Below are 113184 nucleotides of genomic sequence, written 5' to 3'. Positions count from 1 at the left end.
AGGGACCGGTGCAGTTGATCACCGCGGTGACCTCGCGGTCACCGTCGGCCAGCGAGACGACCGGCTGGCCCGCAGCATCGACCCGGCAGCCGAGCACCCCGCCGCCGAGGATCTCCAGGCGTCCCTCGGCCCGGTAGGCGTCGAGGAGGGCGGCGATGCGTGGAGCCATGCGGTGGCGGCGTACCTCCCACTCGCGGGCGTAGACCTCGCGGAAACGACGGCGCTCCGGCTCGGGCAGGCGGCGCCAGATCGACTGGGTCGGGCCACGGAGGCCGTCGATGACGGCACGCCAGTCGACGCCGAGGCCGGCCGCGTGCTCGATCTGGTCGCGTACGAGATCGGCGATGCCGTCGGCGGTCAGCGGGCCGTCGGGGATCGGGGTCACCCAGGAGGTGAACTGGTCGTCGACGTGGGGGTTGGGGACCAGACCGTGGCGGCTCACCATGATCACCCTGCGCTCCGGGGAGTCATCGAGGAGCGTGACGGTCGTGTCGACGGCGGTCAGGCCGGTGCCGACGACGAGTACGGTCGCATCGACAGGCAGAGCGCTGATCCGGGCCACGTCCCAGGGGTCCGACAGGTTCCACGACGCCTCGGGAAGTCCCGCCAGCGGCTGGGGCGGCGGGTTGCCGTAGGCGAGGACGACGGCGTCGGCGACATGTCCTTCGTCGTCGCCGGTCAGCACCCGGAATCCGGCACCGACCGGCTCGACGTCGATGACCGTCTCGCCGATCGTCTCCAGCGTGCCGGCACCCGCCTCGGCGGCGTGAGCGAGCCGGTCACGCAGGTAGCGCGCGTAGTCGCGCCGGGGCAGGAAGTCGATCGGTCCGAGCTCGATGCCGGCCTCGGCCGCCCAGTCGAGCAGGTCGTCACGGTCGTCGGGGAAGCCCGACATGTTGTTGGCCCGGACGTTGAGGAGATGGCGGCCGTCGGTTGTCGAGTAGGCCACTCCGTAGCCCGCCTCTCCGCGCGACTCGAACAACGTCACCGAAGCACCGCGGCGGAGCAGGTTGATCGCGGTCAACGTGCCGCTGGCTCCTCCTCCGATGATCGCCACCGTCGGGGTGGAGGTCGGGGCGGGCCGCATGGCGTCTGTCGTCACCCCGACACCCTATCTGCGCTATTCGAGGTTTGTTCAGCAGGTTACTTGGATTCTGAAGATTGCAAACACCTATTTGCAAACAAACCTTTGCGGTTTATGGTGGAGGCATGAAAGAGCCGACGATCGTCCCGAGCCTGGACCAGCTGAAGGCACTCACCCATCCCGTCCGAACGCGCATGCTCGGCATCCTGCGCGTCGACGGCCCTGCGACGGCGACGATGTTGGCGGCCCGGCTCGGCCTCAACAGCGGCGCAACCTCCTACCACCTCAGACATCTGGCCCAGCACGGGTTCATCGTCGACGACCAGGAGCGCGGCAACGGCCGTGAGCGCTGGTGGAAGGCGGCCCACCGGATGACCCAGACCGATAGCGACCTGCTCCCCGACAACGAGGAAGCACGCGAGGCGTTCGACGCCTATCTGCAGGTCGTGGTGACCAACTACGCGGAGAAGCTGCAGCGTTCGATCGAAGAGCGTGTCATGTTGCCCGACGAGTGGCGCGAGACGACGACCTACAGCGACTGGATCCCACGTCTCACGCCAGCAAGAGCGATCGAGGTGCGAGATCGCATCATGGACATGCTCAGCGAGCTCGAGGACGATCCGGACGGCGAGCCGTTCACCTTCCAGCTCAACGCCTTCCCTCAGCCGGGCCATCTCGGCAGGGATCCGGAGGCAGACTGAGCGATGCGCCTCCCCCTCTACGGCTGGTTGACCTCCAACGCCATCTCCTTCGTCGGGACCCGCCTCTCGATGCTGGCACTGCCATGGTTCGTACTCGAGACCACCGGCAGCCCCACCAAGACCGGTTTGATCGCCCTCTTCGAGCTGGCACCCCTCGTGACCATGAAGATCTTCGGCGGGCCCTTGATCGACAGGCTCGGAAAGCGCCGCGTGTCGATCACCTGCGACCTGGCCTCCACCTTCGTGGTCGGCCTCATCCCGCTTCTGTACGCCACGGGGCGGCTGCACTTCGCCGCCCTACTTGTTCTCGTGGCCGTCGCCGGTGCGCTGCGTGGTCCGGGCGACGACGCGAAGAGCGCGATGATCCCGGAACTGGTGGCCTCCGCTGGCGTACCCACCGAGCGTGTGACCGGACTGCACTCGGTGGTCGAGCGCACGGCCTCGATGTTCGGAGCGGCCGCCGCCGGTGTGCTCATCGGCGTGGTCGGCGCAGCCAACGCGATCGCTATCGACGCCGTCTCGTTCGCACTGTGCGCGGTGGTGCTGGCCACCACAACGGCACGTCTCCCTCGCCCTGCCGGGCCCGCGAACCCTGCCGAGGTCAAGGACCCGACTCCCTATCTCGGTCAGCTCGCCGAGGGCTGGAAGTACCTTCGCGGTGACCGCGTGCTGCTCGGGATCGCCATCATGGTCGCATTCACGAACCTCATCGACGCTGCCGCCAGCAGTGTCCTGATGCCATCGTGGGCGCAGACCGACGCCAGTGCGCAGACACTCGGCCTGCTGTTCGCCGTCATGGGTGGCTGCTCGGCCATCGGCTCGGCCATCGCAGCCACGATCGGCAACCGGATACGGCGCTACCCGACGTACCTCATCGCCTTTCTCATCACCGGACTGCCGCGGTTCGCTGTCATCGCCATCGGGGCACCGCTGTGGGCGATCTTCACGGTCTTCGCCATTGCAGGTCTGTCCAGCGGGTTCCTCAACCCGATCATCGGTGCGATCAAGTTCGAGCGGATACCGGCTCCGCTCGTCGGACGCGTCACCTCCCTCATCGCCGCAGGCGCCTGGGGCCTGATGCCGCTCGGCGGCCTGCTCGGCGGGACCCTCGTCTCCACGATCGGCCTCACCAGCGCGTTCACCGTTCTCGGGATCGCGTACTTCGTGGTCACGATGTTCCCCGCGATCGACCCGACCTGGAAGCAGATCGAGCGGCGGCCGGATCCGGCGGCTAGCAGGCTTCCCGCAGCCGCGGAATCCTAGGGATGCCGCCGAGCCGCTTGTTGTAGCGAACGCTGTCGGAGTAGCCCTCCAGGAGCGTCCACAGCGCCTTGTGGGCCGGCCACGGGATGGCCTCGCCGGGGAACGCCCAACTGGAGCCGAAGCCGATCCAGACCGGGACCCAGTCCTTGGCGCAGTCCCACTCGCCCCGCTTGGACATCAGCAGCCGGTGGCGGACCTGGAACGCGAGGCGCTGCCCGTCCTTCACGATCGGCGCCGCACACACTCGCCACAGCGGCATGTCGAGGGACATCAGCTGGATCTCGATGTCGCCCAGAACGCGCGGGTCCACCAGGACCGTAGCGACGTTCTCGTGCGGGCGCCTCATGAACATCACGCTAGCGGCGAGCACCGACAAACGTGACTGGATCCGCCAGGAGCGAACAGCGCGACCTGATTCGCGACCCCCTCGGACAAGACGTACGCAGCGGGCCTATCATCCCTCCCAATCTCGATCGGGCAGGGAGGCCCGAGTGGAGGATCGAGGAAGGACCCTACGTTGGCACCCCCGAGGCAGCCCAGAACGGGCGAAGAAGCCGAGAAGTACGCCGCGGAGCATCTGCATACCCTCGGCTGGCCCGACGCTGCCCCGTCAGGCAGCACCGCGGCCGCCGACGTCGACATCATCGGCGGCCGGCCGGACAACGTCGTCGTCGCCCAGGTGGTGCTCACCCGCTCACCGACCGAGGCGCGCAGCGTCTGTGCCGTACGCGGCGCGGGCTACGCCTACGACGCCCGGACGGTCGCGCTGTTCAGCCGCGCGGGCTACACCGTGGACGCGGTCGAGTGGGCCGACAGGGTCCGGGTCGCGCTGTTCGAGTTCGCCGCCGACGGCTCGATCCGGACGCACGGGAAGCACGCGGCCGAGCTGGTCACCACGGCCACAGCCCCCGCGCCGACCTCGACCCTCGGCCGGGCACCCGAGCCGGCCGCCGGCCGACACATCGACTCCACCCGCACCGGCAGCTTCAACTTCACCTCGAAGATCCCCGCGATCAGGCCGCGCCGGAGGGCAGCGGAGAAGTCGGCCGACCAGCTCACCCCGGATGTCGCCGCGGGTGTGGCTCCAGGTGTCGCTCCGGAGGCGACCACGACGACCGTCGAGAAGATCGCCGGCCCGCTGACGGGTCAGGTCCCGGCGTACTCGACCATGAGCATCCCGAAGGCACCGACACCGCCAGCCGGTGAGCGGTGGGTCCCTGACGGCCTCGGCCCGATCCTGGATACGATCGCCCGGGTCTCGCAGCTGCCCGTGGTGCTCGTCCTGGGCTCGGACCGGCGGGTCGAGTGGGTGCGGCAGACCTTCCAGGTCGGCACGATCACGGTCACCGACGAGAGCGTGCTGCCGATGCTGCTCTCGCTGGTGACGGGCCGGGAGTCGCAGTACGAGAGCGGCGAGTCCTATCACAAGGTCGACGGCCTCAAGCCCCAGGGCGAACGGGCGCTGGAGTCCTGGCGGGCGTGGGAAGCGTACGACCGCGCGATGGCCATCTATCGCCGGGCGGTCTGAGTCTCAGGCCCGCTCAGCAGTAGCCGAGCATCTCCTCGAGCGCCCGTCGCTCGCTGTCGTCGGCGGCGAGCGACCAGCGGGTCTTGGTCTCGATCCAGCGGGCTGCGTACGCACACTGGAACCCCTTCCGCGGACGCCAGGCCGCCGGGTCGTCGTCGCTCTTGCTCATGTTGGTCGGGCCGTCGACGGCAAGCAGGTTGTCCAGGTCGTTGGCGAAGGCTCGGCGCCGGTCCGGGGACCAGCCGCTCGCGCCGGAGCGCCAGGCCTCCGAGAGCGGCACGACGTGGTCGATCTGGATCGCCTGAGCCTGCCGGGGCTCCTTCAGGTCGGTGAAGACCAGGCGTCTGCCGGTGTAGGGGTCGACCCACGTCCCGGCGAGCACGTCGTGGTCGCATCGCCCCTGCGGCCGGGTCCTCACCTCGACGGCGTCGCGCATGAGCACGTCGTCGCGCTGGTTGCACCCGTTGCCGTCGCTGTCCGCCCAGCTCCCGCCGAACGACGAGCGAACGTAGGCAACCAGCCCGTCGGGTCGCCTCGCGACCGTCGCCAGATCCGCGAGGTCACCGCGTGCCGCGGGCACGTCGACCGGCCCCGGTGAAGGCTCCGCGGTCGCCGCCGGCGGGGTCCGTCGTGTCGCCGGTGCGTCCTCGGGAAGCCACAACGAGACCGCCCAGCCGGCGATCGCCAGCAGGACGACCAGAACGCCCAGCGACGTACGTCTCCCCACGCCGTCGCATTGTGCCCGCGACCACCGACATCGATCCGCCTTCCGGCAGGTATTACCGAACGATGACGGATGTGCCGAACCCTGTCGCCGAGGGGTCAGCGCTGGCACAGTGAAGGCATGACTGGGCTGGACATGGGACAGGCGCCCCGCGCCGAGGTCGGGGTCATCGGCGGGACCGGGCTCTACGAGTTCTTGACCGATGCCGAGGAGGTGGCGGTCGAGACCCCCTACGGCGATCCGTCCGCGCCGGTCACGCTGGGCACCGTCGCCGGGCGGTCGGTGGCCTTCGTGCCCCGCCACGGCCGCTCGCACGAGTACCCGCCGCACGCCATCCCCTACCGCGCCAACCTCTGGGCGCTGAGGTCGCTGGGCGTGACCCAGGTACTCTCCCCGAGCGCCGTCGGCGGTCTCCGCGCCGATGCCGTCGCGACTGGTGACCTGGTCACGCCCGACCAGCTCGTCGACCGCACCTGGCGCCGGATCCCGAGCTACGTGGAGAGCGGCGCCACGCACGTGCCGCTCGCCGATCCCTACTGCGCGCGGATCGCCAAGGCGTACGCGGCCTCCGATCCGTCCGTGAAGGTCGGCGGAACGCTCATCGTGATCGAGGGTCCGCGGTTCTCGACCCGCGCGGAGTCGATCCACCATGCCGCCCAGGGCTGGACGCTGGTCGGGATGACCGGCGCCCCGGAGGCGGCGCTCGCCCGCGAGCTGCGGATGTGTTACGCGCCGTTGTGCCTGGTCACCGACATGGACGCGGGCGCGGCCGAGGGCGAGGGCGTCGACGAGGACGACGTCTACGCGCTCTTCGCGGCCAACCTGGAGCGGATGCGGACCATCCTCGCCGACACGATCGAGGGCCTGCCCGACCCGGCCGGATGCTCGTGCTCGACCTGGGCCGAGGGCAAGACCCTCGCCTACGAGATCCCATGAGGGTCCTGCTGACGGGGTCCGCCGGCTTCATCGGCACCGCGATCGGCCGGGTGCTCGAGGATGCCGGCCACGAGGTCGTACCCGTCGACGTGCTGTTGCCGATGGCCCACGGTGAGGCGGCCGAGGCGCCGCCCGGGACGAACCTCCTCGACGTACGCGACGCCGGCGGCTGGGGCGACCTGCTGGACGGTATCGACGCGGTGTGCCACCAGGCCGCGGTCGTCGGTGCCGGAGTGACCGTGGCCGATCTTCCGCTGTACGCCGCACACAACGACCTCGGCACCGCCGCGCTCCTGGCCGCGATGAGCGCGCACGGGGTCTCCCGGCTGGTGCTCGCCTCCTCGATGGTCGTCTACGGCGAGGGCCGCTACGTCTGCGAGACCCACGGCGACCGGGTCCCACCGCCGCGCTCGCGGGCCGCGCTCGACTCCGGCGACTTCGAGAACCACTGCGACCTCTGCGGCGGCGCACTGACCTGGGCCGCGGTGGCGGAGTCCGCCCGGCTCGACCCGCGCAGCTCGTACGCAGCGAGCAAGGTCGCCCAGGAGCACTACGCCTCCGCCTGGGCCCGTCAGGCCGACGCGACCGCGATCGCGCTGCGCTACCACAACGTCTACGGGCCGCACATGCCCGCGGACACGCCCTACTCCGGGGTCGCCGCCATCTTCCGGTCCTCACTCGAGCGGGGCGAGGCGCCGCAGGTGTTCGAGGACGGTGGCCAGCAGCGCGACTTCGTCCACGTCGACGACGTTGCCCGCGCCAACCTGGCGGCGCTGGAGGCGACCTCCGAGCGGTCACGTGGGGAGCTGGCGGCCTACAACGTGGCGTCCGGGCACCCGGTCACGATCAGCGAGGTGGCGTCGCTGGTCGCGCGCGGCACTCGGACGGAGGTGGAGCCGGTGGTCACCGGGCGCTACCGGATCGGCGACGTACGCCATGTCGTGGCCTCCCCGGAGCTCGCGGAGAAGGAGCTCGGCTTCCACGCCGAGGTGCTGCCGGCGGTCGGTCTGCCGGCCTTCGCCACCGCGCCGCTGCGGTCCTAGGACCCCGGATCACCAGCTCGTGTAGAGCAGGTGCTGGACGAGCAGCGCGGTGAGGAGCTGCAGGGCCAGGCCGGGCCGTCGCCAGCGCTCGGGCAGGAGCGCGCAGCCGAGGGTGAGCCAGGGTATGAACGGCAGCCAGATCCGCTCCACCTCCGCCCGGCTCATCTGGGAGGCGTCCGCGAGGGCGACCATGATCACCGCGGCCGCGACCAGGACGACGACCACCCGGTCGGCCTGCTCGCGGCGGGCGGCCCAGGTGGCGCCGAGCCCGGCGCCGACCAGCGGCCCGGCGCTGATCGCGAGGGCGGCCAGGTTGCCCCAGGTCCAGTAGGCGCCGGGGCGCTGGCTGGCCAGCCCGTCCCAGTAGCGATCGACCAGCACGGGATACGCCTCCCACCAGGCGAAACCGCCGGCGGCGAAGGCGAGGACCACCGCGAGCGAGGAGGCCGCCGCTACCGGCAGCACCCACCAGCCGCGCCCGAGCCAGAGCACAGCCAGCGCGAGCACGCCGGTGAGCGGGAGGCCGTACGACATCATCACGACGTAGCCGAGGAGCAGGCCGGCGAGGACCGCCCACGGCCAGCCCCGACCGGTTCCAGCCCGGCAGGCCAGTGCCAAGCAGCACATCCCCCAGGCGACCGCGACCGCCATCACCGCATCGGCCGAGACGGCGAGGAACACCGCGCTAGGCGACAGGACCAGGTAGGGCGCCGCTGACCGTGCCGCTTCCTCGGCGCCGAGGACCCGGACCGTCGTCATGACCGCCAGCGGCAAGGTCGCGGCGAGCGCGATGACGACCAGGCCCGCGGCGAGGTCACCACCGAGACCGACCTTCACCAGGAGCACGAAGAAGAGCACCATCCCGGGCGGGTGCCCGGCGATGTGGACCGGCCAGTTCCCCTCCGGGGCGTCGTAGGGGATCCGGGAGACGTACTCCCGCAGCAGCCCCGGCACGTCGTCGACCGACCTGGCCGTCTCGAGGTACTCCGTCGGGTTCCCCAGCACCCGCGAGATGCCCTCGGGGCCGTCCACCAGCGCCAGCGCCAGCAGCCACACCAGGCCCGCGGCGTACGCGACCAGGAGCAGGCGCCGCCAGGGCAGCCGCCTCGCCATCGGGTCCGCCCAGCGCAGCGACGCGAGCGCGAGCAGGACCGCCGGGAGCGTGCCGATACCGACCTTGACCTGCGGATATCCGTGGAGCGGAGGGAACGTGCCGTCGTCGAGGTGCACGCGCGGCCACACCTGCCAGTCGAGCAGGGGCGGCACGACGGCGGCCGTCACGATGAGGACGACCGTGACGACGAGCCCCACCAGGGCGGCGCGGTGAGCTGAGGAGTTCACGACTGCGAGCGTAGGTCCGCGACGGCTCGATGGCTGTCGGCGCACGGGGCCCGTCATCGGACCGTAAGATCTGCGGGCCCCATCGGCGGCGGCTCGTTCCTAGAGTCGATCGCATGGCCGAGACCAGCCCCGAGCCCAGTCCAGACACAGACCCAGATATCGACCTCGTGCTTCCCTGCCGCGACGAGGCCGCCGCCCTGCGCGAGCTGCTGCCGCGCGTGCCGGCGGCGCTCTCCGTGATCGTCGTCGACAACGGTTCGACCGACGGCACCGCCGACGTCGCCCGCGCGCAGGGGGCGCGGGTGGTGTCGGAGTCGCGGCCGGGATACGGGGCGGCGGTGCACGCGGGGCTGCTGGCCGCGACCGCGCCCTACGTCGTGGTGATGGACGGCGACGGTTCCTTCGATCCCGCGGCCGCGCTGCCTCTGGTCGAGACGATCAGGCGTGACGAGGCCGACCTGGCGCTGGGCTGTCGCAGGCCGGTGACCCCGGGCGCCCAGCCGTGGCACGCCCGGGTCGGCAACCGGCTGGTCCTGGCCGCGCTGCGGCGTCGCACCGGTCTGCGGGTACGTGACATCGCCCCGCTGCGCGCGGCGCGCCGCGAGGCCCTGCTCGGTCTCGGCGTGGAGGACCGGCGCTCCGGCTATCCGGTCGAGCTCCTCGATCGCGCGGCAAGAGCCGGCTGGCGGGTCCACGAGATCGACGTCGACTACCACCCGCGGACCGCCGGGCGCTCGAAGGTCTCGGGCTCCGTGCGGGGCAGCCTGCGGGCGGCGTACGACTTCTGGCGGGTGCTCTCATGACGACGCTCCTTCTCGTCGCCAAGGCGCCCGTGCCCGGCCTGGTGAAGACCCGGCTTGCGGCCGACGTCGGGGAGGCGGCCGCCACTGCTGTCGCGGCGGCCGCGCTGCTCGACACGATCGAGGCGTGCACGCGGGCGGTGGGACCGGACCGCTGCCGGCTCGCCCTCTCCGGCGATCTCGCCGATGCGCTCCGAGGCGACGAGATCCGGACCGCCCTCTCCGGGTGGACCATCGCCCCGCAGCACGGGACCGGCCTCGGCGAGCGCCTCGCGAACGCCCACGCCGAGGTCACCGGACCGGTCGTGCAGATCGGCATGGACACCCCGCAGGTGACCCCGGCCGGTCTGCTCGCCGTGGCCGACGGACTCGACGCTGCCGATGCCGTGCTCGCTCCCGCCGAGGACGGCGGCTGGTGGGCCCTGGCGCTCCGCGACCCGTCGGCGGCCACCGCGCTGCGCGACGTACCCATGTCCACCCCCGAGACGTACGCAGCCACCCTCTCCGCCCTCGAAGCGCTCGGCCTCCGGGTCGCCGCCGGTGATCGGCTGCGCGACGTCGACCACCTCGCCGACGTCGCTCCGGTCGCCGCAGCCGCTCCGCACTCCCGCTTCGCGGTGGTCGCGGCCGAGATCGCGCGGGTCGCCCGATGACCGCGGTGGCGGCCGAGTCTGCGTTCGCGCACGCCTTCGCCAGCGAGGAGTGCCGGGTGGTGAGCGTCGATGGCATGGCCTCGCGACTTCCGATCGAGGACTGGACCCGCACCGCCGACGCCGCGGACCTCGCCCTGCTCTCCTACTGCGCCGGACCGACGGTCGATCTCGGCTGCGGCCCCGGGAGGATGACCGCCGCGCTGGCCGCTCGCGGGCTGCCGTCGCTCGGCGTCGACATCGTCCCGGACGCCGTCGCCCAGACCGAGGCCCGCGGTGGCCGCGCGGTCTGTCGCGACCTCTTCGAGCCGTTGCCCGGTGAGGGCTGGTGGACGACTGCTCTTCTCGCCGACGGCAACGTCGGCATCGGCGGGGACCCGATCGCCCTCCTCGCCCGCGTACGCCGGCTGCTCGTGCCCGGCGGCCGGGTGGTCGCCGAGGTGCACCCGCCCGGGACGCCGAGCGGCCCACTGCTCGCGGAGCTCGTCTGCCAGTGCGGTGGCTCCTCGAAGTTCCCCTGGGCGGTCGTCGGCGCCGACGCGATCGGGTCGATCGCCGCCGAGGTCGGTCTCGCGGTGAGGCGGCTCGAGCCGTTGCCGCATCGCCGGACACAGCCCCGCCGGTCAGTCCCGGCCCCGTTCACCCCCGCCGGCGACCGCTGGGCCGCCGTACTCGTCGAGGACGCCGCATGAGAATCCCTTCGGAGGACTCGTTCAGCTCACGCCTGCGGAGCGCGGCCGTCGCCGCGCGCGTCGGGCTCTGGCTCGGGATCTGCTTCCTTGTCGCACTCGTGACCGGCCTGATCAGCCACTACGCCCAGCTCGACCATCAGCCGGTGCCGCTCCCGGCCAGCCCGTCGCGGCTCTACCAGCTCACCCAGGGCCTGCACGTCGTCGCCGGCACCGCCGCGATCCCGCTGCTGCTGATCAAGCTGTGGGTCGTCTTCCCCAAGCTCTTCCAGCCGCTGCCGCATCAGGTCCGCGAGGCATTGCCGACGGCGCTGGAGCGCGGCTCGATCGCGATCCTGGTCAGCACGTCGATCGTCCAGCTCACCACCGGGCTGCTCAACGTCGCGCAGTGGTACCCCTGGGGCTTCAGCTTCCGCAGCACCCACTACGCGCTCGCCTTCGTCGCCGTCGGAGCGCTGCTGGTGCACATCGCGGTGAAGCTGCCGGTCGTACGCGACGCCTTGAAGGGCGACGTCGACGACACCTCCCACGACCGGCCGAACGCGGTCCGGCCCGGGCCGGTCAGCCGGCGCGGCGTGCTCGCCCTCGCCGGCACGTCCGCGGTCGCCGCCGCCGTGCTCTATGCGGCGGGCACTGTCCCCGGCCTCAGTCGGATCGCCGCCCTCTCGCCACGCTCCCGTGAGCACGGCATCCCGATCAACCGGACTGCCCACTCAGCCGGTGTGGTGGCCGAGGCGAGCAGCGCTGCCTACCGGCTCGAGCTCGTCCACGGCGCCACGACGCGATCGCTGACCCGCGACGACCTGGTCGCCATGGAGCAGCGCACCCACACTCTCCCGATCGCTTGCGTCGAAGGCTGGAGCGCCTCAGGCGAGTGGGGCGGCGTACGCCTCCGCGACCTGCTCGACCTGGTCGGCGCCCCGCGCGGGTGCGAAGTGCGGGTCCGGTCCATCCAGTCCTTCAGCGCCTCCGCCGACACCGTGCTCCCGCCGAACTTCGCAGACGACGACCGGACCCTGATGGCCCTCATGCTCGACGGCGAGACGCTCTCGATGGACCACGGCTACCCGGTCCGGCTGATCGCGCCCGACCGTCCCGGGGTCATGCAGACGAAGTGGGTCTCCCGGATCGAGGTGCTCTGATGAGAGGCATGCGCGGAGGGCTGATCCTGCTCGGGGCGGTCGGGATGGCGTACGGCGCCTGGCTGCTGGTGAGCCGGCAGGACCTCGGCCAGATCGTCGAGGTCGTGCTCTGGCTGGCGGCGGCGGTCGTGATCCATGACGGGATCCTGGCACCGGCGGTGCTCGGGCTCGGGTGGCTCGGCGGCCGGCTGCTGCCGCGGGCGGTCGCCCGGGGCGCGGTGGTGGTGCTGGTGCTGCTCGGGCCGACGCTCCTGGTCGCGATCCCGGTCCTCGGCCGGTTCGGCGCGAAGCCGGACAATCCGACGCTGCTCGACCGCGACTACACCCAGGGGCTGCTGGTCTTCGCGGCTCTGTGCGTGTGTGCCGGTGTCGCCGTCGCGCTCGGCGAACTACGCTCACGAAAGCCCGCCCGGGCGAACGTCGAGGAGGAGTAGGCCCATGGCACGTGTGCTCGTGGTCGACGACGACCTCACCGTTCGCGAGGTGCTGGCGTCCTACCTGCGCGCCGGCTCGCACGACGTCGTCGAGGCCGGGGACGGCGAGCAGGCGCTGCGCGCGATCAGCGACCGGCCCGCCGACATCGTCATCCTCGACCTGATGCTGCCCGGCATCGACGGTCTGGAGGTGTGCCGTCGCCTGCGGCAGGCGAGCGAGGTGCCGATCATCATGCTCACCGCGCTCGGCAGCGAGGCAGACCGGATCATGGGGCTCGAGCTCGGTGCCGACGACTACGTCGGCAAGCCGTTCAGCCCGCGGGAGCTGGTGCTACGCGTCGACTCGGTGCTCAAGCGGACCGGCCACAACGGCGAAGGCGGCGTCGTCTCCGACGGCTCCCTGGTGGTCGACGCCGACCGGCGGGTGGCGACCAACGCCGGGGCGGAGCTGTCCTTGACCACCCGGGAGTTCGACCTGCTCCGCTACCTGATCGCCCATCCAGGCAAGGCCTTCACCCGGGAGGACCTGCTCGAGCACGTCTGGGGATGGACGATCGGCGACCGCTCGACGGTCACGGTCCACGTACGCCGGCTGCGGGAGAAGATCGAGTCCGACCCGACCCGGCCGGAGCGGCTGGTGACGGTCTGGGGCGTCGGCTATCGCTGGGAGCCCGCCGAGGTGAGCGCATGAAGACCGCAGATGCCGTCCAGATCGCCCTCGTCGCCGCGGGCGCCGGTATCGCCGTCGGTCTGGCCGGGCTCGTGGTCGCCTGGCTGACGCGCCGCTGGTCGATCCGCTGGCAGCTCACCCTGGTCGCAGCCGTCGCGGTGCTGACGGTCTTCGGTGGCGTACTCGGGATCGCGTGGCTCATGTTCCTCTCCGGCCACGACCTGCAGGTCATCACCGTGGTCACCTCGATCGCCGTGGTGGTGGCGATCCTGGTGGCGTTCGTCATCGGCTCCGCGATGGTCCGCTGGTCGGGCGCGGTCCAGCAGCAGGCCCGGGAGATGGCGCTCGGAGGTCATCAGCAGCCTGCGGAGAGCGGGCCGCGGGAGCTCCGCTCGCTGTCGGCCGAGCTCGCCGAGACACAGCGGCGGCTCGAGGAGGCGCACGCGAGAGAGGCCCGGCTCGAGGAGTCCCGGCGCGAGCTGGTCTCCTGGGTGGCCCACGACCTGCGTACGCCGCTCTCGGGGCTCCGGGCGATGGCCGAGGCACTGGAGGACGGGATCGCCGCCGATCCCCACCGCTACCACCAGCGCATCCGCGTCGAGGTCGAGCGGTTGGCCCGGCTCGTGGACGACCTCTTCGAGCTCTCCCGGATCCAGGCCGGCGCGCTCACCCTGACGCCGGAGCCGGTCCTGCTCGGCGACCTGGTCAGCGAGGCGCTGGCCGGGGCCGATCCGGTCGCCCGGGAGCGACGGGTCCGGCTCGGTGGCCAGGTCGAGGACGGCCTCGAGATCACCGCCGACCCGGCCAGTCTGTCCCGCGTCGTCTCCAACCTGCTGATGAACGCCATCCGGCACACCCCCGCTGACGGCACCGTGGTGGTGCACTGCCAGATGGCCCCCGGAGACGTACGCAGCGTGGACCTCAGCGTCAGCGACGGCTGTGGTGGCCTGGATCCCGGCGACATGGAGCGGGTCTTCGACCTCGGCTGGCAGGGCAGCTCCGCGCGCACCCCGACCGCTCCCGAGGGCGCTGGCGCTCAGGGCGCCGGGTTCGGTCTCGCCATCGTCAAGGGGCTCGTCGACGCGCACCGCGGCAGGGTCTGGGTGGAGAACCTTCCGACCGCGACCGGCTGCCGGTTCCACGTCCGCCTGCCGGCCTGACGCCGACTCAGTCGACGGTCGAGCCCTCCAGCTCGTCGACGAGCACGAGGCCGCGCTCGGCCCAGGCGACCGCGGCACGCGCCTGGTCGATCAGGCCGTCGTAGGCGAAGATCTTGTAGCGCACGATCCGGTCCCACTGGCTCGCGTCGTAGTGCTCGAGCCGTCGGGCCAACGTGGGGTGGCTGCGGTCGACGAGCGTGGCACGGGTGGCCTCGAGCATCGCCAGGTGCTCGGTCCAGTGGTCGCGGAACTGCTCCAGCTCGGCCCGCGCGGCGCCGGGCTCGGCCCACTCGAGGTAGGCCGCCTTGAGGTAGGCGGGCTCCCGCTGCCGGCGGATCTCGATGGGCGAGTCCATCCACTCGCGGAAGGCCTTCACCCCGGCCTCGGTGACGGCGTACTCCTTCTTGGTGCCCTTCTTGCCCCACGGCACGACCGCGGACTCGAGCAGGCCGTCGCGCTCCATGCGGTTCAGCTCCGGGTAGATCTGCGAGTCGGGAGCGTGCCACACGTGGGCGACCGACTGGCTGAACTGCTTGGAGACGTCGTAGCCGGTCATCGGGCGTGAGGTGAGCAGCGCGAGCAGCGCATACCTCAGCGACATCGTGACCCCCTCTTCACGCAGTGATCGTGGCGCGAGCGTACCCGCCTCTTGCCACTAACTATAGAGATAGGTAGTTTGTGACGAGCACAACACCTATCTCCATAGGGAGTTTCGACATGACCATCCTGGAATCGCCGCCGGTCACCGCAGCCAGCAAGATCTTCAACTTCCCCCGCAACGCCTGGTACGTCGCGGCCTGGGACCACGAGGTGACCGCGAAGCAGCCGCTCGCCCGCACCATCGCCGGCCGCCCGCTGGCCCTGTGGCGCAACAGCGACGGTCGCGCCGTCGCCCTGGCCGACGCCTGCTGGCACCGGCTGGCGCCGCTGTCGAAGGGCAAGGTGCTCGGCGACGAGATCCAGTGCCCCTACCACGGGCTGCGCTACAACTCGGCCGGCCGCTGCACGAGCATGCCCGCGCAGGAGACGATCAACCCGAGCGCGATCGTCCCGTCCTACCCGGTCGTCGAGCGCTATCGCTACGTGTGGGTCTGGGTGGGCGACCCCGACCTGGCCGACCCCGACGCCGTGCCCGACATGCACCAGATGGACTCCCCGGAGTGGGCCGGCGACGGCGAGACGATCTACGCGCCCTGCAACTACCAGCTGGTGCTCGACAACCTGATGGACCTCACCCACGAGGAGTTCGTGCACAGCTCGAGCATCGGGCAGGACGAGCTCTCCGAGGCCGAGTTCGAGGTGAGCCACACCGATCGCGGCGTGACCGTGACCCGCTGGATGCGCGACATCGACGCGCCCCCGTTCTGGCTCAAGAACATGCGCGACCGGTTCCCCGGCTTCAGCGGGAAGGTCGACCGCTGGCAGATCATCCACTTCGAGGCCCCCTCGACGATCCGCATCGACGTCGGCGTCGCCAAGGCCGGCACCGGCGCCCCCGAGGGTGACCGCAGCCAGGGCGTCAACGGCTTCGTGATGAACACGATCACCCCCGAGACCGCGCGCACGTCGCACTACTTCTGGGCCTTCATGCGCAACTACCGCCTGGAGAGCCAGACGATCACGACCCAGCTGCGCCAGGGCGTCCACGGCGTCTTCGGCGAGGACGAGGAGATGCTGGCCGCGCAGCAGCGCGCGATCGACGCCAACCCGGAGCACGAGTTCTACAGCCTCAACATCGACGCCGGCGGGATGTGGGTACGCCGGATCCTGGACCGCATGCTGCAGGCGGAGGGTCTCCCCGCCGCTGCGGCTGCGAAGTGAGGCAGCCGCCATGGCAGTGAACACCCAGACCTGGTGGCAGCAGGGCCGTGTGGCCGAGACCGATGAGCTCGCCGAAGGCGTACGCCGCATCGTGCTCTGCCCCGACCACGCCGTCCACGCCGCGCCCGGCACCCACATCGACCTCCGGCTCGATCTCGACGGGCATGTCCGCAAGCGGTCCTACTCGGTCGTACGCTCCGAGGACGGCGGCCGCCGGCTCACTCTCGGGGTGCAGCTGGCCGCGAGCTCACGCGGCGGGTCCCGCCACATGCACGGCCTCCGCGTCGGGGACGTGGTCGAGATGACCGGTCCGGTCCAGAGCTTCCCGCTCGGGGTCGGCGCCGACCGCTACGTGCTGGTCGCCGGCGGCATCGGCATCACCGCGCTGGTGGCGATGGCCGACACCCTGCGCCGCCGCGGCGCCGACTACACGCTCGTCCTGGCCGGCCGGCGGCGCGCGGTAATGGCCCATCTCGACGAGCTCGTCGAGATGCACGGCGATCGGGTGCGGGTGTTCGTCGACGACGAGGACGTACGCCTGGACGTGGAGGCGCTGGTCGGCGAGATCGCCGGCTCTTCGGCAGCGGCGCGGATCGAGATGTACATGTGCGGGCCGATCCGGCTGATGGACGCCATCCGCCGCTCCTGGGTCGCCCATGAGCTGCCCGAGCCCAACCTGCGGTTCGAGACCTTCGGCAGCAGCGGCGCCTGGGCGGCGGAGGACTTCGTCGTACACCTCCCCCAGCTCGACCGGTCGGTCCGCGTCGGCAAGGACAGCTCGATGCTCGACGCGCTCGAGGACGCCGGCGTCGACGTGATGTGGGACTGCCGCAAGGGCGAGTGCGGGATCTGCCAGGTCAAGGTCCTCGACGTCAGCGGCCGCATCGACCACCGAGACGTCTTCCTGAGCCAGCCGCAGAAGGAGACGTGCGCGTCCTTGTGCCTCTGCGTCGCACGCGCCGCCCGCGGCGAACCCGGCGACACCGCCGAACCCGCCGCCGTGACCCTGCATCTTCCGTGAACCCCCACCCCGAAAGAGACCCGAGATGAACCTTCGTGCGCGCATCGACGCCGCCGCGATGACTCCCTACCAGTGGATGGTCGTCGCCCTCTGCGTCCTGCTGAACTGTCTGGACGGATTCGACGTGATGGCGATGGCCTTCACCGCCACGTCGCTGAGCGAGGAGTTCGCGCTGAGCGGCTCGGAGCTCGGCGTGCTGCTGAGCGCCGGGCTCGTCGGCATGGCGGTCGGCTCGCTGGCGCTGGCCCCGGTCGCCGACGTCATCGGACGCCGGCCGCTGATCCTGATCAGCGTCGGCCTGGCGACCCTCGGCATGCTGCTCTCCGCCGCCGCTCCGACCGCCCTCCTGCTCGGCCTCGCCCGCGTCGTCACCGGGCTCGGGGTCGGCGGCATCCTGGCCAGCACCAACGTGATCGCGAGCGAGTACGCCTCCGCGCGCTGGCGCGGTCTGGCGATCGGCCTCTACACGGCGGGCTACGGCATCGGCGCCACCCTGGGCGGTGTGGCCGCGCGCGGCATGCTGGCCGACCTCGGCTGGCGCAGCGTCTTCGTCGCCGGCGGCGTCGCGACCGGGATCGCGCTGGTTCTCCTCGTCGTGCTGCTGCCCGAGTCGGTCGACTTCTTGGTCCAGCGCCGGCCGCGGCAGGCCGTCGAGCGGATCAACCGGATCCTCGGGCGGCTCGGGCAGCCCGCGATCACCTCGGACGCGCTGGAGGCCGCGCCGCGGCCGACGACCCGGCATCGCAGCGGCAACCCCGGCGTACTGCTGAGCGCCGACCTGCGCCGCTCGACCCTGCTCATCTGGGTGGCGTTCCTGGCGACGATGTTCGGCTTCTACTTCGTCAACAGCTGGACCCCGCAGCTGCTGGTGACCTCCGGGATGTCCGAGGCGGACGCGGTCACCGCCGGAATGATGCTGGCGCTGGGCGGCACCGCCGGCTCGGTCCTCTACGGCCTCGTCGCCTCCCGGCTGGACAGCCGCCTGGTCCTGATCGGCTTCACGGTGCTCTCGGCGCTGACGATGGTCGTCTTCATCACCAGCACGGCCCTGCTCACGGTCGCGCTCATCATCGGCGTGGTCGTCGGGGCGCTCATCAACGGCTGCATCGCCGGTCTCTACACGATCACCCCGGCGGTCTACGGCACCGAGATCCGCAGCACCGGCATGGGCTGGGCGATCGGCATCGGCCGCATCGGGGCGATCCTGTCGCCGATGCTCGCCGGGCGCCTGCTCGACGCCTCGTGGACGCCGGTCAACCTGTACGTCGGCGCTGCCGTCGTCGTCGCGATCTCCGCCGTCGCGCTGCTCTTCCTGCGGACCGGGCAGGCTGCTCGGACCGTTCCCGACATGGCCTCGGCCTAACCACGGGGAATCGGCCCGTCCCGGCTGCAACCGGGACGGGCCGTGGACCGTCTAGATCGGCAGGACGCCCGCTCGGGGCGTACGACAGACGAGGAGTCCACCCATGTCTTCATCCCGCATCCAGCTCCGTGCCGCGCTCGCGGCGACCGCCGTTGTCGGTCTGCTCGGCCTCGCCGGGTGCGGGAGCGACCCGGCCCCGGCGGCCGGCTCGCCCTCCGCGGCCCCCTCTTCGGCGCCGTCCACTCCGTCCTCAGCTCCGTCCTCCGAGCCGTCCGCGACACCCACGCCGACACCGGCCCCGTCAGAGGTCCCGGTCACGGCCGAGCCGACGCCGAAGCTCGACTGGGGCGGTCCGCTGGCGCCCGGGGCCTTCGGGCGGATCAAGGCCGAGGGCAACGTACGTTCTCTCGTGCAGCAGGGCTGGATGACCCGCGACACCGCGCGCGAGGAGGCCTGCGAGGGCAAGCACTGGAGGTGGGCCGACCAGGTCGGCGACGGCGTCGACGTCACCTACGACCAGCAGGGCGAGATCGTCTCCTTCGGGATGAGCAAGCCCGTCCTGGAGACCGCTCGAGGCGTCACGATCGGCGACTCCCTGATGGTCCTCAAGGACATCTACGGGACCGGCGCCCAGCAGACCAACGACTACGGCCAGACGACGTGGGTCGTCAAGGACGGCGACCGCTGGATCGGCTTCCTGCTCTCCGGCAACACCCGCGACGCGAAGATCGAGTTCATCGAGGTCTCCGTCGGACGCCAGCCGGGCCTGCTCCGCGACGGCTGCTGAGAAGCGGCTGTGACGGCAGCCATACGGCCCTGTGCGGACTGCACAAATCACTGCAGGCGGCCTCGGGTGCCGCGTTGATAGCCTCCAGCACATGCCCGACCAGCGCTCTGCGGATTCGTCATCGTCAACCCCCGAGTCTTCGGCGATCACCCGTGCCCTTGCGGAGCGTCTGCTGCCGCGCGCGGAGGAACTCGCCACCGTGCTGCGGGACACCTTGCAGGACAAGGACGAGCGCTACGCGACCACCGACCTGATCGCGGCGGATGAGCTGCTGAGGTCCTGTCGCGACAACATGCTGCGCTCCCTCCAGTCGCTGGCCGACCAGGTGCCGCCAGGGGTGAACGTCTTCGACGCTGCTCAGACCACCGCGCGACGCCGGGCGGACGCCGGCTTCCCGCTGGAGTCGCTGTTGCACGCGTACCGCCTCGGCACCGAGGTGCTCTGGGCCGCGCTCCTCGACGAGGCCCGTTCGCGGGCTCCCGAGCTGCTGGACGAGCTCCTGGACAGTGCCGTACAGGTCATGCAGCTCATCGACCTGATGTCGACGGCGGTCGCCGACGAGTACCGGACGCGGGAGCTCGAGGCCGAGCGGCGCGACACCGAACGCAGGCAGGCGATCCTCGACGGCCTGCTGGAGGGGCGCGGCGCGGACCCGGGGTTCGCCGCCGAGGCGATGCGAATCCTGGGTCTGACCTCGGAGACAAGGATCGCGGTCGTGGTGATCCGGCACCGCACCTCGGCGACCGGACCTCCCCCCTCGCCGGGAGCGGCGCTGGCTGCTGCGGGCTTCCGCTCCGAGTGGCGCCTGCGGGCCGACCGCGAGATCGGGCTCGTCGACCTGGGACCGGCGACGATCGCACAGCTCGTGGAACGGCTGTCGTCGATCGTCGACGGCTGGGCGGGCGTCTCCCAGGAGACGGTCGGCCTGGCCGACGTACTCACCGAGTTCCGGATGGCGGAGCTGGTCCTGGCCAGCCTGGGGGCCGACGAGCCCGGCGTCGCCGCTCTCACCGAGCGGCTCCCCGAGGTGCTGGTGGCCGCGAGCCGTCCGATCGCGGACCGGATCCGGACACGCGCCCTGGGCGACCTGCTCACCGTCCCTCTCGACAAGCAGGAGTCGCTCCTCGACACCCTGGACCGCTGGTTCGCCAACAACCGATCCACCTCGGAGACGGCGACCGAGATGCACTGCCACCGCAACACGGTGGTCTACCGCCTCAAGCAGATCGAGGAGCTGACCGGCTGCCGCCTCGACGACGGACGCGACCAGCTGCTGCTCCGACTGGCGCTTCTGGCCTCTTGATTCAGGCGAGCCTAACTGTGCCGCAGCACAGCTGGGCGCCTCCAACTCTGTGCGTGTCGCTGATGCCGCCGGCCCGGAGCCGGTGGCACCGTGAGACGCGCATCGAGCTCGGAGGTATGTGTCATGGGGACACCACAAATCGATCGTCGCTTCTTCCTGACCCGCGTCGGGGTGCTGGGGGCCCTGGCCGCGGCGGGCACCGTGGTGCCCGGAGCCGCAAGGGCCGTAGCCAGCGGATCCCCGGCGGACCCGCTGGTCACGGTGGTCGCCAAGCTGTTGGCCGAGATCGCCCGGGACACGCTCAACGGCCTCGCGGTCTTCGTCGCACCCGGGCCCGACGCCTACTCCAGGACCCAGGGGACCCCGCGCCAGGAGCCGGGCGCGATGGAGGCGAAGACCCCCGACTTCCTGATCGAGTCGCTCGACAACTACGTCCCGCTGTCGGACCAGGTCGCGACGGCGGTCGGCCGGGCGCTCGCGAACGGGCTCGCGGATGTGCCGATCGTGGTTCCCAACGGCCTCCCGCTGGTGACCAACAGCCTGCTCGCCGACCTCGACGACGCCGTCAAGCTGCTGCTCCGCAACGACTCAGCGCTCCCGCTGTCCGCGGTGATCGCACTGCTCCTCAATGCCCAGGCGGTTCGGGTCGATCCCGGATCGGCGGTCGGGCCACACCTCTCACCGTTCTCCCGGCTCTCTTTCGCGAAGAAGGCCGAGGTCTTCGAGCTTCTCGAGCAGGCCGACCCGCAGCTCGTCGGCGCGATCGACGCCGAGCTGCCCGAGCCCCTCAAGGGCACCGTTTCGGGCATCCTGCAGTTCATCGCCGGAGCCCTGCTGGAGTTCTCGGCGTTCGGCACCTACTGCGAGTGGTCCACCTTCGACGCCGCGAACCTGACCGTGAGCAGGCCGCCGGTCGGATGGAAGCTGTCGAAGTACGACCCGGGGAGCATGGACGGCTGGAACGAGTTCAAGGGCTACTACCAGGGACGACAGAAAGTGAGCGCCCGCTGATGCGCGACGTGATCATCATCGGAGCCGGAGGTGGGGGCGCGGTCGCCGCCAAGGAGCTCGCCGCACAGGGGCTCGACGTGCTCGTGATCGAGGGCGGGCCGCGGCACGCGAAGCCTCGCGAGCAGTGGAGCCGGCTGGAGAACGACGCCAACAACCCGCTGACCGGCTACCTCCGGGTCGGCCAGGAGGACCGCTCCAAGCCCGCGGCCTACCGCGAGCTGCCGCAGAACTCCTTCCTGTGGCAGGTCTCCGGGGTCGGCGGGACGACCCAGCATTACTTCGGCAACAGCCCGCGGGCCTATCCCGGCGTCTTCGCCGGGTACGACGGCCCCGACGCCGCTCTCTACGACGTCGACCACCTCTTCCCGTTCTCCTACGCCGACCTGGTGCCGTACTTCGAATGGGTGGAGACGACGCTGCCGGTGCAGACGGCCGCCGTCGGCACCAAGGAGTCGGTCTACCTCCGCGGCTGCGAGACCCTCGGACTTCCGGTCCAGAAGACGAAGACGACGCTCGAGGCGTCCTACCGGCCCCAGGAGAACGCGATCCTCCAGCCGGGCGGCACCGCCGGCCGGACGAACGACGCCAACCTGCTGAAGTTCCCGCAGGCGACCGGCTGCACGTTCTGCGGCCACTGCTTCCAGGGTTGCGCATCGCCGGACAAGGCGCCTCGCAACCTGGTCGCGAAGCGCTCCACGGACAACAGCTACATGCCGATGGCGCTCACCGCAGAGTCCTGGGCCGACGGCGGCAAGGCCGTCGAGCTGGTCACCGACGCGACGGTCACCAAGATCCGTACCGAGGACGTACGCGGCGAGCTGACCGCGACCGGTGTGACCTGGCTGGACAACCCGACGGGCATGGTGCACACCGAGGACGCGAAGGTCGTGGTGATGTCCGGCGGCGCCGTGGAGAACCCCCGGCTGTGGTTCAACAGCGACCTGCCCAATCCCAACGACTGGGTCGGTCGCGGGTTCACCGACCACTACCTGGACTGGACCTTCGGCCTCTTCGACGAGAACGTCGGCAGCTCCAAGGGTCCGGCCTCCGCGGCGCGTACCGACTACCCGGGCTACGGGATGAACATGAACGTCGGCCTGATGCCGGGCATCGAGGCGTTCACGATGACCTTCTCCGACAGCGGGATCCGGGGGCAGTACTCCAACGGGCGCGGGATGACCGGCCCCTGGGACGGCGAGACCGGCCGGCTGATCGGTCCGGAGCTCAAGGACGTACTCGCTCACGGTCTCGACAACATCCTCAACGTGGTGAGCATCGTCGACGACGACGTCTCCGCCCGCAACCGGGTCACCCTGTCCACCCTTCCCGCCGACGAGAACGGCCCGATCCCGAAGGTCCGGTTCGACAACCGCCACCGCACCTCCCGCAGCCAGCGCAACCGCGAGTTCCTCGCCCGCGAGGCCGCCAAGCTGTTGAGGGGCGCCGGGGCGAAGAAGGTCTACCGGATGGACTGGCCCGCGCTTCCGCTGCACGTCCACTCGACGATGCGGATGGGCGAGTCCGAGGACAACTCGGTGGTCGACCACAGCGGGGAGACCCGGGCGGTGAAGAGGCTCTTCGTGGCCGACAACTCCGCGCTGCCCAACTCGGTGGGCGGCCCCAACCCGACGCTGACGATGCAGGCGATGGTCACCCGGATCAGCGAGCACATCGTGACTCGCTACTTCGATGGCGAGGCGTGGGTCGCGAAGGGATCGCCGGTGATCTCGACCGACTCGCGGATCTCGCGCGGCCTCGTGAAGCTGGGGCTCTAGGGAACGTACGGTGGAGGTGACCGGATCCCGTTCTCGTGGAGGTATCCCATGTCCCGTCGTGCAACGGCTGCTGCTCTCGCTGCCGGTGCCCTGCTCACTCTCGCCGCCTGTGGGGAGGGGGCAGATGCTGACCCCGATGATCGCAACGAGGTGAGCGCGAAGCTCGACGATCCCGACGGGAAGAAGGTCGGGACCGTCGAGATCGAGGAGGACGACGGCGCCACCCAGATCAACGTCCGGGTGAGCGGCCTGTCGGCCGGCTACCACGGCTTCCACGTGCACACGACCGGCAAGTGCGAGGCCGACAGCGCTGCCCCGGACGACCCGTCGAAGACCGGCGACTTCCTCTCCGCGGGCGGTCACCTCAACCCGGACGACAGCGCCCACGGCGAGCACCTCGGCGACCTGCCGGCGCTCCTCGTGAACGAGGACGGCACCGCCAGCCTGGAGTTCACCGCCCCCTTCACGCTCGACGACCTCCGCGACGCGGACGGCAGCGCGGTGATGATCCACGCGGACCGGGACAACTACGCCAACGTCCCGGAGCGCTACGCCCCCGAGGGCCCGGACGAGGACACCACCAAGACCGGTGACGCCGGTGACCGGATCGCCTGCGCGGTGATCGAGGCCGGCTGACCGTCGTGAAATGAAGCGACGTACGCCGCCGGGGACAGCAGACTGGAACGGTGACCACCGATCTGACCCAGACTGACATGGCCCACTTGCGACGCTGCCTGGAGCTTGCGGCCGAGGCGCTGGCGGACGGCGACGGCCCGTTCGGGTCCGTCCTGGCCGACAGCGCAGGCAAGGCGCTCCACGAAGGCCGCAACCGGGAGACGTCGACGGGCGACCCGACGGCGCACCCCGAGTTCGCGCTCGCCCGTTGGGCGGCGATGAACCTCGACCCGGAGACGTGTGCCGGTGCGACCGTGTACACCTCCGGCGAGCACTGTCCGATGTGCTCGGCGGCGCAGGGCTGGGCCGGCGTGGGCCGAGTCGTCTACATCGCCTCCTCCGAGCAGCTGACGCATTGGCGGATCGGCTGGGGCGCGGGTGAGTCGCCGGTACGAGCGCTGCCGATCCAGGAGGTGGCGCCCGCCGTCGAGGTCGTCGGTCCTGTCCCCGAGCTCGTCCAGGAGATCCGCGCGCTGCACCAAGCGGCCGCGGGGGCCTGAGCGCCTTCGGTGTAACCCCCAACACATTATTCTTGCATTGACTGCAACTTGCACTCACTGCAAGAATAGTGACGTGTCCACGCCTGCCCCTCCTTCGAACGCCCGCGCGCGTCAGAAGCGGGAACGTCGGCTGGCGCTGATCGAGGCTGCTCAGCGACTGGTCGGCGAGCGTGGGCTCGATGACGTCACCGTGGAGGAGATCAGCGCCGCGGCGGGGTTGTCGACGCGTACGTTCTTCAACTACTTCGACTCCAAGGACGACGCGGTCCTCGGCATCGAGGAGATCGACCTGGACGCCGAGGTGCGCGCGCAGTTCGTCTCCGGCGGGCCGTCGGGGCGGCTGATGACCGACCTGGAGGCGCTGGTGGCGGGATTCCTGAGGAATGCCGCTCCCAACATCGAGCAGGGCGAACGGGCGATGCGGCTGATGGTCTCCGAACCCCGCCTCGTCCAGCGACACATCGCCTGGCACCAGCGCGTCATCGGCGAGCTCGAGCAGCTGCTCGCCGAACGACGTACGGCACGGCCCTCCCCTGTCGACGACGACACGATCGGGATGGTCGCCGGGCTGCTGATGCGATCGAGCGCGCTCGCGTGGGCGCGGTCGGGCTACGAGGGCGATGCAGCGGCGCATCTGCCCGAGGCCGTCGCCCAGCTCCGCCTGCTCCTCGACGACTAGCCGCGCTCTCTCGGGACTTCTCATGTCACACGGGACCCGTGTGACACCACCGCTTCACCCTGCCTGTTCAACTCCTGCCTGGAAGGTCCAACCCCATGAGTCAAACGGTCGCGCCCGACGCGCCCGACAAGCCGTTGGTCGTGCTGACGCCGCGTACGATCTGGCTGATCTTCGGTGCCCTGATGGCCTCGATGTTCCTCTCCTCCCTCGACCAGACGATCGTGAGCACGGCGATGCCGACGATCGTCGGAGAGCTCGACGGCGTCGAGCACCAGGGATGGGTGATCACCTCCTACATCATGGCGATCGCGATCGTGATGCCGCTGTACGGGAAGTTCGGCGACCTCTGGGGTCGCCGCTGGCCGTTCCTGGTCGCTGTCGCCCTGTTCACGCTCGGCTCGCTCTTCGGCGGGATAGCGCAGACCTTCCCCGAGCTGGTCGCCGCCCGTGGTCTCCAGGGGCTCGGGGGTGGCGGGCTGATGATCCTGTCCCAGGCGATCATCGCCGACATCGTGCCGGCCTCCGAGCGCGGTAAGTACATGGGTCCGATGGGCGCCCTCTTCGGCATCTCCGCGGTCATCGGGCCGCTCCTCGGCGGCTGGCTCACCGACGGGCCGGGCTGGCGCTGGACCTTCTGGATCAACGTACCGATCGGCATCATCGCGTTCGCCGTGGCCTGGTTCGCCCTGCGGCTGCCCTCGCACCGCTCCGGACGCCCGGTCGACTGGCTGGGGATCATGTTCATGGTGCTCTCCACCTGCGGCATCGTGCTGCTGACCTCGTGGGAGTCGCTCGGCCACGACGGCTACGACTGGTCCTCGCCGCAGCTGCTCGGCCTGCTCGTCGGCACGCTGGCCTCGGTGGCCGCCTTCATCGTCACCGAGACCCTCGCGCCCGAGCCGCTGATCCCACTGCGCCTCTTCAAGAACCCGACCTTCACGGTGACCACGCTGATCGGCCTGGTGCTCGGGATGGGCATGTTCTCGGCGATGGCGATGCTGCCGACGTTCCTGCAGATGTCGACCGGCGCCTCGATCACCAGCTCCGGACTGCTGATGCTGCCGATGATGGCCGGCATGATGCTGACCGCGATCGGCTCGGGCATCGCGATCTCGAAGACGGGCCGCTACAAGATCTTCCCGATCGCCGGTCTGCTCATCACCGCGGCCGGGATCGCCTGGCTGACCACGATCACCGGCGACATGTCGATGGTCGTCTTCGGGCTGATGATCTTCGTGCTCGGCGCCGGGATGGGCCTGGTCATGCAGACCATCGTGCTCGCCGTCCAGAACGCCGTCGACCCGCACGAGCTCGGCACCGCGACCTCGGCGAACAACTTCTTCCGGGAGATCGGTGCGACCGTCGGTACGGCGCTGTTCACGACCGTGTTCACCACGCGACTGACCGACAACTTCGGTGGCCTGGCCGAGAAGATGGCCTCCTCCGGGATGATGCCCGCCGATGGTGCCGGGTTCTCCGGTGGGAGCCTCACCCCGGCTGCTGTCGAGCAGCTGCCCGAGCCGCTCCACACCTGGGTCGTCGACGCCTTCACCGAGGCGCTCGCACCGGCGTTCTGGTATCTCGTGCCGCTGATCCTCCTCGGTCTCGCGCTCGCGCTCTTCCTCAAGGAGGTCAAGCTCTCCGACGAGGCCGGCATGGTCGCCCGCGGGGAGGCAGTCGCAGGCTGAGGCTTCCTTGACGGTCGCCGTGGCAGGGGGCATTCTCCTGTCACGGCGACCGTCTACTCGAGGGACGTGCGCAGATCTCGGAAAGGCATGCCATGCCCGCTCGCGCCCTGCCCCTCTCGATCGCGACGGTGTCCGCCCTCGTCGCGAGCATGCTGCTCGGTGTGGCACCGGCCTCGGCGGCACCCGCTCCGGCCGAGGACATCGTCCTGGAGACGCTCTCCAACCGGGCCGACCTGGTCTTCGACGACAACGCCCTGGTGCGGATCACGCTGCCTGACGGGGCCGACCCCGACGACCTGCGGGTCTGGCTGAAGCGGAGCCCGAAGCAATCAAGGGGGCTGGACGACACCCGCCACTCGTCGCGCCGCAAGGGCGACCGCGACGTCACCGCCGCCTTCGCGGAGCGGCCCAACGGCGAGATCGAGGGCGTCGTACGCGGCCTGCGAGTCGGGACCAACGAGCTGACCGCGCGCCTGCCCGACGGTCGTGGCGCCTGGCTCACGATCACCAACCACCCGCGCGGCGGGCCGATCTTCTCGGGACCTCAGCTGCAGCCGTGGCGCTGCCAGCCGACCGCGACGGACGCACAGTGCAACCAGGAGCCGACGATCAGCTGGCTCTACCGGTCAACCAACCCGCTGCTCGACGGCCTCCAGCCCTACGATCCCGCGAACCCGCCTCGCGACGTCGCCACCACGACCACCGACGAGGGCGTGACGGTGCCGTTCGTCGTACGTGTGGAGACCGGCTACCAGAACCGCGACCAGTACCGGATCGCCGTGCTCTGGCAGCCCGGCAAGCCGTGGCAGCGCTGGCGCCCGCAGCAGCAGTGGAACAACAAGCTGTTCGTCCCCCACGGCGGCAGCTGCGGGGTGGACCACGAGACCGGGACCGCGCCGACCGCCGACTACGCCGGCACCTTCGATCTCGGCATCCCGGTCGTCGCGGACGCCCTCGGCGACAGCCCGACCGTCGCCCTCGGCCGCGGCTTCGCGATGCTCTCGACCGCGCTGGCCAACACCGGCCACAACTGCAACGTGACGAGCGCGGCCGAGTCCCTGATGATGGCCAAGGAGCACCTCGTCGAGACGTACGGCGACCTGCGCTACACGATCGGCAGCGGCTGCTCCGGCGGCTCGATCGCTCAGCAGACGATCGCGAACGCCTACCCCGGGATCTACCAGGGCCTGGTCGTGACCTGCTCCTACCCCGACTCGCTCTCGCCGGGCCTGCAGTTCTCCGACTACCACCTGCTCCGCAAGTACTTCGAGAGCTCCGAGACGACCGGAGCGAGGCCTGACGGCGAGCTTGCTCGTCCGTCCGCGCCGAGCGAGGGAGTAAGCGCGCGCAGCGCGCAGCGCCTCACCGACGGCAAGTTCTGGAACCCGCTGCAGTGGGCGGCCGTCGAGGGCCACCTGCTGCCGCTCAACGCGGTCACCGCCGACGAGGGCCTGTTCAAGCAGGCGGTCATGCCGACGCACCCATGCGCCGGGGTCAGCGACCAGGAGCGCTACGACGCCGCCGGCAACCCTGGCGGCGTACGGTGCTCGATCATCGACGGTGCGATCAACGTCTTCGGCCCCCGGCCGGAGAGTGTGTGGACGCCCCAGGAGAAGCAGATCGGGCGCGGCTTCGCGGGCTCGCCGCTGGACAACACCGGGGTGCAGTACGGCCTCGAGGCGCTGCGCTCCGGGGCGATCACGCCAGAGCAGTTCGTCGACGTCAACGAGAAGATCGGTGGGCTCGACATCGACGTCCAGCCGCGGGCACAACGCTCGGTCGCCGACCCGACGGCGCTCACCAACGCCTACCGCAGCGGGATGGTCAACACCGCCAGCAACCTGTCCGACGTGGCGATCATCGACCACCGCGGACCGGACCCGGGCGTCGCGCACGACGCGCGGTGGGCCTGGGCGATGCGCGACCGGCTGATCCGGGAGCAGGGTCACGCCGACAACCAGGTGATCTGGTACGGCGTGACACCCCTCATCGGCGACCCGAGCTACTCCAAGGAGGCGCTGCTCGCGATGGACCGCTGGCTGGCCTCGGTCGAGGCGGACGAGCGAGACGTACCGCTGGCGGACAAGGTGGTGCAGGACCGTCCGGGCGACCTGCACGACCGGTGCACCCAGACCCAGGGCATCTCCAGCGAGGACGGCCTGTTCCTGCCGGTCGCGGACCCGCTCGTGGACGACCTGACCGACGGCGCGCTCGACGGCCTGAACCCCGCCCTCAGCCCGGTCCTGGATCCCGCGCTCAACCTCGTCGTCGACCCGGTCTCGGACCTGGTGTGCGGGCTCGGACCGGTCAGCGACCTGGTCAAGACCGACTTCGCGACGCCGCGGATCGTGGCCGGCGACAACAACTACTCCGACAACGCCAAGTGCCAGCTCAAGCCGCTGCGTCGCACCGACGACTACGGCGCCTTCGGCCTCACCGATGCGCAGTGGACCCGGTTGGAGGCTGCGTTCCCCGAAGGGGTGTGCGACTACAGCGAGCCGGGTGTCGGCTTCACCAAGACCGTGCCATGGCTGACCTACCAGCGGGCCGACGGCTCGGTCGTCTACGGAGGTACGCCGATGGGCGCGGCGCCCCGGTCGACGCCGTTCGGCGGCCCGACCGACGAATAAGATCAGCGGTCCCCGCCGGGTCGGCGCTAAGGTCTCGCCCATGCCTTCCCCGGAGCCGACCTTCGTCCTCGTCCACGGCGCCTTCGCCAACTCGTTCTCGTTCGCACCACTGCAGGCCGAGCTGGCCCTGCGCGGGTTCCGCTCCCTCGCGGTCGACCTCCCCGGCCACGGCTTCGAGGCAACGTTCCCGGCGGCCTACCAGGCGCCCCAGGACCTCGCCGAGCTCGCTTCGGCCCCGGGCGGGATCAAGGGCGTCACCCTCGCCGACAACGTGGCTCGTCTCGTCTCGGTGCTCGAGCGGGCCAAGGAGCACGGCCCGGTGATCGTCGTCGCGCACAGCCGCGGCGGGATCACCCTGACCGCGACCGCCAACGCCCGGCCGGACCTGATCGACTCGATGGTCTACGTCTCGGCCTGGGCCCCGGTGGAGCTGGATGCGGTGGCGTACAACGCCGAGCCGGAGATGGCCTCCTTCGACGCCTCCGCGCTGATCGGCGCAGCTGCCGCGAACCCCGCCGACGTCGGCCTGCTGCGCTGCAACTTCCGCACCGCCTCCGCCGAGGTCCTCGCCGGCCTCAAGCACGCCTTCATGGCCGACGGCACCGACGACGAGTTCCGTACGTTCCTCAACACCTTCCAGCCCGACGAGAACCTCGACGCCGGTGGTCCCGAGGACCGCGCCCAGGCTTCGACGTGGGGCACGGTGCCCCGTGCCTTCGTACGTCTCAGCGAGGACGTCAGCATGCCGCCGGCGATGCAGGACCGACTGATCCGCGAGGGTGACACCCTCACCCCGGACAACCCGTACGCCGTCCACACCCTGACGTCGAGCCACCTCGGCTGGCTCGTCCACCCCGCCCCGGCCGCCGACCTCCTCGCGGAGGTCGCGGCCGGCTGAGGAGGGCTCTCACACGGCACTCACCACGGCACGGGTCCGTTGGCGTCGACGAACGTCCCGGACGGGGCGTCGTCGGGCAGGGTCGCCGCGCGGACGACGACCTCGGCGGCCCGGTCCGCCGTGGTGGGTGCGTTGTCCCGGTTGATCGGGGTCAGGTCGGTCTGCACGAATCCAGGGCACACCGAGGTCACCTTGACGGGGGTCTCGGTGAGCGCCTTCGCCAGCGCGATGGTCACGTTGTTCAGCGCGGCCTTGGATGACTGGTAGGCGGGCACGACCATGCCGTAGTAGGGAGACTCCGGGTTGGTCTGGTCGGCCAGTGACGCCATCGTGGTCGTCACGTTCACGATCCGCCCCGCCTCGCTCTTGCGGATGAGCGGCAGGAACGCCTCGAGGACCGCGACCGCGCCGATCAGGTTGGTCTCGTAGGTGATCCGGAACATCTCGAGGTCGACGACCTCGGCCGGTTCAGGGTTGGTGGCCTCCGGAAGAACCCCGGCGTTGTTGACCAGCACGTCGAGTCGCCCGTACGTCGCGGCAACATGGTCCGCAGCGCGCTGCACGCTGTCGCGGTCGGTGACGTCCAGCTGGAGCGCCGAGGCCGAGTGGCCGTCGCGGTTGAGCCGTTCGACTTCGGCCTCGAGCGCCTCGGGACGGCGGGCGGTCAGGATGACGTGGCTGCCGCTCTGGGCCAGCTGGCGTGCCGTGGCCTCGCCGATACCGCGGCTGGCTCCGGTGACAAGGGCGACCTTCATGTGCTTCCCATCGTTCGAATTGGTTGCTTCATGAACCATTCAACCGATGTCGCCCCGCCACTTCTGGCGGCAATCGGACGTCGCGGAAGCCCCACTAAAACGTTTTCAATCTTGATGTCACCCCTGGTTCACTGTCCCGGTGGCATCCTCCCCCGGCTCCCTCTGGCACACCCTGATCCACCTCCGTGGCAACCCACGCGCATGCGTGTGGACCGAGCCGATGTGGGGTCTGTCGATGGCACTGGTGCTGCCATACCTCTCCGTCTTCATGCTCACGCTCGGACTGCACGACGCACAGATCGGGCTGCTCGCGACCGCCGGGATGATCTCCCAGGTGTTCTTCGGGCTCGCCGGCGGCATCATCACCGACCGGATGGGACGTCGGCTGACGAACGCGGTCTTCGACGTGATCGCCTTCGTGATCCCGTGTCTGATCTGGGCGTTCGCCCAGGACTTCTGGGCTTTCCTGGCCGCGTCGCTGCTCAACGGCGCACTGCAGGTCACCGCGAACGCCTGGGACTGCCTGATGGTCGAGGACGCGGAGCGCGACCAGATCACCGGCATCTACTCCCTGGTGCGGGTCGCGGCCGACTGCTCGGCGCTCTTCGCCCCGATCGCCGCCATCATGGTCGCGCAGTTCGGCATGGAGCCGGCGGTGCGGGTGCTCTTCATCAACGCCGCGGTCGTGATGCTGGCCAAGATCATCCTGTTGTACGCCGCCTCCCACGAGACCCGACAGGGCCGGATCCGGATGGAGCAGACCCGGCACGAGAGTCTCTGGCGGCTCTTCGTCGGCTACCGCGAGGCCGCGCGCCTGCTGGCCCGCTCGCGCGGCTCGCTGCTGGCGCTGGCCATCGCCGCCCTCGTCGCGGCTGTCACCCTTGTCAACGCCACGTTCTGGCAGGTCCTGGTCAACCACCACCTGCACGTACCCGACCCGGTGCTGCCGTTCTTCCCGATGGTGCGCTCGCTGCTGTCGGTGCTCTTCCTCTTCACCCTCATCCGCCGGCTGACCTCGGGGCACGACCTCAAGCAGGCGACCTTGTGGGGCTTCGGCATCTATCTGGCCGGCCAACTCGTGCTCGTCGTGATCCCCGCCGCCGAGGGTGAGGCCGACCTCGTGACGTACGCGCTTCTCGGGGTGTGCCTCCTCCTCGACAGCTTCGGCGCCGGGATGCTCTTCATGCTCTCGGAATCGCTCGTCGCCTTCCACGTCGACGAGGCCGAGCGGTCACGGGTGATGGCGCTGCAGCGCACCGCGGTGATGCTCGCTGCCGCCCCGTTCGGCTTGATCTCCGGGTGGCTCTCGGGGATGGACCGCACCTATCCGTTCTGGCTGACCAGCGGGCTGCTCCTGATCGGTGTGGTCACCACCGTCGTCTGGTGGGTCGGGCCCCACTCCGAGCCGCCGGCCGAGGTCGTGTCGGCGGATCGAGCCTGACCATGGACGCGGCCCACGCGAAACTGGCGTGCGGTCCTGGACGCCCTCGCTACCGAGTGGGGGGACTCCAGCAACATGGGCGCCCGGACCGCACTCGGAAGTGATAGCACGCATCCTGAGTCGAGCGTCGCCAAACCTCGACATCTGGTAACCGATGTTCACGTCAAGATGAAGGTGCTGGAGCGCCGACCCGCGGTGCCGCCGACGGTGAGGGCACCGCGGTCGTGCTGGAGGTATTCGCCGCGGTCCGTGGCCACCTGCAGCGAGATGCCGCCCTTGACCGGGATCCGGCGGAAGCTGGCCTCAGCGGCGTACGCCGGCCCGGGCTCGACCGGGTCGATCCGGACGATGCCGCCGCTGACCCGGACATACCGGTCGGGGAAGTTGACCGACTGCAGCGACTCCGAGCCGTCGCCCGCCAGGCCGGGGACGAAGCGGAACTGGCTGTCGGCGAGCTCTCTCGGGGCATGGTCCACCCGCACGGCGTACTCGTAGTGGCGTACGAACGAGCCCGGCGCGTCCAGCGGAGTGAGCCGTACGATCGGCCCGCCCTTCCCGACCGGGACCCCGAACATGGGTGTGCCGTCCGCGTGCCACACCACCTTCTGAACCCGAGCGTGCCGGTTCGGGTCGTAGAGGGGGTCGCCGGTGATGTCGCGATAGTCCCGGGCGTGGTAGACGAGCACGTCGGTCACGCCGTCCTCGGCGACCGTGAACGAGTTGTGGCCCGGACCGTACTGCCCGGTCTGCACGTTCGTCGTGAACATCGGATCGGGGCTCTTGACCCACGACGCCGGGTCGAGCAGGTCGGCGTCCGCAGGGGCGGTGAGCAGGCCCATGCAGTAGCGCGAGTCCGTGGCACTGGCCGAGAACGTCATGAAGATCCGGCCGTTGCGGATCAACACAGCGGGCCCCTCGTTGACCTTGAAGCCCTGCACCTCCCAGCTGCGGGTCGGGGTCGCGATCCGCGCCGGGAAGGTGCTGATCGCGAACGGGGAGCTCATCTCGGCGATGTAGAGGCTGGTGTTCACCGCGATCTCGGGCTCGCTCTGCGCCCAGACCAGGTAGTGGCGGCCGGCGTGCTCGAACGTGGTGGCGTCGAGGGCGAAGCTCTGCCACGGCGTGATGATCTGCTGCGGTGCGCCCCAGCCCGCGGGGTCGCGCGGGTCGGCGAGCGTCGACTCCATGACGTACATCCGGATCAGGAAGACGTCGTCGGAGTCGCCCGCCGCGAAGTAGACGTACCAGCGGCCGTCGATGTGGTGCAGCTCCGGCGCCCAGATGTGGCCGCCCATCTTCCCGCTGGCGGGGCGGTGCCAGATCACCGACTCCGCCGCAGTGGCGAGGCCGGCGAGCGAGGCCGACCCGCGGATCACCAGACGGTCGTACTCCGGCACGGAGCCGGTCAGGTAGTACATCCCGTCGACAGGCCGGGTCACGAACGGGTCGGCCCGGCGCTCGACCAGCGGGTTCAGGGTCGGCACTCCCCAGATCTCGGCGTCGCTGGGCATCGATACGGGCGGTGCCGCGGCAGCAGGCGTGACCTGCCCGGCGAGGGCGGCCGCCGCTCCGAGGCCGACCCCGGCCTGCAGGAGGTGTCGCCTGCTGAGGCCGGCCCGGAGGCTGAGGTGGTTCAGGTGATCGGACATGGATGCTCCCCTACCGGGTCTGGATGCGGATGAAGGTCACCGAGTACGGCGCGAACGTGCGCGTGAAGGTGCTGTCCACGCCACGGATGGTGCTGGTGACCGGCTTGATGGGCTGCGCCGTACGGGTGTTCTGCTCCTCCGGGTCGCCGCTGATGACGGTCATCTGCGCCCTGGACGCGACCTTGACGCCGAGGTCGATGCGGGTGACCGCCGGCTCGGCCTGGGCGTTGACGACCTTGACGAGCAGGTCGCCGGTCGCCTCGTCACGGGTGACGACCTGCGCGAACGGCTCGGTGACCTGGTCGTCGTCGAACTCCTGGAAGAGCTGGCCGTCGAGGAAGAGCCGGACATGGGTGCCGCGGACCTGGATCCGTACGTCGTAGGTGCGCCCGGTCTCGATCGAGTGGCCCTCACGGGCGACCAGCGTCTCCTTGCCGCCGTTGGTGGCCTTCTCGACGACGGTGCGGGTGTTGTTCCAGCCGCCGATGTTCCACCAGTAGAGGTTGCCGGAGTCCTTCACCCCGAACGCGACCAGGAAGCCCTCGGCACCGGACAGCTTCTTGGCCTTGAGGTTGATGTCGTAGTCGCTCGCGGTGATGTCCGAGCCCTTGACCAGGGTGTCCTGGGCAGCGGCGTCCGTCTGGGTGTACGCGCCATCGACGACCGACCAGCTCCCCCGGTTAGCCAAGGGGCTCCAGCCCTCGGCGTTTCCGTCCTCGAAGTCATCGGCGAACAGCTCGGTCCCATCAGGTGCGGTGACCGACACGTCGTCGTACGCCGCGGAGGTGGCCCAGGTGGAGAGGCCGACGGCGCCGGTGATGGGCTTCGGCTCGATCACCTTGCCGCTCGCCTCGCTGGGTACGACCCGGTCGCCGACGTTGTTCATGAACAGCTTCTGCACCTCGTAGCTCGCCGAGCTCCAGGACTGGTCGTTGTCGAACCAGATCATGTCCGGGCGCCACTGCACGTGATCGATGTTGGCCAGCAGCGGGGCGTAGGACGCGAGCCGCACGACGTCGGCGTTGCGCTCGAGCCCGGTCATGTACGCCGCCTCCGACAGCGCGTTGAAGAGCTTGTTGTCCTGGGAGGCGTACTCACCGAGGAAGACCTTCGGCCCGTTGCGGTCGTAGCTGTCGTAGCGGTCGTTGTTCTGCAGGAACCAGGTCGGGGAGTTGTAGTAGTGCTCGTCGACCATGTCGACGCCGGCGGCCCGGTTCTGCGCCCAGTGCTGGTCGAAGAGCGCGCCCTGGTCGTCGGGGCCGGAGTTGCTGATGATCGTGATCTCCGGGTAGCGCGCCTCGATGGCCGCGCGGAACTTCTCGAACCGCTCGAAGAACTCCGCCGGCAGGTTCTCCTCGTTGCCGACGCCGAGATGAGTGAGTCCGAACGGCTCCGGGTGTCCCATCTCCGCGCGCAGGGCGCCCCACTCGGAGTCGACCGGGCCGTTGGCGAACTCGATGAGGTCGAGGGTGTCCTGGATGTAGCGCTGCAGCAGGGCCTCGTCGTCGGTGACCCGATTCTGGCCGCAGCCGGTGACCAGCGCCGGCACGACCGGCAGCGGCATCGCCCCGATGTCCTCGGTGAACTGGAAGTACTCGTAGTAGCCCAGCCCGTAGGACTGGTTGTAGCCCCAGAAGTTCGCGTTCGTCGCCCGCTCCTCGACCGGGCCGACGGTGTCCTTCCACTGGTAGGACCGGGCACGCTGCCAGCCGGAGGCGGCGTCGTAGCCGGACATGCTGCCGGTGTTGACGAGACAGCCGCCAGGGAAGCGGACGAACTCCGGCTCGAGCGCCGCGATCTTCTCGGCGAGGTCCTTGCGCAGCCCGTTCTCGCGGCCCATGAAGGTGTCCTCGGGCATCAGCGAGACCATGTCGAGGCGGAGGGTGCCGACGCCCTCGCCCTGCAGCCACAACCGCGCAGAGTCGGTCTTGGATGTCGCGGTGAAGGTGCCCGTGTACTTCTTCCAGGTATCCCCGTTCACCTGGATTCGGACCGGATCGGCGTACGAGGTGGCACCGGTCTCGTCGCGCAGCGACACGGTCAGCGGCGTACCGCCGGCGGTGTCCGAGCGCGCCCAGACGGAGAAGTCGTAGCTCTTGCCGGCCTCGAGCGCGACGCCGTTGTTCCAGCCGCCGTTGGAGACGCCGTACGTCCCACCGGCGGTGTTGGCCAGCGAGAGCTGCAGATAGGTGCGGTTGCGCTCGTTGAGCCGGGAGCCGTCGTCGACGGGGGCCGCGGTCCCGCTGCCTCCGTCCTCTCCTCGCGGGGTCCAGGCGGTCAGCCCGGTGTAGGAGCGGTTGTCGGCCGGCAGGAACTCGAAGGATCGGTTCCGTACGAGCTCGGCGTAGAGACCGCCGTCGGCCGCGTAGTTGATGTCCTCGAAGAAGACGCCGTACATCGAGTCGCTGATCTCGGGACCGGGCTGACCGGCGTGGGCCGTGATCGTGTAGTCGGGTTCGGGTGCAGCGACTCGTCGGTCCGCGCCGAGGCTGGGCGCTGCGTAGGACAGGGGCAGTGCGAGGACGGTGGCGGCGGACAGGACGGTCAGCGGACGGATTCTGTGCACGATGGTCTCCTCAGAACACGCGGTAGGCGGTGCGGATGCGGTCCAGCTCGGCCTTGGTCACCGGGAGGACGGTCCCGTGGCGGGGGCGGCTGGGAAGCTGGTAGTCGCTGGAGATCCGGAAGAAGCCCGAGTCCAGGTCGGTGGTCTCGAACGGCACGTACCCGCGGCCGCCGAACTCGTCGATGAACAGGTACCACTTGTCCTCGGTGTTGGACTTGAAGATCGTCGGCCCCTCACCGCGGTCGATGCCCGGGTTGTCGGCCGTCGCCTTGCCGATGCACTCGGCGACGAAGCTCCAGTCCAGGTCGAGCAGCGAGGTGGCCTTCTCCTCGACGATGAACTTGCTGCAGGGCGTGGTGGAGGTGTTGTTCCGCTCGTCCTTGGTGAACCGGTAGTAGGTCCCCTCGTGCTCGACGACGGTGGAGTCGATCACCGAGTAGCCCGGGTCGATCCACACCTGGGGCTCGCTGAAGGTCCGGAAGTCCCTGGTGGTGACGTAGACCATCCGGTTGTGGGTGTTGCCGGCGTGCTCGGGGTCTTCCTCGTCGTAGAGCTTGGAAGCCCAGAAGACGACGTACGCACCGATCCCCTCGTCGTAGTAGGCCTCGGGCGCCCAGGTGTTCCCGGCCTGTGGCGAGGACACGCGGACGTGGCGCTGCTCGGACCAGTTCACGAGGTCCGTGGACTCCCAGATCTCGATGTAGCGGCTCCCGCTGCGCTGCGCCGCGTCCCAGTCCCCGTTGCCGTAGATCTTGAGGTCGGTGGCGATCAGGTAGAACTTGTCGCCCTCTGGGGAGCGGATGATGAACGGGTCGCGTACGCCCTTGTCGCCGTGCTGCGACCGCAGCACCGGCTGGCCGCCGTTGAGCTCGTCCCAGTGAAGCGGGTCGTTGCCCCTGCTGGCGGCGAGGTAGACCTGCTCGCCGTCGGCCGTCCCCTCGCCGGTGAAGTACGCGAAGGTGTAGCCCTCGAGCGGCTCCTGCTTCGGCAGCGGCAGGACCGTCAGCCGGAACTGCCGCTTCTCCTTCACCTTGCCGAGGCTCACGGTGGCGTTGAGCGCCAGGCGGACGGCCTTCTCGCCGTACGCCGGCCGGTCGACCTCGCCGGTCGGGGTCACGACAGTGGGCTCGCTGGATGTCCAGCTGACTTTCGTGCCGTGCAGGCCCTGGGTCGGCAGGGTGATGTTGCCGCGAATCCCGTCGGCATCCCAGACCTTGAGCGCGGCCGTCGCGCGGGTGACCTTCTCCGCGTCGCTGATGTCTGCCGGCACGTTGACGGTGAATTCCTCGGCCTGACTGGCGGAGCCGTGGGCTGCGGTGGCGGTGAGCGTCACGGCGGCATCGGGGCTGCCGTAGGGCGGACGGGTGACGTCGCCGGTCGCGGAGACGACTTTAGGGTCGGAGGAGGACCAGGTGAAGGTGGAGCCGTTCGGGCCGCTGCTCGGGAGCGAGAGGTCACTGACGACGCGGGACGTGTCGCCCAGGTCCAGCCAGGCGAGGTCGCGCTCGACGCGCTGCTCGTCGGTGACATGGCCCAGTTCGTGGACCTCTGCCGCCGTCAGCGCGCGGTCGTACATCCGGAAGTCGCGCAGCTGTCCCTTCAGATGACGGTCGCCGCTGTAGACGGATCGGCCGAGATAGTTCGCGGTCGTGGCCCCGTTGCCGATCTGACCGGGTGTGATGGTCACGCCGGTGCGGCGGGCGACCTCGACACCGTCCTCGTAGAGCACCGCGGTGCCGTCGGCGAGCGTGTAGCTGATGGTCTTCCAGGTGTCGCGGGCCAGGTTGCGGCCGGCCGTGACCGTCTGCTCGGTGCTCCAGTTGCCGGTGGCGATCGATGTCCGATAGGCGTTGCCGGTCGTGAACAGGTAGCCGTTGCCCGTGCCGTTGTCGCCGGTGTTGCCAAGGCCCCAGATGAAGTAGGGATTGGCCTGGTCCGCCGCGATCTTCACCTCGAGCGAGACGGTGATCGACGTCAGACCGGCCATCACATCGTTCGGCAGCCTGACGTGCCCGTTGGTGCCGCCGAGGGACAGCCCCTCGCCGCCCAGCCAGGTCGCGTCACCGGCCAGGGTGCCGTTACGACCAGCACCGGACTCGTCGACCACCGTGGTGCCGGTGACCTGGTCGAGGGGATAGTGGACGACGAGCCCTACGTCGCTCGCGCCTTGCGCCGGCGCGGTGGTCACCTGGCTTGCCAAGATCAGGGGCAGCGAGGCAAGCGCCGCCAGGGTGCGCCCGAGATGCTTCCGGCGCGGGTTGTGGGGGGTCGGGTTCGACTGGTCCATCTGCGCTCCAGGGGTCAGCTTTGGACAAACGCCGGGCACTCATGTGTGACTGCGGTCACATGAATGTGAGCGCTAACATAACCAGTGGCCCGAGGGTGTCGTCAAGAGTCGTCAGGCAATTCGCGTGAGCACTCACGCCGACTGGTCCCTGACGCGCGCGGCGGACGAAAACGAGGAAACCCCCGCCGTTCCGGCCGTGTTCTGGCTGGTCAGACGAGGGTTTTGGTGGAGCCGCCTGTCGGAATCGAACCGACGACCTTCTCATTACGAGTGAGACGCTCTGCCGACTGAGCTAAGGCGGCGTACCGTCAGCCGTTACCGCATGAAGCGGCTCTGGTTGAGCGGACCGGATGAGTGTACCGAGACTGCGCGCTCGACACTAAAACGGTGCGCCTCGACGTGCTCGTCGATGGTCATGCGGGTGGGCTTGCCCTTGCCGATGAGGCGGCCCAAGCGGCGTACGCCGTGCTTCATTGTTGCTTTGCTCTTCTCTGAACGTGGGTCAACCACCGACTGCGGACACAGGGGTGGTGATTCAATGATGACCGCCGGCGATTCATAGAGGTAGACGATCTTTCCTTGGAAAGTCATAGGATGTCTCTATGTTGTCGCTGCACCAGCTCCGCGTCTTCCTCGCGGTCTACGAGCATGGCTCGTTGACCGCGGCGGCCGACGAGCTCGGGTATGCACAGCCGTCGATCTCGGAGCAGGTCAGAGGCCTGGAGCGTACGCTCGGCGTCCAGCTCTTTCGGCGCGTAGGGCGTGGGGTGGTGCCGACCGGGGTGGCCGACGAGCTGAGGCCGCACGCGGAGCGAACGGTCGCGGCTGCCGAGGACGCGCGCAAGGCCGTGCAGTCGGTGAAACAGTTCGAGACCGGAACGATCCGGTTCGGGATGTTCGGGATCGCGCGGCTCTACGGCGGCGCCGGCCTGGTGGCCGACGTGCTCGACCGCTACCCGGGCGTGCGCGTCGAGCTGATGGGGCAGAACTCCGCCGAGGTCCAGGAGGACCTGAGACGTGGACGGCTCGAGGCGGCGATGCTGCTCGTCGGCAGCGTCTCCGGTCCGGGGCTGAAGGTCACGCCGGTGGCGCGCGACGAACTCGTCTACATCTCGGCCGACCCGGCCCACCTGGCCACGCCGGTCACCCCGCACCGGCTCTCGCTGGCCTCGCTGGTCATGTCCGACACGAGCTGGAGCTCCGAGGACCCCACCCGGGTCACCATCCGCAACCTGCTCCACGAGACCGGGCGCAACCCACCCAGCCGGATCGAGGTCGAGGACATCGAGACGGCCGTCGAGCTGGTGGGGATGGGATACGCCGACAGCGTCATCGCCAAGGGAGCAGCCGAACAGCTGCTCCCCCGGCTGGCGCCGAAGGCTGGCTGGGTGTCGCTGCGGCCCCGGACGTACGACACCTTCGCCGTCGTCCACCGCACCGACGCCACCCTCTCCCCCGGCGCCACGTTGATGATCGAGCTGGCCACCAAACGGATCCAGGCCATCGCGGACCCGGTTCACCGGCGATAGCTGTTCCTCCGTCAAGGGATGCAGCCGAAGGCTCACATCCCGTGCGGAGTTCCGCTGGGGATGTGAGGTCTGACCTGCATACCTTGACGAAGGTCTCGGCTCAGTCGCAGCCGTAACCGTCGTTGTCGGCGTCGAGGCGCCACGGGTCAGAGCCGTGGACGCGTACGGGCTTCTTGTAGCCGGGGATCTCACCGCAGTCGCGGTCGTTGGTCGAGGTGGCGTTGAAGACCTGCTCGCCGTTGGCGTAGGTGTAGTCCAGACCCGAGACGCGCTTCTTCAGGTAGAACGACGCGGACACGTCGGCCCGCCGGTTGGCGTCGCCGGCGAACTTCCAGCGGTAGTAGCGGCTGACCTTCGGCGTCACGATCACGGCGCACTTGCCGTACCTGTTCGTCACGCAGGAGGTCACGCTCATCCAGCGGCCGCTGGCCTTCTTCTGCAGGTGGATGCGCTTGCCCTTGATCGGGTTGCCGCCCGCGGTCAGCTTGCCGACGGGGCGGTAGGACCTCGTCCCGTACTTGGGGGCGGAGAGCTTGACGACCTTGGTGATGACCTTTGCGACGGTCCCCGGGGGCGTGGTGGCGTGGGCGGGCTGGCTGATGACGGGGGCTACCGCGATCGCCAGGGAGGCGATGGCGGTGGCAGCGAAGACCTTCGTCGTCGAACGGATTCGCTGGTTGATGATCACGTGCTCGTGACCCTTCCTCTCGAAGTGATGCTTCCGGCTGAGATCCTCTGGTTCAGAGAGATCCGCCGGAGCGTCACGACGAGGACCCACCCCACATCGGGTAAATCCGCAGTTCGAGCGGTGTCAGCACTCCAAGCCGTTGTCGGGGACCTTGCCGTCGACCAGGTAGGCGTCGATGGCGTCGTCGACGCAGCCGTTGCCCTGCATGTAGCCGGTGTGACCGTCGCCGTCGCGGGAGACGAGTACGCCGTTGTCGAGAGCCTTGGCGAGGGCCTCGGCCCACACGTAGGGCGTGGCCGGGTCGCGAGTGGTGCCGACGACGACGATCGGGTTGGAGCCCTCGGCGTCGATCTCGGGCTCGGGCTCGGTGGCCTTGAACTTCTCCGCGGCGCAGCCGTTGAGCATCCAGGCGAGGGCGGCACCGAAGGTGGGAGCGGCCTCCTCGAAGGCAGGCACCTGCTTGCGTACCTCCTCCGGGCTGAGGCCGGAGGAGTCGTCGAGGCAGTTGATCGCCCAGTTGGCCTCCATCGTGTTGTTGATGTAGCCGCCCTCGGGGTCGCGGCCCGCGTAGTTGTCCGAGAGGCTCATCAGCTGGGAGCCGTCGCCCTTCAGCGCCGCCTGGAGGGCGTCGGTGAGGTAGGGCCAGTAGGACTCGACGTAGAGCGGGGTGATCAGGCCGTAGAGGGCGTTGCCGGCGGTCAGCTCGCGGTCGCCGGCGGGCAGCGGCTCGGCGTCGATGTCGGCCATCAGCTTCTGCACGCGCTCGACGCCCTCGTCGACGCTGTCGCCGAGGAAGCAGCTGCCCTCGTCGACGCAGTTCTCGACGTAGGAGCGGAGTGCGACCTCGAAGCCCTTCGCCTGGGCGAGGTTGGCCTCGAGGACGCTCAGCCCGGGCTCGATCGCACCGTCGAGCACGAAGCGGCCGACCCGGTCGGGGTAGAGCTCGGCGTAGGTCGAGCCGAGCTGGGTGCCGTAGGAGGCGCCGAAGTAGTCGAGCTGGTCCTCACCGAGCGCAGCCCGGAGTACGTCCATGTCCCGAGCCGCCTCGACGGTGCTGACGTGGGCGGAGATGCCGTCCTTCTGGGCCGCGCAGCCGTTGGCCATCTCGACGCCGGTGTCGACGTACGCCTTCTCCTCGGCGGGGGTGTCGGGGTCGGGGTCGACCGCGACGTAGGCGTCCAGGCTCTTGTCGTCGAGGCAGTCGACCGGGGTGCTCTGCCCGACACCGCGCGGGTCGAAGCCGACGATGTCGTAGGAGTCGCGGACGGTGGAGCTGAAGGACTGGTTGTTGTAGAGGGCGTACTCGATGCCCGAGCCGCCAGGGCCACCCGGGTTGATCGCCAGCGAGCCGATCTTCTCCTCGTTGGCCGGGTCCTTGATGACCGAGACCTCGATGGTGCGGCCGGTCGGGTCGGAGTAGTCGAGCGGGACCTCGAGGGTCGCGCACTCGAAGGCGCCGTTGCAGTCCTTCCAGTCCAGCTTCTGGCTGTAGAAGGTCTGCAGTCCCTCGGTCGGGGCCGCGGTCGCCTCCGCGCTCGGGCTCACCTGGTCGGCGTCGGGGGTGCCGCCGTCGGCACCACAGCCTGCGGCGATGACGGTCAGAGCGGTCAGCGCGGCGGCGCCGGTCACTGCTTTGAGTTTCACTGATCTCCTCCGGGCGGCAACAGCGCCACCATCATCGCTTCCAGCACCAACTGGGGCTGCACGTTGAACTCCAGCAGCTGCTCACGGGCTTCGAAGATCGCCCCGATCCGCTGCAGGTTGAGCTCGGGGGTCGAGGCCGCGACGAGCTGTTCGATCTCGCGCCGGTGCTCCTCGTTGACGAGGGTCACCGGAGCGCCGGCGGCCATCGCGATCGCGTCGCGGTAGACCGAGACCAGATCCATCAGCCCGCGGTCGATCACGTCGCGGTGGCGGCGGGTGGCGCGGCGCTTCTGGTCCTTCTCGAGCGCGGACAGCGCCGGGCCGTACTCACGCGGCCGGCGGCCGCGATCGACCACGCCGTAGCCGGTGTCGAGGTCGGCCTTCTCCTGAGCGTCGAGGTCGGCGGTGACCGCGTCGGCCTCCTCCTTCGAGACCGCGGCGAGCTCGCCCGCGGCCCGGAGCGCGTCGGCGAGGGTGTTCAGCCGGGCCGGGTAGGCGACCACCTGCTCGCGACGGCGCCGGGTGTCGTCGTCGCGGGCCAGCGCCTTGGCCCGGCCGATGTGGCTCTGGCTCGCGCGCGCCGCGTAGGCAGCGCGCGCCTCGTCGACACCGAGCGTGCGCTGAAGAAAGCGGGTCACGTCGGGCGCTGTCGGGGTGGACAGAGTGACCAGCCGGCACCGGGACCGGATGGTCGGGAGTACGTCCTCGACCGTCGGCGCGCAGAGCATCCAGACCGTGCGGGCGCCGGGCTCCTCGACCGCCTTGAGCAGCGCGTTGTTGGCCTGCTCGGTGAGCCGGTCGGCGTCCTCGATGATCAGGATCTGCCAGCGGCTCCCGGCCGGGCTCAAGGCCGCCTGGCGGACGAGGTCGCGGATCTCGTCGACGCCGAGGGTGAGCTTCTCGGTGCGGACCAGGTTGACGTCGGCGTGGCTGCCCGCCAGCACCGTGTGGCAGGCGTGGCACTGGCCGCAGCCGCCGTCGGGGCACTGGAGCGCGGCGGCGAAGGCGATGGCGGCGTTGGAGCGTCCCGAGCCCGGAGGGCCGGTGAAGAGCCACGACTGGGTCATGCCGTGGCCCGTCGCTGCTGTCTGCAGCGTGGAGATGATGTGGCGCTGGCCGACCAGGTTGTCCCAGACCGAGGTGGTGGCGACGTTCATGCACTCACCGCCTGGGTGAGCAGCGGCTCGAGGCGCGCCAGCACCGCGGCGTGGATCTCCTCGACCGGAGCGCGGGCGTCCAGGACCAGGTAGTGGTCAGGGTTCCGCTCCGCCAGCCCGACGAATGCGGAGCGCACTCGCTGGTGGAACTCGACCGACTCCTGCTCCATCCGGTCGCGCTCCTCGAACCGGGTGAAGCCGGCCGTCGGGTCCAGGTCGAGCAGCACGGTCAGGTGGGGCCGCAGGTCGGCGGTCGCCCACCGCGCGACCTCCTCGAGCTGCGTGGCGTCCAGCACCCGGCCGGCGCCCTGGTAGGCCAGCATCGAGTCGACATAGCGGTCGGTGATGACCACCTCGCCCCGCTCCAGCGCCGGGCGGACCATCGACTCGATGTGCTCGGCCTTGTCGGCGGCGAACAGGAGCGCCTCGGTCCGGTCGTCGAGGTCGCCGGTCTCCGGGGACAGCACGATGCGGCGTACGTCCTTGCCTACGGCCGTGTCGCCCGGCTCGAAGGTCAGCAGGACCCGGTGGCCGCGCGCGGTCAGGGCCTCGTGGAGCAGCCGCGACTGGGTCGACTTGCCCGAGCCCTCGCCGCCCTCGAAACAGACGAAGACGCCGTGCTCTGCGTAGACACCCGGAAACCTCACGAGGCAAACCTACGGGGTGGTACCGACAACCCCGGAGTACGCCGCCCGCGGATAGGGCGATTCCCGGATGTCGAAGGTCGGACCTCCACGTTAAGGTTCGGGTCGTCCTCACGCTGAACCTAGGAGTCTCCGGTGATCTACGTCCTGATCGTCCTGCTGCTGGCCGCCCTCGCGGTCGCGGCCTACCTGCTCTGGAAGAGCAGGCAGCAGCCGACGGCGCAGAAGGAGCCCGACGACTTCATCGGCGACCAGCACAAGCATGCCTCCGACCAGCTGCGCCAGGTGCGCAACGGCGACGTCATCGAATACCTCGGCCACAACTGGTTCGTCCGCGGGCGGATCGACTTCGACGAGCACGGCTACCGCTGGACCGAGCACATGCTCGACGACGCCGAGGGCAAGAAGTGGCTCTCGATCGAGGACGACGAGAGCTTCGAGGTCTCGCTGTGGCACGCGATCCCGCTCGGCGACATCGAGCAGGGCGCCGTCGGTGACCGCGACATCATCGTCGGCGGCGTCGCCTACCGGCTCCAGGAGAAGGGCTCCGCCGCCTTCACCGCCACCGGCGCGACCGGCACGGCGCCCTCGGGCACGGCCGAGTACGCCGACTACAAGTCGGTCGACGGCAAGCTGCTCGGCTTCGAGAAGTGGGGCAACAACTGGGAGCCCTCCCTCGGCGAGGTGCTGCAGCCGTTCGAGCTGACCGTCTACCCCTCCACCGACCGGCCCGCCACGCTGGACGACGAGTGACGCTTCTCGACGTCCCGTTCGCGGACGTACGCGGTGACACCCTGCGCTGGACCCTCGCACCGACCCCCTGCACCCCGCTGGCCTCCCGGACGGTTGACCTCGGCACCGGTCTCACGGTGACGCTGAGCGTGCTGGGCGCCAGCCACCAGGTCGTCGTACGCCGCCACGACCGCCCCCTCCTGCACGAGACGATCGCGTGCGGGATCGCCGAGGCCGCGCCCCTTCCCGAAGCGCACGCGGCAGGCGGCTACCGCCTCGTCTCGCACGTCGAGGAGATGGGACCCGAGGAGCTCGCCACGCGGGCGTCGCGGCTCGTGGAGCGGCTGAGCGGGCGTACGGATGCCGTCGTAGCGCACTTCCCGGGTGACCCGCACGCGGTGACCGCGCTGACCCTGGATCGGTCCGACGCCGGGCAGATCGTCTGGAACACCTGGCACACCTACCCACAGACCGGCGAGATCGTCGCCACCACCACCAGCTACCGGCCCGAGGAGGGCACAAGTGTCTGACCCCCATGGCTCCGGAGGCCCGAACCGCAAGCTGATCGGTTGGGCGATCGTCGCCGCGTGCGTCGCGCTCGCCATCATCATCGCCATCGCCGTGTCCGGCGACGGGAACAGCCCCGAGAAGTACCTGCGCAAGAACTTCGACCACGTCAGCGGCACCGACCCCGACAGCGAGGCCGGGATCGTCTTCGAGGACGACGGCTCGGTGAGTTCGGTCGCCAACCAGATCGCGAGCGGCACCGACGCCGACGAGAACCGCGCCGAGGGATCCAGCCACTACCTGCGCTACGACGACGACTGGCTGGTCGTCGTGGAGCCGCGTACGCCCTCGGGATCGACGATCACGCTCTACGAGTACGACCGTGGCTACCGCCACCACGCCACGGTGATCGGACTGTGGGGCTGGAACAGCTACTACGGCCGCAACAGCGGTGGCGGCAGCAGCGGTGATTCCTTCCGCGGCGGCGGCAGCGGATCCGGCAAGTGACCACCCTCAGACTGGAGAGATGAACCGATGACTGACCTTGTGAGCGGACTGCTGTCCACCGTCGCCTTCGCCGCCCTCGGGCTGGTTCTGCTGATGATCGGCTTCTACGTGATCGACCTGCTCACGCCGGGCCGGCTGGGGCAGCTGATCTTCGTCGAGCACCGCCGCGACCCGGCACTGCTGCTCGGCTCCTCGGTCGTCGCGATCGCGACGATCGTGGCGACCTCGATCTACACCGCGGAGGCGGACACCCTCCAGGGGCTCGCCGAGACCGCTGCGTACGGTCTCATCGGGATCGCCCTGCTCGCGTTCGCGTTCGTGATCCTCGACCTGCTCACCCCGGGCCGGCTCGGCGAGCTGATGACCGACGACAAGGACGACCCGGCGATCTGGGTCGCCGTCGCGGTGCAGCTGGCCGTCGGCGTGATCGTGGCGGCCTCGATCACGTGAGCCTGACCCTCCCCTCGTTGTCTGCGCTGCCCGAGGGACGGGCGGCGCGGCTGCTCGTCCTCGCGGCGGTGTTCGTCTGCGCTGCCTGCGGCCTCGTCTACGAGCTCGCGCTGGTGACGCTGGGGAGCTATCTGCTCGGCAACTCGATCGCCCAGACGTCGCTGGTGATCGCGGTGTCGATGTTCGCGATGGGCATCGGCGCCGTGCTCGCCAAGCCGCTCACCGCGCGGCCGCTGCGCTCGTTCGTCGGTGTGGAGATCGCGCTCGCCGCGGTCGGCGGCGCCTCGGTGCCGGCGCTCTACGCCGCGTTCGCGTGGCTGCATCTCTACACCCCGATGATGCTGCTGGTGACGTTCCTCATCGGCGCTCTGGTGGGCGCCGAGATCCCGCTGCTGATGGAGCTGCTGCAGCGGCTGCGGCGCCAGCAGGCCTCGCTCGCGGTCGCCGACATCAACGCGGTCGACTACGTCGGGGCGCTCATCGGCGGGCTGGCGTTCCCGTTCCTGCTGCTGCCGACCCTGGGGCTGCTGGTGGGGACGGTGGCGACGGCTGCCCTGAACGTCCTCGCCGCCTGGACCGTCGGGGTGGCGCTGGCCGGCTCACGCCGGCAGCGTGGGACGGTCACGGCGATCTGTGGCGCGCTCGCGGTCGCCCTCGGCCTGACCGCGGTGACGGCCGACTCCTTCGAGCTCAATGCCCGGCAGGCGCTCTACCGCGACCCGATCATCCACTCCCAGCGCTCGGACTATCAGGAGATCGTCGTGACCCGCGGCGCTCCGGTCGGGCCGGCGTTCGATGACGTACGCCTCTTCCTCGACGGTGACCTGCAGTTCTCCTCGCTCGACGAGTACCGCTACCACGAGATGCTCGTCCACCCGGCGATGAACGGGCCGCATCAGCGGGTGCTGATCATCGGCGGTGGCGACGGGCTCGCGGCGCGCGAGGTGCTGCGCTATCAGTCGGTCTCCTCGGTGACGCTGGTCGATCTCGACCCTGCTGTGGTGTCCCTGGCGCGCTCCTTCGAGCCGGTCTCGTCGCTGACGTCGGGGTCCCTGGAGGACCCCCGGCTGACGTACGTCGCCGCCGACGCGTTCTCTTGGGTGCGCGACTACTCCGGGGCTCCGTTCGACGTGGTCATCGCCGACTTTCCCGACCCGGACTCGACCGCTCTGGCCAAGCTCTACTCCGTCGAGAACTACAGCATGATCGCGCGGCTGCTCGCCCCGTCCGGACGGATGGCCGTGCAGTCGGGCAGCCCGTTCTTCGCGCCGGACGCGTTCTGGTCGGTGCGGCACACCCTCACCGAGGCCGGCTACCGGACCACGCCCTACCAGGCGGACGTACCCTCCTTCGGGAACTGGGGCTACGTCCTCGCCTCCCGCGACGGCTCGGCCCCTGAGCTGGCGCTCGACGACGAGGCGCCGGGCGGGCTGCGCTACGCCAGCGACGCCGTGCTCGCGGCCGCCTCCTCGTTCCCGCCGGACCGCGCCGAGCGGCCGACCTCGGTCACCACGCTGCTGGATCCGGCGATCCTGGACTATGCCCGGAAGGGTTGGGTGGGCTACTGATGTTCTTCCTTCTCCGACTGGTCCGGCGCACCTCGCGGCACTACGCCTGGGTGCTGCCGCTCGCCATCATCGGCTTCGTCTTCGTCACCGGCTGGATCGCGATGGCGCTGGTCCAGCCGGGCAGCGACATCGTGCGCCCCACCAACTACTGGTGGTGGTTCCTGGTCACCGCGACCACGGTCGGCTACGGCGACCTCTTCCCGGAGACCACCGGTGGTCGGCTCGTCGGGGCGTACGTCGTCTTCGGCTCCATCACCACCCTCGCCATCTTGTTCAGCCGGATCTCGGCAATCATCGAGAACGCCAAAGGACGCCGCATGCGTGGAGAGATCAGCTTCAGCGGACAGAACCACATCGTGATGCTCGGCTACGCCGCCGGACGCACCGAGCGGATCCTGGCCGAACTGCTCTCCGAGCCGGAGCGCGAGGTCGTGCTCGCGACCTGGGAGGACCAGCTCTCCGAGCACCCGATGCCCGGGGAGGACCGCCTTCATTTCGTACGCGGCGACATCACCGACCTCGACGTGCTCGCTCGCACCGGGCTGTCCAACGCGCACAGCGTGCTGATCGACCCGAGTGACGACAACGAGGCGGTCACGCTCACCGTCGCCGCCAACACCGCGGCTCCTTCGGTGCACACGATCGTGGCGCTGCGCGACCTGCGCGTGCAGCGCACCATCTTCCGCGTCGACACCACCGTCCACTGCGTCCAGTGGCACAACACCCAGCTGATCGCCGAGGAGCTCAGCGACCCCGGGATCGCGGAGGTCTACCAGGAGCTCGCCACCGCCGGCGGCAAGGGCACCTACTCGCTCACGGTGCCTCCTTCGGCCGCGACCGTGGACGTCGGCGCCTGGCAGGCCGCTCTCGGCCGCTCGCACGGCGCCACGCTCCTCGCCGTACGAAGCGTCGACGGCATCCAGGTCAGCCCGCCGTGGGACCTGCCCGTCTCCCCTGGCGCGCGGCTCTTCTACATCGCGGCCGATCGGTTGGACTACGACGAGGTCGTCGGGTCGCTCGGCTGACGGAGGCGCAGGAATACCCGGTTAACCGGGTATTCCTGCACTTCTCAGGCATTGCAACACCCGAGAAGTGCAGGAAACACCTGAGAAGTCAGGCGTTCGCCACGCTCAGTGACAACCTGATCACGACTTCTTGGTCGCGGCCTTCTTGGTCGTCTTCTTGGCGGTCGACTTCTTCGCCGGGGACTTCTTCGTGGTCTTCTTCGTCGCCCGCTTGGTGGTCTTCTTCGCCGGACCCTTGGCGCGCTTGTCGGCGAGCAGCTCGGCGGCACGCTCGGCGGTCAGGGTCTCCAGGTCGTCGGCGGCCCGGAGGGTGGCGTTGTACTCACCGTCGGTGACGTAGGGACCGAAGCGGCCGTCCTTGACGACCATCGGCTGTCCGGAGACCGGGTCGGGGCCGAGCTCCTTGAGCGGCGGCTTGGCGGCGGCACGGCCGCGCTGCTTCGGCTGGGCGTAGATCTGCTCAGCCTCCTCCAGCGTGATCGTGAGCAGCTGGTCCTCCGAGCTCAGGGTCCGGGAGTCGGTGCCCTTCTTCAGGTAGGGCCCGTAGCGGCCGTTCTGGGCGGTGATCTCCTCGCCGTCGGCTGCGGTGCCGACGACCCGGGGCAGGGTCAGCAGCTTGACCGCGTCCTCGAGCGTGATGGTCTGGAGGTTCATCGACTTGAAGAGGCTCGCGGTGCGGGGCTTGGCGCCCTTCTTTGCGTCCTCGGGGAGCTGCTCGGTGACGTAGGGACCGAACCGCCCGCTCTTCGCGACGACGGTGAGGCCCGTCTCGGGGTGGACGCCGAGGTTGAGCTCCTCGCCGGCCGGGTTGGCGAAGAGCTCCTTGGCCTTCTCCAGGGTGAGCTCGTCGGGCGGCAGGTCGTCGGGGACGTTGGCACGCACCGCGAACGGGGTGCCGTCGTCGCCAGGACCCTCGATGTAGGGGCCGTAGCGGCCGACCCGGAGGTTGACCCCGGCGTCCGGAGAGCCGACCGGGAAGGTCGCCAGCTCGCGGGCGTCGATGTCGCCGAGACCGTCGACCAGCGGCTTGAGGCCCATGACCCGCTCGGAGCCGAAGTAGAACTCCCCGAGCTCGGTGGTCATGTCCTTGTCGCCCTTGGCGATCTCGTCGAGGATCTCCTCCATGCTCGCCGTGAACCGGTAGTCGATCTGGCGCGGGAAGTGCTCCTCCAGCAACCTGACCACCGAGAACGCGACCCAGGCCGGCACCAGCGCGGTGCCCTTCTTGAAGACGTAACCGCGGTTGATGATGGTCTGGATGATGCTCGCGTACGTCGACGGACGGCCGATCTCGCGCTCTTCGAGCTCACGGACGAGGGTCGCCTCGGTGTAACGGGCCGGGGGCTTGGTCTCGTGACCGTCCGCGGTGAGGCTCGCGGCGTTCACCCGGTCGCCCTCGGTGAGGTTCGGGAGCCGCGTCTGCTGGTCGTCGGAGGTCTGGTCGGCGGAGTCGGTGCCCTCGACGTACGCCTTCAGGAAGCCATGGAAGGTGATCACGCGGCCGGTCGCGGAGAAGACCACGTCCTCGCCCGTGGCCGCCGAGGCGCCGAGTCGGATCGCGACCGAGTTGCCGACCGCGTCCTTCATCTGGGAGGCGACGGTGCGCATCCAGATGAGCTCGTAGAGGCGGAACTGGTCGCCGGTCAGACCGGTCTGCGCCGGGGTGCGGAACGAGTCACCCGCGGGGCGGATCGCCTCGTGGGCCTCCTGGGCGTTCTTGACCTTGGAGGCGTACGTCCGGGGGGCGTCGGGCAGGTATTCGGCTCCGTAGAGCTCCCGGACCTGAGCGCGGGCCGCGCTGACGGCGTCTCCGCTCAGAGTCGTGGAGTCGGTACGCATGTAGGTGATGAAGCCGTTCTCGTAGAGACGCTGGGCGACCGACATCGTGGTCGACGCGCTCATCCCGAGCTTGCGGCTGGCCTCCTGCTGCATCGTGGTGGTTCGGAAGGGGGCGTACGGGCTGCGCTTGTAGGGCTTCGACTCGACCGAGCGGACCTCGTAGGTCTGGCCCTCGAGGCCGGCGACCAGGGACTCGGCGCGGGTGCGGTCGAGGTGGACGACCTTGTCGCTCTTCAGCAGGCCGTCGGGGCCGAAGTCGGTGCCGCGGGCGACGCGGCTGCCGTCGACCGAGGTGATCCGGGCCGGGAACATCCGCGGCTCGTGGTCGGAGCCGGCGTCGAAGGTGCCGGCGAGATCCCAGTAGGAGGCGGTGCGGAAGGCGATCCGCTCACGCTCGCGGTCGACGACGAGCCGGGTGGCGACCGACTGGACGCGCCCGGCGCTCAGGCGGGGCATGACCTTCTTCCACAGCACCGGGGAGATCTCGTAGCCGTAGAGACGGTCGAGGATGCGGCGCGACTCCTGGGCCTCGACGAGGTCCATGTCGAGCTCGCGCGGATTCTCGGCGGCAGCCAGGATCGCGGCCTTGGTGATCTCGTGGAAGACCATCCGCTTGACCGGGATGCCCTTCTTCGGCTTCAGCTCGTCGAGAAGGTGCCAGGCGATCGCCTCACCCTCGCGGTCCTCATCGGTGGCGAGGTAGAGCTCGTCGGCGTCCTTGAGGAGCGACTTGAGCTTGGCGATCTGCTTCTTCTTGTCGCTGGGGACGACGTAGTAAGGGGTGAAGCCGTTGTCGACATCGACGCCGAAGCGCCCCCACGGCTTGTCCTTGATCTTGGCAGGGGTGTCTGCCGCGCTCTGCGGAAGGTCGCGGATGTGCCCGACGGATGCCTCGACGACATACCCCTGTCCGAGGTATCCGCCGATCTTCTGAGCCTTCGCCGGGGACTCGACGATCACCAACTTGTGTGCCACTGACGTCCTTATCTCACTGCAGCAGAGCCTGGCACCACTGACAAGCTCTGGCGAGACACGTTAGCGCGTGTCTCCAGCCGGCATGGGTCCAGTCACCGCGGTTCATGCGGCACTGAGCTCTCGGACAACATGGCGTGTTGCCTTGGGCGCCGCGAAGACAATACCTAGCACGCTGGGGAGCGGGAGCGTGAAATCGGTGTCTCATCCGGCCATGTCCAAAAACTGTCGGTGCCCGTCCGTATGGTGGCTTTCGAGGACGGCGAGACCCATCCGAACCGAGAGGTCTCTGCTGATGATCGACGCCGAATACATCGACTACATAGAGGGTCTGGCCACGCCCCCGGAGCACCTGGTCTGCTCCGAGTGCGCGCAGCTGCTCACCCGGACCAACGTGATCCTGGAGCGCCTGGAGGCCGAGCTGACCCGGCCACGCTGGGCGGAGCCGGATACGCCGCCACGACCCGACCACGAAGTGGCCCTGGACTGGCTGGCCGCGCTGTGCGGCGGCCACGAGGCTGTCACCGCGCTCGATGCCGCACCGCTGGTCGAGGACGGGCTCGACCTGCCGGTCGTGGAGGATCCGGCGGGACGTACGCAGCTGGAGGCGGTCGCCGCGCTGCTCGACGAGGTCGCGGCCGACTTCCCGGTAGAAGAGGTGGGCTTCGCGCTACGGCGGGCGCTGCTGCGGCTGTGGGAGATCGACCCGCTGGTCGTCGACCGGCCCACGCAGCCGGCTCAGGTCGCTGCCGGGATCGTCTGGACGGTCCTGGGCGCCAACGGGCTCGCCGGGCCGGGTGGCCTGGTCACCGCGACCGAGCTCAAGGAGCGGCTGGGCGTGAAGAAGATGCCGTCGGCCTACGGCAAGCAGCTGGCGGCCGCGCTCCGCGGCTTCTGGCCGTGGCAGACGCAGCGGCCATGGGGCATGCGCGACCTTCCCGACCTCGAGCCGCTGGGCTACCCGGACCTGCTGGTCTCGAGCGTGCGCAGACGCCTGATCAGGCTGCGGGACCAGGCGTGCCTGGCGCGGGACGGAGGAAACCCTCGCTGACCAGCTCCTGGGCGATCGGCAGATAGCTGCTACGCACGACCGCGGGGTCGCGGTCGAGGATCTGTGCGAGCGCGTCGAGGATCTGGCCGACGGTCAGGTCGCCGTCGCACGCGCCCGCGAATGCTGCCTCGATCGTGTCCGCCTGGCGCGCGCGGCGCAGGCCACGCTGCTGGCGCAGGATGACGGTGCTGGGGTCCTCGGCGCCGGGCTGGCCGAGGGTCTCCTGCTGGACGTCCTCGACGATCACCAGCGTGGTGTCCTCGGTGACCTCGACGCGGGCCGCCTCGCCCCACGCCTCGAGCGCCGGGGCGATCGGCTGCTCGACGTCGTAGGGCCACTCGAGGAGCTCGCGCTTCGGGTTGCTCGCGCCGGTGCGGTGAAGGTTGATCCAGCCGAACCCGACGCCCTCGATCTTCTGCTCCTCGAACCAGGACAGCCAGGTGTCGTAGCGCGTCAGGTAATCCTGGGCGCCGTGGTGGCCGGAGTCCTTGAGCCACAGCTCGACGTACGCCGCGGGATCGAGCACCTCACGCTGGACCACGAACGCGTCGACCTCGTCCCCGAGCCAACCCTCGAGGCGGTCGTCCCAGGGCTGGTCCTCGGAGATGATCCAGTTGCCCAGGATCTGACACCAGCCGCCCTCGGTGAGCATGCCGGGAGCGGCCCTGACGATGTCCTCGACCACCCGGTCGCCGGGAAGCCCGGAGTCGCGGTAGACGAGGCGCTCACCGGTTGCCGGGCTGATCACGAACGGCGGGTTGGTGGCGATCAGGTCGAAGCGCTCACCGGCGACGGGCTCGAAGAACGACCCGTCACGTACGTCGATCCGGTCCGCCACGTCGTTGAGGGCGGCGTTGAACGCGGTGATCCACAGGGCTCGCTGGTTGACGTCGGTCGCGACCACCCGGTCGCTGTGGGTGGCGAGGTGGAGGGCTTGGACGCCGCAGCCGGTGCCGAGGTCGAGCGCCGTGCCGACCTGGTCGCGGATGGTCAGCTGAGCCAGGGAGGTCGAGGCGGGGCTGATGCCGAGCACGTGCTCGGGGCCGACGCGCTGCGGGCCGCCGTCGAGCCCCGGCGTGAGGTCGGAGACGACCCAGAGGGCGGTGTCATCGGTGGCGTACGGACGTACGTCGAGGCGGGCCGCGACCTCGCCGACCGACTGTTCCAGGATCCCCTCGACGGCGAGCCGGTCGACGAGCCCGGGCAGGGCTGCCTCGGCGTGGTCCAGGGGTACGGTCGTCTGCAGCAGGAAGAGCCGGATGAGCGTCTCGAGCGGGGAGCCTCCGTGGGTGCGCCGCCGGCCCGGCAGGGTCTCGTTGCGACTCAGCGCGCTGTGCGCGGTCGGACCGAGCAGCTCGGCGACGGAGTCGTAGGAGAAGTCGGCCTGCTGGAGGGCGTCACGGAGCCGGTGCGGGAGGTCACTCACACCTGGAGCCTAATGCGCGGACAGTGTCAGCCTGCTGCCGCGCCCTCGGCGCTGGCGTGGATGTCGAAGACCTTGGCGAGGCCGGTGATTCGGAAGATCTTGAGCAGCCGCTCCTGCGTGCAGACCAGGCGAAGCATGCCGTTGTGCTGGCGCACCTTCTTCAGGCCACCCACCAGGACGCCGAGGCCGGTCGAGTCGAGGAACTCCACGGCTTCGAGGTCGACGACGATGTCGTAGTGACCCCGCGCGACGAGCTCGGTGATCTTGTCCCTCAGCTTCGGCGCGGTATAGACGTCGATCTCGCCGCCCACGGCCACGATGGTGGCCGAGTCGAGCTCGCGAGTCGCAAGCGTCAGATCCACTTCGAAGTTCTCCTGCCAAGGAACGTGAGACAACCAGCTCCGGTCGGCATGCCTGGTGTCCGATACCCGGAGTCGATCGTAATGTAACCACGGCTCACCAGGATGCGCGCAAGAAACTCGCAACGTCATGGACACGATGCGGGGCCGCAAGCGTGGCTGCCACCAGGATTCTGGGAGAATAGGCAGGTGTTGACGACAGCGACCGGTGATCTCGTACGCCGGCTCGCGGACGTCCCGGGCCGCGAGGACCGGCTGGCTCACCTCGAGCAGGTCCCGCCGCGAGAGGCCGTCTTCGCCGACTGGCCGACGTGGGCTTCGGCCGATGTGGTCGCCTCGTTCGCGGCTCGCGGGATCGAGCGTCCTTGGCAGCATCAGGCGGTGGCGGCCGAGGCCGCCCACGAGGGCACCCATGTGATCGTCTCGACCGGCACCGCCTCCGGGAAGTCGCTGGCCTATCAGCTGCCCGCACTGACCGCGATCCGAGACGGGCGTGGTCCACGTGGTGAGCGCGGCGCCGGTGTCCTCTATCTCGCACCCACCAAGGCACTCGCTCAGGACCAGCTGACCGGGCTGCGCGAGCTGGGCGTCGACGTGCGCGCGGTGACCCACGACGGTGACAGCACCCGGGAGCAGCGGGACTGGGCTCGCGACTTCGGCGAGTACATCCTGACCAACCCCGACATGCTGCACCGGTCGCTGCTCCCCGGCCATCAGCGATGGACGGCGTACTTCCGCTCGCTGCGCTACGTCGTCATCGACGAGTGCCACCACTACCGCGGCGTCTTCGGCGCGCACGTCTCGCACGTGCTGCGGCGGCTGCGGCGCATCTGTGCGCTCTACGGCTCGTCGCCGACGTTCATCCTCGCCTCGGCGACCGTCGCCGAGCCGTCGATCGCGGGCGAGCGGCTCACCGGCCTTCCGGTGCTTCCGGTGACCGCCGACGCGTCACCACGCGGGGAGCTCTCGATCGCCCTGTGGCAGCCGCCGCTGACGTCGCACGCCGGCGAGAACGGCGCTCCCGTACGCCGCGCGGCCTCCGCCGAGACCGCCGACCTCCTCGCCGACCTGGTCTCCTCGGACGTACGCACCCTGGCCTTCGTGCGCTCCCGGGTCGGTGCCGAGCAGGTCGCTCTGACGGCGGCGGCCGAGCTGGAAGAGGTCGACCCGTCGCTGCCCGGGCGGGTGGCGTCCTACCGCGGTGGCTATCTGCCCGAGGAGCGCCGGGCGATCGAGGCATCGCTCCGCTCCGGCGAGCTGCTCGGGCTGGCGGCGACGAACGCGCTCGAGCTCGGCATCGACATCAGCGGTCTGGACGCCGTGGTGTTGGCCGGCTACCCCGGCAGGCGCTCGGCCTTCTGGCAGCAGATCGGCCGGGCAGGTCGGGGCGCGGGCGACGCGCTCGGCATCCTGGTCGCCCGCGACGACCCGCTGGACACCTACCTCGTCACGCATCCCGATGCCCTTCTCGGCCAGCCGGTCGAGGCCACCGTCTTCGACCCGGCGAACCCGTACGTCGTCGGCCCCCACCTGTGCGCCGCCGCGCAGGAGCTGCCGCTGACCGAGCCGGACCTGCCGCTCTTCGGACCGGGTGCCCGGGAGATCCTGGACAACCTGGTCGCCTCGGGGCTGCTGCGCAAGCGACCGCGGGGCTGGTTCTGGACCGACCGCCGCCGCGCGGCCGACCTCGCCGACATCCGCTCCTCGGGCGGATCTCAGGTGCAGCTGATCGAGGCCGAGACCGGCCGGGTCGTCGGCACGGTCGACGCAGCGAGCTCACACGCGAGCGCTCACGCTGGCGCCGTCTACGTCCACCGTGGCGAGACCTATCTCGTGCACGAGCTCGACCTGGAGGAGAACGTCGCGGTCATCTCCCGCGACGACCCCGGCTACTCCACCTTCGCCCGGGAGATCACCGAGATCTCCATCGTCGCCGAGCGGGAGCAGGACGCCTGGGGAGAGTGCCGCCTGGCGTACGGCGACGTCGACGTCACCCACCAGGTCGTCTCCTTCCTGCGCCGCCGACAGCCGAGCGGCGAGGTGCTGGGCGAGGAGCTTCTGGACCTCCCCGAACGTACGCTCCGCACCTCCGCCGTCTGGTGGACCGTGCCCGCCTCGGCCCTCGAGGCGGCCGGCCTGGAGACGGCGGACATCCCGGGCGCTGCCCATGCCGCCGAGCACTGCTCGATCGGGCTGCTCCCGCTGATCGCGACCTGTGATCGCTGGGACATCGGTGGCGTCAGCACCGCCTCGCACCCGGACACCGGCATGCTCACCGTCTTCGTCTACGACGGGCATCCCGGCGGTGCCGGATTCTCCGAGCGTGGGTTCCGTGCCGCTCGGGAGTGGCTCGGCGCCACGCTGGAGACCATCGAGGCGTGCGAGTGCGACGACGGCTGCCCCTCCTGCGTGCAGTCGCCCAAGTGCGGCAACCAGAACAACCCTCTCGACAAGCAGGGCGCGATCGTGTTGCTGCGGCTGCTACTGCACAAATAGGCATACCCTGGGGAAATGCTGATCTTGGGCCTTGTGCTGATCGTCGTTGCCGCAGTCCTCATCGTGCTGGGTCTCTTCACCACCGGTAACGGTGATCTCGACGACCCGACCGCCACCCTGCTCGGCCTCCCGGTCGGCTCGACCACGATCTTCGTGATCGGCCTCGTCGCCGGCGTCCTTCTCCTCTTCGGCCTCTCGCTCACCAAGTGGGGCGGCAAGCACCAGGTGAAGTACATGAAGCAGAAGCGCCAGATGCGGGACATGGCCAAGTCGCTGCAGGACGCCGAGTCCAAGTCCGACACCAAGACCGAGCCCAAGATCGCGCCCGAGCCCAAGTCCGAGGACGCCTAGTCCGATCGTGAGTCCGTCGGGCCGGCTCTCGCCTCGGCGACCGGATCCCCGGGCTGACCGAGCCAGCGCGGTCCATCGACCCGCACGGTGACGGTGACGTCCTCCCCGGCGATCTCGCACGACTCCAATGTGGCGCCGTTGCGGTCGGTGATCGTCGACGCTGCCGCACATGCGTCCTCGGAGACCTGGAGCGCGTTGGCTCCCGCCAACGCGGCCAGATCGGCCGCAGACTGTGCGGTGCGGTGGGCGACGAAGACCGCGCCCACCACACCCAGCGCCGCGCCGAGGAAGAGCAGAAGCCCGATGGCGCCGACCGCGAACGGGGCTGCCGACCCGCGTTCGTCCTCGCCCGCGCGCAACATGCTCACTGCTCCCCCCGCGTCGCCTCGGTCGCAGCGACCGCCTCACCGCGCACGGTCACACCCGGCATCCAGCTGAAGATCCCACCGGGCCCGGCCACCCTGGCTCGGGCCGAGGCGACGACCTCCTCCGCGCCGGCGCTGACACTCACCTGTGTGCCCGCAGGCCCGACCCGACGTCCGCGGGCGGCGGCGGAGCCGGTGTCGTCCCCTCGAGCGACGGCCCGGGCGGTCTCCCGGGCTGCATCGACCACCTGGATCTGCGCCGCTCCCACCGACAGCAACCACACCAGCCCGATGGTCACGGCCACCAGGAGCGGGATCACCATCACCAGCTCCGCGGTGGCGGCGCCTCGCTCGCCCCGCTGCCCACGGACCACGGTCAGATCCCCAGCAGGCTGAGCACGTGCTGGAACAGCCTGTTGAGCAGGTCGTTGCCGAGGCCACCGGTGAGCAGCTTGTAGAGCAGGCCGGCGAGCCCGGCACCTGCCGCCGTCCCGACGGCGTACTCGGCCGTCGTGATCCCCTTCTCGTCCTTCCGAAGATGTGCCTTGGCCATGGTTGGTCCTCTCTGGTCGATGGCCGTCCGTACGGCCGTTCAAGGACGACAATGACCCGCTCCACCGACCTTCGCGACCGCCATGTCGCCAACTGTGGACAACCCGATCCCGAACCCACCCTGTGGATGACAAACGGCCCGTTGATCAGGGAAAACAAGTACGCCGAGACGTCACGTACGTCGGTCGAGTCGGCATTCGGCTGCCAGCTCGGCCGACGCGCGTGACGTCTCGGCCGACGGGGTGACGTCTCGGCCGACGGGGGTGACGCCTCGACGGGGTCAGATGCCGAGGTTGGAGAGGAGGCCGCCGACGACGGGGACGACGCCGAGCAGCAGGAAGGCGGGGAGGAGACAGATGCCGAGCGGGACGGCGGCCTTGACGCCCACCGCGCGGGCGCGATCCTCGACCTCGGCGCGGGCATTTCTGGTCAGATCGTCGGCAAGGCGCTCGACCGTCGTGGCGACCGGGGCACCGGTCGCCTGAGCTCGGGCCAGTGCTCGGCCCAGCGGCGCCAACGCGGGATCGTCCACCAGGGTGCGCCACGTCTTCTCCGGATCGGCTCCCAGACGAAGCCGCGAAGCGGCCGGCAGGAGTCGGGCGGCTGCCGGCCCGGGCAGCGCTGCGGCGACGGCCACGAGCGCCTCGGCAGGCGCCGCACCGGAGCAGAGCGCGGCGGAGAGCAGGCGGACCAAGGCAGGCAGCTCGGCCTTCGCGGCCTCCCGCTCGCGCCGGACCTCGGCGGGCTCGACCCGGCCGATGACCAGCCAGCAGACGACACCCGCCGGAGCGGCGAGTACGGCACCCGCGGTGCCGCCGACGAACGAGTAGACGGCGCCGGCGGCGAGCAGCGCCAGCAACGGCCGCCAGCGCATCATCCAGCCGTCGGGGTCATCCCGGTCCGCAACGGCCGCGACCCTGCCGGGAAGTGGTGGGGCCGGCGCCGGCAGCAACGCTGCCGCCAGCCCGAGCGCGACGGCCACGAGCCAGACGCTCATCTCGCCTCCACCCCACGCGCGATGCCCTCGATCCACCACAGCCCCAACCAGCCGAGCAGCAGCCCGAGACCGAGGCAGGCCAGGCCCACCGGCGATCCGAAGAGGAACGCCAGCGGGTCGCCGCCGACGCCGCTGCCCATCGCCAGGGCCGCCACCGGCAGGCCCGCGATCAGACGGGCGGTGGAGCGCGCCGAGCCGAGCTCGCCGTCGACGACCCGCTGGGTGGCGGCTGCTGCCCGCAGGTCGAGCGCCACTCGGTCGAGTGCGTCCGCGAGACCGCTTCCGGTCTGGTGGGCGATCTGCCAGGCCGCGGCGACCACCCTGAGCGATCCCGCGCCTGGAACTTCGGCGACCTGCCGCCACGCGGCGGGGACGTCGGAACCCATTCGCTGCGCCTCCGCGACCGGCTCGATCACCGGCCACTCCGTGGCGAGCTGCGTCAACGCAGGACCAGGCGGGTGCCCGGCGGCGAGCTCGGCGGCCATCTGCTCGCAGGCCTCGACGACGCGGTTGGCCGTACGCCCAGCCTCGATCCGCTCGCAGCGGCGCCGCCACAGGGCGACACCACCGAAGGTGGCGATCCCGAGCAAGACAGCCGCGACGACCGCCCTGCCCGGGAAGACGATGGGGATCAGGGCGACCAGGAGGAACGACCACCGCGGCATCCGCCACGCAGGCGCCCGTGGGGCGACCGTTGCTCGTGGGCGGAGCATCAGCGCTGCGGCAGCACCCGCCAGGCAGGCAACCAGCCCGAGGCCAAGCCCGCTCACCGCTCGGCTCCGAGCAGCGCCTCGAGCCGGTCCGCGGCCGGTCCGGCGATCACGCCGCCATCGGCGGCCACCGAGAAGGCGGTCTCCATCCGGACCAGCCCATCGGCTCCGCGACACGGGAGCGCGATCTCGGTCAGCACCCGGCGGCCGTCACGTCGCCGCAGGTGCACGACCACGTCGACACCGGAGGCGAACTGGCTGTGCGCCGCCTCCCTGCCGAGACCGGCGGCGAGCGCCAGCGCCTCCACCCGCGCCGGGACATCGGCGGCGGAGTTGGCGTGCAGCGTGCCGCAGCCACCCTCGTGGCCGGTGTTCAACGCGGCGAGGAGATCGACGACCTCGGCGCCACGCACCTCGCCCACGACCAGCCGGTCCGGCCGCATCCTGAGGGCCTGGCGGACCAGCGTATGGAGCTCGACGGCGCCGGCGGCCTCGATGTTGGCCGGGCGCGCCTCGAGGCCGACCACGTGCGGATGGTCCGGACGCAGCTCGGAGGCGTCCTCGACCAGCACCAGCCGCTCCTCCGGCGGCACCAGCGACAACAGCGACGCCAGCAGGGTCGTCTTCCCGGTGCCGGTGCCTCCGGAGACGAGAAAGGCGGACCGGGCCAGCACCAGCCGTCGCAGCAGATCGGCCACGCGGGGAACCACCATCCCCGAAGCCTCCAGCTCGGCGAGCGTGAACGCCCGCGCCGACGGCACCCGCAACGAGATCACCGTGCCCGGCCGCGCCAGCGGCGCGAGCACCGCATGGAACCGGCTGCCGTCGCCCAGTCTCAGGTCGACGTAGGGCGAGGCGTCGTCCAAGCGGCGGCCAGCCCCGGCAGCCAACCGCTGCGCCAGCCGTCGAACCGCGTCGTCGTCAGGAAACGCGACCGGAGCGGGCTCCAGACCGGATCCGCGGTCGATGAAGACCTGATCGGGCCCGTTGACCAGGACGTCGGTCACCCCCGGCAACCGCAGCAGCGGCTCCAACGGCCCGGCGCCGACCACGTCGCGGCGCAGCATCTCGAAGACAGCCAGCACGGTCGCATCACCGACGATCCGCCCCTCCGCACGGAGCGCCTCCTGAACCCGGTGCGGGGTGAGCTCTCCCGGCGTACGCGCCAGGTGGTCGCGGACGAGGTCGACGACCTGGGGCGCGATGTCGACGGCGCCGATCATGCGACCATTACCCCGGCGCGGACCCGGCAGCGCATCAGCACCTCGGCCGCGGCACGGGCCAGCGGCGCCCGCTTCGAGCGGATCGGCCCCAGACCCAGATCGATGGCCTCCGAGAGCCCCCGCTGGTCGGCCATCGACGCGATCACCGGGAGCCCGAGCGCACGCCCGACGGCCTCAGGTTCGGCCGCGCGGCCGCGGACGACGACCCGCACCCGATCCCGCTCGGGAAGGCGGGAGATCAGCCGGGCGGCGGACGCCGTGCCGGTGACGTTCCCCCGGACGACGACGAGGATGATGTCGCATCCCGTCAGCAGCGCCTCGGCCCCGGCGTCGGACTCGCGTGGCAGGTCGACCACGACCAGGTCATGGCCGCGACGAGCGGCGGCGAGCACCTCGCGCACCACCTCCGGCCGCGGTGGCACCACCTGGCCGCCCGGCCACCCCAGCAGGCCCAGCGATCCCACGTGCGGCACCGCCTCACGCAACGCCCGCGCGCCCAGTCGCCCGGCGGTCTGCCCGAGATCGCCCCAGGTCACGCCGGGGATCTCGTCGAGACCGAGCACCCGCCCGGCTCCGGGACCGAGCCGGTCGGCGTCGATCAGCAGCGTGGATCCGCGGTCGGCCCCCAGGCTGGCCAGGGCCGCAGCGTACGTCGTCGCACCGGCTCCACCAGATCCGGCCAAGACACCGACGACCATGCCGTCGCCGCCCTCACCGTCGCTGACGTCGGCGAGCAGCCCGGCGACCACGGTCTCGGCCGACGGCAGCTCGAGCAACGTCTCGGCGCCGACCTCCAACGCGGCCCGGAGCAGGGGCTCGCCGGTCGAGCCCCAGCCCACGACGTACACCCCGTCTCGTCGAGGTGGACGCAGCGATGCCACCTCCGCCAGGAGGTCGGCGCCCACGAGGATCAGTGGTGGGCGTTGCCATCGACGCAGGGCGCCGACGGCGTCGGTGCACTCCTCGACGGTGACGCCGGAGGCGGCGGCCAGGCGAGCCGCCTCAGCGGCCAGCAACGAGTCCGAGGTGATGACGAGCGGTTCCGAGGTCATGGCAGCAGGATCCGCCGCGACGCCGACAATTCCACCCGCAAATCCGGGACCTGTGGATAACCCGGTCCCGAACCCGCCCTGTGGATGGCGATCGGCCCACCCAACAGCCGTCTACGATGTGCCCATGACACGCATCGCTGCGTTCTTCGACCTCGACAAGACGATCATCGCGAGGTCGAGCACCCTTGCGTTCTCCAAGCATTTTCAGGCCGGCGGCCTGATCACCCGTGCGGCCATGATCCGCTCTGCCTACACGCAGTTCGTCTACGTCGTCGGCGGCGCCGACCACGACCAGATGGAGAAGATGCGCAAAGCGCTCTCCGAGATGGTCACCGGATGGGACGTCGCCACCGTGAAGGAGATCGTCGCCGACACCCTCCACAACGTGGTCGACCCGCTCGTCTACGAGGAGGCCGTGCAGCTCATCGAGCAGCACCATGCCCAGGGCCACGACGTCATCATCGTCTCCGCCTCCGGGACCGAGCTGGTCGAGCCGATCGGCACGATGCTCGGCGCAGACCATGTCGTCGCCACCCAGATGGAGATCGAGGACGGCCGCTACACCGGCGAGATCGCGCTCTACGCGTACCGCGAGGAGAAGGCCCGCGCGGTCCAGCAGCTGGCGGAGCGCTTCGGCTACGACCTCGAGCAGTCGTACGCCTACTCCGACTCCGTCACCGACCTCCCCATGCTGGAGGAGGTCGGCCACGCGTTCGCGGTCAATCCCGACAAGGACCTCCGCAAGGCCGCCAAGGAACGCGGCTGGGACATCCTGGTCTTCAACAAGCCGGTCGCGCTCCGCAGCCGCGTGCTCACGCCGTCCACACCGACCCTGGCCGCGCTGGCCGTCGGGGGCGCTGTGGCGATCGCCGGCGGCGTCATCTGGGCGGGCACGAAGCGCCGTCGTCTCGGCGCCTGACCCGCCCCGAATCAGAATTCTGCAGGAGCGACATGATCCTCCTCATCCTGCAGAAATTCCAGCCTTGTATCTGGCCGCCGATCAGCGTAGAAACAGAGGTGTAACAAGACGAACACGAGCGACAGGCACCCACGCGGCGATCCACCCATCTGATGGGGTGCTGTAGCCGGGGAGAAATCCCGACGCAGTGACCAGACCTTGCACGCTTGGTAACCAGAAACGCTCGTGTCAGCGGTGGCACCCGGTGCTCACAACCCACCGGGTGCCACCTGCTTTTGCCTCGTCTACTCGGCCGCGTCCAGGCGCAGCGGCGAGGCCTCGGCCCCAGCGGCGTACGCCTCGGCCGCGTAGAGCAGCCACGAGTGCGCCCCCGCCTGGCCGCCCTCGCGGAAGCCGCGCAGGTTCGACTCGTAGGCGGCCCGCAACGCCAGATGGCCGGCCTCGGGCACGACCAGCGACTTCTCGTCCACGCCGCGCGCGACCAGGATGAGCCGCTCCGCGGCACGCGCGACCAGACCGTTGTGGGACGCGAACGGAGCAGCGGTCGCCAGATCGGCGTGCACGAACGCCGCCACGACCAGCGCCGGCGCGGATGTCGGGGCGAGCAGCAGATCGGAGAGACGCCGCAACCGCTCGGCCGACTCGGCCGAGCGCGGACGGCCCAACTCCTCAGCGTCCAGCGAACCCGCCGCGGCCAGCGCGTGCAGCCGCGCGAAGGCCTGCAGCGGCGCGTGCTTCACCACCGGCACCAGTGAGAGGAGCTCGGTCGAGAGCCGCACCGCGTCCTGCGCGATCGCGTCCCCGCCGGAGGCGCGAACCTCACCCAAGGAGGACGAGGACCCTTCCAGGACGGCAGAGGCGTGCGCACCGCGCAGCAGCGACTCGGCGGTGGTCTCCGGAGACGTACGCCGCAGTCCCCGGTCACGCAGCATCACGTCGATACCGTCACGAGCTGCGGCGAAGCCCGAGGCCACACCTTCGAGCGACACCAACCGGGCAAGCGGATCGTCCTTCACGCGTCAACCTTAAGCGCGCGTTACCCTGACCGAGATGACGGACCCAGCCAACCCCGATCCGGCACGCTCCTTCGGAGGCGTGGCGGACAGCTATGACCGCGGGCGCCCGTCCTACCCGGTGGATGCGGCGAAGTGGCTGGTCGGCGCGGAGCCGTGCTCGGTCCTCGAGCTCGGGGCCGGCACCGGCAAGCTCACCGAGGTGCTGGTCGGTCTGGGCCATGACGTCTTCGCGACCGACCCGGACGATGCGATGCTCGACATCCTCTCCGCGAAGCTCCCGGACGTACGCGCCACCAGCGGCACTGCCGAGCAGATCCCGACGGGCGACAGCCTCTACGACGTGGTCGTCGTCGGCCAGGCGTTCCACTGGTTCGACCACGCCAAGGCGCTGGCAGAGATCGGGCGGGTGCTGCGTACGGACGGACGACTCGCCGTGGTCCAGAACGAGCGCGACGAGCGGATCCCCTGGGTGCGCAAGCTCGGCAAGCTGATCGGCAAGCAGACTGGACTGACAGAAGAGGGCGGCTTCGACCCGACCTCGATCCTCGACGACTCCGGGTTCTTCTCCGCGGTCGAGGCGCAGACGTTCCGGCACTGGCAGGTCGTCGACCGCCACTCGATCCAGGACCTGGTCCAGTCGCGCTCCAACATCGCCACCCTCGAGCCGGAGGCTCAGGAGCAGAAGCGGCGCGAGGTGCTGGCCTTCTACGACGACTACGGCCGCGGCATGGACGGCATGCAGCTGCCCTACAACTGCCGCGCCTGGCGGGCGCAGGTGCTCCCGCACGCGCAGGTCAAGCACACCGTCGAGATGGACGAGGAGCCGGAGCCGAAGGTGCCGCTGGCCAAGCGCACCGACACCGCCGTACGCCTCCCCCGCGTCATCACCGACCCCGAGAACGGCGACGACGACCTGCTCATCGACTTCCGGTGAGCGGGTCGCGCGGGCGCGTCGTGAGCGCGTCGCGCTCCGGGTCCATCAGGTCGAAGCTCTGGATGACCCAGAAGATCGTGAAGCAGACCAGCAGCGAGACCTCGGTCGCGAGCAGCCAGTACGTCCAGCCGGTCAGGCCCAGCACGATGCCGGCCGCCAGCAGCACCACCATGGCCACGACCAGCGCCCAGTAGGTCTTGTCCAGCCGCGTACGCGCCTTGTCGGCCTCCCGCGCGATCTTCCGCACGCCCCAGTCGGTGTTGAGCACGACCGCCAGCGCGAACGGCGTGAAGGTGAAGATCGCTGCGAGACCGTGGGCCTTCGTCGCGAAGCTCTCCTGGTCGATCAGCAGCCAGCCCACCCCGACCACCCATGCCCCCGCGACGGAGACCAGACCGATGGCGCCCCAGCGCGAGGGCCAGGCACCGGCGGCGGCGCGCTTGCGGAGCCCGAAGATCAGCACGACCACCCAGCCGATCGCCATCACCGCCAGATAGCTCCAGGCGTTGTTGACGATGGCGGCCTTGTCGATCTGCTGACCGATCTCGGGGGTCGGCACGAAGCCGACCATCGGCGCCGAGAGCCCGGCGAGGTTGAGCGCCGTGTCCTCTGCGTCGGTATAGCCCCGCAGCACCACCAGACACACGCCCAGCGCACACAGCACCGCGGTGAAGACCGGGCCCGCCGGGGTGTAGTAGTAGGACGAGATGGAGGTCTGCCACTCTCCGCTGATGATCGTCTCGGCGCCCACCGAGATCGCGAGCCCCGCGAGCAGACAGCACAGAGCGAAACGGACATAGCGGTACGTCGTCACCTCGGTCGTCATAGCCCCGAACGTAGCGGGATCCGGCCACCCTCGGGGCCCTATCCGGCAGCGCGTCCGAGACCCGCGCCAATCGTTCACCGAGCAATGTCGAGGAACGCATAGCGTGACGAACACCACATCAGATACCGTAAATCGAGCCCGGATCCCCGCCGGTTTCGATAAATCCTCCGTCGCTCCTACGATGCGCGCGTGAAGATGACGATCAAGTGAAATCCTTCGCCCCGAGCCGATGATGTCTTGGGATGCGCCCACGGACGCGTTAGCGTCCGGACGAAGCCGCATATCTCTGCCGTAGCCCCACCACCATCACCGCTCGGGCAATGCCTTCTGCGGAAAAAGTGAGGTCGACATGTCCACCGTGACATTCCTCGAGGACGGCCCTTCCGTTCTCTCCCTGTACGAAGGTTTCTTCGCCGGTGGCGCCCGGATCCTGCACACCGCAGTCGTCCGCGCGCTCGACGCCACCACGCCTCAGCAGCACAGCGTGCTGAGCCTCAGCGACCGCGTGCAGCGCGAGTTCACCGCGCAGCGGATCTCCTCCGACAACTCCTACCGCCGCCTGACCTCGGCCGGCGTGCCGGTGCGGGCATTGAGACGTACGCCGACGGGCCCCATCACCACCAGCCAGCTCAAGCGCGTGGCGCAGTCGGTGGCGAAGGCCGACGTGGTGCTCTCCCTCAAGGAGCAGCCGCTCACGGTGCTGGGCCGGGTCGGTACGTCCGGGACTCCGCTGATCACGTGTCTGCACCGCTCCGACCCGGAGCACCAGGGGGCAGGGGTGCAGGAACTCATCGACCTCGACCGGGCCGGGCTGCTGACCGCGGCCGTGTGCTGCGCGGAGTCGACCCAGCGGGCCTATCACGAGGCGACCGGGATCCCGCTGGAGCGGCTGCCGGTCTTCCCCAACGGGGTCGACCTCTACAAGTTCCGCACCGATGCCGAGCTGCGGGCCGGCAAGCGGGCAGAGCTCGGCGTGGACGGCGACGCACCCGTGGTGATGATCGCGGCGCGCTTCGACGAGATGAAGAACATCCCGCTCTTCGTCCGGGCCGCGCGCCGGTTCGTCCAGGAGCACCCCGACGCCCACCTCGTCATGTGCGGCGCCGGGATGACCGCGGACAACCCGGCCTTCGCCCAGCTCATCACCGAGGAGCTCGGCGCCTGGCCGGCGCTGGAGACCAACCTGCACGCCCTCGGGATCCAGAGCCAGATGGCGCCGCTCTACAACGCCGCCGACCTGATCACGCTCACCTCGGCCTTCGGCGAGGCCGCCCCGCTGTGCCTGCTCGAGGGGATGGCCTGTGGCGCGGTCCCGGTGACCACGCCGGTCGGCGACGCTCCGGCGATGGTCGGCGACCTCCGCCTGGTCTCGAGCTTCGACCCGGCCGAGATGGCCGAGTCCTGGAAGGCCGCCTTCGCCCAGCGCGAGGAGCACTTCGAGCGCATCTTCCGCAACCGGCAGCGCCTCTCCGAGCAGCGGCTCTTCGATGCGTACGCCCGGCTCATCAAGGATTCCGCCGACGCAGCACTCATCCCGGTCGCAGTCTGAGACGACCGCTGGTCGAGCCCCATGATGATCGGAGCTCGACCAGCGGTGGCCGATCAGTAGATGGTCACGCCGTAGGCGTTGACCGCCTCCCGAACGGGCTGGAAGAAGGTCGTTCCGCCCGTGGTGCAGTTGCCGGAACCACCCGAGGTGATGCCGAGGGCCTTGGTGCCGTCGTAGAGCGCACCGCCGGAGTCTCCCGGCTCGGCGCACACGTTGGTCTGGATCAGGCCGCTGACCCGGCCGGAGCCCTGGTAACGGACGGTGACGTTGAGCGCCTGGACGGTGCCGGTGTGGACGCCGGTGGTGGAGCCGTCTCGGGTGACCCGCTCACCGACGTACGCATCGGCGACCGAGAAGCCGCCGGGGTGCGAGAGCGAGGGGTTGTCGTAGCGGACCAGGGCGTAGTCGTTGCCCGGGAAGCTCGACGAGACCGTCGGGCCGATCAGGGTGGACTGGCCCGAGTTGGCATACCAGGTGGGAACCTCGTCACCGCAGTGACCGGCGGTGATGAAGTAGTAGCTGCTGCCGCTCTGCACGTTGAACCCCAACGAGCAGCGGTAGCCGGAGCCGTAGATCGCATCGCCGGCGCCGAGCAGCGTGGTGAACTTGCCGGCGGCGCGCTTGATCGTGAGTGCCTCGGCGTCGGCGCCGGCGGCCTTGGTGACCTTGGCGAGCTCCGCCTTGGAGACGGTGGAGTCGGCGGTGACGACGACCTTGCCGGTCGCGGCGTCGGTGTACCAGGCGATGCCGGACACGGCCGACTTGTCGACGGCGGAGTGGACCGCCGCCAACGCCTTCGGACTGAACTCCTTGTGATCCGGTGCGGCGACAGCCGGCGTGGTGGCAGCGGTAGCTGCCAGGCCAAGACCGGCGACGACTGCGGCCAGACGGGTGCGGGACGTGGTGAACCTCATGTGTTCCTCCTACGAACGACCAGGCACCCGCGTGGTTGCAGGCGCCAGGAATGCCCGACCAACCGCGATGTGCCCGAGCACGCCTTCTGGCGAGTATGTCGACGGGTCGATCGGTCGGCTATGCGAAGGAAGAAAATTTCACCGCCAGGCGGAAATCATTACCAAATAGGGCGAAGTGGTCTGAACCACTTCGCCCCATTTCAGCTGCGGATCAGTAGATGTTGACGTCGTAGGCGTTGAGGGCCTCACGGACGGGCTGGAAGAAGGTGGTGCCGCCCGAGTCGCAGTCACCGGAGCCGCCCGAGGTGATCCCGAGCGCGGTCGAGCCGGCGTAGAGCGGGCCCCCGGAGTCGCCCGACTCGGCACAGATGTCGGTCTGGATCATGCCGCGGACGGTGCCGGAGCCGCGGTAGCGGACCGAGACGTCGAGCGCCTCGACCCGGCCGGAGTGCACGCCGGTCGACGAGCCGTCGCGGGTGACCCGCTGGCCGACGCGGGCGTCACCGACGGAGTAGCCGCCCTGGTGGGTCAGCGAGGTGTTGTCGTAACGCACCAGCGCGTAGTCGTTGCCCGGGAAGCTCGACTTCACCGTCGGCCCGATCCGGGTGGTCCGACCGGAATTCGTGTACCAGGTCCCCACCTCTTCGGCGCAGTGGCCGGCGGTGAGGAAGTAGTGGGTGCCGCGGCTGCGTACGTTGAAGCCGACCGAACACCGAAAGCCGGAGCCGTAGATGGCGTCGCCGGCGCCGAGGAACGGCTTGAACTCGCCCTTGGCGCGCTTGATCATGATCGCGTCGGCGTCGGCACCGACCGTCTCGGTCAATCTGCTCAGCGCGGACGCGGGGACGGTCGAGTCCGCGGTCACGACCACCTTGCCGGTGGCCTCGTCGGTGTACCAGGCGATGCCGGACAGCGCGGACCTGCTGACCGCGGAGTCGACCGCGGCGTAGGCGGCCGCCAGCGCCTTGGCGCCGACCCCCGTCTCCGCGGGCGCAGCGACCGCCGGCGTGGCCATGGCGGTAGCCGCCAGCCCTAGACCGACCGCTGCCGCGAGCAGACGGCTGCGTGACCTGGTGAACCTCATGCGTTCCTCCTGGGACGACCCAGGCGCCCGCCCCGGTAGCGCGCGCCACGTGCACGACCACCGCGATGTGCCCGAACACGATCACTGTGAGTATGTCGTTGTCGACACCCCAACGGCCAGTCGTCGGCAAAAAACTTTCGCAGTTCGACCAAATTTCGTACGCCGCGGGGCAAAGTGGCTCAAACCACCTCACCCCGCGGCGTACCTGTGATTGATCAGTAGATCGTGGCGCCGTACACGCTGAGCGCCTCGGTCACCGGCTGGAAGAAGGTGGTTCCGCCGGTGGAACAGTTGCCGCTGCCGCCGGAGGTCAGACCCAGCGCGGTCGAACCGGAGTAGAGCGCGCCGCCGGAGTCGCCGGGCTCCGCGCACACGTTGGTCTGGATCAGGCCGCTCACGGTGCCCTCGGCGTAGCGGACGCTGGCGTTGACCGCCGTCACGGTGCCGGTGTGGACACCGGTGGTCGAGCCGTCACGGGTGACGCTCTGGCCGACGCGAGCGGTGCCCGCGGTGAAGCCACCGGACTTCGAGATCGTCGAGTTGTAGCGAACGATGCCGTAGTCGTTGCCCGGGAAGCTCGAGCCCGCGGTCGAGCCGAGCAGCGTGGTGTTCGACGAGTTGGCGTACCAGGTCGAGACGGCGTTGGTGCAGTGGCCCGCGGTCAGGAAGTAGTCGGCGCCGCCGACCTTGACGTTGAAGCCGAGCGAGCAGCGGGAGCCGCCGCCGTAGATGGCGTCGCCGGGGCCGATGAGCGGGCTGAACTCGCCCTTGGTGTGCTTGACGGTCACGGCCTCGTCGCCCTGGCTCGTCTTCTCGGCGGCAGCCTCCTTGACCTCGGCGATCTCGGCCGCGGAGACGGTCTCGTCGACGGTGATGACGACCTTGTTGGTGGCCGGGTCGGTGTACCACGACGAGCCGACCGGAGCGGACTCGGCGACAGCCGACTTGACCGACGCGACCTCGGCCTTGCTGAACTCGGCATCCGCGGCGGCTGCCGGGACGGCGACGGCGGCGGAGGCCGCGAGACCCACACCCGCGGCAAGCGCGGCGATCGTGCGGGGACGGAAGGTGGTGCGTTGGAACCTCATACGTCTCCTCCTGGGGGAAAGGCCCACGTGTTGCGGGCTTCCGCCCCCGAATCCACGGGTTTCGCGGCTTACCGGGGGTGGGTAACTGAGTTTCGTGTTCTTTCCCTTGCCCCGCATCACAATCGATTCCCCAAGAATCTGCATTGCAAAGACTCGTTCATCGAATTCCTGCAATGCAGCAACACGCGATTCCGCAGGGTTTGCGGCGCCCCACCCACAGAAGAGGATTGGGTAAGCATTGCCAAGTTGTAGGTGCCTAGGTCTTGGGCCGCGTACGGTGGGTATCCGTGTTCATCTCGCTGCTCGAGCGAGGATTCGGGCGGGATTTCGTCTGTCTTCCAAACCTTCGGCGTGGCGACTGTTGATAGATGGTAGACAAACCCCATGCCGTATCCGCCGCCCCCAGGCTCCCCCGGTTCGGGCGCGCCTGACGAGGAGCCGCAGAAGCAGCCTGCGCCTTTCGACTACAACGAGCGCCTGATCGGGCTCTCCGACGAGGGCGGCAACCGACCGGCGTTCAACGCCCGGAAGGAGCGCGCCGGCCAGGGCGGGCCGCTGCGCCAGGTCCTGACCATCGCCGTCTCCCTCGGGCTGGTGGTCGTGTGCGGGGTGGTCGTCTACGCCCTCTTCACCCGCGGCGACGACGCGGCCACGACCGCCGGAGCACCGACCGCGAGCGACACGGCCTCGGCCGGCCGGACACCGAGCGAGTCGCCGAGCCCGGGCGGCGGAAGCTCCGACGTCGGCGGTGAGTCCAGCGGCAAGCCCGACTGGCCCGCGACCAGCTCGCCGGCCGACCCCAGCGACGGTGCCACCAGCTCGCGTTCGACCATCGGCCCCGAACACCTCTCCAAGGACGACGTCCCCCGCCCCTGGGAGTTCACCTACGGCGACGTCACCCTGAAGGCCCGCTACCTGAGCGGCAAGGACTACTCCGGCTGCAAGGCGACGCTGAAGCCCGCGATCCGCAACCTCGGCTGCGACTACGCCGTCCGGGTCTCCTACAAGGCTCAGCGGGGCAACCTGCGGATGACCCACTTCATCTACGACTTCAGCACCGTCGAGGCCGCAGGCAAGGCCGCCACGAAGATCGAGCCGGAGCACGTGATCCCGCCCAAGGAAGCCTCCCTGCCCGGCTACACCCAGGGCTGGTTCAAGGTGAAGGACTACGGCAAGTACGTCGTCTACACCATGGTCACGGCCAGCGACGGCATCACCGTCGCCCAGGGCAAGGAGTACACCTCCTACGGCAACACCGACCTCGGCGCGGAGATCCTCTTCCGGATGTGAGCCCGGCTCAGGGAGTCGCCTCGTCCCCTGCTCCGGGCGAGGCTCCTACCGTGGGCGAAGGCTCCGTCGAGACGCCGCCACCCTCGTTCGGCTGCGCCGACGGCTCGGCGCTCGACCCGGTCGAGCTCGACGGCTCGGCGCTCGGCGTCTCCGTCGCGGCCGACTCCGACGGCTCGGTCGACTCCGAGGGCTCGGTGCTCGCGCCCGCGGACTCCTCCGGATTCGCGGTCGCGCCCGGCGACGGATCCTCGCCCCGCTTCTCGTCCCGCTTCTCGTCCCGCTTCTCGTCCCGCTTCTCGGAACCGCCGCCGGTCACCCGGGAGATCGTCGTGCTGCTGTCCCCACCACCCACGATCGAGCTGACGCTGCGCCCGGCCGCCAGCTCGAAGATCGTGATCGCGACGACCACGACCACGAACATCGCCAACGAGAGCAGGGCGATCCGCTTCCAGGGCAGCGTCTTGAGGCGCTCCTGCCACGACGGCGTCTGCTCCGTGTCGCCACCCTCGGCCGCATCGGCCACCTCCGCCGCCTCGGCCACGGAGCTCGAAGTCGGCGCGGTCGCAGGCTCCGAGCTGGCCCGTACGCCGGCGAGCCCGGCCGACCGCCACCGGCCCAGGGCCTGGACGCTGGTCACCTTCTCGTGGCTCTTCGCGAGCCACTGGGAGTAGAGGTTGGTGCCGACAGTCGCCGCGACGCTGCCGAGCGCCGCCCCGACGAGGGTGCCGACGGCACCCAGCGTGGAGAGCAGCACCGCGGAGGTGACGGCAGCAAGGGCACCTGCGGTGGTCGCGAGCCAGTCGATGCGGGCTGGTTTCGATTCGCTGGCATCGCTGGAGGGCGGGGTGTTGCTCATTAGGCCCAGGTTAACTCGCGAACCGATGCTACCGGCACCAACTTGACGCAGATCACCCCTGACTCAGGTCACGCTCCAGAGCCGCTGCGCCGGACATCAGGGTGGCGACGACGCTCGGCAGGGACTCCTTGTCGTAGCGGACGCTGGGCATGGAGATCGACATCCCGGCGACGACGTCGCCCCCGGCGCCACGGACGGGGACGCCGACGGCGACCACGCCACGCTCGGAGCGGCCGTCGTTGAAGGCGAAGCCGTTGCGGCGTACGCGCTCGAGCTCGGTACGCAGCGCGTCGATGTCCGGGCGATCGGCCAGGTGGTCGGCGTACCTCTCCCGGGAGTAGATCGAGGCGACCTCGTCGTCGGAGATCTGGGCCAGGAGCAGGAGGCCCGCGGTGGTGCGGTGGGCGGGGAAGACCATGCCCTCGCGGGAGCCGACCTTGAGCGACTGCGGCGACTCCACCGAGGCGATGAACCGGCAGGTGTCACCGGTGCGTACGGCGACGTTGGCGGACTCGCCCAGCAGGTCGACCAGGCGCTGCAGATGCGGCAGCGCGACCTGGCGGAGCCGGGATGCGGTCGAGCGGGAGTGGGCGGCCAGCTCCAGCACCGGGCCAGCTCGGTAGACCTTGTCCTCGTCCTGGACCGCGAAGTCGCGGTAGACCAGCATCGCCAGCAGCCGGTGGGCGGTGGAGCGAGCGACGTCGAGCCGAGCCGCTGCCTCCGAGACGGTCAAGCGGCCTTCGAGCTGGAGGATCGCCGCCAGCTTGAGTGCGTGGTCGACGCTGGTGATCGCATACGGGGGCCGGGTCTTGAGCGGCTTGTCCATCCCACCTCTTCCTGATCACACCAAACCAAGCATCTATCGCTCGCCTCCGCAGGAGATTGACCGAGCTGAGGAGGGGGCTGTGACAATGACCACGTCTTCGAGGCACTCCCGTCCCGACACACCAACACGATCGTGAAAGGCTGAACGCGATGTCCGTCCTGATCGGCAACACCCCGACACGTACGTTCGACGACGCCCGTCGCTGGGTCGCGGAGGGCACCGCCCTGCTGACCTCCGCCATCGACGATCTGGACAGGTCCGCTTTCGACGGCGACTCGCAGCTGCCCGGCTGGACCCGCAAGCACCTGGTCGGCCACGTCGCCGCCAACGCCGATGCCCTCGGCAACCTGATCTCCTGGGCCGAGACGGGCGTGGAGAAGCGGATGTACGCCTCCACGGAGCAGCGCAACGCCGACATCGAGGCGGCCGCGACGCGCCCGGCCGAGGAGCTCCGCTCCTGGTATCACCGCGGCGCCGCGGAGCTCGACGCGGCCATGGACCGGCTGACCCCTGAGCAGTGGGAGCACGAGGTGATCACCGCCCAGCTCGTCACCCGGAAGGCGAGCGACGTCCCGTGGATGCGGGCCCGTGAGGTCTTCGTCCACGCCGTCGACCTCGGCGTCGGGATCACCTTCGCCGACCTGCCCGACGACTTCCTGCTCGCCCTCGGCGACGAGATCCGTACCAAGCGGGGACTCTCCGACGACGACCTGCTCGGTGTCGACGGCCCGCTTCCCGAGGTGGCTGCCTGGCTCGCCGGGCGACCGCACGACCTCGTGGACGCGCCGACGCTCGGACCGTGGCTCTGACCGCTCCTGGGATCAGCTCCAGCGGGCGAGCTTTTCCGGGTTCAGGACGATCCAGACGTCGGTGACCCGGCCGCCGGCGACCCGCAGGTTGGCGACGCCGCGGTGAGCGCCGTCCTCGACGAACGTGAACCCGAGGCCGTCGGCGGTGGCCTCGGTGCGGATCTCCCAGCTCGGCCGCTTCGTGAGTACGCCCAGCAGGAACCGCGCCACCTTCTCCGGCCCCAGGATCGGGTTGAGGGCCGCGCTGACGCGGCCACCGCCGTCGGAGCGGAGCGTGATCGACGGGTCGAGCAGCGTCACCAGCCGGCCGAGGTCGCCGCCGGCCGTGGCCGAGACGAACGCGCGTACGACGTCGTCGTGCTCCGGCAGCGGGGCGACGTCATCCCGCTGCTGGGCGACCCGGCGGCGTGCGGAGGCGGCGAGCTGCCGAACCGCGGCCGGCGAGCGGCCGACCACCCCGGCGATGTCGCCGAACGGGACGGCGAAGATGTCATGGAGCACGAACGCGACCCGCTCGGCCGGGGTCATCGCGTCGAGCACGACGAGCAGTGCGGTGCTCACCGTGTCGTCCAGGGTCGCCCGGTCGGCCGGGTCCTCGGGGGCCGCTAGGAAACCCGGCCTGACCGGCTCGGGCAGCCAGGGGCCGACGTACCTCTCCCGGCGGCTGCGCGCCGACTTGAGTACGTCGAGGCAGACCCGGCTGGTCACGCGGCTCAGCCAGCCGGACGGGTTGTCGATCGCCGCCCGCTCGTCGTCGGAGAGGCGATACCACCGCAGGTAGGTCTCCTGGACCGCGTCCTCGGCCTCCTCGACCGTGCCGAGCAGCCGGTAGGCGAGCGCGATCAGGCGGCGGCGCTCGATCATCACCTCGCCCAGGTCGTCCATGTCAGGCATCGTGGCATCTCCTCCGGGGTTCACCCAGTGTGACGAGCCAGACATCGCGATTGTGAGGTCGCGACCTCACATTCGCATCGGCCGCCTCGTCAACCTGGTGAGTGCCCGCGCAGTGGCGGGCCAGACCCGAAGGACCCAGATGCTCGCCAACGTCAACGTGACCAAGCTGTTCCCCGCTGCGTACAAGGCCCAGATGGCCGTCGAGGAGGCCGTCGAGGAGGCCATCACCGTCGCCGGCCTCGACCGGCTCACCGTCGACCTGGTCAAGCTCCGCGCCTCCCAGATCAACGGCTGCGCCTTCTGCTTGCGGATGCACACCCAGGACGCCATCAAGAACGGCGAGACGGCCGACCGTCTCGCCCTCATCGCCGCCTGGTGGGAGTCGCAGTACTTCACCCCCGAGGAGCAGGCCGCCCTCACCATCGCCGAGCAGATCACCCGCATCGGCGACCTGCACACCGCCGCCGCCCCCAAGGTGGACGTCGAGAGCATCCTGGACGCCAAGCAGATCGCCGCCCTCACCTGGGTCGCGATCTCCATCAACGCCTGGAACCGCATCGCGATCTCCAGCCACTACCCGGTCGCTCCGTGATCCGGAGCGCGTGAACGAGATAGTCCGGGACGTTTCTGCCTATTACCTGCGGGTAGAGGGGCGGAAAGGTCCCGGACTACCTTCCGGCTACCGGTTGCTGTCGCGACAGATAGGTGTTTGGGGGGCGTACGAGAGAATCGTGGAACCGCGTGGGAACGTTTCTCCTACGTGAATCTTTACTCGGCCAGGGGGCCCGATGACTACGCCGACACCACCACCGCCGGACGGGTACGGCGCGATGCCTCCTGCGCCGGACCTCCAGCCTGGGACGCAGCCCGCCTGGCCGCCGAACGAAAATTCGTTCACCGCCGGAGGGCCACCGCCGCCGGAGAAGCCGCACAACCCGTGGCCCATCGTCATCGGGCTCGGGGCGATCGCGGGGGTGTTGGTGATCGGCGTGATCATCACGTCCGCCCTCGTCCTTCTCCGCGGCGAGGAGGACCCGACGGGCAAGCCGGGGCCGCTGACGGTGACGGCCACACCGAGCACGTCGGCGACCGCCCCTGCCCCGGGCGGGCTGGCCGCGGATCTGTTCGAGGGTGACTGGAGGTTCAAGCTCGGCGACGTGAGCATGAACGCGACGTACGTGGCTTCCCAGGACTATCCGGACTGCGGGCCGATCGCGTCGGCGGCCCTGGAGAAGAAGGGCTGCGGCTATGCCGCGATGGGGATCCACGACGCCGAGGGCGGCAAGCTGCGGATGCTCCGGGTGATCTACGTCTTCGACAGCGAGGCGGAGGCTACGGCGGCCGCGGAGTCGGTCAAGGAGACCGACTTCGACCTGCCCACCGGCAGCCTCATCGCCGACGACGTGATCGGGAAGTGGGTCGCCAAGGACTCCTCCAAGGCGGTCGTCGTCGGCTTCGTGACCGCGCAGAAGGGCGTCCCGGAGTCGACCGTCGACGACTACCTCCACTACGGCACCGCCGACATCGCGGGCGCCCTGATCTTCATGGACCTGTAGGCGCCGGAGTTCACCCGAGGTTTCCGAGTATTCGAAAGCGTTTGGTTCAGCGCACACGGCGGACTCATACCGTCGGTAGGCGTGTCCCCCACTGCCTCGGACGGTCTCGCCAAGCTCGACCACCGATGGCGGGCCGTCGTGCCCGCGGTCGCGCTGTGCGGCGTCATCGCCGCCGCCTTGAGCTTCCTGATCCCGACGACCGCCTCTGCCGGTCCGACCGTCAAGGTGGCCCAGGCCGGACCGGTGCAACCCGGCTTCCAGCGCTTCGCCTGGCTCAACGCCTGGGCCGACCACCACACCGCGCCCGGAGGTGCTGCTGCCGGCCGGCTCGACGGCGTGCCGCGGATGCGGATCGTCGTGGGTCACCTGCGGCGTACGGTCATCGACTTCGGCGTGCTCGCCGAGGTGGAGACGCCGCAGCGGGAGGCCTTCGAGTCGTTCGGTCGTGAGTTCGGCCTCGTCTCCACGCCCGATGCCACCGACGACGCGGTCTTCTACCGCCGCTCGGTCTTCCGGCTGGTCAGCAAGGACACGGTCACCATGTACTACCGCCACGGCGCCCAGGTCAGCGCGCCGGTGGTCGTGCTGGAGGAGCGTTCCTCGGGGCAGCGCGTCGGGGTCGTGCCCGTGCACTTCCCGGCGAGCCTCCCGTCCGCCCCCGGGCAGAAGAAGTGGCGCGACCTGAACGCCCGGATCGTCAAGGACGTGGTCGCGCGCGCCGAGGTGCCGATGGTCGTGGCCGGCGACTTCAACCAGCGCAACGACATCCTGTGCGACCTGACCTCGCCCGGGACCGGTCTGGTGAGTCCGCTCGCGACGCACGAGAAGTGCGCCGGCGCGCGCCGGGCGCCGATCGACCAGGCCTTCCTCAGCCCGTCGCTGCGGCCCGACCGCTACCAGGTCTACTCCGGCCCGTCGGCCCGTCGCGCCACCGACCACGGCGCGTTCTACCAGGTCAGGCTGCGGCTCTCCGACATCGCCTGAGCCCTCAGAAGTACGTCCGGACCAGGTCGGTCACGGTGTAGTCGAGATCGACGACCGGGATCAGCCGCCACTTGTCGAACGCCGTGCACGGGTGCGAGATCCCGAAGCTGACCAGGTCGCCCGGCCGCAGCCCGGCGTCGGTGCGCAGGAAGGCGTGCTGGTCGGCCAGCTTCTCGACGGTGCCCTCGAGCGGCTCCGCGCCGCCGAAGCCGTTGCGCCGCACCGCGAGCGGGACGGGGAGGCCGTGGTCGAAGGGCGCATCCCGCCTGCCCATGCCGACGCTGACCAGCCCCTCCTCCGGGGCCGAGACGACCTGGGCCCACACCTCGATGGCCGGGTCCAGGGTGCCCTCGATGCGGTTGTAGGGCGTCTCGTCGGCGTAGAGACCGTGGTCGTGGGTGACGTACGTCCCGCTGCGCAGCACCTTGCGAGGCGTCATCCCGTCCGGCCAGCCCGCGGACCAGCGCTCGGCGAGGACGTCGAAGAAGGCGCTGCCACCTGCGGAGACGATGGCGTCGGCGGCGATCAGGCCCTTGGTGTAGAGGCTCGAGGCGAGGTCCTTGAGACGGTCGAAGTAGTCGCCGACTTCCTCTGCCGTCCGCAGCCCACCCTCGTAGCCGGCGACCCCCGCCAGGAGTACGCCCGGCGTGGAGTCGACCACCCGCGCGAGCTCGACAGCCTCCTGGACGGAGCGACAGCCGGTGCGCCCGCCCGGGAAGCCCAGGTCGATCAGCACGGCCAGCGGCCGGTCCTCGACGCCGACCAGGGCCGACGCCTCGGCCGCCGCCTCGACGCCCTCGACCGAGTCGACCCAGTGCAGGTGGAGGAACTCCGGGTCGGCCGCACGCTCGGAGGCCACCCAGCTCAGCGCGCTGTGGTCGAGGATCTCGTTGGCGACGAGGACTCTGCGTACGCCGGCATGGCGGGCGACCAGGGCCTGGTTGGGTGAGGCGACCGTGATCGCCCACGCGCCGGCGTCGAGCTGTCGCTGGTAGAGCGACGGCGCCATCGTGGTCTTGCCGTGCGGGGCGAGCAGCAGGCCGTGCTCCTCCGCGAAGCCCGCGAGGGTTGCGATGTTGTGCTCCAGCGCGCTCTTCTTGAGCACCATCACCGGCCAGGTGAACGAGCCGTCGAAGAGGTTGTGGCCGGAGGCTGCGTACGTGGTGAGATCGACGGCTTCTCCCGGCTCCCAGAAGCCCTTGTCCGCCCAGGTCACTTGATCATCCATCGGGACAGAACCTACCGACGGCCGATCTGCCGGGCACCGGGTTTCTAGAAAACTTGGAAATCCCCAGGGAGGTACCGGCGTCGCTTATCGTGACGCCATGGCCAGCCGTGCAGCTCAGAGGGCGATGACTCGTCAGCTCCTGCTGGACGCGGCGATGGACCGGTTCGTCGCGAGCGGCTACGCGGCCACGACGATCGATGAGATCGCCTCGGCGGCAGGCACCACCCGGGTGACGTTCTATGCCTACTTCCCCTCGAAGTCCGAGGTCATCAAGGCCCTGATCGCCGAGCGCCTCGAGGACGAGCTGGTCCAGCTCCGCTCCCCACAGGGCAGCTCGCTCGGCGGCCTCGCCGACGCGGTGGCGGCCGGCACCCGCGAGCAGCTCGGCGCCTGGATCCGGCAGGCCATAGCTCGATGGCCGGCGGTGCGTCCGATCGTCACGATCGCCCGGGCCGCCCAGGCCGTCGATCCCGATCTCACCCGCATCGTCGATGCCTGGACGGATGAGACGATCGAGGACGTCAGCACGGGTCTGGACAAGGCGGACCGGTTCGACGCCGACAGCCGGCGGCTGCGCGGCGCCCTGGCGGTCGGCCAGCTCGACTATCTGTTCCAGCGCTGGGCGGACGGGTTGTGGGGTGTGGAGCACGACCGCATGTGCGAGCTCGTCACCGAGAGCTGGTGTCAGCTGCTGGGCGAGTGACCCAGCAGGTCACAGGAAGGTTTGGCCCTCGCCCCGATAGGTCGGCGCGACGGTGATGATCGAGTCACCCTCGATCAGCTGGAGCGTGTCGAGCCGCTCGCAGACCTCGCCCGCTTTCGCGTGCCGGAACCAGACCTTGTCACCGATCGCGAGCTGGTCGGCGGCATGCCCACGCAGCGGCGTCTGGACCTCCCCGGCGCCTTCGGTGCCGACGTACTCCAGGCCGAAGGGGTAGGTCGGGCTGGGGACGCGGTCGAGTCCGGGCGGGCCCGAGGCGATCCAGCCACCACCGGCGACGGTGACGATGCCGGGCGCGGGGCGGCGGACCACGCTCAGCCCGAAGTACGCCGCGGGGTGGGGCGTGAAGCCGTCGTATCGGTCGAAGAGAGTCGGCCCGTAGAGCCCGGAACCCGCCGCGATCTCGGTCACTGAGGGGTCGGCATGGGTGGACTCGATCGAGCCCGTGCCGCCACCGTTGACGAACTCGAGGTCGGCCAGGGAGCGTACGGCAGCGACGATCTTCCCGCGGCGCTCGGTGATCTCGGCGATGGAGGCCTTCTTCATCCTCCTGATGACGGCTGCGGGCGGGTTGCCACTGAGCGGTCGGTCGACGGTGCCGGCGACCTGGCCCTCGTAGGCCATCAACCCGACCAGCTGGAAGTCCGGGTCGTCGGCGACGATCCGGGCGAGGGCGACGGCGTCCTCCGGGGTGCGGACCGGCGAGCGGCGGGCACCGAGCCAGATGCGGCGCGCGATCACCAGCGCGGCGTCGAGGTCGATGGCCACGCGTACGGGGGCGGCCGGGGTGCCGATCGCGGCCTTGACCAGCGACAACCCCTCGGCACTGTCGACCATCAGGGTGACCCGGGCGAGCTTCTCCTCGTCCTTCGCGAGGGTGGCGAGCGCCGCCCGGTCGGCGGTCGGGTAGCCGACCACGACGTCGTAGTGCGTCTCGGCCAGCCACAGCGCCTCGAACAGCGTGAAGGCCAGGATCCCCTCGTATCCCTCGCGGGCGAGAACCCGGTCGATCAGCGCCCGGCAGCGTACGGACTTGCTGGCCACTCGGATCGGGGTGCCGGCGGCCCGGCGCACGAGATCGTCGGCGTTGGCGTCGAACGCCGCGAGGTCCACCGCCCCGACGGGTCCGTCGAGACGGGCGGTCGCCCGGTCGAGCCGTTCGTGCTGCTGGGCGGAGAGATGGTGGGAAGTCGTGACCACGACGCAAGTGTCTATGCCCCACGCGGCGCTCCCGTCAACGGGAGGTGACCAACTGTGCCACCGCGCGGGCCGATCGATGTCGGCGCAGCCGTTGACCGGACGCCTCCGAGGCGACACCCTTTCCCGCGTGAGTCAGTGGCAGAACTGGGCAGGCAACCAGCACGCGGGCGCAGTCGAGGTCGTGGTGCCTCGCGACGAGGCAGAGCTCTCGGCGGTCGTCGTGGCCGCGGCGGAGGCCGGGCGGAGGATCAGGCCGATCGGCGCGGGGCACTCGTTCACCGCGATCGGGTCGCCGGTCGACGTCCAGGTCAGCCTGGATCGTCTCTCGGGGATCGTTCGGGCGGACTCGACGACCGGTCTGGTGACGGTACGCGGCGGCACCCGCCTCAAGGTCCTCAACCGCACGCTCGAGGCGCTCGGTCTGTCGATGACCAACCTCGGTGACATCGAGGAGCAGTCGATCTCCGGGGCGATCTCGACCGGCACCCACGGCACGGGAGCGCGTTTCGGCGGCCTGGCGACCCAGGTACGCGGCCTCCGGCTGCTCCTCGCCGACGGCTCCGTGATCGCCTGCTCGGCCGAAGAGAATCCCGAGGTATTCGAGCTCGCCCGCGTGGGACTCGGCGCGCTCGGGATCATCGTCGAGGTCACCCTCCAGTCCGAGCCTCTCTTCGCATTGCGCGCACGTGAGGGCAACGGCGAGCTCGCCGAGGTGATGGCATCGTTCGACGAGCACGCCTCCGGCACGGACCACTTCGAGTTCTACTGGTTCCCGCACACGACCCGGGTCCTGACCAAGCACAACACCCGGCTGCCGCTGCCGGAGACTCCGCTGGCGCCGGTGGGCCGGGTCCGGGGCTGGTTCGACGACGAGCTCCTCTCCAACCAGGCCTTCGGCGCGACCGTCGGTCTCGGTCTTCGGGTCCCGGGCCTGGTGAAGCCGCTGGCCCGCTTCGCCGCCTCCGCCCTCTCGCCGCGCGAGTTCACCGACATCTCCTACCGCGTCTTCACCTCGCAGCGGAAGGTGCGGTTCGTGGAGAGCGAGTACGCCGTCCCACGTGCCGTCGGCATGGAGGTCCTCGCCGAGCTGGACCGTGCGGTCGAGGCCTCGTCGTGGAACATCTCCTTCCCGGTCGAGGTCCGGGTGGCGGGCGCCGACGACATCCCGCTGTCCACCGGGTTCGAGCGCGAGAACGTCTACATCGCCATCCACACGGCGCCCTCCTCGCCCTGGCGCGAGGAGTACTTCGCGACCTTCGAGCGCATCGCCGGCGAGGCCGGCGGCCGCCCGCACTGGGGGAAGATGCACACCCTCACCGCCGCTGACCTGGGCGAACGCTATCCGCGGTTCGGCGACTTCGTCGCGCTCCGCGACAAGCTCGACCCGTCGCGCACCTTCGGCAACCCCCACCTCGAGCAGATCCTCGGCTCTTAACCTGCACTTCTCCCGGGGGTCACCGGCGACCCTTAGCGTGACCCGATGCCGCAGCCTCCCCGACCGCCGCGCATCGCTGAGATCCACGGGCTACGGGGGCTGGCGCTGGCGCTCGTGGTGGTCTTCCACCTGTTCGGCAACGGCCGGGTCTCCGGCGGCGTCGACGTCTTCCTGGCGCTGACCGGGTTCCTGGTGACCCGGTCGCTCGTCCGCCGGGTCGCGTCGTCCGAGCTTAGGCTCGCCGACCACTACGGACGTACGTTCCTGCGGCTCTCGGCTCCCACGCTGGTCGTGCTCGCCGGGACGGCGGTGCTGATGGTGACGGTCATGCCGCGGTCGATGTGGAGCGCGACGTTGCGGGAGATCGCTGCCTCGGCGGCGTACGTCCTGAACTGGGAGATGATCCGTTCGCAGCTCGCCTACGGGGCGGCCGGGCCGAGCGCGAGCCCGCTGCAGCACTTCTGGTCGCTGGCGGTGCAGGGACAGTTCCTGCTGGTCTGGCCGCTGGTGGTGCTGGGGATCTGGCGGGTGGCGCGGACCCGGCTGCGGCTCGCCCTGGCGATCGTGGTGGCGGTGGCGACGGTCGCCTCGTTCGTCTTCGCGTGGCGGCTCGGGATCGCCGACCAGCAGGTGGCCTACTTCCACACCGGGGCACGCTTCTGGGAACTCGGCGTCGGCGCGATGCTCGCGCTCGGGCTCGACCGTCTCCGCCCGCCGGGGGCCGCGCGCCCGATGCTCGCCTGGATCGGGCTGCTGCTCGTCGCGAGCTCGGGGTTCGTGCTCGACGGTGCCGCGCTCTTCCCCGGACCGTGGGCACTGTGGCCGGTCGGCGGGGCGCTGCTGGTGGTGGTCGGCTCTGGGTCTGTGGCCCGTTGGGGGCCGCAGCGGCTCCTCGCGGTGAGGCCGCTGCGGTTCGTCGCGGACATCTCCTTCCCGCTCTATCTGTGGCACTGGCCGCTGCTGGTGGCGTGGCTGAGCTGGACGTACGCGACCCGGACCACGCTCCTCGCGGCGGTGGTCGTGCTCTCGGCCTCGGTGGTCCTGGCCTGGCTCACGCACCGGTTCGTCGAGGTGCCGGTCACCCGCCTCGGGCCACCCATAGGACCGCACAGCGCCGGGGTCGGTCGGCTCGTGACCATCCCGATCGTGCTCGCGCTCGTCGTGGGCACGACGATGGCCGGCGCGACCGCGGTCGAGCGCCAGGACGCCGCGGCCAGGGCGGCCGCCGTCGCCGCTGCGGAGAAGTACGCCGGCTGCATCGGCGCCGCGGCCATGGACGCCGCGACCGCCGGCTGCGAGGGCCCGGACCGGCTGCTCGACGCCAGCCTCGGCTACCAGGCACCCGACGGGTCGGGCTGCTGGTCCAACAAGGAGCGGCCGGTGCGGCTCGAGGTGTGCACGCTCGGGCCCGCTCGCGGCTACACGCGGCGGCTGCTCGCGATCGGCGACTCGCACAACCACCAGCTCGTCCCCGCCTACCGCGAGATCGCGGAGCGGCGCGGGTGGCGCATCGACGTCGCCAGCCGCGCCGGCTGCCACTGGAACGCGCGCGATCGCGTCGGCACTCCCCGGACCACCGTCGAGCTGTGCCGGCAGTGGAAGTCGCGGCTCGCGACCTATCTCTCCGAGGAACGAGGGATCGATGCGTACGTCGTGATCCACTCCAGCCAGGTCTCGGTCGAGGCCGTCGGTGACGAGACGCCCGGCGAGGCGCTCACCCACGGTCTCGCGGAGGCATGGGCGAGCCGGCCGGACCCGGCCGTGCCCGTCATCGCGATCCGGGACAGCCCGATCTTCGAAGGCAGCACCACCCGGTTCGCCCGCGTCGTCCAGCCGTGCATCGACGACGCCGGCCTCGCGGCGGGATCGACCTGCTCTCGGGCTCGGGACCGCGTCGTACGCGACGACGGCAGCGCCGGCGCGGTTCGCCTGACCCCGAACGCCCATCACGTCGACCTCACCGACTACTTCTGCGAGGCCGACACCTGCTCCCCCGTCGTCGGCAACCTGCAGGTCTACCAGGACGGCTTCCACATCTCGCCGCTCTACGCCGCGACCCTGGCCCCCTACCTCGGCGACCGGATCGCGACGATCCTGCGCTGATCGTGCGCTGATCGTGTCGAGCTAGGCGGCCGCCGGCTCCGGCTCGGGCTCGTCCTCGTGCGGGAAATGGGTCTGCTTGAAACGTACGGCCATCCTCGTCGACGGCCCCATGGCGGCGGCAGCGGCGACGACGATGGCGCCGATCACGAACCAGCCGGCGCCGCTGTAGAAGTCGGGGTGCCATCCCATGGCGAGGAAGGTGAACAGTGCCGGGGCCCAGGCGCCGCCGAGCTGGCGGCCGATGCCGGCGACGCCTTCGTACTCGCCCCGTCGTTCGGGGTCCATGAGCTCGGCCTGGAAGGCCCACGAGGCGGAGCCGATGGCCAGCTCCGCGCCGGTCACGGCGACGTGGCCGAGCCAGACCAGGAAGATCGTGAGGAACCCGCGGGTGTCGTGTGTGACCAGCGTGATCGCGCAGGCGGCGACGAAGAACGCGCTGCTCCACCACACCCGGCGCAACGCGTCGCGGACGTTGCGCACGCCCTTGGACGTGTAGGCCGGGAGGATGATGCACAGCACCGTGTTGGTCGCGAAGAGCCAGGCCAGCAGCCAGCGCGGGGAGTCGGTGTATTCGACCAGCCACAGCGGGATCACGGTGTGCAGCAGCACCTGGTTGGACCACAGCGTGCCGGTGAAGGTGGTCACCAGGAGCCAGCCGACGTTGCGCAGCGCGCCCGGGCCGGGCAGCTTCTCGGTGACCACGCCGGCCGCGCGGCGCTCGTCATGGGGCGCCCGCGGTAGCCGGGTGATCCAGACGGAGTTGGCGATCCCAATGGCCAGCGCGAAGAACGGTACGCCCCACTTGAGGACCGTGTCGGTGTCCAGCGCGAGCGCGATACCGGCGATCAGTGCGCCGATCGTGAAGCCGAGATTGAGGCTGGAGTACATGAACGCCTGGGTCGCGACCCGCTCCTTGTCGGGCAGGACATCCAGGACGTACGCATTCCGGCCGGCGCCGCCCGCGTTGTTGACCACCTCGAAAACGACGATGACCGCGAGGTAGGCCCAGAAACCGTGGATGAACGGCATCGTCGCGAACATCAACGCGCTGATCAGCGCGCTGATCGCCCAGATCCGCTTCGGTCCGATGAAGTCGGCCAGCCGGCCCATCGGGTAGGCGGTGAGGAACGACGCGATCCCCGCGACCGTCAAGCCGACACCGATCTGCGCCGGGCTCAGGCCGACGAACGCGACGAGGTAGAACGCCGCTGCGGTGTTGAACGTCCCGTCCCCCGCCGCGAAGAGCAGCGACTGCGTCGCCAACCGCCGCGACAACGGTGTCGGCGGGATGAGGTTGCTGATGAAACCGGGCAGGGGCACCGGCCAATTCCACCACCGCGACCGGGTGGTTGCCGACTGGTTTTCTGCCGAGACGGCACCCCGGGTGGGCCGAGACGTCAGGCGCGTCGGCCGAGGTGGCATCGGCGTGCCGGGTGGGCCGACGGGGGTGACGTCTCGACCTGCATACGTGACGTCTCGGCCGACGTAGGCGACGCCTCGGCTCAGGTGAGGCGGCGGGAGGCGAGGGCTTCGACGGCGTCGCGGGCGGTGGCGGCGATGGCGAGATCGACGTCGTTCTGGATCCGGGCGGTGCGGTCGGAGTCGGTGAGCACCGCGATCGCGACGCGGCCGGCGGGATGGGTGACCACGGCGATCTCGTGCCGCAGGGTGAGGAACCCGCCGGTCTTGCCGGCGAGCTCGATGTCGTCGGCGCGCAGGTCGGCAGCGATCCGATGGGTGAAGACCTGCTTGCCCATCAGCCGCCGCACCAGCTCGGTCGCCTCGGGCTTGGCGACCTCGTCGCGCCAGATGCGCTCGAGCAGGCCGACGCAGGCGCGCGGCGATCCGATCGTGGCGCGGCCGACGTCCAGTGAGTCGATGACGTGCCGGCCACCCGGCCGACGGCCCTCGACCGCGAGCTGGGTGGCGAGGGCGAAGTCGTGGCCGGCGACGCGGGTGGCGTAGTCGTACATCGGCTGCATCCGGTGCCGCACCCGCAACCCCTCCACGCCCCACTCGGCGAGCTGCTCGTCGACCTCCCGGGGCGAGACCAGGTCGAAGAGCGCGTCGGCGGCGGCGTTGTCGCTGAGGCCGAGCATCATCAGCATCAGGTCGGTGACCGAACAGGTCGCGTCGTGGGTGAACGCCGAGATGCCGTACGGCCCGTAGCTCCGCTCCGCCGCGGTCAGCGTCACCATCGCGCCACCGTCGATCTCGCCGCGGGCGATCCGGTCCGCCACTACCAGCGCCAGCGGGACCTTCGCCACCGACGCCAGCGGCATCGGCCGGTCGACGCCGACCCCGACCTCGTGGCCGGTGTCGATGTCGCGGGCGAGGAACGCGACCCGGACCTGGAGCTCCCGGAAGCGCTCGGCGGTCGCCTCGGCGAGGTCGATCAGGCGCCGGTCGCTGCCGACGAGCGGGCTCATCCGCGCCCTTCCTCGGGTGCGCCGACGCAGGCACCGAGCAGGGCGAGCGCCTGCTCTCGCACAGGACCGGCTGCCAACGGTCCGGGGGGCGGTGGTTGCTCGACCAGCCGGTGGCCGCGTGCCACCTGGTCGACGAAGGGCGACCAGCTCAGTCCGTACGTCACCGCCTCATGCCGTGCGCAGACCAGGCTCGCGCGCCCCGCCATGGTCTCGGCCACCGCGAGCTGGTGCGGGGCGCGGCGCAGGGTGGCGGGGCCGATGCCGGCCCGGTCTGCGAGCCGTCGCAGCCGGCCCGCAGGATCGTCCAGGTCTCGTGGGAGGGCCAGCACCTGCGTACGTTCTCCGCCTCGGCGTGGTCGCAGCGAGCTCAGCGACACCGGCCCTTCGGTGGTCCCGGGAGCGGTGGCCGCGCCCAGCGGGGTGAGCCACGTGGCCGCGTCAGGGTCGCACGCCTCGACCGTCCAGGCGGCCGACTCCGGCGTCTCGTCGTGGTCGCCGTCGCTCGCGAGGCGTACGTCGACGCCTTCGGCCTCCAGCAGCGCGACCAGCCGCGCGAGCGGCGCGGGGTCGCAGCCGGACGGCACCGCGACCACGAAGCTCTCCCGGTCGTGCCGGCGGATGCTCCGCAGCAGATGGTCGGCCTGGTCGAGCAGGTGCCTGGCTCGCGGCAGCAGCGCCGTGCCGGCCGGGGTGAGCGCGATCTGGCGGCGGGTGCGGTCGAGCAGCTCCACCCCGAGCTCCCGCTCGAGAGCACGAAGACGGCGGCTGAGGAGCGGCTGGTCGACACCCAGCTCGAAGGCGGCCTCGGAGACGCTCATCTCGTCCGCGACGGCGGCGAAGCCGCGCAGGTGAAGCAGTAGGTCCACGCGTACAGGATGGCTGATCGGCCCCACCTCGTCCCATGTCGGCGATGCATACGTCCATGCCGGATCGTCCTTGGACGCGCTCGCCGCGGCAGCCTCACGATGCTCGGCATGACCACACCGATCCTCAGCCGCCGCGCCATCCTGGGCGGAGCCGCCACCGCGGTCGCCGTCGCCGCGACCGGAGTCAGCAGCTCGGTGGCGTACGCCACCGACAGCCCCTCGATCGCCGCACTCGAGCAGAAGCACCAGCGTCACCTCGGCGTCTGGGCCAAGAACATGCGGACCGGCCGTGTCATCGAGCACCGTGCCGACGAGCGCTTCCCGATGCTGTCGACCTTCAAGACCCTGCTCGCAGCCTCGATCCTGCGCGATCATCCCGCGCGTACGCTCCAGCAGCGTCTGACCTGGGAGGCGGCCGACGTCGTCGCCAACTCACCTGTCACCTCGCTCACGATGCGCAACGGCCTGACCGTCGCGCAGCTCGCCGAGGCGACGATGACGCGCTCCGACAACACCGCCGCCAACGAGCTGCTCCACCTCATCGGCGGCCCCTCCGGCATCACCAGGTTCGCCCGATCGGTCGGCGACACCGTGACCCGACTGGACCGCTGGGAGCCCGACCTCAACAGCGCGATCCCGGGCGACCCGCGCGACACCACCTCGCCCCGTGCGATCGCGAAGACCTACACCAAGCTGGTGCTCGGCGACGCCCTGGACCGCGCTGACCGGGACCAGCTGCTCACCTGGATGCTGGCCAACCAGTCCACCGTCACGAGGTTCGGCGCCGGGATTCCGGCCGGCTGGCGGCTCGCCGACAAGACCGGCGGTGGTGACTACGCGTCGCGGAACGACGTCGGTGTCACCTGGACCCCCGACGGCGCCCCGATCGTCATCGCCGCCCTCACCCGCTCCGACGACCCCACCGCCGCCCCGCTCGACGTCCCGCTCGCGGACATCGCGGCGACGGTGTGTGGGGAGCTCGGCTGAGTCGGTTGGGATACCCGGTTAACCGGTGAAACCTGCACTTCTCTGGCGTTGCATTGCCAGAGAAGTGCAGGAATACCCTGTTAACCGGGTATTCCTGGGGCTGGTGTGACTAAGCCCCGTACACCGCCTCCGGCACAGGCGCCTGCGCGAGGAGCTTGCGAAGGGCAGGACCGACGTCGGCGGCGTCCCAGCGGGCACCGGCGTCGGCGGAGGGACCGTGAGCCCAGCCGTTCTCGACGGTGATCGTGGGACCGTCGATCTCGATGACCCGGCCGGTGATGTCGCGGGCGTCCCCGGAGGCGAGCCAGGCGACGATGGGGCTGTTGTCCTCGGGCAGTGCCATGGCGGAGGTGTCGAAGGCGCCCTCGGTCATCCGGGTCTTGGCGACCGGCGCGATGGCGTTGACAGTGACGCCGTAGCGGGCCATCTCGGCTGCGGCGACCAGGGTGAGCCCGGCGATCCCGGCCTTGGCGGCCGAGTAGGTGCCCTGCCCGATCGAGCCCTGCAGGCCCGCGCCGGAGGAGGTGTTGATGACCCGCGCATCCCGCTGCCGGCCGGCCTTCGACTCGGCCCGCCAGTACGCGCCCGCGTGCCGCAGCGTCGCGAAGTGACCCTTCAGATGTACCCGGATGACCGCGTCCCACTCATCCTCGGAGGTGTTGACGAGCATCCGGTCGCGTACGAAACCGGCGTTGTTGACGAGGATGTCCAGCCCGCCGTACGTCTCGATGGCCTGTCGCACCATCGCCTCGGCCTCCGCGAAGTCCGCGACATCGGCGGCGTTGGCAACCGCCTCCCCACCGGCGGAGACGATCTCGTCAACGACCTGCGAAGCGGGCGACTCACCGGTGCCCTCGCCCGCCAGCGAGACGCCGAAGTCGTTGACGACCACCTTCGCCCCGTGACGGGCGAGCTCGAGCGCGTGCGCCCGGCCGATGCCTCGCCCCGCTCCGGTGACGATCGCGATCCGGCCTTCGAGCAGTCGAGCCATGGTGGCGTCCCTTTCAAGTCTTGCGTTCAGAAACCAAGCAAGTGCTAGGGTACCAAGCAATCGCTAGGTTAGGAACGGACCATGGGCATCTCCACCGAGATCACCGACGAGCAGATCGCCGTCGTGACGATGAACCACCCTCCGGTCAATGCGCTCCCGGTGAAGGGCTGGTTCGAGGTCGCCGAGGCGATCACGACCGCCGCCGCCGAGGGCGCACGCGTCGTGATCCTGCGCGCCGAGGGCAAGGGCTTCAACGCCGGCGTCGACATCAAGGAGATGCAGCAGATCGAGGGGTTCGAGGGCATCCTCGGCGCCAACCGCGGCTGCTATGCGGCGTTCAAGGCGATCTACGAGTGCCCGGTCCCGGTCATCGCCGCGGTCAACGGCTTCTGCCTCGGCGGAGGCGTCGGACTGGTCGGCAACGCCGACACGATCGTGGCCAGCGACGACGCCTTCTTCGGCGTACCCGAGGTCGACCGCGGAGCCCTCGGCGCCGCCACCCATCTGAGCCGGCTGGTGCCCCAGCACATGCTGCGTACGCTCTATTTCACCGCCCAGACCATCACCGCCCAGCGCCTCCATGAGCTCGGATCGGTCCACCAGGTCGTTGCCCGGGAGGACCTCGACGAGGCCGCCCTGGAGGTCGCGCGACAGATCGCCGCCAAGGACCCGCAGGTCATCCGCGCGGCCAAGGCCGCACTCAACGGCATCGACCCGGTCGACGTGAACGCCTCCTACCGCTTCGAGCAGGGCTTCACCTACGAGCTCAACCTCGCCGGCGTCGCCGACGAGCGCCGCGACGCCTTCGTGAAGGACGGACGATGAGCACCGCACAGACATTTCGTACGCCGCTGACCGAGCTGACCGGGGTCGACCACCCGATCGTCCAGACCGGCATGGGCTGGGTCGCCGGCCCACGCCTCGTCTCCGCCACCGCCAACGCGGGCGCGCTCGGCATCCTGGCCTCGGCCACGATGACCCTCGACGAGCTCGAGAAGGCGATCGTCGAGGTCAAGGGCCGCACCGACAAGCCGTTCGGCGTGAACCTGCGCGCCGACGCTTCGGACGCCCCCGACCGCTGCCGGCTCCTGATCGACCACGGCGTCAAGGTCGCGAGCTTCGCGCTGGCACCCAAACCCGAGCTCATCAGCAAGCTCAAGGAGCACGACATCGTCGTGATGCCCTCGATCGGCGCGGCCAAGCACGCCAAGAAGGTGGCGGGCTGGGGCGCCGACATGGTGATGATCCAAGGCGGTGAGGGCGGCGGCCACACCGGCGCTGTCCCGACCACCCTGCTCCTCCCCAGCGTCCTGGACGCCGTCGACATCCCCGTCGTCGCCGCGGGCGGCTTCTTCGACGGCCGGGGACTCGCCGCGGCTCTGGCCTACGGCGCCGCCGGCATCGGCATGGGCACCCGCTTCCTGCTCACCGCCGACTCGGCCGTCCCGGAGGACGTACGACGGCGCTACCTGTCCTTCGGCCTCGACGGCACCGTCGTGACCACCAAGGCCGACGGGATGCCGCATCGCCTGCTCCGCACCGAGTTCATCGACACGCTCGAGAAGGAGGGCCTCACCGCGAAGCTGCTGCGCACGCTCAAGCGCACCCGGCAGTTCAAGGAGATGTCCGGCCTCCCCTGGCGCACCCTGATCAAGGACGGCCGAAGCATGGTCCACGGCGGCGACCGCACCTGGGCCGAGGTCGTACTCGCCGCCAACACCCCCATGCTGCTCCGCGCCGGCCTCGTCGAGGGCGACACGAACGCCGGGATGCTCTCCAGCGGCCAGGTCGTCGGCCTCCTCGACGACCTCCCCACCTGCGAGGAGCTGGTCGACCGCATCGTCGCCCAGGCCACCGACCGTCTCAAACACCTGGACGCGACCCGCGCCTGAGCCTCAAGGTGGACCCATGGTCATCGAGGTTCGCCCGGCGACGGTGTTCGAGGACGTACGCACTCTCGTCGGACCCAAGCGTCCCGACGCCAGCGTGTGCTGGTGCCTGAGCTACCGGATCCCGTCGAAGCTCAACAACGAGCTGCACGGCCCGGAGCGCGGCGAATATGTCCGCACTCTGCTCGAGGACGGGCCGCTGGGCGTGCTCGCCTACGACGGCGACGAGCCCGTCGGGTGGGCAGCGATCGCACCCCGCGCCGACACGTCCTTCGCCCGCAACCGCAAGATCCCGCACGTCGACGACCTCCCGGTCTGGTCGCTGTGGTGCATCCGGGTCCGCCCCGGCCATCGCGGCAAGGGCATCTCGCACACGCTCATCGAGGGTGCCGTCGACTTCGCGCGCGACCACGGCGCCCCGGCCGTCGAGGCTTACCCCCTCGACAACCAGGGCGCCAAGGTCGACCTGACGATGGCGTACGCCGGGATCCGCAAGAACTTCGAGGCCGCGGGCTTCACCTGGGCCGCCGACACCACGTCGGTCCTCGCCGGCCACCCGCGCGTGCTGATGCGGCGCGACCTGAGATGAGGGCTTGGTTGACCTCGATCGGTAGAGTGTGAGTCGTGAAGAACGAGACGAGCCGCGTACGCATCGCGCTCGTCGCACTTTTCACGCTGATGCTCCCGGCGCTGATGAGCGTCGATCCCGAGCAGGCGCTGCTCACCATCGCCGTCTCGACCGCGCTCGCAGCCGTCGCGGTCGGAGCGCTCCACAACGTCAGCGCGTTCGCGCTGGTCAGGGCCCGTTCGACGGTCCCTCCGGACGTATCCGACGGACCTCACCATCTCGCTGCCCGGGTCACCGACCCGGTGTGCTCCCCGCGCCGCCCGCGCGCTCCTGAGCAGGCCTGACACTCGCCGAACCCGGCGAGCCCGTCAGCCCTACTCACCCATCCCAGGAGCACACCCATGTCCGTTCTCGCCCCGCTGTCGCATGCCCTCGCCGCCGTCCTCGCAGGTGCCCACCACGTCCTCTCGTTCGTCGGCCCCAACGTCAGCTGGCTCCTGGCCATAGCCGCCGTCGTGGTGCTGGTCAGGCTCGTCCTTCTGCCGCTCACGATCCGCGGCGTACGCCACTCCCACGCCGCCGCCAGGGCCCGCCCGCAACTGCAGGCGCTGACCAAGAAGTACGCCAAGAAGAACTCGTCCAAGAGCCCGAGCCAGGCCGATGTGATGGCGATGATGGAGGAGCGGCGCAAGATCAACGAGGAGCACGGCGTACCCCGCTTCGCCATGCTCGCCGCCTTCGCCCAGCTGCCGATCTTCCTGGCGCTCTACCACCTGCTCTCCGACGTCAGCCGGAACGACGCGGTCGGCGCGATGAACGACTCGCTGGTCACCTCCCTCGGAGCGGCAACCTTCCTCGGCACCCCGCTCACCGGCCACGGCTACCTCTCCGGAGACACGACCCACCTGGTCATCACCCTCGGCCTCGCCGCGACCGCCGCGGCGGTCAGCTACCTCAGCCAGCGACTGTGGGTCCTGCCCAACATGGTGCGCGCCGACCTGCCCGAGTCGATGGTGCGGATGCAGGAGCTCATGCCCGTCATCTCCGCCGCCGGCATGCTCCTCGCCGGCAGCAGCGTCCCCCTCGCCCTGCTGGTCTACTGGGTCATCAGCGGCCTGTGGACCGCCGGCCAGGCCGCGGTCATCCACCACTGGTTCCCCACCCCCGGCTCCCCCGCCGCCGCACGCGCCGAGAAACGACACGAGAAGCGAGCTGTGCTCACAGCCGCTCGATGATGGTGACGTTGGCCTGACCGCCGCCCTCGCACATGGTCTGCAGGCCGTAGCGCCCGCCGGTGCGCTCGAGCTCGTTGAGGAGTGTCGTCATCAGCCGGGTGCCGGTGGCGCCGATGGGATGGCCGAGGGCGATGCCGCCGCCGTTGACGTTCACCTTCTCGTGCGGGATGTCGAGCTCCTTCATCCACGCCAGGACGACGCTCGCGAAGGCCTCGTTGCACTCGAACAGGTCGATGTCGTCCACAGTCAGACCCGTCTTTGCCAGGGCGTGACGGGTGGCTTCGATCGGGCCGGTGAGCATCCAGACCGGGTCGTCACCGCGGACCGAGAGGTGATGGATCCGGGCGCGCGGGGTCAGTCCGAAGGTGCGTACGGCCGCCGCCGATGCCACCAACACCGCCGAGGACGCGTCGCAGATCTGCGACGCGACGGCCGCGGTGATCCGTCCTCCGGGAGCGAGCGGTTCCAGGGAGGCCATCTTCTCGAGTGAGGTCTCTCGCGGGCACTGGTCGACGGCGAAATCACCGACCGGCACGATCTCCCGGTCGAACCGCCCCTCGGCGATCGCGGTCTTCGCACGCTGGTGCGAGGCGAGCGCGTACGCCTCCATGTCCTCGCGCGAGATGTCCCACTTCTCCGCGATCATCTCGGCGGAGCGGAACTGGGAGACCTCCTGGTCGCCGTAGCGCTTCACCCAGCCCGGCGACTCGGCGAACGGGGTGGTGTAGCCATATTGCGCCCCCACCAGCATCGCCGCCGAGATCGGGATCGCGGACATGTTCTGCAGCCCACCAGCGACGACCAGATCCTGCGTACCCGACATCACGCCCTGAGCCGCGAAGTGCACCGCCTGCTGCGAGGAGCCGCACTGCCGGTCGATGGTCACGCCGGGTACGTGGTCGGGCAGCCCGGCCACCAGCCACGCGGTCCGTGCGACGTCGCCGGCCTGCCCGCCGATGGTGTCGCAGCAGCCCATGATCACGTCGTCGACGGCTCCCGGGTCGATCCCGGTGCGGTCCACGAGCGCGGCGAGCGAGTGGGCGCCGAGATCGGCCGGGTGGACCTCGGCCAGCGCGCCCCCTCGCTTGCCGACAGGCGTACGAACGGCGTCGACGATGAAAGCCTCAGGCATGTGTGATCCTCTCGATCAGGCGTGCTGGCTGGAGACGGAGACGACCTCGCCGGTCATGTAGGACGAGTAGTCGCTGGCCAGGAAGACCATGACGTTGGCGACCTCCCAGGGCTCGGCCGCGCGGCCGAACGCCTCGCGGCCCTTGAGCTCGACGAGCAGCTCGGGCGAGGTGACCTTCTCCAGGAACGGGTGCATCGCCAGGGACGGCGAGACCGCGTTGACCCGGATCCCGTGCGGCGCGAGGTCGGCGGCGGCCGATCGGGTCAGCGCCATCACCCCGGCCTTGGCGGCGGCGTAGTGCGCCTGCCCCTCCTGGGCCCGCCAGCCGATCACGGAGGCGTTGTTGACGATCACGCCGCGCTTCCCGGCGGCCACGAACCGCTGCCCGACCGCCCGGACGCACCGGAACGTCCCGGTCAGGGTGATGTCGAGAACGCGAGACCACTGCTCGTCGGTCATCTCCAGCACGGACGCGGTCCCGCCGAGGCCGGCGTTGTTGATCATCACGTCGACACCGCCGTACGGCTCCGCAGCGTCGAGCAGCGCCTGGACCTGGTCCTCCTGCGTGACATCGCAGGTCACGGCCGTGATCCGGTCGTCCCCGAACTCCTCGGCGAGAGCATCGCGCGACTCCTTGAGCCGGCGCTCGTGGGTGTCGGAGACGACGACCGCCTTCGCACCCTCCTCGAGCACCTTCCGCACCACCGCCGCCCCGATCCCCGCACCGGCGGCAGCCGTAACGACGACGACCCGTCCGTCCAGGAGCGAGTGGCCGGGGACGTACGCGGGGGCTGGCTGTTCCGGCTTCATGCGCGGGCCTCTCGTGGCAGGCCGAGCACGCGCTCGGCGATGATGTTCCGTTGGATCTCGTCCGAACCGCCGTAGATCGTGTCGGCGCGGGAGAAGAGGTAGAGCGACTGCAGCCGGTCGAGCGCGTAGCCCTCCCCGGTGGTCAGCCCGGCGAGCCCGACGACGTCCATCGCCAGCTCGCCGAGCTCGCGGTGCCACCGCGCCCAGAGCAGCTTGGAGACGCTCGCCTCGGGACCCGAGGAGCCGGAGTCGTACGCAGAGAGGGTCCGCAGCGCGTGCAGCCGGAGCACCTCCAGCCCGACGTGGGCCTGGCTGAGTCGGGCGGCGATGCCGGGGTCATCGATGGTGCCGTTGGCCCGGGCTGCTTCCTCGACCGTCTCGAGCTCGCGCGCGAAGCCGACCTGCTGGCCGATCGTGGAGACCCCGCGCTCGAACCCGAGGGTCGCCATGGCGACCTTCCAGCCGTCGCCGGGCTCACCCACGACCATGTCGGCCGAGGTGACGGCTCCGTCGAAGAAGACCTCGTTGAACTCGGAGGTGCCGGTGAGCTGCTCGATCGGGCGTACGTCGACACCGGGCTGCGCCATCGGGACCAGCAGATAGGACAGCCCGTGATGGCGCGACGACCCGGGTTCGGTCCGGCACACCACGAAGCACCAGTCGGACAGGTGGGCGTTGGAGGTCCAGACCTTCTGCCCGTCCACCACCCACTGGGATCCGTCCAGCCGCGCGCGGGTCCGCACCCCGGCCAGGTCGGACCCGGCGCCGGGCTCGGAGTAGCCCTGGCACCACAGCTCCTCCACGGCCACGATCTTCGGCAGGAACCGCTCCTTCTGAGCGGACGTTCCGTGGGCGATCAAGGTGGGGCCGAGCAGCTCCTCGCCGAGGTGGTTGATCCGGACCGGGGCGTCGGCCCGGGCGTACTCCTCGTGGAAGATCACCTGCTGGAACAGCGGCAGTCCGCGCCCGCCGTGCTCCTCGGGCCAGCCCAGACACGTCCACCCGTGTGACGCCAGGTAGCGGTTCCACGCCAGCCGCCCGTCGTACGACTCGTGGTCGCGGCCGTTCCCGCCGGTGCCGCGCAGCGCGGCCCACTCGCCGACCAGATTGTCGGCCAGCCACTCGCGCACCTCGGCACGGAACACCTCGTCCTCGGCGGAGTAGGTCAGGTCCATGCCGGACAACCTACCAAACCAAGCACTTGTTTGGTAGCGTCTGCGACATGAGCGCCACTCCAACCGAGACCAGTGTCGTGACGTACGAGACCCACGGACCCGTCGCGGTGGTGCGGCTGAACCGCCCCGAATACCGCAACGCCCAGAACTCGAAGGTGACCTACGCGCTCGACGAGGCGTTCACCCGAGCGACCAACGATGACGAGATCAAGGTCATCGTCCTCGGCGGCAACGGCAAGCACTTCTGCGCCGGCCACGACATCGGCACCCCGGGCCGCGACATCGACGAGAGCTTCGAGCGCAAGGCCGTGATGTGGTGGGACCACGTCGGCAAGGAGGGCGTCGACTCCCGCTTCGCGCGCGAGTCCGAGGTCTACCTCGGCATGTGCCGCCGCTGGCGCGAGCTGCCGAAGCCGACGATCGCGATGGTGCAGGGCGCCTGCATCGCCGGCGGCCTGATGCTCGCCTGGTCCTGCGACTTCATCGTCGCCTCCGACGACGCCTTCTTCTCCGACCCGGTGGTCAAGATGGGCATCCCGGGGGTCGAGTACTTCGCCCACCCGTGGGTCACCAACCCCCGCGCCGCCAAGGAGATGCTCTTCACCGGCGACCGCTTCTCCGCCGAGCAGGCCGAGCGCTGGGGCATGGTCAACCATGTCGTACGCCGCGACGACCTCGAGACCGAGACGCTCGCCCTCGCCGGGCGGATCGCCGAGATGCCGCGCCTGGGGCTGGCGCTGGCGAAGAAGGCGGTCAACCAGGCCGAGGACCTGATGGGGATGCGCGCCGGGATGGACTCGGTCTTCGGCCTCCACCACGCCGCCCACGCCCACAACGCCGAGGTCGGCAAGGACTCGCTCGCGGGGATGAACGCGAGGTCGATGAAGTCGTGAACCTCGAAAACAGCGTGCTGCGACCGGCGAGCACCGCTGTAACACGTCGTTCGTGGGACTACTCGCCCTATCAGAACGACCGGATAGACCTACGAACAACGTGTTACAGCGACCGAGGAGCCCGATGAGCACGCTCGAGTTCACCGAAGCCGAGGAAACGTTCCGCCTTGAGGCGCGCGAGTGGCTCGCCGCCAACAACCCCGGCCGGCTGCCATCGATGGACACCGCCGAGGGCGCCGCGGCCCACCGGGAGTGGGAGCGCACCCTGGCCTCCGGTCGGTGGTCGGTGGTCGCCTGGCCGGAGGCGTACGGCGGTCGCGACGCGTCGCTGCCCGAGTGGGTCATCTTCGAGGAGGAGTACTACCTCGCCGGCGCCCCGACGAGGATCAGCCAGAACGGCATCTCGCTGCTCGCACCGATCATCTTCGGCCACGGGACCGACGCCCAGAAGGAGCGCTACCTGCGCGACATGACCGACGGCACGCTCGTCTGGGCGCAGGCATGGTCAGAGCCGGAGGCGGGGTCCGACCTGGCTTCGCTCCGTGCGTCCGCGACGCAGGTCGAGGGCGGTTGGAGGCTCAACGGCCAGAAGACCTGGAGCAGCCGCGCGCCCTTCGCTGACCGCGGCTTCGGCCTCTTCCGCTCGGATCCTTCCGCCGAGCGGCACCGGGGCCTGACGTACTTCCTCTTTCCGCTCGACGCCGACGGCGTCACGGTCCGTCCGATCGACCAGCTCGACGGCACTCCCGGGTTCGCGGAGATCTTCTTCGACGACGTCTTCGTGCCAGACGATGACGTGCTCGGCGGGGTCGGCGACGGCTGGAAGGTCGCGATGTCGACCGCGGGCAACGAGCGTGGCCTCTCCCTGCGGTCGCCCGGGCGGTTCATGGCGGCGGCGGAGCGGTTGATCTCGTTGTACGCCGACGCCCCGCAGCCCCATGCCAACGACCGGGTAGTCGACGCCTGGATCCGTGCCGAGGCCTACCGCCTCTACACCTGGGACACCGTGACGCGGGTCGAGGCCGGCGGCTCGGTCGGCGCGGAAGGTTCGGTCAACAAGCTCTTTTGGTCCGAGCTCGACGTGGACCTTCACGAGACCGCGCTTGACCTTCTCGGCCCGGATGCGGAACTACCTTCGCCCTGGTCGGACGGCTATCTGTTCTCACTCGGTGGTCCGATCTACGCCGGCACCAACCAGATTCAGCGCAACATCGTCGCCGAGCGGCTCTTGGGCCTCCCCCGGCTCGGCTAGCGAACTGTTGCTCAGACGAGTGGCGTACGTGAAGGAATCACCCCTGCACACCGGGCGGGGTATGGCACCATCCGTGCTGCACCCGGACCTACCGGGCTCGGGCACACACTCGGAGCAACGCCTTCATGAGAGTCACCCCCACGCGCCTTCTCGGCGTGCTTGCGGGCTTGGTACTGGTGGCCGGCACAGCCGGTTCCACGCCGGCGGCGACCTGGCAGATAGGCACCAACCAGCAAACCGCGAAGTCGCTGGACACGACAGTCACTGTGTCGGCCAGGGTTCCGTCGACAGTCACGCTCAGCAATGCGACATGGACCACCGTCCCGGTCGACCTGACGTGGTCGACGACGGCTGATCGGCTCGAGTTCACCCACAGCCTGGTGGAACTGCGGGTTGAACAGACCCGAGGCAGCGGACCGACGGTCACATCCGCCCAGGTCTCCGCACCGGCTGGAGCCGGTACGACGCGGATCAACGTGGACATGATGTCCAACCGTGGCCCGGCGCCGACGCTCAGTGGGAAGTACGAGGTCTTTCTGGAGGTCGCCCGTGTGAGGGCGCACTTCGACGAGGGCGCGGCGGCGTACGACGACTTCACCTTCGGCAACGTCAAGCTCGGATCCTTCAGCGTGAAGACCAAGACCCAGGTCGCGCTCGAGAGTGCCGCCACGACCAGGACCACCATCCGGTTCTCCGGGTCTCTCCGGGCGCCCGGAGAGAACGGCAATACCCAGGCCGTCCCTGGAGAGGTCCTTCGGATCTACTTCGACCCCGCCGGCACCAGGTCCAAGGCGTTGCAGCGCAGCATCTACGTGTCGGCAGGCGGAACCTTCGATCTCATCGTTCCCCGGAAGGGCAAGGGGACCTGGTCGTTTGCCTTCGCCGGATCCACGAACTGGGCGGCGTCGTCCGCGAGCAAGGCGGTGGCAAGTTGAGAACCCCCCGCATCCTCAGTGCTCTCGTCGTACTCGCCCTCGCCGCGGGCGTTGGCCTCGTCTCGATATCCCAGGACCGCGCCAAGGCAACCCCTGTCATCAACGAGGTCACCCGGGAGTTCACGGACGGCGACGCCGTCGTGACGGCGAGGATCCGCGTCCAGGACGCGACCGCCAACGCTCGCGACTGGTGGAACGCGACGGAGGAGAGCGTCGTCGTCGACGTGCACTACGAGCACAACGGCACTGCCATCCGGTTCGTGGATGAGACAGGCAAGCGGCCGATGATCTCGATCGCCCGAGTGGGCGAGTCGTCGACTCTCTCGGACTGGACACTGGCCTCCGTCAACAGCAGCCGTACACGCGCCCGTGGCGCGCTCTTCAACACCGACGGCCGATTTTCCCTCACCTTGGACCAGCACGTCGTCATCACCAAGGACGGGCAGGAGCACGAGATCCGTCTCGACGCACCTCAGGCGATCGAGTTCGGGCTCAAGCGTGACGTACGTATGGAGATGAACGTCGCTCCGAGAATCGCTCCGTCAGGAAAGACCGTGAAGGTCTCCGGCTCGATCACGGCTACCGATGACGGATCCGGCTACGCGCCAGCGGCCGACCGCGCTGTTGACATCTACCTCGACCCCACCGGCTCCGAGGCGAAGCGCAAGATCGCGACAGTGACCTCCTCGTCCACAGGCGCCTTCTCCACGAGCTTCACGGCGACGTCGAGCGGCGTCGTCAGCGCGGAGTACGCCGGTTCGGCGGCCGAGATCGCGGCCACCTTGGCCGAGGACATCCGCGTGCACACGGGCACGGGCTATCGGGAGAAGACCGTCGCGATCAAGGTCGGAGAGGGCAGTGTCAGAGCCCGTGTGTTCACGCCGAGCAGCGTCACCGTAGGCACCAAGCCGGTAGCCCTGCCCATCGATGTCGAGTACATCGGCGGCTGGAACTGGGAGCAGCTGTCCGGCACTGTCGGGATGTCCTTCTCACCGGCCAAGGTGGGCTTCGGTGACACCTTCGGCCCGAGCCTCATCCACACCATCGACAAGTACACCGCCCGGGGAACGATCTGGATCGACGGCATGGCTCCGCCGGGGACCTATGCGATCAGCCTCAACGGCACTGCAGTCGGCTCCATCACCGTGAAGAAGGTGACGGCGACCAGCGTTCGGGCGACTCCCCCGGCTTCGACCACGAGCGTCCGGCACCAGATCGGCGGCACGGTCAAAGCGGTCAACCTCGCCTCAGCCACCTGGGCTCCCGCCTGGCGGCCGGTCGCCGGCCTGGGCGTGAAGCTCTACTTCGATCCGGCCGGAACGACAGGGCCGCAATACCGAGCGACCGTGAAGACAAACACGTCGGGGGCCTATTCCTACTCTGCCGCCGTCACCGCGCCTGGCCGTTGGGTCGCCCGCTATCCCGGGTCGGCCTCATACGCCCCGTCCGAGGCGCTGACGACCACGAGGCAGGCGACCTTGGCGAGGATCAACGCGTCCGCCAAGACGCCCGTACGCGGCACACGGGTCACCTTCACCGGCGACCTGAAGGCCGTCAAAAAGACCTCGTTAGGCCCGCGCTGGCGGCCTCTCGCACGGGCAACGGTGAAGATCTACTTCGACCCGGCGGGCGCAGCCGGTCCCGTGCTGAAGCGCACGCTCACCACCACCTCGACCGGGACGTACCGCACGTCGATCCAGGTGAAGGCCAAGGGGTACTGGATCGTCAAGTACGCCGGAACGACGAGATACGCACCAGCTTCACACCGCGTTCTCGTCGATCCTCGCTGACAACGCCGTTGGAGCGCCGCCTGCAATCGCAGGCGGCGCTCCGTCCTTTTCGGACACCTCCTCGACGACCAAGCATTTGCTTGGTAGCCTCGCAATGCAGCGATCACACAAGGAGGGGCACATGCGTTTCGGACGTACGCCGGAACAGACGGCGTTCGCGGACGCCCTCGACGATCTGCTGGGGGCCGCCGACACTCCGGGGGCAGCACGTTCGTGGGCTGATGGCGACCCTGCACTCGGGCTGTCGTTGTGGCAGCGCCTTGCGGAACTGGGGGTCGCGGGATTGCTCGTGCCCGAGGAGTATGACGGGTCAGGTGCGTCCCCCGTCGACCTCACTGTCGCCTTCGAGCGGCTTGGCTATCACGGGGCTCCTGGCCCCTGGGTCGAGTCCGTCGCCGTCCTTCCGGGGCTGCTGACACAGGCCGACGAGGCCAAGGTGCTCGCTGGGATCGCCTCGGGCGAGAACGTCGCCACGCTCGCGGTCCAGCCGATGACGCCCAGGGCGCTCGATGCGGACGTCGCCGACCACGCTTTCACGCTCACGACTACCTCCGCGCTGTACCGCGCTGAGCCTGGTGACCGATATGAATCCGTCGACTCGACACGACACGTCTTCGACCTCACTCCAACCGAGCAGATCGCTACCGTCGACGCAGGTCAGTCCCTGGATCTCGGAACGCTGGCCTGCAGCGCCCAGCTCCTCGGAGCCGGCAGAAGGATGCTCCAGGACACCGTCGCGTACGCCCAACAACGCCACCAGTTCGGCAAGCCGATCGGCGGCCAGCAGGCGGTCAAGCACCTGCTCGCCGATGTCCGCGTCGCCCTGGACTTCGCCGCCCCGCTGGTGCACAACGCGAGCCTGACCCTCGCCCCGCGAGACGTCTCTGCGGCCAAGGTCGCAGCCGGTGACGCTGCCTACTTGGCCTCGCGCACCGCGCTTCAGGTCCATGGCGCGATCGGCTATACCCGCGAGTTCGACCTGAGCCTGTGGATCCTGAAGGTGCGCGCGCTGGTCGGTGCCTGGGGCACCCCGGCCGAGCATCGTGCGCGGATCCTCGAGTCGCTGGTGGAGGACCGATGAGGTTCGCGCTCACCGAGGAGCAGACCGACCTGGTCGCGACCGTGCACACGCTGATCGCCAAGCGGGCCGCGTCGATGGATCTGCGGGCGGCGATCAGCACGCCCGAGGGCTACGACACCACCCTGTGGCAGACACTGAGCGAGCAGATCGGGGTGACCGCGCTGGCGGTGCCCGAGGCGTACGGCGGTGTCGGCTGCTCCTACATCGAGGCGCATCTCGTCCTCGAGGAGCTCGGCGCCACGCTCACGCCCTCGCCGTTCGTCGGCGCTCTGCTGGCGACCCAGGTCCTGACCGCCGCCGACACCACGCGGGCCGGTGAGCTGCTGGATCGGATCGCGGGCGGAGCCACGGCCGCGGTCGCCGCTCCTGGGTCCGATCTCGTCATCGACGCGACCGGCGCTGAGATCCTGCTCGTGCTGCGCGGCGACCGGGTCCACGCGGTGGAACCTTCGGCGGCCACCGTCACCCCGACCCCGGCTCTGGACCCGACCTGGAGGTTCGCGACGGTCACGATCGACGACCTCCCGGATGAATCCGTGGGCACGGTCGACCCGGCGTACGTCACCACCGTCGGCGCCACCATGATGACCGCCCTCCAGGCGGGGGCGGCGCGCGAGGCGCTGGAGCGTACGGTCGCCTATCTCAAGGAGCGCCACCAGTTCGGCCGTCCGCTCGGCTCCTTCCAGGCGCTCAAGCACCGCTGCGCCGACCTGCTGGTCCAGGTCGAGACCGCGCGGACGATGAGCTGGGCAGCGGCCTGGGAACTGACTCAGGCAACACCTGACGAACGCCTCATCCGCGCCGCCAAGACCTGGTGCTCCGATGCGTTCTCGCAGGTCGCGGCCGAGATGATCCAGCTCCACGGCGGGGTCGCGATCACCTGGGAGCACGACGCCCACCTCTACTTCAAGCGCGCCCACGCCACCGCCCAGCTCTTCCGAGGAGACACGTGAACAAGACCCTCCCCCTCACCGAGGTCGCCAGCAAGCTCGAGTCCGGGATGACCATCGGAATCGGCGGCTGGGGCTCGCGGCGCAAGCCGATGGCGCTGGTCAAGGAGATCCTCCGCAGCGACATCACCGACCTGACCGTGGTCGCGTTCGGAGGCCCCGACGTGGGCCTGCTCGCACGTGCCGGGAGGATCCGCAAGCTGGTCTACGGCTTCGTCAGCCTCGACTCGATCCCGCTCGACCCGAACTTCACCCGCGCCCGCGAGCGAGGCGAGATCCCTGAGACGAGCGAGTACGACGAGGGGATGTTCGTCGCCGGCCTTCGCGCCGGGGCGAACCGGCTCTCGTTCCAGCCCATCCGGGCAGGCCTCGGCAGCGACGTGATGGCGATGAACCCCGACCTCAAGACGGTGAAGTCGCCCTACGACGACGAGGAGTACGTCGCCGTCCCCGGCCTCCGCCTCGACGTCTCGCTCATCCATCTCAACCGCGCCGACGCGGCCGGCAACGGGCAGTACCTCGGGCCCGACCCCTACTTCGACGACCTCTTCGCGATGGCGGCCGACACCACGATCATGTCGGTCGAGCAGATCGTCTCCACCGACGACCTGACCGCCAAGGCCCCGCCGCAGACGCTCCTGGTCCCGCGGATCTTCGTCAACCACGTCGTCGAGGCCCCCGGCGGCGCCCACTTCACCACCTGCGAGCCCGACTACGGCCGCGACGAAGAGTTCCAGAAGACGTACGTCGCCGCAGCCAAGTCGGATTCCGACAGTGACTGGACCGAGTTCGAGGAGCGTTACCTGTGACCCTGCAGACGATCAGCCGAGCAGACATCTGCGTAGCCGCCGTCTCGGACGCCTTCAAGGGCTCCGGCGAGGTGCTCGCCCACGCCGTCGGGATCGTCCCGGCCATCGGCGTACGCCTGGCCAAGGCCACCCACACCCCCGAGCTCGCGCTCAGCGACGGTGAGGCGTTCATGATGGCCGAGGCTCCGCCCCTGCTGAAGACCGCGGCGGCCGGCGGCACCCCGGAGGCCTGGGTCCCGTTCCGCAGCATCTTCGACATCGTCGCGAGCGGCCGCCGGCACTCGATGATGGGCGCCAGCCAGATCGACCGCCACGGCAACCAGAACATCTCCTCGATCGGCGACTGGCGGCAGCCGAAACGCCAGCTGATCGGCGTACGCGGCGCTCCCGGCAACACCGTCAACCACCGTGTCGACTACTGGGTCGCCAAGCACTCCGCCCGGATCTTCGTCGACCGCGTCGACGTCGCCAGCGGCGTCGGCAACGACCGCGCCACCGGCACCGCCGGGCGCTTCCACGATCTCGGCGTCATCGTCACCAACCTCGCCGTCTTCGGCTACGACGAGCAGGGCCTGATCAAGGTCGCCTCGATCCACCCCGGCGTCACCCCCGAGGAGCTTCAGGAGGCCACCGGCTTCCCGATCGACGCCACCGACGCGCCCCTCACCCGCGAGCCCACCCCGGACGAGCTGAAGATCATCGAGGCAGAAGACCCCAAGGGCCTCCGCTTCAAAGAGGTCCCGTAGTCCGTTGGTCGAGCCGGGTTCGTGAGGAACTAACGAACCCGTGTCGAGACCAACACGGTCCCCTCAGCGCTCGATGGGACCGTGTTGGTCTCGACACGCCTCCGCCTAGCGGCCCCGGCGGCTCGACCAGCGGAGTTCAGGCGAGGATGCCGGCGTGGAGCAGCTTCAGATACTGCTCCGCGAGGGTCTCGGGAGTGTGGCGGCCGCCGGGGCGATACCAGGAGACGGTGGACCAGACGCCGTCACGGATGAACCGGTAGGTCAGCGCAGGGTCGAGGGAGGCGTGGAAGGCGCCCGAGGCCTGGCCGGCCTCGATGACCCGGATCCACAGCGCCTCGTTGTCGCGCGAGCGCTCGGCGACGAACTCGAAGCCCTCGACGGTCGCCAGGAAGGACGCCTCGTTCTGGTAGAGCGCGACGGCGAGCCGCTCGTTGTGGATCGTCCGGAACGACTCGGCGATCAGTCCGTCCAGGTCGGCCTGCGGGTCGACCCCGCTCTCGACGATCTCGGTGAACCGCGCGTTGAGCCCGTCGAGGAACCCCGAGAGCAGCTCTGTCAGCATCGCTTCCTTGGACCGGAAGTGGTGGTAGAGCGAGCCGGACAGGATCCCGGCGGCGTCTGCGATGTCGCGTACGGTCGTCTGGGCGAAGCCCTTGGTCGCGAACATCTCGGCAGCCAGCGTGAGCAGCTCGGCTCGCCGCGACGACCCCGACGCCGTCCCCCGCCTTCTCGGCGCAACCCCCGTGTCAGTCATGGACGAAGCCTACCAAACAAGCAGTTGCTCAACTACGCTAGCGAGGGTGACCCCGCGCACGATCCCCGCCCTGATCGAGAAGGCCAAGCAGACCTACGCCGACCACCCGGCGATCGTCGACGGCCCCACGACGCTCACCTACGCCGAGCTCGCCGAGGCAGCGGACAGAGCCGCGCGCGCCTTCCTGGCCAGCGGCGTACGCAGCGGCGACCGCGTCGCCATCTGGGCGCCCAACCGCTGGGAGTTCCCGGTCGCGGTTCTCGGCGCGCAGACGATCGGGGCGGCCGTGGTGCCGCTCAACACCCGCTACCGGGGCCATGAGGCGCGCGAGATCCTGGAGCGCTCCCGCGCCACGGCGCTGATCACCGTCAACGGCTTCCTCGGCACCGACTACGTCCAGATGCTCCACGACGCCGGCCCGCTCCCGGAGCACCTGCTCACCATCGTCGACCTCGCCAACGGCTGGGAGGACTTCCTCGCCAAGGGCGCGGAGATCCCCGACCAGCGGCTCGAGGGCGCCAAGGCGTCGGTCACCCCCGACACCCTCGCCGACCTGCTGTTCACCTCCGGCACCACCGGGAAGCCGAAGGGCGTGATGAGCGCCCAGCGGCAGACGATCGGCGTCGCCGACGTCTGGGCGCGCGGCGCCGAGCTCACCACGCGCGACCGCTACGCCATCGTCAACCCGTTCTTCCACGGGTTCGGCTACAAGGCGGGGTTCATCGCGGCATTCACCTCGGGCGCGACGGTCTACCCGATCGCGACCTACGACCCGAGCCAGGCGCTGAAGCTGATCCAGGACGAGCGGATCACGGTCCTCCCCGGCGCCCCCACGATCTTCACCACGCTCATCAACCACCCCGACCTGAAGGCGTACGACCTCTCCTCACTGCGCTTCGCGATCGCCGGCGCCGCGAGCGTCCCGGAGAGCCTCTTCGCCGACATGCGCGACCTCCTCGGGATCGACGAGGTCAAGGGCGCGTACGGCCTCACCGAGTGCTTGGTCGCCACCACCACCCGTCCCGGCGAAGATCCCGCGCACGTGGCCAAGGTGGTCGGGCCTGCGGTCGAGGGTCTGGAGATCCGCACCGTCACCGCGGCCGGCGACGACGCGGAGCCGGGTGAGGACGGCGAGGTCTGGATCCGCGGCGACAACGTCATGCTCGGCTATTTCGAGAACCCCGAGGCGACCGCCGAGGCGATCGACGAGGACGGCTGGCTCCACACCGGCGACGTCGGCTTCCTCGACGAGCACGGCTGCCTGAAGATCACCGACCGGATCAAGGACATGTTCACCGTCGGTGGCTTCAACGTCTATCCAGCCGAGGTAGAGAACACCCTCGCCGGCCACCCCGGCATCGTCGAGGCCGCGGTCATCGGCGTCCCCGACGCCCGTCTCGGTCAGGTGGGCAAGGCCTTCGTCGTCGTACGCGACGACCTGAGCGCCGATTCGATCGCGACCTGGCTCAAGGACCGCCTCGCCAACTACAAGCAGCCGAGGGCGTACGTCCTGGTCGACAGCCTTCCGCGCAACGCGAGCGGCAAGGTCCTGAAGACGGACCTGCGCGACACCTCGATATAGGTGAGACACCCCACCCCGCGGGGGTATAGGTTTCCTCAGCCCGTTCTTTACTTCCCCCACGGAGGCTTTCGATGCCCCGACGCGCCAAGATCGCGTCCATCTCCGGCACCACCCTCATTCTCGGCGCGGCCGCAGTGGCGATCCCCCTGACGCTGAACTCCGCCACCGCCGAACCGACCACGTCCGGCCCGCTGGCCGCGTTCGAGGCCGCGAACAGGGAGCCGTCCACCCTCCCCGCCGGTTCGGTGAAGTCTCACGTCGAGGAGATCGCACTGACCACCTCGACCGGCAAGGCGACCGAGCACGCGACGAAGGTCGACAAGCCCCGCACCAACGTCATTAAGAGCGAACCACAGGACCTCACCGGCTTCGGTGTCGTCGGCGTGACCTGGTCCGGCGCCATCGCCGACGACGTACGCCCCGAGATCCGCACCCTGAAGGACGACGTGTGGTCGTCGTGGAGCCCGATGGTGGTCGACACCGAGGACCACGGTCCGGACGCCGGCACGGCGGAGGCGAAGGGTGTCCGCCCGGGCACCGACGAGTTCTTGGCCGGGCACGTCGACCAGGTGCAGACCCGGATCATCGTCCCTGACGCTGCCGAGATCCCCGGCGACCTCGAGCTCGCGGTGATCGAGCCGGCCAAGCCCGAGGACACGGTCTCCGAGCTTCCCGAGATCGAGACCGACAAGGACAAGCCCCGGGCGACCAACGTCCACAAGGGCAGCAAGGACTCCGACCTCAACCTGGTCGCGTCCACCTACACCTCGAGCCCGACGATCTACAGCCGTGCGCAGTGGGGCGCCGACGAGACGCTCCGCGAGCAGACGGCCCCGAGCTACCGCACGATCCACGGCGGTTTCGTCCACCACACCGCGGGCACCAACGCCTACACCGAGACCGATGTGCCCAGCATCATCCAGGGCATCTACGAGTTCCACGTGACCACCCGCGGCTACCGCGACGTCGGCTACAACTTCTTCGTCGACAAGTTCGGCCGCATCTGGGAGGGCCGCCACGGCGGCGTCGCGCTGCCGGTCGAGGGCGCCCACACCAGCGGCTACAACTACGACAGCTTCGGTGCTTCGGCGCTCGGCTGCTTCGACACGGTCGCGGCCGGCTGTCCTGACGACGCCGGCTCGACGCAGAACCAGCCCACGGACGCGATGATCCAGGCGTACGGCTCTCTCTACGCCTGGAAGCTCTCGCTCCACGGCGTCACCGCGAACGCCACCAACGTGTCGCTGACCAAGACCGACGGCACCAAGACGGTCTTCCCGCACGCGATCAACGGCCACCGCGACGCGGGCACCACCGTCTGCCCGGGCGCGAACCTCCAAGCCAAGCTCCCCGCCATCCGTACGCTCGCCGCGAGCCTCCAGAAGAGCTGGAGCGGCCGCGACCTGGAGTCCCACATCGCCGGCACGAGCCACTCCGACTTCGTGGCGCGACGGGCGTCCGACGGCCGGATCTTCACGCTGCGTACGGGCGGGTTCGCCGGGTTCAACTCGACCAAGACGTCCACGACGGTCGGCAGCACCGTGCGCGAGGCCGTCGTCACCCCGGACATCACCGGCGACGGCAAGGCCGACCTGATCCAGGTCCGCACCGACGGCTCGGCCGGCATCCGCAAGGGCCGCGGCGACGGCACCTTCGCGGCGGTCTTCAAGAACCTCGGCAAGAGCACGTTCTACGGGGTCTCCAAGATCACCGCGACCGGCAACATCGGCGGCACCTCGGCCAACGACCTGGTCGGCAAGAACGCGAAGGGCTACCTGGTCCGCTACACCGGCAACGGCGCCGGCGGGTTCACCCGGGCCGGCACGACGCGCTCGCTGAGCGGCTTCGACAAGCTCGCCGCGACCGGCGACGTCAACAAGGACCGCAAGCGCGACCTGATCGGCCGCAAGTCCGGGGCACTCTACTACTTCAAGGGATCCGGCAGCGGTACGTTCGGCTCGCCGATCAAGCTCGCGACCCAGAGCCCGTCCTGGTCCTCGCTGGCCCAGATCAGCGGCTACGGCGACTTCACCGGCGACGGCCGCGGCGACCTGATCGGCCGCGACTCGTCCAACCGCGGCTGGATCTACCCGGCCTCGGGCTCGGGCTTCGGCAAGCCGTTGGGGCCGTACGCGGACATCAACCGCACCGTCGTCGGAGCGGTCAACCTCGTCGGCAACAGCCTCCCGGACCTGGTGATGAAGTCCGGCTCGACGCTCTACGTCAAGCCGAACAGCGGTCGGGTCAGCCTGGCCGCGCCGGTCGACAGCGGCATCACCCTGACGAGCGCCACCGCACTGATGAACGCCGGTGACTGGAACCGCGACGGCAAGGGCGACTTCCTGGCGAAGATGTCCGACGGCTCCGTCCGCCTCTACCGGGGCTACGGCACCGGCAAGTTCACCAGCCCCGTCACGATCGCGACCGGCCTCGGCACGGTCAGCGTCATCGACGCGGTCGGCGACGTCACCGGCGACGGCTACCCGGACCTGATGGGCCGCACCTCTGGCGGCACGATCAAGCTGTGGCCGGGCAAGGGCTCGACCAAGGTCGGCGCCTCGATCACCATGAAGTCCTCGGCCTCGGGCACCCGCCTGATCGGCGTCGGGCGCTGGAACAGCAGCAACACCCCCGACGTGCTCTTCGTCAACGGCACCAGCACCGTCGTCCACGAGAGCAACGGTCCCGGCGGCCTGGTCTCCACGCAGACCCTGTCGATCAACCTGTCCGACTATGACGCGGTGCTCGGCGTACGCGATCTGCGGGCCGGCTCGGGCGGCGACCTGATCGTGCGGTCGGGCAGCTACATCTACGCGCTGGAGCGCAACAGCACCGGCACCGGCGTGACCCGCACGTATCTGGGTGCACTGTCGGGCTACAACCTGCTGGGCTGACTCACGCCGAGAGTCGGCGCTCCTGGTTGACCCGGAGCGCCTTCTCGGCGAGGTCGGAGCCGGCGGAGGCGTACAGGTTCAGGACGGCGTGGGCGCCGCGCTTCTTGAGCTCGTCGCGCTCCTCGGGGCGCAGGGCGATGGCGGCCACGGTGCCGCTGAAGCCGAGCTTCTGGAGCAGATCCATGGCGAGCAGGTTGTCGCCGTGGAAGGGCATGGTGAGGACAACCAGCTCCATGCCGGTGCCCTTCTTGACCCGCTCCCAGAAGTCCTGGTCGGTGGCGTCGGCCTCGACCACGTCGAAGCCCTCCTCCTTGAGCGAGTCGGCCCGCAGCGAGTCGTGCTCGACCGCCAGGACGCGGTAGCCCTGGGTGTCACGCAGCTCCTCGTAGGTCGTACGCCCCACCCGGCCCATCCCGACCACCAGTGCCTTGGCGTCACCGAGGTTGATCGGCCTGTCCGCCTCCTGGAGCCGGTCGGGCCTCCGCTCCGGCAGCATCCGGTTGAGCATGTTGATGAGCTTCGCGGCGTACGCGTTGAAGACGGCGGCCACCAGGAACGAGAGTGCCGTCGCGACCGCGAGCACGGTCTGCCACTGGGCCGACGCCAGTCCACTTGCGGAGGCGATGACGATCACGATCAGCCCGAACTCGGAGTAGTTGGTAAGCGTGAACGAGGCCAGCGTCGCGGTGCGGTAGCGCAGCCCCATGATCGCGAAGATCACGACGTACGCAGCGGCCTGGAGCGGCAGCAGGATCTGCAGCGCAGTGGCCAGCGCCAGGTCCTCGAGCGAGGGCACCCCGGTCAGCCCGATGCTCAGGAAGAACGCGATGAGCAGGAGCTCCTTGGTGCTGAACAGCAGCTTGGCCAGCGCCGGCGCCTTGGCATGCGACCCGAGGAGTACGCCGACCACCAGCGCCCCGAGGTCGCCCTTGAGCCCCACCGCCTCGAAGAGCCAGTAGCCCGGCACGAGCGCGATCGCCAGGCCGAAGAGGGCGGTCAGCTCGGCGGAGGTGATCCGGTCCCAGATCCGGTGGGCGAGCCAGGCACCCGGGAGGAGCAGCACCAGCGCGAACACCCACGGGGAGGGCCAGTGGCCCTTGGAGATGGTCAGGAACGCCACCGCGACGATGTCCTGCATGATCAGCACACCGATCGCGATCCGGCCGTAGAGGGTGTTGTTGTCGTGGCGCTCCTCGAGCACCTTGATCGCGAAGACGGTCGAAGAGAAGGAGAGGACGAAGGCGATCAGCGCCATCTCGCCCAGGTCGGCGTCGGCGAGGAGCGCGAACCCGAGCGGCGCGATGCCGGCCAGCAGCCCGACCCCGATGATGACGCTGAAACCCAGGTGGGCGAAGGTGCTCAGCCACACGTCGGGCCGGAGCAGCGATCTCACGTCGAGCTTGAGGCCGATGCCGAACAGGAGCAGCGTGACGCCGAGATCGGCCAGCGTGTGCAGCCCCGCCATCTCACCGACGCCGGCGGCGTGCAGCCCGAACCCGGCGGCCAGGAAGCCGACCAGGGGCGGGAGTTTCAGGAACATCGCGACCAGCCCCGCTCCGAGTGCGACGAGCAGATAGAGCGCGGTCAGCGTCATATTGGACTTCCCCCAGGTTGAAACTCGACGTTCCGACACGCGTACGATACCGCGTGATACCACTTCGGGTTACAGTGGGTCCATGGCTATGACTCTGCGACTCAGCGAGGCCGACGACCGGCTGCTGACCGACCGTGCCAGGACGGAGAACCGGTCGAAGCAGGAGATCGCCCGCGAGGCCATCCGCGCCTACCTCAACGATCACGAGCGGCGCATCGAGGATCTCGAGGACGATCTCGCCCTCGCGCGCTACTCCCTGCGCCGCGAGCTCGGCGAGGTCAGCTACACCCCGCATGCCGAGGCCCGCCGCGCCCTCGGTCTCGACCGCCCGCTCAGCGAGTGACCTATCAGGTCGTCTGGGCCGACGAGGCGTTGCAGTCGGCCGAGGCGTACGTCGACGACGACCCCATCGGCCTGATCCAGGTCTTCGACACCGTCGACACCCTGACCGAGACCCCGCGCGACGTCGGCGCCTACGCCTGGGGCAAGGACCGCTACCGCCTCCGCGTCGGCCGCTACCGCATCGTCTACGTGGTCGAGGAGCGCCGCATCACCGTCGCCGTCATCCACCTGGGTCGCCGCAGCGTCTGATCCCCCGCTGGTCGACGGCCAAGCGGCTGTGTAACACGTCGTTCGTAGGACTACTCGCCCTATCTGGTAGGCTCGGTCACGAGGGTTCGGGCATCGTCGAGGCCGTGGGTGACGGCGTCAGCACGGTGAAGGTGGGAGACC

108 protein-coding genes and 1 tRNA gene (1 of these 109 only partly in view) are annotated in these 113184 nt (G+C 69.8%); 65 read left to right on the top strand and 44 right to left on the bottom strand.

What is annotated here, in order from left to right:
• On the bottom strand, positions 1 to 1102 hold the 5' portion of the coding sequence (locus ABZY89_RS00545; protein ID WP_355223779.1) for an FAD-dependent oxidoreductase. It extends 248 nt beyond the left edge of the window; only the first 1102 of its 1350 coding nucleotides appear in the window; it begins with the start codon at positions 1100 to 1102; its stop codon lies beyond the left edge, outside the window.
• Positions 1103 to 1209: 107 nt separating this feature from the next.
• On the opposite strand from ABZY89_RS00545, the gene ABZY89_RS00540 reads away from it, so the two are divergent.
• Together ABZY89_RS00540 and ABZY89_RS00535 are read left to right on the top strand one after the other, a co-directional pair.
• Positions 1210 to 1785, top strand: a complete 576-nt coding sequence (locus ABZY89_RS00540) for a helix-turn-helix domain-containing protein (protein ID WP_355223777.1) — start codon at positions 1210 to 1212, stop codon at positions 1783 to 1785.
• A gap of 3 nt (positions 1786 to 1788) precedes the next feature.
• Positions 1789 to 3048: an MFS transporter gene (locus ABZY89_RS00535; protein ID WP_355223776.1), complete on the top strand. Its 1260-nt coding sequence runs from the start codon at positions 1789 to 1791 to the stop codon at positions 3046 to 3048.
• Here ABZY89_RS00535 and ABZY89_RS00530 read toward each other — a convergent pair.
• Entirely contained in the window at positions 3017 to 3394 is a 378-nt protein-coding gene (locus ABZY89_RS00530) for a hypothetical protein (RefSeq protein WP_355223775.1), read from the bottom strand. The two genes, ABZY89_RS00535 and ABZY89_RS00530, sit on opposite strands and share 32 nt — an antisense overlap.
• 171 nt (positions 3395 to 3565) lie before the next feature.
• Between ABZY89_RS00530 and ABZY89_RS00525 the strand changes: the two genes are divergently transcribed.
• Complete coding sequence (locus ABZY89_RS00525) at positions 3566 to 4576, top strand: hypothetical protein (protein ID WP_355223774.1); 1011 nt, start codon at positions 3566 to 3568, stop codon at positions 4574 to 4576.
• A gap of 13 nt (positions 4577 to 4589) precedes the next feature.
• Here the strand turns inward: ABZY89_RS00525 and ABZY89_RS00520 are convergent, their stop codons facing one another.
• Complete coding sequence (locus ABZY89_RS00520) at positions 4590 to 5303, bottom strand: HNH endonuclease family protein (RefSeq protein WP_355223773.1); 714 nt, start codon at positions 5301 to 5303, stop codon at positions 4590 to 4592.
• Positions 5304 to 5420: 117 nt separating this feature from the next.
• Between ABZY89_RS00520 and ABZY89_RS00515 the strand changes: the two genes are divergently transcribed.
• The gene (locus tag ABZY89_RS00515) at positions 5421 to 6236 is read left to right on the top strand and encodes an S-methyl-5'-thioadenosine phosphorylase (RefSeq protein ID WP_355223771.1); all 816 of its coding nucleotides are present in this window, start codon (positions 5421 to 5423) and stop codon (positions 6234 to 6236) included.
• Positions 6233 to 7279 carry an NAD-dependent epimerase/dehydratase family protein gene (locus ABZY89_RS00510; RefSeq protein WP_355223770.1) on the top strand — a complete coding sequence of 349 codons (1047 nt, stop codon included), beginning with the start codon at positions 6233 to 6235 and terminating at the stop codon, positions 7277 to 7279. The genes ABZY89_RS00515 and ABZY89_RS00510 overlap by 4 nt, the downstream gene beginning before the upstream one ends.
• Before the next feature lie 9 nt (positions 7280 to 7288).
• Here ABZY89_RS00510 and ABZY89_RS00505 read toward each other — a convergent pair whose 3' ends face one another.
• The gene (locus ABZY89_RS00505) at positions 7289 to 8620 is read right to left on the bottom strand and encodes a hypothetical protein (RefSeq protein WP_355223768.1); all 1332 of its coding nucleotides are present in this window, start codon (positions 8618 to 8620) and stop codon (positions 7289 to 7291) included.
• Between the two features lie 113 nt (positions 8621 to 8733).
• Here ABZY89_RS00505 and ABZY89_RS00500 point away from each other — a divergent pair, with 113 nt between their 5' ends.
• The 7 genes from ABZY89_RS00500 to ABZY89_RS00470 are packed head-to-tail and all read left to right on the top strand — an operon-like array spanning position 8734 to position 14165.
• Complete coding sequence (locus ABZY89_RS00500) at positions 8734 to 9423, top strand: glycosyltransferase family 2 protein (RefSeq protein WP_355223767.1); 690 nt, start codon at positions 8734 to 8736, stop codon at positions 9421 to 9423.
• Entirely contained in the window at positions 9420 to 10073 is a 654-nt protein-coding gene (locus ABZY89_RS00495) for a DUF2064 domain-containing protein (RefSeq protein WP_355223765.1), read from the top strand. Before ABZY89_RS00500 ends, ABZY89_RS00495 begins: the two co-directional genes overlap by 4 nt.
• Positions 10070 to 10762 carry a class I SAM-dependent methyltransferase gene (locus tag ABZY89_RS00490; RefSeq protein WP_355223763.1) on the top strand — a complete coding sequence of 231 codons (693 nt, stop codon included), beginning with the start codon at positions 10070 to 10072 and terminating at the stop codon, positions 10760 to 10762. The genes ABZY89_RS00495 and ABZY89_RS00490 overlap by 4 nt, the downstream gene beginning before the upstream one ends.
• Positions 10759 to 11901 (top strand): molybdopterin-dependent oxidoreductase, encoded by a 1143-nt coding sequence (locus tag ABZY89_RS00485; RefSeq protein ID WP_355223761.1) that lies wholly within the window; start codon positions 10759 to 10761, stop codon positions 11899 to 11901. The genes ABZY89_RS00490 and ABZY89_RS00485 overlap by 4 nt, the downstream gene beginning before the upstream one ends.
• Entirely contained in the window at positions 11901 to 12335 is a 435-nt protein-coding gene (locus ABZY89_RS00480; RefSeq protein WP_355223759.1) for a hypothetical protein, read from the top strand. Before ABZY89_RS00485 ends, ABZY89_RS00480 begins: the two co-directional genes overlap by 1 nt.
• 4 nt (positions 12336 to 12339) lie before the next feature.
• Positions 12340 to 13026: a response regulator transcription factor gene (locus ABZY89_RS00475; protein ID WP_355223757.1), complete on the top strand. Its 687-nt coding sequence runs from the start codon at positions 12340 to 12342 to the stop codon at positions 13024 to 13026.
• The gene (locus ABZY89_RS00470; RefSeq protein WP_355223755.1) at positions 13023 to 14165 is read left to right on the top strand and encodes a HAMP domain-containing sensor histidine kinase; all 1143 of its coding nucleotides are present in this window, start codon (positions 13023 to 13025) and stop codon (positions 14163 to 14165) included. The genes ABZY89_RS00475 and ABZY89_RS00470 overlap by 4 nt, the downstream gene beginning before the upstream one ends.
• A 7-nt stretch (positions 14166 to 14172) precedes the next feature.
• On the opposite strand, the gene ABZY89_RS00465 is transcribed toward ABZY89_RS00470, so the two are convergent.
• Positions 14173 to 14766, bottom strand: a complete 594-nt coding sequence (locus ABZY89_RS00465) for a PadR family transcriptional regulator (protein WP_355223753.1) — start codon at positions 14764 to 14766, stop codon at positions 14173 to 14175.
• A gap of 116 nt (positions 14767 to 14882) precedes the next feature.
• Here ABZY89_RS00465 and ABZY89_RS00460 point away from each other — a divergent pair, with 116 nt between their 5' ends.
• From ABZY89_RS00460 to ABZY89_RS00400, 13 genes are all read left to right on the top strand, one after another.
• Positions 14883 to 15986 carry an aromatic ring-hydroxylating dioxygenase subunit alpha gene (locus ABZY89_RS00460; RefSeq protein WP_355223751.1) on the top strand — a complete coding sequence of 368 codons (1104 nt, stop codon included), beginning with the start codon at positions 14883 to 14885 and terminating at the stop codon, positions 15984 to 15986.
• 10 nt (positions 15987 to 15996) lie between these two features.
• Positions 15997 to 17007 carry a PDR/VanB family oxidoreductase gene (locus tag ABZY89_RS00455; protein ID WP_355223749.1) on the top strand — a complete coding sequence of 337 codons (1011 nt, stop codon included), beginning with the start codon at positions 15997 to 15999 and terminating at the stop codon, positions 17005 to 17007.
• A 25-nt stretch (positions 17008 to 17032) separates the two neighbouring features.
• Complete coding sequence (locus tag ABZY89_RS00450) at positions 17033 to 18370, top strand: MFS transporter (RefSeq protein ID WP_355223747.1); 1338 nt, start codon at positions 17033 to 17035, stop codon at positions 18368 to 18370.
• Between the two features lie 103 nt (positions 18371 to 18473).
• Positions 18474 to 19157, top strand: coding sequence for a hypothetical protein (locus ABZY89_RS00445; RefSeq protein ID WP_355223745.1), 684 nt, complete (start codon positions 18474 to 18476; stop codon positions 19155 to 19157).
• Positions 19158 to 19248: 91 nt separating this feature from the next.
• Complete coding sequence (locus ABZY89_RS00440) at positions 19249 to 20460, top strand: helix-turn-helix domain-containing protein (RefSeq protein WP_355223743.1); 1212 nt, start codon at positions 19249 to 19251, stop codon at positions 20458 to 20460.
• A gap of 123 nt (positions 20461 to 20583) precedes the next feature.
• A complete protein-coding gene (locus ABZY89_RS00435; RefSeq protein WP_355223741.1) occupies positions 20584 to 21471 on the top strand; it encodes a hypothetical protein in 888 nt (295 codons plus the stop codon).
• The gene (locus ABZY89_RS00430; RefSeq protein WP_355223739.1) at positions 21471 to 23246 is read left to right on the top strand and encodes a GMC oxidoreductase; all 1776 of its coding nucleotides are present in this window, start codon (positions 21471 to 21473) and stop codon (positions 23244 to 23246) included. The genes ABZY89_RS00435 and ABZY89_RS00430 overlap by 1 nt, the downstream gene beginning before the upstream one ends.
• Before the next feature lie 48 nt (positions 23247 to 23294).
• Positions 23295 to 23882, top strand: a complete 588-nt coding sequence (locus ABZY89_RS00425; protein ID WP_355223737.1) for a superoxide dismutase family protein — start codon at positions 23295 to 23297, stop codon at positions 23880 to 23882.
• Positions 23883 to 23932: 50 nt separating this feature from the next.
• Positions 23933 to 24421 carry a nucleoside deaminase gene (locus ABZY89_RS00420; RefSeq protein WP_355223735.1) on the top strand — a complete coding sequence of 163 codons (489 nt, stop codon included), beginning with the start codon at positions 23933 to 23935 and terminating at the stop codon, positions 24419 to 24421.
• 73 nt (positions 24422 to 24494) lie between these two features.
• Positions 24495 to 25100 (top strand): TetR/AcrR family transcriptional regulator, encoded by a 606-nt coding sequence (locus ABZY89_RS00415; RefSeq protein ID WP_355223733.1) that lies wholly within the window; start codon positions 24495 to 24497, stop codon positions 25098 to 25100.
• Between the two features lie 95 nt (positions 25101 to 25195).
• Positions 25196 to 26788 carry an MDR family MFS transporter gene (locus ABZY89_RS00410; RefSeq protein WP_355223731.1) on the top strand — a complete coding sequence of 531 codons (1593 nt, stop codon included), beginning with the start codon at positions 25196 to 25198 and terminating at the stop codon, positions 26786 to 26788.
• A 92-nt stretch (positions 26789 to 26880) separates the two neighbouring features.
• Entirely contained in the window at positions 26881 to 29418 is a 2538-nt protein-coding gene (locus tag ABZY89_RS00405; RefSeq protein ID WP_355223729.1) for a DUF6351 family protein, read from the top strand.
• Between the two features lie 40 nt (positions 29419 to 29458).
• Positions 29459 to 30316 carry an alpha/beta hydrolase gene (locus tag ABZY89_RS00400; protein WP_355223727.1) on the top strand — a complete coding sequence of 286 codons (858 nt, stop codon included), beginning with the start codon at positions 29459 to 29461 and terminating at the stop codon, positions 30314 to 30316.
• Between the two features lie 20 nt (positions 30317 to 30336).
• Here ABZY89_RS00400 and ABZY89_RS00395 read toward each other — a convergent pair whose 3' ends face one another.
• Positions 30337 to 31071, bottom strand: a complete 735-nt coding sequence (locus tag ABZY89_RS00395; RefSeq protein WP_355223725.1) for an SDR family oxidoreductase — start codon at positions 31069 to 31071, stop codon at positions 30337 to 30339.
• Between the two features lie 139 nt (positions 31072 to 31210).
• Between ABZY89_RS00395 and ABZY89_RS00390 the strand changes: the two genes are divergently transcribed.
• Positions 31211 to 32512 carry an MFS transporter gene (locus ABZY89_RS00390; protein ID WP_355223723.1) on the top strand — a complete coding sequence of 434 codons (1302 nt, stop codon included), beginning with the start codon at positions 31211 to 31213 and terminating at the stop codon, positions 32510 to 32512.
• Between the two features lie 158 nt (positions 32513 to 32670).
• Here the strand turns inward: ABZY89_RS00390 and ABZY89_RS00385 are convergent, their stop codons facing one another.
• The 5 genes from ABZY89_RS00385 to ABZY89_RS00365 form a co-directional block, all read right to left on the bottom strand.
• Complete coding sequence (locus tag ABZY89_RS00385; protein ID WP_355223721.1) at positions 32671 to 34161, bottom strand: family 43 glycosylhydrolase; 1491 nt, start codon at positions 34159 to 34161, stop codon at positions 32671 to 32673.
• A 10-nt stretch (positions 34162 to 34171) separates the two neighbouring features.
• Positions 34172 to 36727, bottom strand: a complete 2556-nt coding sequence (locus ABZY89_RS00380; RefSeq protein ID WP_355223719.1) for an alpha-L-arabinofuranosidase C-terminal domain-containing protein — start codon at positions 36725 to 36727, stop codon at positions 34172 to 34174.
• Positions 36728 to 36737: 10 nt separating this feature from the next.
• Positions 36738 to 39014: an immunoglobulin-like domain-containing protein gene (locus ABZY89_RS00375; protein ID WP_355223717.1), complete on the bottom strand. Its 2277-nt coding sequence runs from the start codon at positions 39012 to 39014 to the stop codon at positions 36738 to 36740.
• A 226-nt stretch (positions 39015 to 39240) separates the two neighbouring features.
• Positions 39241 to 39316 (bottom strand) — tRNA-Thr (locus ABZY89_RS00370).
• Positions 39317 to 39329: 13 nt separating this feature from the next.
• On the bottom strand, positions 39330 to 39605 hold the full coding sequence (locus ABZY89_RS00365; RefSeq protein ID WP_355223716.1) for a hypothetical protein: 276 nt from the start codon (positions 39603 to 39605) through the stop codon (positions 39330 to 39332).
• 11 nt (positions 39606 to 39616) lie between these two features.
• Between ABZY89_RS00365 and ABZY89_RS00360 the strand changes: the two genes are divergently transcribed.
• The gene (locus ABZY89_RS00360) at positions 39617 to 40543 is read left to right on the top strand and encodes a LysR family transcriptional regulator (RefSeq protein WP_355223714.1); all 927 of its coding nucleotides are present in this window, start codon (positions 39617 to 39619) and stop codon (positions 40541 to 40543) included.
• A gap of 100 nt (positions 40544 to 40643) precedes the next feature.
• Here ABZY89_RS00360 and ABZY89_RS00355 read toward each other — a convergent pair whose 3' ends face one another.
• The 4 genes from ABZY89_RS00355 to tmk form a co-directional block, all read right to left on the bottom strand.
• Positions 40644 to 41231 (bottom strand): hypothetical protein, encoded by a 588-nt coding sequence (locus tag ABZY89_RS00355; RefSeq protein WP_355223712.1) that lies wholly within the window; start codon positions 41229 to 41231, stop codon positions 40644 to 40646.
• Between the two features lie 123 nt (positions 41232 to 41354).
• A complete protein-coding gene (locus ABZY89_RS00350) occupies positions 41355 to 42875 on the bottom strand; it encodes an alpha/beta hydrolase (RefSeq protein WP_355223711.1) in 1521 nt (506 codons plus the stop codon).
• Positions 42872 to 44032 carry a DNA polymerase III subunit delta' gene (locus ABZY89_RS00345; RefSeq protein WP_355223709.1) on the bottom strand — a complete coding sequence of 387 codons (1161 nt, stop codon included), beginning with the start codon at positions 44030 to 44032 and terminating at the stop codon, positions 42872 to 42874. The genes ABZY89_RS00350 and ABZY89_RS00345 overlap by 4 nt, the downstream gene beginning before the upstream one ends.
• Positions 44029 to 44679 (bottom strand): dTMP kinase, encoded by a 651-nt coding sequence (tmk, locus tag ABZY89_RS00340; protein ID WP_355223707.1) that lies wholly within the window; start codon positions 44677 to 44679, stop codon positions 44029 to 44031. The genes ABZY89_RS00345 and tmk overlap by 4 nt, the downstream gene beginning before the upstream one ends.
• Before the next feature lie 132 nt (positions 44680 to 44811).
• On the opposite strand from tmk, the gene ABZY89_RS00335 reads away from it, so the two are divergent.
• From ABZY89_RS00335 to ABZY89_RS00310, 6 genes are read left to right on the top strand one after another with little or no spacing between them, the layout of a single operon-like run.
• Positions 44812 to 45429, top strand: coding sequence for a DUF4178 domain-containing protein (locus ABZY89_RS00335; protein WP_355223705.1), 618 nt, complete (start codon positions 44812 to 44814; stop codon positions 45427 to 45429).
• Positions 45426 to 45938 (top strand): DUF2617 family protein, encoded by a 513-nt coding sequence (locus ABZY89_RS00330; RefSeq protein WP_355223703.1) that lies wholly within the window; start codon positions 45426 to 45428, stop codon positions 45936 to 45938. Before ABZY89_RS00335 ends, ABZY89_RS00330 begins: the two co-directional genes overlap by 4 nt.
• Positions 45931 to 46422: a DUF4247 domain-containing protein gene (locus ABZY89_RS00325; RefSeq protein WP_355223702.1), complete on the top strand. Its 492-nt coding sequence runs from the start codon at positions 45931 to 45933 to the stop codon at positions 46420 to 46422. The genes ABZY89_RS00330 and ABZY89_RS00325 overlap by 8 nt, the downstream gene beginning before the upstream one ends.
• Positions 46423 to 46449: 27 nt before the next feature.
• Positions 46450 to 46872, top strand: a complete 423-nt coding sequence (locus ABZY89_RS00320) for a DUF350 domain-containing protein (RefSeq protein ID WP_350660294.1) — start codon at positions 46450 to 46452, stop codon at positions 46870 to 46872.
• Positions 46869 to 48440, top strand: a complete 1572-nt coding sequence (locus ABZY89_RS00315; RefSeq protein WP_355223700.1) for a polyamine aminopropyltransferase — start codon at positions 46869 to 46871, stop codon at positions 48438 to 48440. The genes ABZY89_RS00320 and ABZY89_RS00315 overlap by 4 nt, the downstream gene beginning before the upstream one ends.
• Positions 48440 to 49465: an ion channel gene (locus ABZY89_RS00310; protein WP_355223698.1), complete on the top strand. Its 1026-nt coding sequence runs from the start codon at positions 48440 to 48442 to the stop codon at positions 49463 to 49465. Before ABZY89_RS00315 ends, ABZY89_RS00310 begins: the two co-directional genes overlap by 1 nt.
• A 120-nt stretch (positions 49466 to 49585) precedes the next feature.
• On the opposite strand, the gene topA is transcribed toward ABZY89_RS00310, so the two are convergent.
• Positions 49586 to 52279, bottom strand: coding sequence for a type I DNA topoisomerase (topA, locus tag ABZY89_RS00305; RefSeq protein ID WP_355223697.1), 2694 nt, complete (start codon positions 52277 to 52279; stop codon positions 49586 to 49588).
• Positions 52280 to 52571: 292 nt separating this feature from the next.
• Here topA and ABZY89_RS00300 point away from each other — a divergent pair, with 292 nt between their 5' ends.
• The gene (locus tag ABZY89_RS00300; RefSeq protein ID WP_355223695.1) at positions 52572 to 53327 is read left to right on the top strand and encodes a hypothetical protein; all 756 of its coding nucleotides are present in this window, start codon (positions 52572 to 52574) and stop codon (positions 53325 to 53327) included.
• Here the strand turns inward: ABZY89_RS00300 and ABZY89_RS00295 are convergent.
• Complete coding sequence (locus tag ABZY89_RS00295) at positions 53275 to 54753, bottom strand: class I SAM-dependent methyltransferase (protein ID WP_355223693.1); 1479 nt, start codon at positions 54751 to 54753, stop codon at positions 53275 to 53277. The two genes, ABZY89_RS00300 and ABZY89_RS00295, sit on opposite strands and share 53 nt — an antisense overlap.
• Positions 54754 to 54779: 26 nt before the next feature.
• A complete protein-coding gene (locus ABZY89_RS00290) occupies positions 54780 to 55115 on the bottom strand; it encodes an anti-sigma factor antagonist (protein WP_091044749.1) in 336 nt (111 codons plus the stop codon).
• Between the two features lie 186 nt (positions 55116 to 55301).
• Here ABZY89_RS00290 and ABZY89_RS00285 point away from each other — a divergent pair, with 186 nt between their 5' ends.
• Entirely contained in the window at positions 55302 to 57608 is a 2307-nt protein-coding gene (locus tag ABZY89_RS00285; protein ID WP_355223692.1) for a DEAD/DEAH box helicase, read from the top strand.
• Positions 57609 to 57623: 15 nt separating this feature from the next.
• Positions 57624 to 57959: a hypothetical protein gene (locus ABZY89_RS00280; RefSeq protein ID WP_355223691.1), complete on the top strand. Its 336-nt coding sequence runs from the start codon at positions 57624 to 57626 to the stop codon at positions 57957 to 57959.
• On the opposite strand, the gene ABZY89_RS00275 is transcribed toward ABZY89_RS00280, so the two are convergent.
• The 7 genes from ABZY89_RS00275 to ssd all read right to left on the bottom strand — a co-directional run bounded on the left by ABZY89_RS00275 (position 57956) and on the right by ssd (position 62858).
• Complete coding sequence (locus ABZY89_RS00275) at positions 57956 to 58321, bottom strand: Rv3654c family TadE-like protein (RefSeq protein ID WP_355224076.1); 366 nt, start codon at positions 58319 to 58321, stop codon at positions 57956 to 57958. The two genes, ABZY89_RS00280 and ABZY89_RS00275, sit on opposite strands and share 4 nt — an antisense overlap.
• A 2-nt stretch (positions 58322 to 58323) precedes the next feature.
• Entirely contained in the window at positions 58324 to 58698 is a 375-nt protein-coding gene (locus tag ABZY89_RS00270) for a TadE family protein (protein ID WP_355223689.1), read from the bottom strand.
• A 2-nt stretch (positions 58699 to 58700) separates the two neighbouring features.
• On the bottom strand, positions 58701 to 58877 hold the full coding sequence (locus tag ABZY89_RS00265; protein ID WP_355223688.1) for a DUF4244 domain-containing protein: 177 nt from the start codon (positions 58875 to 58877) through the stop codon (positions 58701 to 58703).
• Between the two features lie 279 nt (positions 58878 to 59156).
• Entirely contained in the window at positions 59157 to 59873 is a 717-nt protein-coding gene (locus ABZY89_RS00260; RefSeq protein WP_355223687.1) for a type II secretion system F family protein, read from the bottom strand.
• Positions 59870 to 60643, bottom strand: a complete 774-nt coding sequence (locus ABZY89_RS00255; protein WP_355223685.1) for a type II secretion system F family protein — start codon at positions 60641 to 60643, stop codon at positions 59870 to 59872. Before ABZY89_RS00255 ends, ABZY89_RS00260 begins: the two co-directional genes overlap by 4 nt.
• Entirely contained in the window at positions 60640 to 61806 is a 1167-nt protein-coding gene (locus tag ABZY89_RS00250) for a TadA family conjugal transfer-associated ATPase (protein WP_355223684.1), read from the bottom strand. The genes ABZY89_RS00255 and ABZY89_RS00250 overlap by 4 nt, the downstream gene beginning before the upstream one ends.
• Entirely contained in the window at positions 61803 to 62858 is a 1056-nt protein-coding gene (ssd, locus tag ABZY89_RS00245) for a septum site-determining protein Ssd (protein ID WP_355223683.1), read from the bottom strand. The genes ABZY89_RS00250 and ssd overlap by 4 nt, the downstream gene beginning before the upstream one ends.
• 124 nt (positions 62859 to 62982) lie before the next feature.
• Between ssd and ABZY89_RS00240 the strand changes: the two genes are divergently transcribed.
• Positions 62983 to 63777, top strand: coding sequence for an HAD family hydrolase (locus ABZY89_RS00240; protein WP_350713752.1), 795 nt, complete (start codon positions 62983 to 62985; stop codon positions 63775 to 63777).
• A gap of 284 nt (positions 63778 to 64061) precedes the next feature.
• Here ABZY89_RS00240 and ABZY89_RS00235 read toward each other — a convergent pair whose 3' ends face one another.
• A complete protein-coding gene (locus ABZY89_RS00235) occupies positions 64062 to 64793 on the bottom strand; it encodes an oxidoreductase (protein ID WP_160026298.1) in 732 nt (243 codons plus the stop codon).
• 34 nt (positions 64794 to 64827) lie between these two features.
• On the opposite strand from ABZY89_RS00235, the gene ABZY89_RS00230 reads away from it, so the two are divergent.
• Positions 64828 to 65727 (top strand): class I SAM-dependent methyltransferase, encoded by a 900-nt coding sequence (locus ABZY89_RS00230; protein ID WP_355223680.1) that lies wholly within the window; start codon positions 64828 to 64830, stop codon positions 65725 to 65727.
• Here ABZY89_RS00230 and ABZY89_RS00225 read toward each other — a convergent pair.
• Positions 65711 to 66553 (bottom strand): hypothetical protein, encoded by an 843-nt coding sequence (locus ABZY89_RS00225; protein ID WP_355223678.1) that lies wholly within the window; start codon positions 66551 to 66553, stop codon positions 65711 to 65713. The genes ABZY89_RS00230 and ABZY89_RS00225 overlap by 17 nt on opposite strands.
• Positions 66554 to 66902: 349 nt before the next feature.
• On the opposite strand from ABZY89_RS00225, the gene ABZY89_RS00220 reads away from it, so the two are divergent.
• On the top strand, positions 66903 to 68102 hold the full coding sequence (locus ABZY89_RS00220; RefSeq protein WP_355223676.1) for a glycosyltransferase: 1200 nt from the start codon (positions 66903 to 66905) through the stop codon (positions 68100 to 68102).
• Between the two features lie 53 nt (positions 68103 to 68155).
• Here ABZY89_RS00220 and ABZY89_RS00215 read toward each other — a convergent pair whose 3' ends face one another.
• The 3 genes from ABZY89_RS00215 to ABZY89_RS00205 form a co-directional block, all read right to left on the bottom strand.
• On the bottom strand, positions 68156 to 69016 hold the full coding sequence (locus tag ABZY89_RS00215; RefSeq protein ID WP_355223674.1) for a S1 family peptidase: 861 nt from the start codon (positions 69014 to 69016) through the stop codon (positions 68156 to 68158).
• 211 nt (positions 69017 to 69227) lie between these two features.
• The gene (locus ABZY89_RS00210) at positions 69228 to 70100 is read right to left on the bottom strand and encodes a S1 family peptidase (protein WP_355223673.1); all 873 of its coding nucleotides are present in this window, start codon (positions 70098 to 70100) and stop codon (positions 69228 to 69230) included.
• Positions 70101 to 70315: 215 nt separating this feature from the next.
• Entirely contained in the window at positions 70316 to 71188 is an 873-nt protein-coding gene (locus ABZY89_RS00205) for a S1 family peptidase (RefSeq protein ID WP_355223672.1), read from the bottom strand.
• Positions 71189 to 71572: 384 nt separating this feature from the next.
• Here ABZY89_RS00205 and ABZY89_RS00200 point away from each other — a divergent pair, with 384 nt between their 5' ends.
• The gene (locus ABZY89_RS00200; RefSeq protein ID WP_355223670.1) at positions 71573 to 72478 is read left to right on the top strand and encodes a hypothetical protein; all 906 of its coding nucleotides are present in this window, start codon (positions 71573 to 71575) and stop codon (positions 72476 to 72478) included.
• A 7-nt stretch (positions 72479 to 72485) separates the two neighbouring features.
• On the opposite strand, the gene ABZY89_RS00195 is transcribed toward ABZY89_RS00200, so the two are convergent.
• Both ABZY89_RS00195 and ABZY89_RS00190 read right to left on the bottom strand, forming a co-directional pair.
• Positions 72486 to 73334 carry a hypothetical protein gene (locus tag ABZY89_RS00195; RefSeq protein ID WP_355223668.1) on the bottom strand — a complete coding sequence of 283 codons (849 nt, stop codon included), beginning with the start codon at positions 73332 to 73334 and terminating at the stop codon, positions 72486 to 72488.
• A gap of 52 nt (positions 73335 to 73386) precedes the next feature.
• Entirely contained in the window at positions 73387 to 74160 is a 774-nt protein-coding gene (locus tag ABZY89_RS00190; RefSeq protein ID WP_355223666.1) for an IclR family transcriptional regulator, read from the bottom strand.
• A 149-nt stretch (positions 74161 to 74309) separates the two neighbouring features.
• Here ABZY89_RS00190 and ABZY89_RS00185 point away from each other — a divergent pair, with 149 nt between their 5' ends.
• Complete coding sequence (locus tag ABZY89_RS00185; protein WP_355223665.1) at positions 74310 to 74969, top strand: maleylpyruvate isomerase family mycothiol-dependent enzyme; 660 nt, start codon at positions 74310 to 74312, stop codon at positions 74967 to 74969.
• 12 nt (positions 74970 to 74981) lie between these two features.
• On the opposite strand, the gene sigJ is transcribed toward ABZY89_RS00185, so the two are convergent.
• Positions 74982 to 75863 carry an RNA polymerase sigma factor SigJ gene (gene sigJ, locus ABZY89_RS00180; RefSeq protein ID WP_355223663.1) on the bottom strand — a complete coding sequence of 294 codons (882 nt, stop codon included), beginning with the start codon at positions 75861 to 75863 and terminating at the stop codon, positions 74982 to 74984.
• 97 nt (positions 75864 to 75960) lie between these two features.
• Between sigJ and ABZY89_RS00175 the strand changes: the two genes are divergently transcribed.
• The 3 genes from ABZY89_RS00175 to ABZY89_RS00165 all read left to right on the top strand — a co-directional run bounded on the left by ABZY89_RS00175 (position 75961) and on the right by ABZY89_RS00165 (position 78403).
• Positions 75961 to 76455, top strand: a complete 495-nt coding sequence (locus ABZY89_RS00175) for a carboxymuconolactone decarboxylase family protein (RefSeq protein WP_355223662.1) — start codon at positions 75961 to 75963, stop codon at positions 76453 to 76455.
• A 196-nt stretch (positions 76456 to 76651) separates the two neighbouring features.
• On the top strand, positions 76652 to 77419 hold the full coding sequence (locus ABZY89_RS00170) for a hypothetical protein (RefSeq protein ID WP_355223660.1): 768 nt from the start codon (positions 76652 to 76654) through the stop codon (positions 77417 to 77419).
• 81 nt (positions 77420 to 77500) lie between these two features.
• Positions 77501 to 78403: an endonuclease/exonuclease/phosphatase family protein gene (locus ABZY89_RS00165; RefSeq protein WP_355223659.1), complete on the top strand. Its 903-nt coding sequence runs from the start codon at positions 77501 to 77503 to the stop codon at positions 78401 to 78403.
• A 4-nt stretch (positions 78404 to 78407) separates the two neighbouring features.
• Here the strand turns inward: ABZY89_RS00165 and ABZY89_RS00160 are convergent, their stop codons facing one another.
• Positions 78408 to 79631 carry an alanine racemase gene (locus ABZY89_RS00160; RefSeq protein WP_355223657.1) on the bottom strand — a complete coding sequence of 408 codons (1224 nt, stop codon included), beginning with the start codon at positions 79629 to 79631 and terminating at the stop codon, positions 78408 to 78410.
• 97 nt (positions 79632 to 79728) lie between these two features.
• Here ABZY89_RS00160 and ABZY89_RS00155 point away from each other — a divergent pair, with 97 nt between their 5' ends.
• Complete coding sequence (locus ABZY89_RS00155) at positions 79729 to 80334, top strand: TetR/AcrR family transcriptional regulator (protein ID WP_355223655.1); 606 nt, start codon at positions 79729 to 79731, stop codon at positions 80332 to 80334.
• Positions 80335 to 80343: 9 nt separating this feature from the next.
• Here ABZY89_RS00155 and ABZY89_RS00150 read toward each other — a convergent pair whose 3' ends face one another.
• Positions 80344 to 81552: an amino acid deaminase/aldolase gene (locus ABZY89_RS00150; RefSeq protein WP_160026280.1), complete on the bottom strand. Its 1209-nt coding sequence runs from the start codon at positions 81550 to 81552 to the stop codon at positions 80344 to 80346.
• Between the two features lie 127 nt (positions 81553 to 81679).
• Here ABZY89_RS00150 and ABZY89_RS00145 point away from each other — a divergent pair, with 127 nt between their 5' ends.
• On the top strand, positions 81680 to 82987 hold the full coding sequence (locus ABZY89_RS00145) for a D-arabinono-1,4-lactone oxidase (protein WP_355223654.1): 1308 nt from the start codon (positions 81680 to 81682) through the stop codon (positions 82985 to 82987).
• Positions 82988 to 83032: 45 nt separating this feature from the next.
• Positions 83033 to 85090: an acyltransferase family protein gene (locus tag ABZY89_RS00140; protein ID WP_355223653.1), complete on the top strand. Its 2058-nt coding sequence runs from the start codon at positions 83033 to 83035 to the stop codon at positions 85088 to 85090.
• A 21-nt stretch (positions 85091 to 85111) separates the two neighbouring features.
• Here ABZY89_RS00140 and ABZY89_RS00135 read toward each other — a convergent pair whose 3' ends face one another.
• From ABZY89_RS00135 to ABZY89_RS00125, 3 genes are all read right to left on the bottom strand, one after another.
• On the bottom strand, positions 85112 to 86410 hold the full coding sequence (locus tag ABZY89_RS00135) for an MFS transporter (protein ID WP_355223652.1): 1299 nt from the start codon (positions 86408 to 86410) through the stop codon (positions 85112 to 85114).
• Between the two features lie 182 nt (positions 86411 to 86592).
• A complete protein-coding gene (locus tag ABZY89_RS00130) occupies positions 86593 to 87519 on the bottom strand; it encodes a serine hydrolase (RefSeq protein ID WP_355223650.1) in 927 nt (308 codons plus the stop codon).
• On the bottom strand, positions 87516 to 88412 hold the full coding sequence (locus ABZY89_RS00125) for a LysR family transcriptional regulator (RefSeq protein WP_355223649.1): 897 nt from the start codon (positions 88410 to 88412) through the stop codon (positions 87516 to 87518). The genes ABZY89_RS00130 and ABZY89_RS00125 overlap by 4 nt, the downstream gene beginning before the upstream one ends.
• 81 nt (positions 88413 to 88493) lie before the next feature.
• Here ABZY89_RS00125 and bla point away from each other — a divergent pair, with 81 nt between their 5' ends.
• The gene (gene bla / locus ABZY89_RS00120; RefSeq protein WP_355223647.1) at positions 88494 to 89372 is read left to right on the top strand and encodes a class A beta-lactamase; all 879 of its coding nucleotides are present in this window, start codon (positions 88494 to 88496) and stop codon (positions 89370 to 89372) included.
• Between the two features lie 109 nt (positions 89373 to 89481).
• Here the strand turns inward: bla and ABZY89_RS00115 are convergent, their stop codons facing one another.
• Entirely contained in the window at positions 89482 to 90363 is an 882-nt protein-coding gene (locus tag ABZY89_RS00115; RefSeq protein WP_355223646.1) for an SDR family oxidoreductase, read from the bottom strand.
• Positions 90364 to 90444: 81 nt separating this feature from the next.
• Here ABZY89_RS00115 and ABZY89_RS00110 point away from each other — a divergent pair, with 81 nt between their 5' ends.
• The 5 genes from ABZY89_RS00110 to yidC are packed head-to-tail and all read left to right on the top strand — an operon-like array spanning position 90445 to position 94055.
• The gene (locus ABZY89_RS00110) at positions 90445 to 91188 is read left to right on the top strand and encodes an enoyl-CoA hydratase family protein (RefSeq protein ID WP_355223644.1); all 744 of its coding nucleotides are present in this window, start codon (positions 90445 to 90447) and stop codon (positions 91186 to 91188) included.
• Positions 91185 to 92255 (top strand): nitronate monooxygenase, encoded by a 1071-nt coding sequence (locus ABZY89_RS00105; protein ID WP_355223642.1) that lies wholly within the window; start codon positions 91185 to 91187, stop codon positions 92253 to 92255. Before ABZY89_RS00110 ends, ABZY89_RS00105 begins: the two co-directional genes overlap by 4 nt.
• Before the next feature lie 16 nt (positions 92256 to 92271).
• On the top strand, positions 92272 to 92841 hold the full coding sequence (locus tag ABZY89_RS00100) for a GNAT family N-acetyltransferase (RefSeq protein ID WP_355223640.1): 570 nt from the start codon (positions 92272 to 92274) through the stop codon (positions 92839 to 92841).
• 35 nt (positions 92842 to 92876) lie between these two features.
• Entirely contained in the window at positions 92877 to 93164 is a 288-nt protein-coding gene (locus ABZY89_RS00095; protein WP_355017352.1) for a hypothetical protein, read from the top strand.
• A 57-nt stretch (positions 93165 to 93221) separates the two neighbouring features.
• The gene (gene yidC, locus ABZY89_RS00090; RefSeq protein ID WP_355223638.1) at positions 93222 to 94055 is read left to right on the top strand and encodes a membrane protein insertase YidC; all 834 of its coding nucleotides are present in this window, start codon (positions 93222 to 93224) and stop codon (positions 94053 to 94055) included.
• On the opposite strand, the gene ABZY89_RS00085 is transcribed toward yidC, so the two are convergent.
• The 3 genes from ABZY89_RS00085 to ABZY89_RS00075 are packed head-to-tail and all read right to left on the bottom strand — an operon-like array spanning position 94039 to position 97172.
• Complete coding sequence (locus tag ABZY89_RS00085) at positions 94039 to 95187, bottom strand: acetyl-CoA C-acetyltransferase (protein WP_355223636.1); 1149 nt, start codon at positions 95185 to 95187, stop codon at positions 94039 to 94041. The genes yidC and ABZY89_RS00085 overlap by 17 nt on opposite strands.
• Before the next feature lie 15 nt (positions 95188 to 95202).
• Positions 95203 to 95997, bottom strand: a complete 795-nt coding sequence (locus tag ABZY89_RS00080) for an SDR family oxidoreductase (RefSeq protein WP_355223634.1) — start codon at positions 95995 to 95997, stop codon at positions 95203 to 95205.
• Positions 95994 to 97172 carry an acyl-CoA dehydrogenase family protein gene (locus tag ABZY89_RS00075; protein ID WP_355223632.1) on the bottom strand — a complete coding sequence of 393 codons (1179 nt, stop codon included), beginning with the start codon at positions 97170 to 97172 and terminating at the stop codon, positions 95994 to 95996. The genes ABZY89_RS00080 and ABZY89_RS00075 overlap by 4 nt, the downstream gene beginning before the upstream one ends.
• Before the next feature lie 47 nt (positions 97173 to 97219).
• Between ABZY89_RS00075 and ABZY89_RS00070 the strand changes: the two genes are divergently transcribed.
• The 8 genes from ABZY89_RS00070 to ABZY89_RS00035 all read left to right on the top strand — a co-directional run bounded on the left by ABZY89_RS00070 (position 97220) and on the right by ABZY89_RS00035 (position 105628).
• Positions 97220 to 98065, top strand: a complete 846-nt coding sequence (locus tag ABZY89_RS00070) for an enoyl-CoA hydratase (protein ID WP_350660349.1) — start codon at positions 97220 to 97222, stop codon at positions 98063 to 98065.
• 124 nt (positions 98066 to 98189) lie between these two features.
• Complete coding sequence (locus tag ABZY89_RS00065; RefSeq protein WP_355223630.1) at positions 98190 to 99317, top strand: acyl-CoA dehydrogenase family protein; 1128 nt, start codon at positions 98190 to 98192, stop codon at positions 99315 to 99317.
• Between the two features lie 125 nt (positions 99318 to 99442).
• The gene (locus tag ABZY89_RS00060) at positions 99443 to 100252 is read left to right on the top strand and encodes a hypothetical protein (RefSeq protein WP_355223628.1); all 810 of its coding nucleotides are present in this window, start codon (positions 99443 to 99445) and stop codon (positions 100250 to 100252) included.
• The gene (locus ABZY89_RS00055; RefSeq protein ID WP_355223626.1) at positions 100249 to 102042 is read left to right on the top strand and encodes a hypothetical protein; all 1794 of its coding nucleotides are present in this window, start codon (positions 100249 to 100251) and stop codon (positions 102040 to 102042) included. Before ABZY89_RS00060 ends, ABZY89_RS00055 begins: the two co-directional genes overlap by 4 nt.
• Before the next feature lie 121 nt (positions 102043 to 102163).
• Positions 102164 to 103123, top strand: a complete 960-nt coding sequence (locus ABZY89_RS00050) for an acyl-CoA dehydrogenase family protein (protein ID WP_355223624.1) — start codon at positions 102164 to 102166, stop codon at positions 103121 to 103123.
• The gene (locus ABZY89_RS00045; protein WP_355223622.1) at positions 103120 to 104076 is read left to right on the top strand and encodes an acyl-CoA dehydrogenase family protein; all 957 of its coding nucleotides are present in this window, start codon (positions 103120 to 103122) and stop codon (positions 104074 to 104076) included. The genes ABZY89_RS00050 and ABZY89_RS00045 overlap by 4 nt, the downstream gene beginning before the upstream one ends.
• A complete protein-coding gene (locus ABZY89_RS00040; protein WP_355223620.1) occupies positions 104073 to 104882 on the top strand; it encodes a CoA-transferase in 810 nt (269 codons plus the stop codon). Before ABZY89_RS00045 ends, ABZY89_RS00040 begins: the two co-directional genes overlap by 4 nt.
• Positions 104879 to 105628 carry a CoA-transferase gene (locus tag ABZY89_RS00035; RefSeq protein ID WP_355223618.1) on the top strand — a complete coding sequence of 250 codons (750 nt, stop codon included), beginning with the start codon at positions 104879 to 104881 and terminating at the stop codon, positions 105626 to 105628. Before ABZY89_RS00040 ends, ABZY89_RS00035 begins: the two co-directional genes overlap by 4 nt.
• Before the next feature lie 136 nt (positions 105629 to 105764).
• Here ABZY89_RS00035 and ABZY89_RS00030 read toward each other — a convergent pair whose 3' ends face one another.
• Complete coding sequence (locus ABZY89_RS00030) at positions 105765 to 106382, bottom strand: TetR/AcrR family transcriptional regulator (RefSeq protein ID WP_355223616.1); 618 nt, start codon at positions 106380 to 106382, stop codon at positions 105765 to 105767.
• Positions 106383 to 106428: 46 nt separating this feature from the next.
• On the opposite strand from ABZY89_RS00030, the gene ABZY89_RS00025 reads away from it, so the two are divergent.
• Complete coding sequence (locus ABZY89_RS00025; RefSeq protein ID WP_355223614.1) at positions 106429 to 107964, top strand: AMP-binding protein; 1536 nt, start codon at positions 106429 to 106431, stop codon at positions 107962 to 107964.
• A gap of 71 nt (positions 107965 to 108035) precedes the next feature.
• Positions 108036 to 110858: an FG-GAP-like repeat-containing protein gene (locus ABZY89_RS00020; protein WP_355223612.1), complete on the top strand. Its 2823-nt coding sequence runs from the start codon at positions 108036 to 108038 to the stop codon at positions 110856 to 110858.
• 1 nt (position 110859) lies between these two features.
• Here the strand turns inward: ABZY89_RS00020 and ABZY89_RS00015 are convergent, their stop codons facing one another.
• Positions 110860 to 112452 (bottom strand): cation:proton antiporter family protein, encoded by a 1593-nt coding sequence (locus tag ABZY89_RS00015; RefSeq protein WP_355223610.1) that lies wholly within the window; start codon positions 112450 to 112452, stop codon positions 110860 to 110862.
• Between the two features lie 82 nt (positions 112453 to 112534).
• On the opposite strand from ABZY89_RS00015, the gene ABZY89_RS00010 reads away from it, so the two are divergent.
• The gene (locus tag ABZY89_RS00010; RefSeq protein WP_355223608.1) at positions 112535 to 112795 is read left to right on the top strand and encodes a ribbon-helix-helix protein, CopG family; all 261 of its coding nucleotides are present in this window, start codon (positions 112535 to 112537) and stop codon (positions 112793 to 112795) included.
• The gene (locus ABZY89_RS00005; protein ID WP_160026251.1) at positions 112792 to 113043 is read left to right on the top strand and encodes a type II toxin-antitoxin system RelE/ParE family toxin; all 252 of its coding nucleotides are present in this window, start codon (positions 112792 to 112794) and stop codon (positions 113041 to 113043) included. Before ABZY89_RS00010 ends, ABZY89_RS00005 begins: the two co-directional genes overlap by 4 nt.
• Positions 113044 to 113184 lie beyond the last annotated feature (141 nt).

Origin of the sequence: Nocardioides sp. NPDC006303 (assembly GCF_040613175.1) — a bacterium.
Classification (GTDB): Bacteria; Actinomycetota; Actinomycetes; order Propionibacteriales; family Nocardioidaceae; genus Nocardioides.
Note: the sequence above shows the minus strand (reverse complement) of the source record. Positions and strands in the feature narration are given on the sequence as shown.

Bases quoted from the DNA above. Each gene is read 5' to 3' on its own strand.
- ABZY89_RS00540 (WP_355223777.1), top strand. From the start codon at position 1,210: ATGAAAGAGCCGACGATCGTCCCGAGCCTGGACCAGCTGAAGGCACTC.
- ABZY89_RS00535 (WP_355223776.1), top strand. From the start codon at position 1,789: ATGCGCCTCCCCCTCTACGGCTGGTTGACCTCCAACGCCATCTCCTTC.
- ABZY89_RS00530 (WP_355223775.1), bottom strand. From the start codon at position 3,394: ATGAGGCGCCCGCACGAGAACGTCGCTACGGTCCTGGTGGACCCGCGC.
- ABZY89_RS00515 (WP_355223771.1), top strand. From the start codon at position 5,421: ATGACTGGGCTGGACATGGGACAGGCGCCCCGCGCCGAGGTCGGGGTC.
- ABZY89_RS00510 (WP_355223770.1), top strand. From the start codon at position 6,233: ATGAGGGTCCTGCTGACGGGGTCCGCCGGCTTCATCGGCACCGCGATC.
- ABZY89_RS00500 (WP_355223767.1), top strand. From the start codon at position 8,734: ATGGCCGAGACCAGCCCCGAGCCCAGTCCAGACACAGACCCAGATATC.
- ABZY89_RS00495 (WP_355223765.1), top strand. From the start codon at position 9,420: ATGACGACGCTCCTTCTCGTCGCCAAGGCGCCCGTGCCCGGCCTGGTG.
- ABZY89_RS00490 (WP_355223763.1), top strand. From the start codon at position 10,070: ATGACCGCGGTGGCGGCCGAGTCTGCGTTCGCGCACGCCTTCGCCAGC.
- ABZY89_RS00485 (WP_355223761.1), top strand. From the start codon at position 10,759: ATGAGAATCCCTTCGGAGGACTCGTTCAGCTCACGCCTGCGGAGCGCG.
- ABZY89_RS00480 (WP_355223759.1), top strand. From the start codon at position 11,901: ATGAGAGGCATGCGCGGAGGGCTGATCCTGCTCGGGGCGGTCGGGATG.
- ABZY89_RS00475 (WP_355223757.1), top strand. From the start codon at position 12,340: ATGGCACGTGTGCTCGTGGTCGACGACGACCTCACCGTTCGCGAGGTG.
- ABZY89_RS00470 (WP_355223755.1), top strand. From the start codon at position 13,023: ATGAAGACCGCAGATGCCGTCCAGATCGCCCTCGTCGCCGCGGGCGCC.
- ABZY89_RS00465 (WP_355223753.1), bottom strand. From the start codon at position 14,766: ATGTCGCTGAGGTATGCGCTGCTCGCGCTGCTCACCTCACGCCCGATG.
- ABZY89_RS00460 (WP_355223751.1), top strand. From the start codon at position 14,883: ATGACCATCCTGGAATCGCCGCCGGTCACCGCAGCCAGCAAGATCTTC.
- ABZY89_RS00455 (WP_355223749.1), top strand. From the start codon at position 15,997: ATGGCAGTGAACACCCAGACCTGGTGGCAGCAGGGCCGTGTGGCCGAG.
- ABZY89_RS00450 (WP_355223747.1), top strand. From the start codon at position 17,033: ATGAACCTTCGTGCGCGCATCGACGCCGCCGCGATGACTCCCTACCAG.
- ABZY89_RS00445 (WP_355223745.1), top strand. From the start codon at position 18,474: ATGTCTTCATCCCGCATCCAGCTCCGTGCCGCGCTCGCGGCGACCGCC.
- ABZY89_RS00440 (WP_355223743.1), top strand. From the start codon at position 19,249: ATGCCCGACCAGCGCTCTGCGGATTCGTCATCGTCAACCCCCGAGTCT.
- ABZY89_RS00435 (WP_355223741.1), top strand. From the start codon at position 20,584: ATGGGGACACCACAAATCGATCGTCGCTTCTTCCTGACCCGCGTCGGG.
- ABZY89_RS00430 (WP_355223739.1), top strand. From the start codon at position 21,471: ATGCGCGACGTGATCATCATCGGAGCCGGAGGTGGGGGCGCGGTCGCC.
- ABZY89_RS00425 (WP_355223737.1), top strand. From the start codon at position 23,295: ATGTCCCGTCGTGCAACGGCTGCTGCTCTCGCTGCCGGTGCCCTGCTC.
- ABZY89_RS00410 (WP_355223731.1), top strand. From the start codon at position 25,196: ATGAGTCAAACGGTCGCGCCCGACGCGCCCGACAAGCCGTTGGTCGTG.
- ABZY89_RS00405 (WP_355223729.1), top strand. From the start codon at position 26,881: ATGCCCGCTCGCGCCCTGCCCCTCTCGATCGCGACGGTGTCCGCCCTC.
- ABZY89_RS00400 (WP_355223727.1), top strand. From the start codon at position 29,459: ATGCCTTCCCCGGAGCCGACCTTCGTCCTCGTCCACGGCGCCTTCGCC.
- ABZY89_RS00395 (WP_355223725.1), bottom strand. From the start codon at position 31,071: ATGAAGGTCGCCCTTGTCACCGGAGCCAGCCGCGGTATCGGCGAGGCC.
- ABZY89_RS00385 (WP_355223721.1), bottom strand. From the start codon at position 34,161: ATGTCCGATCACCTGAACCACCTCAGCCTCCGGGCCGGCCTCAGCAGG.
- ABZY89_RS00375 (WP_355223717.1), bottom strand. From the start codon at position 39,014: ATGGACCAGTCGAACCCGACCCCCCACAACCCGCGCCGGAAGCATCTC.
- ABZY89_RS00365 (WP_355223716.1), bottom strand. From the start codon at position 39,605: ATGACTTTCCAAGGAAAGATCGTCTACCTCTATGAATCGCCGGCGGTC.
- ABZY89_RS00360 (WP_355223714.1), top strand. From the start codon at position 39,617: ATGTTGTCGCTGCACCAGCTCCGCGTCTTCCTCGCGGTCTACGAGCAT.
- ABZY89_RS00345 (WP_355223709.1), bottom strand. From the start codon at position 44,032: ATGAACGTCGCCACCACCTCGGTCTGGGACAACCTGGTCGGCCAGCGC.
- ABZY89_RS00320 (WP_350660294.1), top strand. From the start codon at position 46,450: ATGACTGACCTTGTGAGCGGACTGCTGTCCACCGTCGCCTTCGCCGCC.
- ABZY89_RS00310 (WP_355223698.1), top strand. From the start codon at position 48,440: ATGTTCTTCCTTCTCCGACTGGTCCGGCGCACCTCGCGGCACTACGCC.
- ABZY89_RS00300 (WP_355223695.1), top strand. From the start codon at position 52,572: ATGATCGACGCCGAATACATCGACTACATAGAGGGTCTGGCCACGCCC.
- ABZY89_RS00280 (WP_355223691.1), top strand. From the start codon at position 57,624: ATGCTGATCTTGGGCCTTGTGCTGATCGTCGTTGCCGCAGTCCTCATC.
- ABZY89_RS00275 (WP_355224076.1), bottom strand. From the start codon at position 58,321: ATGTTGCGCGCGGGCGAGGACGAACGCGGGTCGGCAGCCCCGTTCGCG.
- ABZY89_RS00265 (WP_355223688.1), bottom strand. From the start codon at position 58,877: ATGGCCAAGGCACATCTTCGGAAGGACGAGAAGGGGATCACGACGGCC.
- ABZY89_RS00260 (WP_355223687.1), bottom strand. From the start codon at position 59,873: ATGAGCGTCTGGCTCGTGGCCGTCGCGCTCGGGCTGGCGGCAGCGTTG.
- ABZY89_RS00250 (WP_355223684.1), bottom strand. From the start codon at position 61,806: ATGATCGGCGCCGTCGACATCGCGCCCCAGGTCGTCGACCTCGTCCGC.
- ssd (WP_355223683.1), bottom strand. From the start codon at position 62,858: ATGACCTCGGAACCGCTCGTCATCACCTCGGACTCGTTGCTGGCCGCT.
- ABZY89_RS00240 (WP_350713752.1), top strand. From the start codon at position 62,983: ATGACACGCATCGCTGCGTTCTTCGACCTCGACAAGACGATCATCGCG.
- ABZY89_RS00230 (WP_355223680.1), top strand. From the start codon at position 64,828: ATGACGGACCCAGCCAACCCCGATCCGGCACGCTCCTTCGGAGGCGTG.
- ABZY89_RS00225 (WP_355223678.1), bottom strand. From the start codon at position 66,553: ATGACGACCGAGGTGACGACGTACCGCTATGTCCGTTTCGCTCTGTGC.
- ABZY89_RS00220 (WP_355223676.1), top strand. From the start codon at position 66,903: ATGTCCACCGTGACATTCCTCGAGGACGGCCCTTCCGTTCTCTCCCTG.
- ABZY89_RS00215 (WP_355223674.1), bottom strand. From the start codon at position 69,016: ATGAGGTTCACCACGTCCCGCACCCGTCTGGCCGCAGTCGTCGCCGGT.
- ABZY89_RS00210 (WP_355223673.1), bottom strand. From the start codon at position 70,100: ATGAGGTTCACCAGGTCACGCAGCCGTCTGCTCGCGGCAGCGGTCGGT.
- ABZY89_RS00205 (WP_355223672.1), bottom strand. From the start codon at position 71,188: ATGAGGTTCCAACGCACCACCTTCCGTCCCCGCACGATCGCCGCGCTT.
- ABZY89_RS00200 (WP_355223670.1), top strand. From the start codon at position 71,573: ATGCCGTATCCGCCGCCCCCAGGCTCCCCCGGTTCGGGCGCGCCTGAC.
- ABZY89_RS00195 (WP_355223668.1), bottom strand. From the start codon at position 73,334: ATGAGCAACACCCCGCCCTCCAGCGATGCCAGCGAATCGAAACCAGCC.
- ABZY89_RS00190 (WP_355223666.1), bottom strand. From the start codon at position 74,160: ATGGACAAGCCGCTCAAGACCCGGCCCCCGTATGCGATCACCAGCGTC.
- ABZY89_RS00185 (WP_355223665.1), top strand. From the start codon at position 74,310: ATGTCCGTCCTGATCGGCAACACCCCGACACGTACGTTCGACGACGCC.
- sigJ (WP_355223663.1), bottom strand. From the start codon at position 75,863: ATGCCTGACATGGACGACCTGGGCGAGGTGATGATCGAGCGCCGCCGC.
- ABZY89_RS00170 (WP_355223660.1), top strand. From the start codon at position 76,652: ATGACTACGCCGACACCACCACCGCCGGACGGGTACGGCGCGATGCCT.
- ABZY89_RS00160 (WP_355223657.1), bottom strand. From the start codon at position 79,631: ATGGATGATCAAGTGACCTGGGCGGACAAGGGCTTCTGGGAGCCGGGA.
- ABZY89_RS00155 (WP_355223655.1), top strand. From the start codon at position 79,729: ATGGCCAGCCGTGCAGCTCAGAGGGCGATGACTCGTCAGCTCCTGCTG.
- ABZY89_RS00140 (WP_355223653.1), top strand. From the start codon at position 83,033: ATGCCGCAGCCTCCCCGACCGCCGCGCATCGCTGAGATCCACGGGCTA.
- ABZY89_RS00130 (WP_355223650.1), bottom strand. From the start codon at position 87,519: ATGAGCCCGCTCGTCGGCAGCGACCGGCGCCTGATCGACCTCGCCGAG.
- bla (WP_355223647.1), top strand. From the start codon at position 88,494: ATGACCACACCGATCCTCAGCCGCCGCGCCATCCTGGGCGGAGCCGCC.
- ABZY89_RS00115 (WP_355223646.1), bottom strand. From the start codon at position 90,363: ATGGCTCGACTGCTCGAAGGCCGGATCGCGATCGTCACCGGAGCGGGG.
- ABZY89_RS00110 (WP_355223644.1), top strand. From the start codon at position 90,445: ATGGGCATCTCCACCGAGATCACCGACGAGCAGATCGCCGTCGTGACG.
- ABZY89_RS00105 (WP_355223642.1), top strand. From the start codon at position 91,185: ATGAGCACCGCACAGACATTTCGTACGCCGCTGACCGAGCTGACCGGG.
- ABZY89_RS00100 (WP_355223640.1), top strand. From the start codon at position 92,272: ATGGTCATCGAGGTTCGCCCGGCGACGGTGTTCGAGGACGTACGCACT.
- yidC (WP_355223638.1), top strand. From the start codon at position 93,222: ATGTCCGTTCTCGCCCCGCTGTCGCATGCCCTCGCCGCCGTCCTCGCA.
- ABZY89_RS00085 (WP_355223636.1), bottom strand. From the start codon at position 95,187: ATGCCTGAGGCTTTCATCGTCGACGCCGTTCGTACGCCTGTCGGCAAG.
- ABZY89_RS00080 (WP_355223634.1), bottom strand. From the start codon at position 95,997: ATGAAGCCGGAACAGCCAGCCCCCGCGTACGTCCCCGGCCACTCGCTC.
- ABZY89_RS00075 (WP_355223632.1), bottom strand. From the start codon at position 97,172: ATGGACCTGACCTACTCCGCCGAGGACGAGGTGTTCCGTGCCGAGGTG.
- ABZY89_RS00070 (WP_350660349.1), top strand. From the start codon at position 97,220: ATGAGCGCCACTCCAACCGAGACCAGTGTCGTGACGTACGAGACCCAC.
- ABZY89_RS00065 (WP_355223630.1), top strand. From the start codon at position 98,190: ATGAGCACGCTCGAGTTCACCGAAGCCGAGGAAACGTTCCGCCTTGAG.
- ABZY89_RS00060 (WP_355223628.1), top strand. From the start codon at position 99,443: ATGAGAGTCACCCCCACGCGCCTTCTCGGCGTGCTTGCGGGCTTGGTA.
- ABZY89_RS00050 (WP_355223624.1), top strand. From the start codon at position 102,164: ATGCGTTTCGGACGTACGCCGGAACAGACGGCGTTCGCGGACGCCCTC.
- ABZY89_RS00045 (WP_355223622.1), top strand. From the start codon at position 103,120: ATGAGGTTCGCGCTCACCGAGGAGCAGACCGACCTGGTCGCGACCGTG.
- ABZY89_RS00030 (WP_355223616.1), bottom strand. From the start codon at position 106,382: ATGACTGACACGGGGGTTGCGCCGAGAAGGCGGGGGACGGCGTCGGGG.
- ABZY89_RS00020 (WP_355223612.1), top strand. From the start codon at position 108,036: ATGCCCCGACGCGCCAAGATCGCGTCCATCTCCGGCACCACCCTCATT.
- ABZY89_RS00015 (WP_355223610.1), bottom strand. From the start codon at position 112,452: ATGACGCTGACCGCGCTCTATCTGCTCGTCGCACTCGGAGCGGGGCTG.
- ABZY89_RS00010 (WP_355223608.1), top strand. From the start codon at position 112,535: ATGGCTATGACTCTGCGACTCAGCGAGGCCGACGACCGGCTGCTGACC.